This window comes from Corynebacterium ciconiae DSM 44920 (assembly GCF_030440575.1).
In the GTDB taxonomy this organism is placed as follows: domain Bacteria; phylum Actinomycetota; class Actinomycetes; order Mycobacteriales; family Mycobacteriaceae; genus Corynebacterium; species Corynebacterium ciconiae.
In genome coordinates, this window is sequence record NZ_CP047189.1 from 1,148,928 (window position 1) to 1,264,270 (window position 115,343).

At 61.0% G+C, this 115,343-nt stretch carries 95 protein-coding genes, 2 tRNA genes and 3 rRNA genes (2 of these 100 cut by a window edge); 63 read left to right on the forward strand and 37 right to left on the reverse strand.

Annotated elements, in window-relative coordinates; genetic code table 11:
• From CCICO_RS05100 to CCICO_RS05125, 6 genes are all read left to right on the forward strand, one after another.
• On the forward strand, window positions 1–1,494 hold the 3' portion of the coding sequence (locus CCICO_RS05100) for a DAK2 domain-containing protein (protein ID WP_018019914.1). 87 nt of this gene lie to the left of the window's left edge; the window shows 1,494 of its 1,581 coding nt (coding positions 88–1,581); its start codon lies off the left edge, out of view; its stop codon occupies window positions 1,492–1,494.
• A gap of 3 nt (window positions 1,495–1,497) precedes the next feature.
• Entirely contained in the window at window positions 1,498–3,699 is a 2,202-nt protein-coding gene (locus tag CCICO_RS05105) for an ATP-dependent DNA helicase RecG (RefSeq protein ID WP_018019913.1), read from the forward strand.
• 19 nt (window positions 3,700–3,718) lie between these two features.
• Complete coding sequence (locus CCICO_RS05110) at window positions 3,719–3,967, forward strand: biotin/lipoyl-containing protein (RefSeq protein ID WP_018019912.1); 249 nt, start codon at window positions 3,719–3,721, stop codon at window positions 3,965–3,967.
• A gap of 7 nt (window positions 3,968–3,974) precedes the next feature.
• Window positions 3,975–4,586: an RsmD family RNA methyltransferase gene (locus CCICO_RS05115; RefSeq protein ID WP_018019911.1), complete on the forward strand. Its 612-nt coding sequence runs from the start codon at window positions 3,975–3,977 to the stop codon at window positions 4,584–4,586.
• 15 nt (window positions 4,587–4,601) lie between these two features.
• Window positions 4,602–5,084: a pantetheine-phosphate adenylyltransferase gene (coaD, locus tag CCICO_RS05120; protein ID WP_018019910.1), complete on the forward strand. Its 483-nt coding sequence runs from the start codon at window positions 4,602–4,604 to the stop codon at window positions 5,082–5,084.
• A gap of 83 nt (window positions 5,085–5,167) precedes the next feature.
• Window positions 5,168–5,908: a sulfite exporter TauE/SafE family protein gene (locus CCICO_RS05125; protein WP_018019909.1), complete on the forward strand. Its 741-nt coding sequence runs from the start codon at window positions 5,168–5,170 to the stop codon at window positions 5,906–5,908.
• A 123-nt stretch (window positions 5,909–6,031) separates the two neighbouring features.
• On the opposite strand, the gene CCICO_RS05130 is transcribed toward CCICO_RS05125, so the two are convergent.
• From CCICO_RS05130 to CCICO_RS05145, 4 genes are all read right to left on the reverse strand, one after another.
• Window positions 6,032–6,793 carry an amino acid ABC transporter ATP-binding protein gene (locus CCICO_RS05130; protein ID WP_018019908.1) on the reverse strand — a complete coding sequence of 254 codons (762 nt, stop codon included), beginning with the start codon at window positions 6,791–6,793 and terminating at the stop codon, window positions 6,032–6,034.
• Window positions 6,794–6,799: 6 nt separating this feature from the next.
• Entirely contained in the window at window positions 6,800–7,753 is a 954-nt protein-coding gene (locus CCICO_RS05135; protein WP_018019907.1) for an amino acid ABC transporter permease, read from the reverse strand.
• 155 nt (window positions 7,754–7,908) lie between these two features.
• Complete coding sequence (locus tag CCICO_RS05140; RefSeq protein WP_051067266.1) at window positions 7,909–8,817, reverse strand: ABC transporter substrate-binding protein; 909 nt, start codon at window positions 8,815–8,817, stop codon at window positions 7,909–7,911.
• A gap of 110 nt (window positions 8,818–8,927) precedes the next feature.
• Complete coding sequence (locus tag CCICO_RS05145; RefSeq protein WP_018019905.1) at window positions 8,928–9,833, reverse strand: DUF368 domain-containing protein; 906 nt, start codon at window positions 9,831–9,833, stop codon at window positions 8,928–8,930.
• Between the two features lie 262 nt (window positions 9,834–10,095).
• Between CCICO_RS05145 and CCICO_RS05150 the strand changes: the two genes are divergently transcribed.
• Window positions 10,096–10,169, forward strand: a tRNA-Leu gene (locus CCICO_RS05150).
• Between the two features lie 153 nt (window positions 10,170–10,322).
• Window positions 10,323–12,992 carry a DNA polymerase I gene (gene polA / locus CCICO_RS05155; protein ID WP_018019904.1) on the forward strand — a complete coding sequence of 890 codons (2,670 nt, stop codon included), beginning with the start codon at window positions 10,323–10,325 and terminating at the stop codon, window positions 12,990–12,992.
• A gap of 14 nt (window positions 12,993–13,006) precedes the next feature.
• Here polA and CCICO_RS05160 read toward each other — a convergent pair whose 3' ends face one another.
• Together CCICO_RS05160 and CCICO_RS05165 are read right to left on the reverse strand one after the other, a co-directional pair.
• Entirely contained in the window at window positions 13,007–13,915 is a 909-nt protein-coding gene (locus CCICO_RS05160) for an AEC family transporter (RefSeq protein ID WP_018019903.1), read from the reverse strand.
• 71 nt (window positions 13,916–13,986) lie between these two features.
• Complete coding sequence (locus tag CCICO_RS05165) at window positions 13,987–14,763, reverse strand: class I SAM-dependent methyltransferase (protein ID WP_018019902.1); 777 nt, start codon at window positions 14,761–14,763, stop codon at window positions 13,987–13,989.
• A gap of 224 nt (window positions 14,764–14,987) precedes the next feature.
• On the opposite strand from CCICO_RS05165, the gene rpsA reads away from it, so the two are divergent.
• On the forward strand, window positions 14,988–16,451 hold the full coding sequence (gene rpsA / locus CCICO_RS05170; RefSeq protein ID WP_018019901.1) for a 30S ribosomal protein S1: 1,464 nt from the start codon (window positions 14,988–14,990) through the stop codon (window positions 16,449–16,451).
• 562 nt (window positions 16,452–17,013) lie between these two features.
• Window positions 17,014–19,095 (forward strand): glucose PTS transporter subunit IIA, encoded by a 2,082-nt coding sequence (locus CCICO_RS05175; RefSeq protein WP_018019900.1) that lies wholly within the window; start codon window positions 17,014–17,016, stop codon window positions 19,093–19,095.
• Window positions 19,096–19,318: 223 nt separating this feature from the next.
• On the opposite strand, the gene CCICO_RS05180 is transcribed toward CCICO_RS05175, so the two are convergent.
• Window positions 19,319–20,284, reverse strand: coding sequence for a lactate/malate family dehydrogenase (locus tag CCICO_RS05180; RefSeq protein ID WP_018019899.1), 966 nt, complete (start codon window positions 20,282–20,284; stop codon window positions 19,319–19,321).
• Window positions 20,285–20,355: 71 nt separating this feature from the next.
• Here CCICO_RS05180 and coaE point away from each other — a divergent pair, with 71 nt between their 5' ends.
• The 3 genes from coaE (at window position 20,356) to CCICO_RS05195 (ending at window position 23,752) form a co-directional block, all read left to right on the forward strand.
• The gene (gene coaE / locus CCICO_RS05185) at window positions 20,356–20,955 is read left to right on the forward strand and encodes a dephospho-CoA kinase (protein WP_018019898.1); all 600 of its coding nucleotides are present in this window, start codon (window positions 20,356–20,358) and stop codon (window positions 20,953–20,955) included.
• Window positions 20,956–20,964: 9 nt separating this feature from the next.
• The gene (gene uvrB / locus CCICO_RS05190) at window positions 20,965–23,067 is read left to right on the forward strand and encodes an excinuclease ABC subunit UvrB (protein WP_018019897.1); all 2,103 of its coding nucleotides are present in this window, start codon (window positions 20,965–20,967) and stop codon (window positions 23,065–23,067) included.
• 241 nt (window positions 23,068–23,308) lie between these two features.
• Complete coding sequence (locus CCICO_RS05195; protein WP_018019896.1) at window positions 23,309–23,752, forward strand: universal stress protein; 444 nt, start codon at window positions 23,309–23,311, stop codon at window positions 23,750–23,752.
• A gap of 81 nt (window positions 23,753–23,833) precedes the next feature.
• Here the strand turns inward: CCICO_RS05195 and CCICO_RS05200 are convergent, their stop codons facing one another.
• From CCICO_RS05200 to CCICO_RS05210, 3 genes are all read right to left on the reverse strand, one after another.
• Window positions 23,834–26,200: a HelD family protein gene (locus CCICO_RS05200; protein ID WP_018019895.1), complete on the reverse strand. Its 2,367-nt coding sequence runs from the start codon at window positions 26,198–26,200 to the stop codon at window positions 23,834–23,836.
• A gap of 331 nt (window positions 26,201–26,531) precedes the next feature.
• The gene (locus CCICO_RS05205) at window positions 26,532–27,356 is read right to left on the reverse strand and encodes a DoxX family protein (protein ID WP_018019894.1); all 825 of its coding nucleotides are present in this window, start codon (window positions 27,354–27,356) and stop codon (window positions 26,532–26,534) included.
• 173 nt (window positions 27,357–27,529) lie between these two features.
• A complete protein-coding gene (locus CCICO_RS05210; protein WP_018019893.1) occupies window positions 27,530–28,132 on the reverse strand; it encodes an MBL fold metallo-hydrolase in 603 nt (200 codons plus the stop codon).
• A gap of 193 nt (window positions 28,133–28,325) precedes the next feature.
• Here CCICO_RS05210 and uvrA point away from each other — a divergent pair, with 193 nt between their 5' ends.
• Window positions 28,326–31,184 carry an excinuclease ABC subunit UvrA gene (gene uvrA / locus CCICO_RS05215; protein ID WP_018019892.1) on the forward strand — a complete coding sequence of 953 codons (2,859 nt, stop codon included), beginning with the start codon at window positions 28,326–28,328 and terminating at the stop codon, window positions 31,182–31,184.
• 145 nt (window positions 31,185–31,329) lie between these two features.
• On the opposite strand, the gene CCICO_RS05220 is transcribed toward uvrA, so the two are convergent.
• Window positions 31,330–33,333, reverse strand: a complete 2,004-nt coding sequence (locus CCICO_RS05220) for a DUF2339 domain-containing protein (protein ID WP_156809870.1) — start codon at window positions 33,331–33,333, stop codon at window positions 31,330–31,332.
• Between the two features lie 1,173 nt (window positions 33,334–34,506).
• On the opposite strand from CCICO_RS05220, the gene infC reads away from it, so the two are divergent.
• The 40 genes from infC (at window position 34,507) to der (ending at window position 77,774) form a co-directional block, all read left to right on the forward strand.
• The gene (gene infC, locus CCICO_RS05225; RefSeq protein WP_083878304.1) at window positions 34,507–35,028 is read left to right on the forward strand and encodes a translation initiation factor IF-3; all 522 of its coding nucleotides are present in this window, start codon (window positions 34,507–34,509) and stop codon (window positions 35,026–35,028) included.
• Window positions 35,029–35,069: 41 nt separating this feature from the next.
• Window positions 35,070–35,264: a 50S ribosomal protein L35 gene (gene rpmI, locus CCICO_RS05230; RefSeq protein ID WP_018019889.1), complete on the forward strand. Its 195-nt coding sequence runs from the start codon at window positions 35,070–35,072 to the stop codon at window positions 35,262–35,264.
• A gap of 67 nt (window positions 35,265–35,331) precedes the next feature.
• Complete coding sequence (gene rplT / locus CCICO_RS05235) at window positions 35,332–35,718, forward strand: 50S ribosomal protein L20 (RefSeq protein ID WP_018019888.1); 387 nt, start codon at window positions 35,332–35,334, stop codon at window positions 35,716–35,718.
• A 462-nt stretch (window positions 35,719–36,180) separates the two neighbouring features.
• Window positions 36,181–36,612, forward strand: a complete 432-nt coding sequence (locus tag CCICO_RS05240) for a TM2 domain-containing protein (protein WP_018019887.1) — start codon at window positions 36,181–36,183, stop codon at window positions 36,610–36,612.
• Between the two features lie 41 nt (window positions 36,613–36,653).
• Window positions 36,654–37,466 (forward strand): TrmH family RNA methyltransferase, encoded by an 813-nt coding sequence (locus CCICO_RS05245; RefSeq protein WP_018019886.1) that lies wholly within the window; start codon window positions 36,654–36,656, stop codon window positions 37,464–37,466.
• Between the two features lie 169 nt (window positions 37,467–37,635).
• Window positions 37,636–38,712, forward strand: coding sequence for a phenylalanine--tRNA ligase subunit alpha (gene pheS / locus CCICO_RS05250; RefSeq protein ID WP_018019885.1), 1,077 nt, complete (start codon window positions 37,636–37,638; stop codon window positions 38,710–38,712).
• A gap of 87 nt (window positions 38,713–38,799) precedes the next feature.
• A complete protein-coding gene (gene pheT / locus CCICO_RS05255) occupies window positions 38,800–41,313 on the forward strand; it encodes a phenylalanine--tRNA ligase subunit beta (RefSeq protein WP_018019884.1) in 2,514 nt (837 codons plus the stop codon).
• A gap of 342 nt (window positions 41,314–41,655) precedes the next feature.
• Window positions 41,656–42,699 (forward strand): N-acetyl-gamma-glutamyl-phosphate reductase, encoded by a 1,044-nt coding sequence (gene argC / locus CCICO_RS05260; RefSeq protein ID WP_018019883.1) that lies wholly within the window; start codon window positions 41,656–41,658, stop codon window positions 42,697–42,699.
• Window positions 42,700–42,786: 87 nt separating this feature from the next.
• Window positions 42,787–43,947: a bifunctional glutamate N-acetyltransferase/amino-acid acetyltransferase ArgJ gene (gene argJ, locus CCICO_RS05265; protein ID WP_018019882.1), complete on the forward strand. Its 1,161-nt coding sequence runs from the start codon at window positions 42,787–42,789 to the stop codon at window positions 43,945–43,947.
• 92 nt (window positions 43,948–44,039) lie between these two features.
• Window positions 44,040–44,981 carry an acetylglutamate kinase gene (gene argB, locus CCICO_RS05270; protein WP_018019881.1) on the forward strand — a complete coding sequence of 314 codons (942 nt, stop codon included), beginning with the start codon at window positions 44,040–44,042 and terminating at the stop codon, window positions 44,979–44,981.
• Between the two features lie 7 nt (window positions 44,982–44,988).
• Window positions 44,989–46,182 (forward strand): acetylornithine transaminase, encoded by a 1,194-nt coding sequence (locus CCICO_RS05275; RefSeq protein WP_018019880.1) that lies wholly within the window; start codon window positions 44,989–44,991, stop codon window positions 46,180–46,182.
• Window positions 46,179–47,162 (forward strand): ornithine carbamoyltransferase, encoded by a 984-nt coding sequence (argF, locus tag CCICO_RS05280; protein WP_040357767.1) that lies wholly within the window; start codon window positions 46,179–46,181, stop codon window positions 47,160–47,162. Before CCICO_RS05275 ends, argF begins: the two co-directional genes overlap by 4 nt.
• Complete coding sequence (locus CCICO_RS05285) at window positions 47,162–47,635, forward strand: arginine repressor (RefSeq protein WP_018019878.1); 474 nt, start codon at window positions 47,162–47,164, stop codon at window positions 47,633–47,635. Before argF ends, CCICO_RS05285 begins: the two co-directional genes overlap by 1 nt.
• A gap of 46 nt (window positions 47,636–47,681) precedes the next feature.
• Window positions 47,682–47,972 carry an antibiotic biosynthesis monooxygenase family protein gene (locus CCICO_RS05290; RefSeq protein WP_018019877.1) on the forward strand — a complete coding sequence of 97 codons (291 nt, stop codon included), beginning with the start codon at window positions 47,682–47,684 and terminating at the stop codon, window positions 47,970–47,972.
• A gap of 223 nt (window positions 47,973–48,195) precedes the next feature.
• Entirely contained in the window at window positions 48,196–49,392 is a 1,197-nt protein-coding gene (locus tag CCICO_RS05295) for an argininosuccinate synthase (RefSeq protein WP_018019876.1), read from the forward strand.
• A 105-nt stretch (window positions 49,393–49,497) separates the two neighbouring features.
• On the forward strand, window positions 49,498–50,934 hold the full coding sequence (gene argH, locus CCICO_RS05300; protein WP_018019875.1) for an argininosuccinate lyase: 1,437 nt from the start codon (window positions 49,498–49,500) through the stop codon (window positions 50,932–50,934).
• 11 nt (window positions 50,935–50,945) lie between these two features.
• Window positions 50,946–51,122, forward strand: coding sequence for a Trm112 family protein (locus CCICO_RS05305; RefSeq protein ID WP_018019874.1), 177 nt, complete (start codon window positions 50,946–50,948; stop codon window positions 51,120–51,122).
• Between the two features lie 28 nt (window positions 51,123–51,150).
• Complete coding sequence (gene tyrS / locus CCICO_RS05310) at window positions 51,151–52,422, forward strand: tyrosine--tRNA ligase (RefSeq protein WP_018019873.1); 1,272 nt, start codon at window positions 51,151–51,153, stop codon at window positions 52,420–52,422.
• 632 nt (window positions 52,423–53,054) lie between these two features.
• Window positions 53,055–54,582, forward strand: a 16S ribosomal RNA gene (locus CCICO_RS05315).
• A gap of 327 nt (window positions 54,583–54,909) precedes the next feature.
• A 23S ribosomal RNA gene (locus CCICO_RS05320) occupies window positions 54,910–58,005 on the forward strand.
• Window positions 58,006–58,091: 86 nt separating this feature from the next.
• Window positions 58,092–58,208, forward strand: a 5S ribosomal RNA gene (gene rrf / locus CCICO_RS05325).
• The 16S, 23S and 5S rRNA genes sit together here, the layout of an rRNA operon.
• 162 nt (window positions 58,209–58,370) lie before the next feature.
• Window positions 58,371–59,531, forward strand: coding sequence for a tetratricopeptide repeat protein (locus CCICO_RS05330; protein ID WP_018019626.1), 1,161 nt, complete (start codon window positions 58,371–58,373; stop codon window positions 59,529–59,531).
• A gap of 143 nt (window positions 59,532–59,674) precedes the next feature.
• Complete coding sequence (locus CCICO_RS05335; RefSeq protein ID WP_018019627.1) at window positions 59,675–60,694, forward strand: HAD-IIA family hydrolase; 1,020 nt, start codon at window positions 59,675–59,677, stop codon at window positions 60,692–60,694.
• A gap of 3 nt (window positions 60,695–60,697) precedes the next feature.
• Window positions 60,698–60,904, forward strand: a complete 207-nt coding sequence (locus CCICO_RS05340; protein ID WP_156809849.1) for a hypothetical protein — start codon at window positions 60,698–60,700, stop codon at window positions 60,902–60,904.
• Window positions 60,901–61,722 carry a TlyA family RNA methyltransferase gene (locus CCICO_RS05345; RefSeq protein ID WP_018019628.1) on the forward strand — a complete coding sequence of 274 codons (822 nt, stop codon included), beginning with the start codon at window positions 60,901–60,903 and terminating at the stop codon, window positions 61,720–61,722. The genes CCICO_RS05340 and CCICO_RS05345 overlap by 4 nt, the downstream gene beginning before the upstream one ends.
• Window positions 61,719–62,702 carry an NAD kinase gene (locus CCICO_RS05350; RefSeq protein ID WP_018019629.1) on the forward strand — a complete coding sequence of 328 codons (984 nt, stop codon included), beginning with the start codon at window positions 61,719–61,721 and terminating at the stop codon, window positions 62,700–62,702. Before CCICO_RS05345 ends, CCICO_RS05350 begins: the two co-directional genes overlap by 4 nt.
• Before the next feature lie 82 nt (window positions 62,703–62,784).
• The gene (gene recN, locus CCICO_RS05355; RefSeq protein ID WP_018019630.1) at window positions 62,785–64,518 is read left to right on the forward strand and encodes a DNA repair protein RecN; all 1,734 of its coding nucleotides are present in this window, start codon (window positions 62,785–62,787) and stop codon (window positions 64,516–64,518) included.
• Between the two features lie 83 nt (window positions 64,519–64,601).
• Window positions 64,602–65,807: a putative cytokinetic ring protein SteA gene (gene steA, locus CCICO_RS05360; RefSeq protein ID WP_156809850.1), complete on the forward strand. Its 1,206-nt coding sequence runs from the start codon at window positions 64,602–64,604 to the stop codon at window positions 65,805–65,807.
• Window positions 65,808–66,887 (forward strand): copper transporter, encoded by a 1,080-nt coding sequence (locus tag CCICO_RS05365; RefSeq protein ID WP_018019632.1) that lies wholly within the window; start codon window positions 65,808–65,810, stop codon window positions 66,885–66,887.
• 103 nt (window positions 66,888–66,990) lie between these two features.
• Window positions 66,991–67,638 carry an NUDIX domain-containing protein gene (locus CCICO_RS05370; protein WP_018019633.1) on the forward strand — a complete coding sequence of 216 codons (648 nt, stop codon included), beginning with the start codon at window positions 66,991–66,993 and terminating at the stop codon, window positions 67,636–67,638.
• A gap of 7 nt (window positions 67,639–67,645) precedes the next feature.
• Complete coding sequence (gene xerD, locus CCICO_RS05375) at window positions 67,646–68,557, forward strand: site-specific tyrosine recombinase XerD (protein WP_018019634.1); 912 nt, start codon at window positions 67,646–67,648, stop codon at window positions 68,555–68,557.
• Between the two features lie 175 nt (window positions 68,558–68,732).
• The gene (locus tag CCICO_RS05380; RefSeq protein WP_026161431.1) at window positions 68,733–69,605 is read left to right on the forward strand and encodes a ParA family protein; all 873 of its coding nucleotides are present in this window, start codon (window positions 68,733–68,735) and stop codon (window positions 69,603–69,605) included.
• Window positions 69,606–69,627: 22 nt separating this feature from the next.
• On the forward strand, window positions 69,628–70,476 hold the full coding sequence (locus CCICO_RS05385; protein ID WP_051067255.1) for a segregation and condensation protein A: 849 nt from the start codon (window positions 69,628–69,630) through the stop codon (window positions 70,474–70,476).
• A gap of 129 nt (window positions 70,477–70,605) precedes the next feature.
• Window positions 70,606–71,430 carry a sulfurtransferase gene (locus CCICO_RS05390; RefSeq protein ID WP_018019637.1) on the forward strand — a complete coding sequence of 275 codons (825 nt, stop codon included), beginning with the start codon at window positions 70,606–70,608 and terminating at the stop codon, window positions 71,428–71,430.
• Window positions 71,430–72,002 carry an SMC-Scp complex subunit ScpB gene (gene scpB, locus CCICO_RS05395; protein WP_018019638.1) on the forward strand — a complete coding sequence of 191 codons (573 nt, stop codon included), beginning with the start codon at window positions 71,430–71,432 and terminating at the stop codon, window positions 72,000–72,002. Before CCICO_RS05390 ends, scpB begins: the two co-directional genes overlap by 1 nt.
• Before the next feature lie 208 nt (window positions 72,003–72,210).
• Window positions 72,211–73,506: an adenosylmethionine--8-amino-7-oxononanoate transaminase gene (locus tag CCICO_RS05400; RefSeq protein WP_026161433.1), complete on the forward strand. Its 1,296-nt coding sequence runs from the start codon at window positions 72,211–72,213 to the stop codon at window positions 73,504–73,506.
• Between the two features lie 77 nt (window positions 73,507–73,583).
• Window positions 73,584–74,270, forward strand: coding sequence for a dethiobiotin synthase (gene bioD / locus CCICO_RS05405; RefSeq protein WP_018019640.1), 687 nt, complete (start codon window positions 73,584–73,586; stop codon window positions 74,268–74,270).
• 26 nt (window positions 74,271–74,296) lie between these two features.
• Window positions 74,297–75,244 (forward strand): pseudouridine synthase, encoded by a 948-nt coding sequence (locus CCICO_RS05410; RefSeq protein WP_018019641.1) that lies wholly within the window; start codon window positions 74,297–74,299, stop codon window positions 75,242–75,244.
• 20 nt (window positions 75,245–75,264) lie between these two features.
• Window positions 75,265–76,077 (forward strand): (d)CMP kinase, encoded by an 813-nt coding sequence (gene cmk, locus CCICO_RS05415; RefSeq protein ID WP_018019642.1) that lies wholly within the window; start codon window positions 75,265–75,267, stop codon window positions 76,075–76,077.
• Window positions 76,074–77,774 (forward strand): ribosome biogenesis GTPase Der, encoded by a 1,701-nt coding sequence (der, locus tag CCICO_RS05420; RefSeq protein WP_018019643.1) that lies wholly within the window; start codon window positions 76,074–76,076, stop codon window positions 77,772–77,774. The genes cmk and der overlap by 4 nt, the downstream gene beginning before the upstream one ends.
• A gap of 102 nt (window positions 77,775–77,876) precedes the next feature.
• Here the strand turns inward: der and CCICO_RS05425 are convergent, their stop codons facing one another.
• From CCICO_RS05425 to CCICO_RS05440, 4 genes are all read right to left on the reverse strand, one after another.
• Window positions 77,877–78,728, reverse strand: coding sequence for a PASTA domain-containing protein (locus tag CCICO_RS05425; protein ID WP_018019644.1), 852 nt, complete (start codon window positions 78,726–78,728; stop codon window positions 77,877–77,879).
• A 242-nt stretch (window positions 78,729–78,970) separates the two neighbouring features.
• Window positions 78,971–79,044 (reverse strand) — tRNA-Pro (locus tag CCICO_RS05430).
• 83 nt (window positions 79,045–79,127) lie between these two features.
• Complete coding sequence (locus tag CCICO_RS05435; RefSeq protein ID WP_026161434.1) at window positions 79,128–79,571, reverse strand: YchJ family protein; 444 nt, start codon at window positions 79,569–79,571, stop codon at window positions 79,128–79,130.
• Complete coding sequence (locus tag CCICO_RS05440) at window positions 79,564–80,766, reverse strand: bifunctional alpha/beta hydrolase/OsmC family protein (RefSeq protein WP_018019646.1); 1,203 nt, start codon at window positions 80,764–80,766, stop codon at window positions 79,564–79,566. Before CCICO_RS05440 ends, CCICO_RS05435 begins: the two co-directional genes overlap by 8 nt.
• Window positions 80,767–81,031: 265 nt before the next feature.
• On the opposite strand from CCICO_RS05440, the gene secA2 reads away from it, so the two are divergent.
• The 5 genes from secA2 to CCICO_RS05465 all read left to right on the forward strand — a co-directional run bounded on the left by secA2 (window position 81,032) and on the right by CCICO_RS05465 (window position 86,380).
• Window positions 81,032–83,347 carry an accessory Sec system translocase SecA2 gene (gene secA2, locus CCICO_RS05445; RefSeq protein WP_026161435.1) on the forward strand — a complete coding sequence of 772 codons (2,316 nt, stop codon included), beginning with the start codon at window positions 81,032–81,034 and terminating at the stop codon, window positions 83,345–83,347.
• A 287-nt stretch (window positions 83,348–83,634) separates the two neighbouring features.
• Window positions 83,635–84,069 (forward strand): oxoglutarate dehydrogenase inhibitor Odhl, encoded by a 435-nt coding sequence (gene odhI, locus CCICO_RS05450; protein WP_018019648.1) that lies wholly within the window; start codon window positions 83,635–83,637, stop codon window positions 84,067–84,069.
• 190 nt (window positions 84,070–84,259) lie between these two features.
• A complete protein-coding gene (gene ftsR, locus CCICO_RS05455; protein WP_018019649.1) occupies window positions 84,260–84,925 on the forward strand; it encodes a transcriptional regulator FtsR in 666 nt (221 codons plus the stop codon).
• A 93-nt stretch (window positions 84,926–85,018) separates the two neighbouring features.
• Window positions 85,019–85,609, forward strand: a complete 591-nt coding sequence (locus tag CCICO_RS05460) for a bifunctional nuclease family protein (RefSeq protein ID WP_018019650.1) — start codon at window positions 85,019–85,021, stop codon at window positions 85,607–85,609.
• A gap of 228 nt (window positions 85,610–85,837) precedes the next feature.
• Window positions 85,838–86,380: a MerR family transcriptional regulator gene (locus CCICO_RS05465; protein ID WP_018019651.1), complete on the forward strand. Its 543-nt coding sequence runs from the start codon at window positions 85,838–85,840 to the stop codon at window positions 86,378–86,380.
• A 111-nt stretch (window positions 86,381–86,491) separates the two neighbouring features.
• Here CCICO_RS05465 and CCICO_RS05470 read toward each other — a convergent pair whose 3' ends face one another.
• The 6 genes from CCICO_RS05470 to gnd are packed head-to-tail and all read right to left on the reverse strand — an operon-like array spanning window position 86,492 to window position 94,201.
• Window positions 86,492–87,955: a VWA domain-containing protein gene (locus CCICO_RS05470; RefSeq protein WP_018019652.1), complete on the reverse strand. Its 1,464-nt coding sequence runs from the start codon at window positions 87,953–87,955 to the stop codon at window positions 86,492–86,494.
• 56 nt (window positions 87,956–88,011) lie between these two features.
• Window positions 88,012–88,893 carry a hypothetical protein gene (locus tag CCICO_RS05475; protein WP_018019653.1) on the reverse strand — a complete coding sequence of 294 codons (882 nt, stop codon included), beginning with the start codon at window positions 88,891–88,893 and terminating at the stop codon, window positions 88,012–88,014.
• Window positions 88,886–89,953, reverse strand: a complete 1,068-nt coding sequence (locus CCICO_RS05480; protein ID WP_018019654.1) for a hemolysin family protein — start codon at window positions 89,951–89,953, stop codon at window positions 88,886–88,888. The genes CCICO_RS05475 and CCICO_RS05480 overlap by 8 nt, the downstream gene beginning before the upstream one ends.
• The gene (locus CCICO_RS05485; RefSeq protein ID WP_018019655.1) at window positions 89,950–91,335 is read right to left on the reverse strand and encodes a hemolysin family protein; all 1,386 of its coding nucleotides are present in this window, start codon (window positions 91,333–91,335) and stop codon (window positions 89,950–89,952) included. Before CCICO_RS05485 ends, CCICO_RS05480 begins: the two co-directional genes overlap by 4 nt.
• A 38-nt stretch (window positions 91,336–91,373) precedes the next feature.
• Window positions 91,374–92,738, reverse strand: a complete 1,365-nt coding sequence (locus tag CCICO_RS05490; protein WP_018019656.1) for a DEAD/DEAH box helicase — start codon at window positions 92,736–92,738, stop codon at window positions 91,374–91,376.
• 8 nt (window positions 92,739–92,746) lie between these two features.
• The gene (gene gnd, locus CCICO_RS05495) at window positions 92,747–94,201 is read right to left on the reverse strand and encodes an NADP-dependent phosphogluconate dehydrogenase (protein WP_018019657.1); all 1,455 of its coding nucleotides are present in this window, start codon (window positions 94,199–94,201) and stop codon (window positions 92,747–92,749) included.
• Between the two features lie 335 nt (window positions 94,202–94,536).
• Here gnd and CCICO_RS05500 point away from each other — a divergent pair, with 335 nt between their 5' ends.
• Entirely contained in the window at window positions 94,537–94,977 is a 441-nt protein-coding gene (locus CCICO_RS05500; RefSeq protein ID WP_018019658.1) for a PaaI family thioesterase, read from the forward strand.
• A gap of 51 nt (window positions 94,978–95,028) precedes the next feature.
• Window positions 95,029–95,637 (forward strand): class I SAM-dependent methyltransferase, encoded by a 609-nt coding sequence (locus CCICO_RS05505; protein WP_018019659.1) that lies wholly within the window; start codon window positions 95,029–95,031, stop codon window positions 95,635–95,637.
• Here the strand turns inward: CCICO_RS05505 and CCICO_RS05510 are convergent.
• From CCICO_RS05510 to CCICO_RS05535, 6 genes are all read right to left on the reverse strand, one after another.
• On the reverse strand, window positions 95,634–96,401 hold the full coding sequence (locus CCICO_RS05510; protein WP_018019660.1) for a cyclase family protein: 768 nt from the start codon (window positions 96,399–96,401) through the stop codon (window positions 95,634–95,636). The genes CCICO_RS05505 and CCICO_RS05510 overlap by 4 nt on opposite strands.
• A 105-nt stretch (window positions 96,402–96,506) precedes the next feature.
• Window positions 96,507–97,778, reverse strand: coding sequence for an amino acid permease (locus tag CCICO_RS05515; RefSeq protein ID WP_018019661.1), 1,272 nt, complete (start codon window positions 97,776–97,778; stop codon window positions 96,507–96,509).
• A gap of 304 nt (window positions 97,779–98,082) precedes the next feature.
• On the reverse strand, window positions 98,083–98,952 hold the full coding sequence (gene pflA, locus CCICO_RS05520; protein WP_018019662.1) for a pyruvate formate-lyase-activating protein: 870 nt from the start codon (window positions 98,950–98,952) through the stop codon (window positions 98,083–98,085).
• 102 nt (window positions 98,953–99,054) lie between these two features.
• A complete protein-coding gene (gene grcA2, locus CCICO_RS05525; RefSeq protein WP_018019663.1) occupies window positions 99,055–99,306 on the reverse strand; it encodes an autonomous glycyl radical cofactor GrcA2 in 252 nt (83 codons plus the stop codon).
• 113 nt (window positions 99,307–99,419) lie between these two features.
• Window positions 99,420–101,528 (reverse strand): formate C-acetyltransferase, encoded by a 2,109-nt coding sequence (gene pflB, locus CCICO_RS05530; protein WP_018019664.1) that lies wholly within the window; start codon window positions 101,526–101,528, stop codon window positions 99,420–99,422.
• A gap of 377 nt (window positions 101,529–101,905) precedes the next feature.
• Window positions 101,906–103,333 (reverse strand): NAD(P)/FAD-dependent oxidoreductase, encoded by a 1,428-nt coding sequence (locus CCICO_RS05535; RefSeq protein ID WP_018019665.1) that lies wholly within the window; start codon window positions 103,331–103,333, stop codon window positions 101,906–101,908.
• 400 nt (window positions 103,334–103,733) lie between these two features.
• Here CCICO_RS05535 and CCICO_RS05540 point away from each other — a divergent pair, with 400 nt between their 5' ends.
• Complete coding sequence (locus CCICO_RS05540; protein ID WP_026161440.1) at window positions 103,734–105,056, forward strand: class I SAM-dependent methyltransferase; 1,323 nt, start codon at window positions 103,734–103,736, stop codon at window positions 105,054–105,056.
• Between the two features lie 279 nt (window positions 105,057–105,335).
• Here the strand turns inward: CCICO_RS05540 and CCICO_RS05545 are convergent, their stop codons facing one another.
• From CCICO_RS05545 to CCICO_RS05570, 6 genes are all read right to left on the reverse strand, one after another.
• Window positions 105,336–105,905 carry a hypothetical protein gene (locus CCICO_RS05545; RefSeq protein WP_156809852.1) on the reverse strand — a complete coding sequence of 190 codons (570 nt, stop codon included), beginning with the start codon at window positions 105,903–105,905 and terminating at the stop codon, window positions 105,336–105,338.
• Window positions 105,906–106,005: 100 nt separating this feature from the next.
• Entirely contained in the window at window positions 106,006–106,152 is a 147-nt protein-coding gene (locus CCICO_RS05550; RefSeq protein WP_018019669.1) for a hypothetical protein, read from the reverse strand.
• A 64-nt stretch (window positions 106,153–106,216) separates the two neighbouring features.
• Complete coding sequence (locus CCICO_RS05555; protein ID WP_018019670.1) at window positions 106,217–106,480, reverse strand: hypothetical protein; 264 nt, start codon at window positions 106,478–106,480, stop codon at window positions 106,217–106,219.
• Between the two features lie 1,480 nt (window positions 106,481–107,960).
• Window positions 107,961–108,122 carry a hypothetical protein gene (locus CCICO_RS05560; protein ID WP_018019671.1) on the reverse strand — a complete coding sequence of 54 codons (162 nt, stop codon included), beginning with the start codon at window positions 108,120–108,122 and terminating at the stop codon, window positions 107,961–107,963.
• 9 nt (window positions 108,123–108,131) lie between these two features.
• Entirely contained in the window at window positions 108,132–108,845 is a 714-nt protein-coding gene (locus CCICO_RS05565) for a YceI family protein (protein ID WP_026161441.1), read from the reverse strand.
• A gap of 22 nt (window positions 108,846–108,867) precedes the next feature.
• On the reverse strand, window positions 108,868–109,203 hold the full coding sequence (locus tag CCICO_RS05570) for a hypothetical protein (RefSeq protein WP_026161442.1): 336 nt from the start codon (window positions 109,201–109,203) through the stop codon (window positions 108,868–108,870).
• Window positions 109,204–109,368: 165 nt separating this feature from the next.
• Between CCICO_RS05570 and CCICO_RS05575 the strand changes: the two genes are divergently transcribed.
• Entirely contained in the window at window positions 109,369–109,767 is a 399-nt protein-coding gene (locus CCICO_RS05575; RefSeq protein ID WP_018019674.1) for an RNA polymerase-binding protein RbpA, read from the forward strand.
• Between the two features lie 186 nt (window positions 109,768–109,953).
• Here the strand turns inward: CCICO_RS05575 and CCICO_RS05580 are convergent, their stop codons facing one another.
• From CCICO_RS05580 to cobN, 4 genes are all read right to left on the reverse strand, one after another.
• Window positions 109,954–110,763 (reverse strand): polyprenol monophosphomannose synthase, encoded by an 810-nt coding sequence (locus CCICO_RS05580; protein ID WP_018019675.1) that lies wholly within the window; start codon window positions 110,761–110,763, stop codon window positions 109,954–109,956.
• Between the two features lie 8 nt (window positions 110,764–110,771).
• On the reverse strand, window positions 110,772–112,304 hold the full coding sequence (gene lnt, locus CCICO_RS05585; RefSeq protein ID WP_018019676.1) for an apolipoprotein N-acyltransferase: 1,533 nt from the start codon (window positions 112,302–112,304) through the stop codon (window positions 110,772–110,774).
• On the reverse strand, window positions 112,304–112,831 hold the full coding sequence (locus CCICO_RS05590) for an FxsA family protein (protein ID WP_018019677.1): 528 nt from the start codon (window positions 112,829–112,831) through the stop codon (window positions 112,304–112,306). The genes lnt and CCICO_RS05590 overlap by 1 nt, the downstream gene beginning before the upstream one ends.
• A 137-nt stretch (window positions 112,832–112,968) precedes the next feature.
• Window positions 112,969–115,343, reverse strand: partial view of a cobaltochelatase subunit CobN gene (gene cobN, locus CCICO_RS05595; protein WP_018019678.1) — the 3' portion only. It continues 1,243 nt past the right edge of the window; the window shows 2,375 of its 3,618 coding nt (coding positions 1,244–3,618); its start codon lies beyond the right edge, outside the window — the gene reads right to left on this strand; its stop codon occupies window positions 112,969–112,971.

Here is a 115,343-nt window from a genome sequence, read left to right on the forward strand (position 1 = left end):
GCGGAGATCAACGCGTTGAACGTGTTTCCCGTGCCAGACTCCGATACCGGCTCCAACATGGCGCACACCATGGAGGCGGCGCTGGACCACCTCGAGACGCTTATCGACGCCTCCTCCCAGCCACTCGACGTTAGAGACATCGCCACAGCCCTAGCCCAAGGATCCGTGCGAGGTGCCCGCGGTAACTCAGGCATGGTACTCAGCCAAGTGCTTCGGGCCGTAGCCCTGGCCGCAGCCGGAGGTGGCATCGACGGCCGGATGGTGCGCACCTCCCTCAACTCCGCTCTGGCCATGGTCAATGAGGCCATCAACGAACCAGTCGAAGGCACCGTGCTTACAGTGCTGCGCGCAGCCGCCGTGGCCGCCGACGCCACCGATTCATGCGATCTCGGCGAGGTCGTGCTCGCCGCCACCGCCGCCGCCCAGCGCGCACTTGATGCCACCCCCTCCCAATTGGATGTCCTACGCGAGGCCGGGGTGGTCGACGCTGGGGGAGCAGGCCTCGTCGTGCTTTTGGAAACCCTCGCCCAACAAATAGACCCTGACGTGCCCGTGCGGGATCTATCCACCATCACCCCCCACCGCGGGGCCGGAACTCTGATGCGTAGTAGCACCTACCTTGAAGTGATGTTCTGCTACGAGGGCGCAGACATCGACGATCTCTACGCCGCACTTCAGCCCCTCGGCGACAGCCTCGTGCTGGCCCGTGCCGAGCAGGATCAGGGCCGGATCCACATCCACTCCGACGAACCCGGTCGGGTGATCGAAACCGCCTACGCGCATGCGGGAGAGATCTCCCAGCTCCACCTCGAGGCCCTGCCCGAGCCGGAACCGGTGCAGGTGAGCAAGCAGCGGCGCATCATTATCGCCGTGTGCCCTCGCGGCGAGCTGGCCGAATTGTACGAAGCATCTGGGGCCATGGTGGTCGCCCCCGCCGCAGCGGGAGAGGACACCGTGAAAAAGATCGGCGAGGCGATCTCCGCTGTCGGGGCAAAGGAAGTCTCGGTACTGCCCAACGGGATGCTGAGCAAACGAGAACTCGTCTCCACAGAACTGGCGGCGCACGCCAGCGGGGTATTTATCCAACTCGTGCCCACCAGCCAGCTCGTCGTAGGTCTGGCAGCTATAGCCGTGCACGACCCCAGGCAACCACTCGTGGTGGACTGCTACGCGATGTCCGAGGCCGCCTCCGCGATGCGCACCAGCTATATCAGCAGCCAGGATTCCCACTACGTGGCGCATATGGGGGCCAACGCGGCGTCGACAAGCACCACCTGTGAGCGCACACACAGCCTAGAAGAAGCAGTGGAACGTGCCTGCGAGGAGCTGCTGCGCCCAGAATCCGAACTCGTGACGGTGCTTCTCAGCGACGCCAGCAGAGTGGAACAGCTCAGCGCAACGCTACACAATGGGGTACTAGCGCAGCGCAACATTGAGCTCAGCGTCTATCCGGCGCAAGGAATGAACTACGCAGCGGAGATCGGGGTGGAATAAACCATGTTGGGGTGGAAAGACGAACGGCGACTATCCGCGCTGCTTCCAGCGAAGGAAGCCCGAGCCATTCGAGAAAAACTGGGGCTTTATACCGTTACCGATCTGCTCGAGCACTTTCCGCGGGCATGGTCCCGCTACGGCTCCGATGTGCTGGCCGAATCAGTCGAAGAAGGCGACGTGGTCACCTGCGTCGGCACCGTTGTGCAAGCCAATTCCCGCTACCTGCCGGCACAGCCGGGCAAAAAGCCACAACGCATCACCCGCATCAGCGTCTCCGACGGGCGCACCCTCATCGGAATCAGCTTCTTCAACTCCCACTGGCTCGACAGCAAACTCGCGGTGGGAACACGGGCGATCTTCACCGGCAAAGTGAAGTACTACCGCGGCCGCCCACAGCTGACCCACCCCAGTTTCCATACCCTCCCAGACCCCGACTCTGGGGAGGTGCCCGTCAGCAACATGAACGACCTCAAAGCCTATGGCGACGGCGAGGCCATTCAGCAACTCTTCGCCGCAATGGACTACCTGCCGGTCTACCCCATGCGCAAAGGAGTCACCTCTTGGCGGTTTATGGCAGCCGTCGACCGAGTCCTCGACGCACTCGATCCCATTCCCGATCCACTCGGCACACCCGCCCCACACGGACTACCCAGCCTCGATGAAGCGTTACGCGGAATCCACCAGCCCGATGCGCGCGGGCCCATGCCCTTCATTCAAAGACTCAAATACAACGAGGCCCTCACCCTAGCCCTCGTGATGGCACTACGCACCGCCGACAACGAGGCCAAAGTAGCGCCCAGCTGTCCTATTGACAGCGCAGAGGTAACTGATGAGAGTTCACACGGCGCGCCGGGACAGCAGCAGAGCTCCACATCCCGCCGCGCTCAGTTGGTAGACCGCTTGCCCTTTGCACTCACCGCCGGCCAGCGCGCCGTGCAGGCAGAGATCAGTGCGGATCTGGCGCGCACCCAGCCGATGAGTCGCCTGCTTCTCGGCGAGGTGGGCTCCGGTAAAACCGTGCTGGCGCTGCTGGGCATGCTGCAGGTGGTGGATGCGGGGCGCCAAGCGGTGCTGCTCGCCCCCACCGAGGTGCTCGCGGTGCAACACACTCGCTCCCTGCAGGCCCTGCTGGATCAGGCTGGCATGGGCGGGATGGGGGGAGTTCACATCACCTGCCTGACTGGCTCGGCACCCACCGCCAGCAAACGCCAAGCGCTGCTGGATATCGTCTCGGGCGAGGCCGACATTGTGGTGGGCACCCACGCTCTGCTGCAGGAGGGCGTAGACTTCTTCGACCTCGGGCTGGTGGTGGTGGATGAGCAGCACCGTTTCGGCGTGGAACAGCGCGATAAGCTGCGGCTGGCCCGCAGCGACGGCAAGCACGCGCACATGCTGGTGATGACAGCCACCCCGATCCCGCGCACGATCGCCATGACGAGCTTCGGGGACCTAGAGATCTCCATGCTGCGGGAGCTGCCGGGAGGCAGACGGCCCATCAGCTCCTCGGTGGTGCCTGAGTCCAAGCCGGCGTGGGTGCAGCGCGCCTGGGAACGCATCCGCGAGGAGGCTGAGCAGGGCCGCCAGTGCTTCGTGGTGTGCCCGCGCATCGAGGGCGACGGCGGGGTGTATGACATGCACGAGCAGCTGTCCGCGCAGATCTTCCCCGATCTTGAAGTAGGTATGCTGCACGGAAAAATGGATTCCGCCTATAAGGATCGGGTGATGCGAGATTTCGCGGCCGGCGGTATTGATGTGCTGGTTTCTACGACCGTGATCGAGGTGGGCATCGACGTGCCCAACGCCACCGTGATGTATGTGCGCGAGGCCGATAAGTTTGGTGTGTCCCAGCTGCACCAATTGCGCGGGCGCGTGGGACGTGGCAGCCATCCCGCTGTGTGTTTGTTCCATACCTCCCAGCCCGCGGCCAGCCCCTCCTTCGAGCGTCTGCGGCAGGTGGCGGAAACCACCGATGGTTTCGCGTTGGCTGAGCTGGATCTACGCACCCGGCAGGAGGGGGATGTGCTGGGCACCGAGCAGTCCGGCGGCCGCCGCAGAGTCAAGCTTTTGAGCTTGATCGACGACGGGGACATGATCGAGCAGGCCAATGCCGATGCGCTGGAGTATGTGCGCACCAACCCGGAGTGGGCCCGCCAGCTGGTGAGCGAGGTGGAGGAGGACACGCAGGAATTCATCGAGAAGTCCTAGCGTTGTTAAGCTGTGGTGCATGAAGATTTTCGCCCCCTTCGCCGGCATCGTGCGCTTCACAGTGGAGCCGGGCCAGCATGTGGCCACCGGAGATGAGCTCGCCATCATCGAGGCCGTGAAGCTCGAAACCGCGGTGCACGCCCCAGGGCCTGGGGTAGTGGGCGCGATCGCAATCGAGAATTTCGGCGATTGTCTCGGCGGCGATGAGCTGCTCGAGCTTCTCGACGCCACCTCCACCGCATCCACCACCGCCACCAAGGAGGCTTAACTACAGCATGGGTTCCCCTCGTATCGTCGCCGGCTGGGCCCGCGGCCGCAAGCTCGCCGTGCCCGCCAAGGGCACCCGCCCCACCAGTGACCGGGCCAAAGAAGGACTGTTTTCCTCTCTGCAGGTGCGCTTCGGCTTCGACAACACCATGGTGCTCGATCTCTTCGCCGGCTCCGGCGCCCTCGGCCTCGAAGCCGTCTCTCGCGGTGCCCGTGGGGCGGTGTTTGTGGAAAATAACCCGGCCGCAGCCGCGGTGATCCGCCGCAACGCCGAACTGATCCCGCACGCCGATCTGCATATCGAAGAACGCGCCGCCTCCAGCTATCTGGCCTCAGCCCCGCGCGAGTTCTTCGACATGGTCATCGCCGATCCTCCTTATGATCTCGCCGATGAGGCCGTCGCCGAGATGGTGCGCGCCCTCATCCCGACCCTGCGCGATGGTGCGGCCGTGGTGATCGAGCGCCATATCGACTCCCCAGAAACTGACTGGCCGGCGTGTTTCACCCCGACCGGGCAGAAACTCAAGAAGCGCACCTACGGCATCGCCCGCATGGACATGGCTGTCTTCGACGCCAGCGCGGTCGACAGCTCTGACATGCCCGCCGCCCCCAACGCCTAGGAGGAGAAGCGCCTCATGCCCACCCGCGCCGTATGCCCCGGCTCCTTCGACCCGGTGACCCTCGGGCATCTCGACATCATCACCCGCAGTGCCGCAAGCTTCGACGAGGTCGTGGTGCTTATCACTCACAACCCGCACAAGCATGGCATGTTCACCGCCGAGGAACGCGCCCAGTTGGTCACAGAAGCTACTACGCATCTGCCCAATGTCAGCGTGGACACGTGGACTGGGTTGCTGGTGGACTACACCCAACGCGAAGGCATCGATGTGATCGTCAAGGGGCTGCGTAGCTCCCTTGACTACGAATATGAGCTCCCCATGGCCCATATGAATAAGCGGCTGTGCGGGATCGACACCTTCTTTTTGCTCACCGAACAGCACTACGGCCACATCTCCTCCACATTGTGCAAGGAAGTCGCCCGCTACGGTGGGGATGTCTCCAGCATGCTGCCCGAGCCCGTGGCTCAAGCCATGAATGCCAAGCTCTCGGAAGAATAGAAGCCGTAGGCGTCGAGGTGGCGTCGATAAGCGCTCGGCACCTCATGGTCGAGCACACCATGGTGCGTAGTTATTGTGGATGAATGCTCAGTGCGTTCATTATTTTCTTCATTGTGGTGCTTGGCTCACTATTGCAGCGAGTATCCGGCATGGGGTTAGGGCTTATCGCAGCGCCGGTGCTGACTGTGTTGCTCGGGCCCATCGAAGGCATTCTCGTGCTTAATGTGCTCGCGGTGGTAAATGCGGCGATCACCACCGCCACCGTGCGGCAGTGGGTGGATTGGCGCATGTTTAGCATCATCGGATCGGTGCTCGTGCTGGGATCGATTCCCGCCGCCCTGCTCATCCGTGCCGTCTCGGCGGCGTGGCTGATGATTCTGGTGGGCGCATTACTGTTGCTCGCGCTGGGAATTGTCACCTATGGCAAACGCTGGGTGCCGCCGGTGTCTGGGGCGCTGCCTGCTGCGATCTCTGGAATCGTGGGCGGATTCATGAACACCATCGCTGGTGTGGCTGGACCTGCGATTACGGTGTACGCCAAGGCGAGCGGCTGGGAACAACGCAGCTACGCCGCCACCTTGCAGCCCATCTTCATCGTTTCTGGTTTGGTGTCGCTGACCATGAAGCTGGTGCTCGGCGCCGGCAGTCTCGCAAGCACCCCAGTGCAGATATGGCCCGTGGGGCTGGTAGCGATGCTCATTGGAATCTACCTTGGTGTGCGCTGTGCTCCGCGCATTCCTCGCGACAAAGCCCACCGGCTGGCGCTCTTTTTAGCCACCGCCGGTGGGGTCTCCGCGCTCATTCGCGGAGTGCTCAGCTTGTAGTCGGCACGTAGCGCTGAAAACGCCGCGGCCCCAGGGCACAGTTGATCGGCAGGCAACCGTTGCAGATTGCAGGGGGCGCAAATTGCCGCGCAGCGAGGCCTGTAACTCTGATGCGTAGTAGCCCTAGAGAATGGAGGACAGGAACTCTTGGGTGCGCTGCTGCGTCGGGTTGTCGATCACCTGCTCGGGCGGGCCGGACTCCACCACCACGCCATCGGCCATGAACACCACTTGATCGGCGACTTCCCGGGCAAAGTTGATCTCGTGGGTGACCACGACCATCGTCATGCCTTGTTCCGCAAGGCGGCGCATGACACCGAGGACTTCGCCCACCAGCTCGGGGTCGAGGGCAGAGGTAGGCTCGTCGAACAGCATGAGCTTCGGATCCATCGCTACCGCGCGGGCGATGGCGACGCGCTGTTGTTGGCCCCCAGAAAGCTGCAGGGGATAGGCATCGGCCTTCGCTCCCAGCCCGACCTCGTGGAGTAGCCGCTGGGCCCGTGCTCTCGCCTCGGCTGCGGGTACACCTTTGACCACCATGGGCGCTTCCATAATGTTTTCGATCGCGGTGCGGTGAGGAAAGAGATTGAAGTTTTGAAACACCATGCCGATATCCGAGCGCTGCCGGGCGGCTTCTTTTTCCGAAATCTCATACAAAGTGTTGCCGCGTTGGGTGTAGCCGATGAGCTCGCCATCGATGTAGAGCCGGCCGGCGGTGATGCGCTCGAGGTGGTTCAAGCACCGCAGCATGGTGGACTTACCCGAGCCCGATGGGCCGATGAGGCAGGTGACGCTTCCTTTTTCCACCTGCATGTCGATACCTTTGAGAACCTTTAGCTGCCCGAAGTTTTTCACTACCTTCTGGGCGTCAACCATGAGTGTCATGAGTAGTTACTTCCTTTTCGGGGTGTTCGAAGTGGCGACGGTGACATTGTGCGGCGGGACGCCTTCGGCGTCGGCCAGCGCCGCAAGCTGGCGGGAGGTGAGTTCACGGCTCGAGCCTTTATCAAAGTGCTTCTCCACATAGTGCTGCGCCACCATGAGAATCGAGGTGACCAGCAGATACCAGGTGGCGGCTACCAGGAGCAGCGGTACCGGCTCGAAGATCGCATTGGAAATGTCCGTGGCCCGGCCATAGAGCTCACCGGCGTAGGGGATAGCGACCACCAAGGAGGTGGTTTTGAGCATGGAGATCAGCTCGTTGCCCGTCGGGGGAATGATGATGCGCATGGCCTGCGGCAGCACAGTCCGGCGCATCGTTTGCCACCAGCTCATGCCCAGAGCCTTCGACGCCTCAGTTTGGCCCTCGGGCACCGACTGGATTCCGGCGCGCACGATCTCTGCCATGTAGGCGGACTCGTTGAGCCCCAAACCAATGACAGCTAGAAAGAAAGCGTTGCGCAGCGCGTCTTCGAGATTAATCTGGAATCCACCCACCCCGATCGAGGAGTAGATCGAGCCCAAAAGACCCCAGAACACTAGCTGCACATACACGGGGGTGCCGCGGAAGATCCACAAGTAGATCGAGGAGATACTACGCATCACGGGATTGGGCGACATACGCAGCACCGCGAGAATGGCGCCGAGCACGACACCGATGATCATCGCTAGCACGGTAATAGCCAAAGTGTGCAGGGCGGCGATCGCGATGCGGCGATCCAGGATGTAGCGAGCGTAGGTATCCCAACCATAGGCCTCATTGCGCGCCGCAGAGATAATGAACCACACAAAGAGGATGAGCAAGAGTGCGGCGAACGCCCAGCGTCCGGGGTGACGCAAGGGTTTTGCCACAATGGGGGCAGCGTCGGCGGCAGGGGAGTCCGCGCCAGTAGTGGGGTGAGTCATGAGAAAGTCCTAAAAGTATCGCGGGGCAGGAAGTGAACTAGCCAATCAAGCCAGATAAAGCGTTGTTGTGGCGCTGCGGGGAGTGCCTTGAGGGAGAGACAGCCGGCGTGATGCACGGGGCGGAGTCAGGCAGCGGCCGAGCGATGCGTGCTGTATTAGATGGCGGCGCCGTTGATCTTGGCGTTCTCAGCGAGCCCAGAGGATATGCCCCATTGGGTCATGATCGTCTCGTAATCGCCAGAATCGATGAGCGACTGCAAGGCGGCAGCAAGCGCTGGGGCAAGCGGAGAACCCTTGTCCACGGGCCAGCCATAGTGTGCGGCGTCGGTGATGTCTCCGATTAATTCGATCTTGCCTTCGGAGCGTTCCACCGCCCACGCGCTGATCGGTGAGTCGGCAGAAAATGCGTCCGCGCGACCAAGAACCGCCGCCAGTGCTGCAGAGTCCGAATCGTCATAGGCGAGCATCGTGATGGGTTCCTTGCCAGCTGCCTCGCAGGCCTCGGACCGAGCAGGCACGTCATCTGATTCGGAAACAGTACCGCGCTGCACCGCGACAGTGAGGCCACAGGCATTGTCGGGATCGATACCGCTGTCCGGGGGAGCAGCCCACTGGATTCCGGCGGTGAGATAGTCCACGAAATCGTATTTGCGGCGGCGTTCCTCATTGTCGGTCATGCCCGAGGCGCCGAAATCGATGGTGCCAGAGGAAATGGCCGGCAAGATCATATTGAAATCCTGTTGGCGCACCTCGAGTGTGAGGCCCATGGTGGCGGCGGCCGCACGCGCCAGATCAATGTCGAAACCGATGATCTGGCCGTGCGAGTCCTTGAACTCGGCAGGAGCGAAGGGAGGATTGGTGGCCAGAGTGATCACGCCTGTGTCGGCAATCTCGGGAGGGACGAGGGCGACGACGTCCGGGTCTGGTTCCGGTTGAATATCCTGCCAGCCCTCTGGGTGCCCATTTTCCTCATTGACGACGCACGCGCTCACGCCGAAGGCCAGCCCCACCGCGAACACGCAGGCGCTGAGGCGGGTCGCCAGGTGCGCTGAAAACCTATGCATGATATTCACCCTAGCGCATAAACCTAATAGGGCGAAAAAAGACGCCGCGCCTCCCAGCCGCTCCTAGGGGTAGAAGCGTATGAGGGGAGCGCGGCGCGGAAGGGGTGAGCTTAGATAGAGGATTGTGCCTTTCGAGCAGTGAATGTTTCCATCCATACCAAGCCAAGAACAATGAGTGCGCCGAGGATAGCGCAGCCCACCACGGCGAGCACATTGCCGTGTGCGGCCAGCAGATCAGCGGAGTCGTTTTGCCACGGCCACAGCGCGCGAAGCGAGCCCAGCAGCAGCCCGCTCATAGTGATGAGGGTGAGGGTGCGGTGCTGGGTCAGAAGGTAATTGAGCAGCTTGATAAACAGCGCGATGCCGGTGACGGCGCCCAAGAAAAATACGCCCATTACCGTGAGATCGCGCTCGTGCACTGCATTGAGTACGGGCTGGTAGAGCCCCAGTGCCAGCAGTAGGAAGGAGCCGGATACGCCCGGCAGAACCAAGGCGCATACCGCAAACATGGCGGCAAAGAAGTACACCGGCAGGGCAGGATCACTCTGGGTGGCCGAGGATGTACCGGTGGCAATGAATGTCAGTACGGCGGCGATGGCAAAAGCAACGATGGCGGCCCCACGCTTGCGGCGGGCATCAGCGGAGTCGACCATGCGCAGCGGAACGAGAATCGAGGCAGCCACCATGCCAAGGAAGAGACCACGGGAAATCTCTGGCTGATTCTCAACGAAGCTCGACATCACTCCAGCCATGAGCAAGATGGTGACGGCCATTGCGCCCACCAAGGGAACAAGTAAAGCCCAGTCCAAGCTGCGGAAGCGCGTGGCGGCCTCCTTGCGGTCTGTGAACAGCGCTTTGCAGGCGGCAAGGATGTCATCACCGGCGGCGATGGCCCGCTCGTAGACTCCCACGACGAGGGCGATGGTGCCGCCAGAGACGCCGGGAACTAGCTCTGCGAGCGCAATGAGTGCGCCACGGAAGGCATTGTTGAGGATTTCGACAGGATTGACTCTCATAGTTAGTGCTGCGACTCGCTTTTCTCGTCTCGTTCGCGGGGAGTAGCAGAACCGGAGCAGGCGGCGATCAGGGCACGAACTATGTGTGCCTAAACCCATACTTTGCCGCTGCTGGGCGCTGCTGTTGCGACTATACGGCAGGAACGATGGGGTGGCGAAACGACACACCTGGCAGGTCGAAGGGCGTTATCGGTGTCGGAGGGCCATCACGGGTGAGGCGATTTTCTAAAATTCACGGGGTGTCCTATACTCACTGTACCGAGCCCCAGTAGCCCAATTGGCAGAGGCAACGGATTCAAAACCCGTCCAGTGTGAGTTCGAGTCTCACCTGGGGCACAGTGAAGAGATTCTCCCAGCGCATCCACGCGGCGCGCTGGGAGAATTTTCCTTTTCCGTATGAACAGCAGCGGCCGCGCCGATGGGCGATATCCGCGCGGTCAAGGTTGGCCAATCGTGGCGTCGAAAAGCATCTGTCTAGACTGAGACACTATGACTGATCCGACTCCACGCTTGATGCTTATCGACGGCCATTCGATGGCCTTTCGTGCTTTCTATGCCCTCCCCGCTGAGAACTTTTCCACCTCTGGCGGGCAGCACACGAACGCGGTGTACGGGTTTATGTCCATGTTCTCCTCGTTGATGAAAGAGGAAGAACCCACCCACGTCGGTGTCGCCTTCGATGTGGGGCGAACGACCTTCCGCACAGAGCTTTTCCCCGAGTACAAAGCCCAGCGAGAGGCCGCCCCAGAGGAGTTCAAGGGGCAGGTGGATCTGATCAAAGAGGTGCTTGAGGCCTGCAATATCGTCACGATGGAGCTGGAGAACTACGAAGCCGACGACATCGTAGGAACGATCACCAAGGCGGCAGAGCCTGAAGGGTACGAGATCCTGCTGGTCACCGGCGATCGTGACTATCTGCAGCTGGTCAACGAGCAGACAACGGTGCTCTATCCGATGAAGGGGGTGAGTGATCTCAAGCGCTTCACCCCAGCGGCGGTGGAGGAAAAATACGGGCTCACCCCTACGCAGTATCCGGATTTTGCGGCGTTGCGCGGCGATCCTTCCGATAATCTGCCCAATATCCCCCTCGTGGGCGAAAAGACCGCCGCCCAGTGGATTGTGAAATACGGCTCGCTCGATGGCGTGGTCGAGCATGCCCATGAGATCGGCGGTAAACGGGGCGAAAATCTGCGCGAGCGGCTCGATCAAGTTCAGCTGAACCGGGAGCTCACCGGAATGGTCACTGATCTTTCCTTGGATGTCAGTCCCGATGAGCTCAAGCTGCGCTCCGCCGATGCTGCCGCAGTGGCCGAGCGCTTTGACGCCTTGGAATTCGGCGTGAACCTGCGCGAGCGTGTTCTTGCCGCGCTGCCCAGCGATGGCGCCGTGGCAGAAGTGGAGCACCAGCAGCGCCGGGAAGCAACACTCGACACGTCAAGCTCGCTGGCCCAGTGGCTCGCATCCCGCGAGAACCAGCCGATCGCCCTTGCCGTTCGCGGTACCGGGGTAGCCGGTCGCGGAGACATGCACACACTTGCGCTCGCCGATAGCGAGGGCAGCGCCCAGGTGGCTGAGATAGCCGAGCTGGGCCCAGAAGATGAGCAGGCCCTGGCAGCGTGGCTGGAATCAGACAGCCCCAAGCTGTTGCACGAGGCTAAAGCCGTGTATCACATGGTGCGCGGCCGAGGCCTAACGCTGCGGGGCATTGCTCATGATGTGGCGATCGCCGCCTATTTGCTGCGCCCAGGGCAACGTACCTACGCGCTGGGAGACATCTACCAGCGCCACCTGCAGCGCCAGCTCGATCAGGCCGAGAACAGCGGGCAGATGAGCCTGTTGGACGATGGCCAATCGGAGCTGCTGGCGGCCGAGGCGGTAGCGATTATGGAGCTAGCCGAGGAACTAACCGAGCAGTTGCAGCAGATTGATAGTTTTGAGCTCTATCGAGATCTCGAACTGCCTTTGGTGAGCGTGTTGGGCGAGGTCGAGCACACCGGTATCGCCGTGGATATCGACAGCCTTGAGCGCCAGCGTGATTCCTTCATCTCGCGGGTCGATGCCGAAGTTCAGGCGGCACGGGAAATCGCCGGCGATGACACGTTGAATCTGTCGAGCCCGAAGCAACTTCAAGTGGTGCTCTTTGACACCCTCGAGATGCCGAAGACGAAGAAAACTAAGACGGGTTATTCCACCGCGGCGAAGGAGATCGAAAATCTCGCCCGCACCCACCCGCATCCTTTCCTCGACCACCTTTTGGCGCACCGCGAGTACCAGAAGATGAAAACCACACTGGATGGGCTGATCAAGGCGGTGCAGCCGGATGGGCGTATCCACACCACCTTCAACCAAACGGTCACCTCGACTGGGCGGCTGTCCTCGACGGAGCCGAACCTGCAGAACATCCCGGTGCGCACCGAGGTGGGCCGCGAAATTCGCTCGGCGTTTGTGGTCGACGAGGAGCACGAGTGCCTCGTCACCGCCGACTACTCCCAGATTGAGATGCGCGTGATGGCGCATCTCTCCGAGGACCCAGGGCTCATCGAGGCGTATCGACGCGGCGAGGACCTGCACAATTTTGTTGGTTCTCGAGTCTTCGGTGTGCCCGTGGATGAGGTCACTCCTGAGATTCGCCGCCGAGTGAAGGCCATGTCCTATGGATTGGTTTATGGACTGTCTGCCTATGGGCTTTCGCAGCAGCTCGACATCTCGCCCGCCGAGGCCAAGGACATCATGTCCACCTACTTCGAGCGTTTCGGTGGGGTGAAGCGCTACCTCGACGAGGTCGTTGTTGCTGCCCGAGATGCAAGCTATACCGCCACGCTCTTTGGCCGGCGCCGCTATCTGCCCGAGCTGACCTCCACTAACCGCGTCGCCCGGGAGAATGCCGAGCGTGCTGCCCTGAACGCCCCGATTCAAGGCACCGCCGCCGACATCATCAAGATTGCGATGTTGCGCGTGCACCAGGTGCTCAATGACCAGCGATTGCGCTCACGGCTACTGCTGCAGGTACACGATGAGCTCGTAGTGGAGGTCGCGCCAGGAGAGAAGGAGACTGTCATGGCTATTCTGCGCGAGGAGATGGACAAGGCAGTACAGCTGTCCGTTCCTCTGGAGATTTCCGCCGGCGCGGGCGTGAATTGGGATGCTGCTGCGCACTAACTACGCAACAGCGTTTAGCCGAGGAATGCGGCGATGACCATCATCGTCGGCAGGGCTGTAAAAGTAGTGATCAGCCCCGTATCGCGGGGTATCCGAGTGTCGCGGCCATAGTTTGATGCGTAGTTATACACGTTCTGGGCGGTGGGCAGCGCAGCGAGAATCATGGCGGCGAACAGCTGCTGTTGGCTGAGTCCGAGAAGTAGCCCGCAGGCGAGGGCGGCCAGTGGCATTCCGACCTGTTTCAGCCCCACCGCCCAGAAGGTGAGGGTGCGGGCGTGGGGATCTCGCAAAGGGGTGGCGGTTGTTAGTGACGCCCCAAAGCTCATCAGCATCAGTGGAATCGCCGCCCCTCCCAGCACTTCGAGGGGATGAAAAACAGCCTCGGGAACATCTACGTGGCTAAACGCCACGATCAGACCTGCGGCTGAGCCCAGTACGAGCGGGCTGAGTACCGCGTGCCGGACTGACACCACCAGAGAGGACGAACGATCGATAAGCGCCAGAATGATCGGGGCGTAAATCAGGACCTGAAACAACACCACCGGCGCGGCATAGGCCGCATTGCCCAAGACATACATGCTCACCGGCAAACCGATGTTGTTGGAGTTCATATAGCTTGACGACGCCGCCCCGATCGTCAGATCAGCCCTATTGCACGTTCCGTACGCCCGGGCGATCGCGACGAACACGAGCGCCGTGATCACAGCGGCCACTGAGGTAACAATCAAGACGGGGGAGAGCATGTGCTCCGGCTCTGAGCGGGCGACCACCGTGAACAAAAGAGCGGGAAGGGCGGCATAAAAGGCGAGGCGGTCCAGCACCGTGCGTTGTTCATCGGAGGCAATGACCTTCGTGGTGCCCATAATGAACCCCACCGCGATCAGCCCGAGGATAATGCCGTAGCTGGTGACGATGCCGCCCATATAGCCTGCTGTCCTTTCTGCTGTGCGCTCGATGGAAAGCCTTGAGGGTTGCAGGCCACGTTACTCTCCGGCTACATGCACCCCGGTTCTTTGGCGGCGGAAATGATGAGGGTGCCGGGAAAGACGTGGCCCCGCAAGGGCGACCACTGCCCCCACGTCGTTGTGAGGTTGTCCGGCCATTCTGGTTCGATCATGCGCCGAATCGAAAAGCCCGCGGCCACCAAGTGATTGATGTAGTCGGAAAGAGTGTGATGGCTCTCGGCGTAGACCAATTCCCCTCGTTCATTGGCCTCGGTGTAGGCATCATCAAAATAGGAATACGCCACGTGCAGCCCCTCGGCACTGGGATCATCGGCGAAGATCCACCGCATGGGGTGATTAACCGAGAACACGAAGCGCCCTTGCGGGCGCAGCACGCGGGATACCTCGGCGAATACTGCCGAAAGGTCATCAATAAAGGGCAGGGCGCCGAACACCGAAAACACTGTGTCCACGCTGTTGTCCTGAAGCGGTAGGGCGAGGGCGTCGGCGTGAAGGGGGCGGAAGGGGGCGTGATCAAGCGGTGCGCAGCGCAGCATTTCCATGGAGAGATCGAGCCCAATGATGCGTGCGGTGGGGAAGTGTTCCGCGAGCCAGCGGCCGCAGGGGGCGGAGCCGCAGCCGAGCTCGAGCACCGTGGTGCCGGAGACATCGCCGAGAAGTTGTGCCTCGCGCTCATGCAGCATCTCGGGGCACCAATAAAACGAGGAAAGGTACTCGGGGTGTTGGGTGTGATAATTCACGGCGTCGCTGTCCCACCACGCGCGGTTGGCGGCGGAGAATGTGGCGGGTGTGAAACGAGAGTTCATGCAGGTAACTCTATTTGCCGCAGGGGTGGTGGTGCAGTAGAGTGTTGGAGGCGTGTCGCAACGCGTCCACAGTATTCAGGTGCAATAGGACGGCTGAAAATGGGGCGCGTGAGATTGAACAAGCTGGTCATAGCGCCGAGTGTGGTGCTGGATCTACTTGTCAAGAGATACGTTTCCTGTCCAATCGAGATTCCTATTTCAACATTTTTCGGAGCAACTTACATATGCCCACCAACAACACCCCTCAGGTAGCCGTCAACGATATCGGCTCCGCTGAGGACTTCCTCGCAGCCGTCGACGCCACCATCAAGTACTTCAACGATGGCGACATCGTGGAAGGCACCGTGGTTAAGGTCGACCGCGACGAGGTTCTGCTCGACATCGGATACAAGACCGAGGGCGTTATCCCCTCCCGCGAGCTGTCCATCAAGCACGATGTCGATCCGGATGAGGTTGTCGAGGTCGGAGACGAGATCGACGCACTTGTTCTCACCAAGGAGGACAAGGAAGGCCGTCTGATCCTGTCCAAGAAGCGCGCCCAGTACGAGCGTGCATGGAGCGCCATCGAGCAGCTCCAGGCCAACGACGAGCCTGTCACCGGTACCGTTATTGAGGTTGTCAAGGGTGGCCTGATCCTTGACATCGGGCTGCGCGGCTTCCTGCCCGCATCCCTCGTTGAGATGCGTCGCGTCCGCGATCTCGAGCCGTACATCGGCCAGGAGATCGAGGCCAAGATCATCGAGCTGGACAAGAACCGCAACAATGTGGTGCTGTCCCGCCGCGCATGGCTCGAGCAGTCCCAGTCCGAGCTTCGCTCCGAGTTCCTGCACCAGCTCCAGAAGGGCCAGGTGCGCAAGGGTGTCGTGTCCTCCATCGTCAACTTCGGCGCTTTCGTCGATCTCGGCGGTGTCGACGGTCTGGTTCACGTTTCCGAGCTGTCTTGGAAGCACATCGATCACCCGTCTGAGGTTGTCACCGTGGGCGACGAAGTTACCGTCGAGGTTCTCGACGTCGATCTCGACCGCGAGCGCGTGTCCCTGTCCCTCAAGGCCACCCAAGAAGATCCGTGGCGCGTCTTCGCCCGCACCCACGCTGTGGGCCAGATCGTTCCCGGCAAGGTCACCAAGCTGGTTCCCTTCGGTGCGTTCGTGCGCGTCGAAGAGGGCATCGAGGGCCTCGTCCACATCTCCGAGCTGGCTCAGCGCCACGTCGAGGTGCCGGATCAGGTTGTCAACGTTGGCGAAGACCTCATGGTCAAGGTCATCGACATCGACCTCGAGCGTCGCCGCATCTCCCTGTCCCTGAAGCAGGCTGACGACGACTACTCCGAGGAGTTCGACCCCTCCAAGTACGGTATGGCCGACTCCTACGACGAGAACGGCAACTACATCTTCCCGGAGGGCTTCGACCCGGAGACCAACGAGTGGCTCGAGGGCTTCGACGAGCAGCGCCAGGAATGGGAGGCTCGCTACGCAGAGTCCGAGCGTCGCTTCCAGCTGCACACCCAGCAGATCGAGCGTCACCGCGCCGCAGCCGAGGCTGCTGCCGAGGCCGGCGAGCAGCAGGGTGGTGCCTCCAACTACTCCAGCGCTGACGCTGGTGTAGCCGAGGCCGCAGCCACCACCGGCGGCTCCCTTGCCTCCGACGAGCAGCTTGCTGCTCTGAAGGAGAAGCTGGAAGGCAACTAAGCCTTTCTCACTGCGGTGACATCAGTGGTGTCACCGTAGCGCTCAGCGCCCTTTCCCTACCGCAGGGAAGGGGCGCTTTTGTGCTACTACGCAACAGAGTTTTTAAGTATCTCTCACGCCTCGCAGGCTAAGTTGGGGGTATGTATTAGCTGTGAAGCTTGTAAGGGATGCAACGTTGATTCGGGCATACACAAAAGTGGCGTACTCAGGCATATTGCCCATTTTTGGGGAAGGGTTGCGAATGGGGAAGTAGGCGTCGATAAGCATAATGAGTGCGCTCTAGCTGGACATTTGCGCCCGTCGTAGTGGTTAAGCGCTGCTGGGCAAACGTGTCCTAAGACATAGTACTTCCACTATGTGTGAGTGCTTTTGTGACCTATAATGATCGTGATACCACACACGGGAGTGGTAAATCGGGCAAAATCCCACAGTTTCGGTCAGTGGGCTACTGCCTCCACTGACGCTCATGGTGTAACGAGTCTCGGCGCGCGTCGCCTTCGTATCTCTGAGCAGTGTGGGACTAGTCCCGTGTCTCACAATCTCCAAAAGAAAGGTAGACGCAATGGCGACCAAAAATGCGTCAGCCGCCGAGGCCATTCTGGCGAATCTCGGTGGACCTGAAAACATTGACTCGTTTACGCACTGTGCTACTCGCCTGCGTATGCAGCTCAGCGACCGCTCCAAGGCCGATCAGGACGCGCTCGACAATATCCCTGAAGTTATGGGTGTGGTGCCGCAGGGCTCCAACGGCCTGCAGGTGATTATGGGCGGCGGCGTGGCCAACTACTACAACGACATCGTCAAGTTGCCGGGCATGGAGCACATCGCTGGCGGCGAGGGTGGTGCCGCTAAGAAGCCGTCGAAGAAGGAATACGGCGGCGTGCGCGGCAAGTTTGGCTGGGTGGACTACGCATTCGAGTTCCTCTCCGATACCTTCCGCCCGATTCTGTGGGCTCTGCTCGGCGCTTCGCTGATCATCACCATCCTGGTGCTGCTCGACACCGCTGGTGTGCAGGCCTTCGATCAGCCGCTAGAGGAGCAGTCTGGTGTGTATGTGCTCATGCACGCCATGTGGCGCTCCGTGTTCTACTTCCTGCCAATCATGGTGGGCGCCTCTGCCGCGAAGAAGCTCGGTGCTAACGAGTGGGTCGGTGCCGCTATCCCGGCCGCTCTGCTCACGCCTGAGTTCATCGGCTTGAAGGAGAACATCCACACCGTGGTCGAGCAGGGCGCCACTGAGGGCATCGATATCTACAAGATCGATGTCGCTGGCCTGACCCTGGTGCTCAACAACTACGGTGGTCAGGTCTTCCCGCCGCTGCTGGCTGCGATCGGCCTGTTCTGGGTAGAGAAGGGGCTCAAGAAGATCATCCCCGAAGCAGTGCAGATGGTGTTCGTGCCCTTCATCTCCCTGCTCGTGATGATTCCGCTGACCGCTTTCGTGGTGGGTCCCTTCGGTATCTTCATTGGTGACGGCATTGCTCGTTTGTTCATGAACACCTACGAGTTCTCGCCGTTCATCCTCGCCATCATCATTCCGCTGCTGTACCCCTTCCTCGTGCCGCTGGGTCTGCACTGGCCGCTCAACGCCGTCATGCTGCAGAACATCGCCACCTACGGCTTTGACGTCATCCAAGGCCCGATGGGTGCATGGAACTTCGCCTGCTTCGGTCTCGTCGCTGGTGTGCTGGTGGTCTCCGTGCGTGAGCGCAACCGCCAGATGCGTCAGGTTGCCACCGGTGGTCTGGCAGCCGGTCTGCTCGGTGGTATCTCCGAGCCGAGCCTCTACGGTATTGTGCTGCGCTTCAAGAAGACCTACTTGCGTTTGCTGCCCGGCTGTCTTGCCGGCGGTATCGTGATGGGCCTGTTCGGCATCAAGGCGCAGGCATTCGTGTTCACCTCGCTGCTGACCATCCCCGCCATGACCCCCACCTTGGGCTACGCCATCGGCTTGGCTGTCGCGTTCTTCACCTCCTTCTTCCTCGTGGTGTTCTTCGATTACCGCTCTAAGGAAGAAAAGGCTGAGGTGCGTGCCCGAATCGCTGACGAAGAGGCCGCCGAGGCCGCTGAAGCAGACACCACCGCCCAGGCTGAGTCCGCTCCCGCTGAGTCCGCTGCCGCACCGGCCGCCGGTGCCGCTACCGCTGGCGCAGCTGCCACCGCCACTGCAGTAAAGACTGAGAAGAAGGTCGAGGCACCGATGGACGGCACGCTGTTGCCGCTGTCCGAGACCCCGGACGAAGCCTTCGCGGCCGGCGCCGTGGGTAAGGGTGCCTCCATCGATCCGAGTGGAGACACCGTCTACGCTCCGGGCAAGGGCAAAGTCATCATGACTTTCCCCACCGGTCACGCCGTGGGCCTGAAGCTGGACAACGGCCTACAGATGCTCATCCACGTCGGTGTGGACACCGTGAATATGAAGGGCGAAGGCTTTGAGGTTCTGGTGAACAAGGGCGATGAGGTCGAGGCTGGCACTCCGTTGCTGAAGTTCGATCGGGCTGCCATCGAGGCCGCTGGCTACTCGCCGATCACCCCGGTTCTCGTGACTAACCACAAGAAGCAGGGCGCCATCAACGTGGTTGCTGAGTACGGCCAGATTTCTCACGGCACTGCCTTCCTGGACGTAGAAGACAAGCAAGCCTAGTTGTCTCCACCCCGCCTGCGCCGTTGTGCTTAGGTTCACTCGGACCACATAGCGCGGGGGCGCTGGGGGAGTGACACAAGAGAAGGGACGCTGCATCAATGCAGCGTCCCTTGTTCTATGTATAGCCGTATATAGCCCGGTGTAGCTGTGTGCTGCTAGCTGGTACCCAGCGGAGTCGGACACCAGCCTGCGGCAGCCGGAGCTCGGCCAGCGGCGGAAGACACTAGCCGGCCTGAGCGGAGGCAATCGCGGCGCGAATCGCGTCCACGGAGCGCTCCAAAGCGGCTTGCTCCCATTCGTTGAGCGATACAGCGAAGCGACGCTCAGCACCTCCGCGCCCCAACAGGGTGGGCATGGAGAAAGCGACATCGCCATCGAAGCCGTATTCGCCGCGGGCAGTCGTGGAGGCAGGAACAATCACTTTTTCGTCCAGCAATACGTGCCGCGCCATGAGCACTGCGGATTGTGCCACCCCGGCGTTAGTCCAGCCCTTGGAGTTCAACACTTCGTAGGCGGCCTGGACGGTGCCATCCGCCAACTCCTCGGGATTGAGGCTAACGCCGGGCAATGCCTGCTCTAGCTCGCCGACGTTCATTCCACCGACACTCAGGTGCGATAGGACGGGAAAAGCCGAGAGGCCATGCTCGCCCATCATGTAGCCGCTGACGCTCAACGGCGATACCCCACACTTATCGGCGACGATCCTGCGTAGTCGCGCAGAGTCAAGCATGGTGCCGGTACCGAAGATCTTGCCGGCCGGATAGTCGAATTCATTTTCCGCCACGTAGAGCGTGGTGTCCAAGGGGTTAGTGATCATGATGATCACCGCATCGCGGGTGTAGCCCACCACCTGAGACATCACATCGCGAATCACCGCAGCATTGACGGCCGCGAGTGCGGCTCTATCCGGGGTGGTGTTCTCGGCGGAGGGGATGATGGACGGACCAGCGGCGCAGATGATCACGTCCGCATCGGCGCAGTCGCTATAGTCGCCGGCGCGCACCGCGGTGGAGGTCATCGAGCTCAACGCGGTGGCATGATGCTGATCGAGGGCCTCACCGTGGGCGAGTCCCTCGGCGATATCGATAGTGACGATCTCGCCGAACAACCCCATTTTCATCGCATCGGCGAGCACATAGCTTCCTACATGCCCAACTCCAATCACCACGAGTTTATGTGGCGACACCATATATGTGACCTCGACTTTCTCTCGACTATGTATGTAGATGGCTCAAGCTTACGCCCGTAGACTTAAGCACCATGACGATCATTGGCATTACCGGTGGTATCGGCTCCGGCAAATCCACAGTCACCCGTCTATTGAAAGACAAGGGGGCTTTTATTATCGATGCAGACCTCATTGCCCGGGAGATCGTAGAGCCCGGCCAACCGGCGCTTGCGGAACTCGCCGCCGAATTCGGTGAGGATATTATCGATTCCTCGGGCAGGCTACGCCGGGCAGTTCTGGCGCAGCGGGCGTTTGTGGATGCAGAGCACACTGAGCAGCTGAACGCCATTACCCATCCGCGTATCGCCGAGCGCACCCGCGAGCTGCTTGGCACCGCGGCGGCCCAGGGGGCAGAGGTGATCGTGCACGATTCGGCCTTGCTCATAGAGCAAGGCCTGCATAAGTCGGTGGATATCACCGCGGTGGTGACTGCCCCGGAACAGGTGCGGATTGAGCGTCTCGTCAACAAGCGCGGACTCGATGAACAGGATGCACGCCAACGCATTGCGCGGCAGCTCAGCGACGAGCACAGAGCCCGCGTCGCGGATGTGGTGTTGGACAATTCCGGCACAGTCGAGCAGTTGCAGCAGCAGGTTGAACAGCTGTGGGAGCAAGCCCAAGCGGGCGGGTAGTCTCGAGATATGGCCTTTGCAGCAGAGCACCCAGTGTTGTCCGAATCCGAGTTCCGACCCGTGGGCGAGGTGGAACGGTCGAACGGAAAGTTCGAGGTGATTTCGGAATACCAACCGGCCGGTGATCAGCCGCGGGCGATTAAGGAGCTCACCGAGCGGATCAACAATAACGAGCGCGATGTGGTGCTCATGGGCGCCACCGGTACCGGTAAATCCGCCACGGCGGCATGGCTCATTGAACAGGTGCAGCGCCCAACGCTGGTGATGGCGCCAAATAAAACCTTGGCCGCCCAATTAGCCAATGAACTGCGCCAGCTCTTGCCCAATAACGCGGTGGAATACTTTGTCTCGTATTACGACTACTACCAGCCAGAAGCCTATGTGGCTCAAACGGATACCTATATCGAGAAGGATTCCTCGATTAACGATGACGTGGAGCGGCTGCGTCACTCGGCAACCTCAGCTTTGCTCTCCCGCCGCGATGTGGTGGTGGTGAGTTCCGTCTCGTGTATCTATGGCCTTGGCACTCCGCAATCCTATTTGGACCGGTCTGTGGTTCTTCGGGTGGGCGAGGAAGTCGAACGCGATCGTTTCCTCAGGCTGTTGGTGGATATTCAATATGACCGCAATGATGTGGCGTTTGTGCGCGGGGCATTCCGCGTCAAAGGCGATGTGGTGGATATTATTCCCGCCTACGAGGAACTCGCGGTGCGGGTGGAGTTTTTCGGCGATGAGATTGATTCCCTGTATTACATTCATCCCGTCACCGGCGATCCGATCCGCCAAGTTGAGGAACTGCGCATCTTCCCAGCGACCCACTATGTGGCCAGCGAGGAGCGCATGGCCAAGGCGGTGGAAGATATCAAGGCGGAGTTGGCAGAGCGCCTCGATGATCTAGAGAATCGTGGCAAACTCCTCGAAGCGCAGCGACTGCGGATGCGCACGGAATACGATCTCGAGATGCTCGAGCAGGTGGGCTTTTGCTCTGGTATTGAGAACTATTCTCGGCATGTGGACGGCCGTCCTGCCGGTTCGGCGCCGGCCACGTTGATCGACTATTTCCCCGAGGACTTTCTCACCATTATCGACGAGTCGCATGTGACCGTGCCGCAGATTGGCGGCATGTTCGAAGGTGACATGTCCCGCAAACGCAATTTGGTGGAGTTTGGTTTTCGACTGCCCTCCGCTCTGGATAACCGTCCGCTGACATGGGAAGAATTCGATGCCCGCAAGGGCCAATGCGTGTACATGTCCGCCACGCCCGGTCCGTATGAGCTCGCTGCCACGGGAGGTGAGTTTGTCGAGCAGATCATTCGCCCAACGGGGCTGGTGGATCCGAAGGTGGTGGTCAAACCCACCGAAGGCCAAATTGATGATCTCATCCACGAGATCCGCCTGCGCACCGAGAGCAATGAGCGAGTGTTGGTGACCACCCTGACCAAGAAGATGGCCGAGGATCTCACTGACTATCTGCTCGAAAACGGTGTACGGGTGCGTTATCTCCACTCGGATATTGACACCCTGCAACGCGTGGAATTGCTGCGCCAGCTCCGCACCGGTGAATACGACGTGCTCGTGGGCATCAACCTCTTGCGCGAGGGGTTGGACCTCCCCGAGGTGTCTCTGGTGGCCATCCTTGATGCGGATAAGGAAGGCTTCTTGCGCTCGACCACCTCGCTCATTCAGACCATTGGACGCGCCGCCCGTAACGTCTCCGGCGAGGTGCACATGTACGCCGACAAGGTGACAGAATCCATGGCTGCAGCGATCGACGAGACGGAACGCCGCCGCGATAAGCAGCTCGCCTATAACCGCGAGCACGGCATCGATCCGCAGCCGCTGCGTAAGAAGATCGCCGATATTTTGGATCAGGTCTACGACAACGCCGAGGAGGGCGAATCCCGCCCCGATGCGGCCGCCGAGACTGCGCTGGTGGACAAGCGCGATATCTCCTCCATGCCACAGGAGGAGTTGCAATCGCTCATCGATACCCTCACCAAAGAGATGTCCGCCGCGGCCAAGGAGCTTAAGTTCGAGCTGGCAGGACGGCTGCGTGATGAGATCCGCGACCTCAAAAAGGAGCTCCGGGGTATCACCGAGGCCGGTATCTAAACCGCTCAACACACGCAGCCTCCGCCACGACCAGGACACGTTTGTAGCCCTGTGCTCGTGCTGGGGTGGGCTCCCAGCGTGGGTGCAGGCGCTTATCGACGCCACCTCCCCGACCTTCCACCGCCAGTTAGGAAGGTGCGCGCGGCGGGGCTTGCCTAGCAGTATGGGCCTGGGCGGCGGTGGTAACCTAAAGGCCATCAGAAAATACAACCTAGGTATGTGTTAAAGGGGTTCTTTGTCGATGAACGATAACTACCAAACCATCGTCGTGGGTACCGACGGCTCCAAGTCTTCGCTGTTGGCAGTCGAGCGTGCTGCCTCCATTGCCTCGGCATTCGACGCCACCTTGGTCATCGGTTCCGCCTACTACGAGAGCAGCGAAGAGGCCTCCAAGACCCTCCGCCAAGACTCGGTGACGGTGCTCGGTAATGACCCGGCCCAGAAGAACCTCGACAGCGCCGCAGAGGTGGCCAAGAAGGTGGGAGCCTCCAAGATCGAGACCGCCCTCAAGGCTGGCACCCCAGTGCAGGCGCTGATGGCGATCGTCAACGAGCACAATGCCGACCTGCTCATCGTGGGTAACCGCGGCATCAACTCCCTCACCGGTCGTCTGCTCGGCTCCGTGCCCGCCGATGTGGCACGCCAGTCCGACTGCGATGTGATGATCGTGCACACCGTGAGCTAAGCGCTACTACGCAGCAGAGCACCCGCCTCCTCTGAGGAGGCGGGTGCTCGCGTATGTGCCCCTTGCTAGGGAGTGGGGCTTTTAAGCGTAGGAGGCTGCGATCTCTTCGATTGTGGAGCCAACGATCGTGACTGTTTGGGTTGCGCGACTGAGTGCCACGTAGAGATCATTCAATCCCCGAGTGGTGGCAGCAGCGATTGCTTCAGGTTCCACCACCACCACGTGGTCGAACTCAAGGCCTTTGACCTCCTCCACGCTGCGGGCCTGCTCCAGCTCCTGCAGGTCAGCCCGGGCCGCGAGAACCTCAGGGGCGGCCACGACTGCCACTAACCGGTCAGGATGCTGCTGAGTCAGAGCGGCGACGATCTCTCGCACATCCGTTTCGCGCGGATGGTGGGAGACCGCATTGTCCACATCGCGCACCGACTGCGAGGGATGCTGTTCAGGGGCGATCAACGGCAGCAGAGCGTGTGCCTGCTCCATGATGGAGGCGGGCGTGCGGTAATTCACGCTCAGCTCGTGGTGGCGTACCCGCGACCCGACGAATTCTGCGAAGGTCTCCGCCCAGCTATCGGCTCCGGCGGGCGATCCGGTTTGGGCGGTATCGCCCACGATCGTCATCCACCGGCTCGGCACGCGGCGAAACACCATGCGCCAATCCATCTCAGAGAGCTCTTGCGCCTCATCCACCACCACGTGGCCATAGGCCCACGTGTGATCAGCGCGTGCCTTCTCGGCGGTGGAGCGGTTATCGCGTACCTGTTGGCGCTGCGCAAGTGTTTCCGCATCCACCACGTCGTGGGCGGAGAGTACCTCGGCGTCGGACTCATCGTCCAAGTCTGAGTTAGCCGAGCCGATGAGAATATCAAGGGCATCCTGGGCGTCATCGATCTGCTGGCGCCACTTACGCTCGGCCTGCTCGGCAGACTCCTCGGGGCTGTCGATGCCGATGATCACAGAGAGCTCATCGAGCAGTGCCGCATCCGCTGGGGTCCAAGCAATGATCGCCTCTTCGATGTCAGCGACGTCGTAGCCGGGGCGGTAGAGTCCCTCGATGGTGGCCTCGTCATAATCCCCAGCCACCTCGCTTAAGCGCTCATGATCGCACGTGAGCTCGGCGAGTACCTGCTGCGGACTCAACTTGGGCCACAAGGACTCGATGATCTCGTTGACTTCGGCCTCCTCACTGAGATCATCATGAAGTTGAGCGATGTCGGCAGCGGAAAGCAGGTTCTCTTTGCCCAGAGGATCGGCGCCGATCACCTCCGCCATATGTTCGGCGATGAGCTGCAGGAGACTATCGGCAAAAATCGGTTGGGCGCGGTTGTGTGGTTTACGGGAGCGACGCGCCCGCGTGCGGGCCTTCTTGACCATCGCAGGGCTGATACGCAAAGACACCCCATCCACGCTGAGCGGGATATTCTCCGTGGGAACCTGCTGGTAGGCCTTAACGGCCTCCCGCAGAATATAGACCATTTCCTTGGAACCCTTGATCTCCTGGGCCAGCAGGCTGTCCTGTCCGGTGGGAGTAACAAGCGGGTAGAGATCGCCCACGGTAGACAGCACAACCCCGGTTTCGCCCAGCTCGGGAAGCACGCGGGAAATATAGTCTAGAAAGCGCCGGTTGGGTCCCACGATGAGCACACCGGTTTTAGCCAGCTGCTCCCGCCACGTGTAGAGCAGATACGCCACGCGATGCAGGGCCACGGCCGTTTTTCCCGTTCCTGGGCCGCCGTCGACCACCATGACACCGCGGTTGTTATCGCGGATGATGCCGTCTTGTTCCCGCTGGATGGTTTCCACAATCGTGCTCATGTGCCCAGTGCGGGCAGCGTTGAGCGCGTGCACCAAGGCGGACTCGCCGGCGATATCGGCCCGGGCGTCTCCTGCCTCGCTAGCAGTGGGGGAGGCCAAGAGGCGCTCTTCATCGACTGCCGTAACTGTGCGGCCGCGGGTGCGCAGGTGGCGGCGGCGATGCACACCGGCTGGGTTAACTGTTGTGGCTAGATAGAAGGGCCGCGCCATGGGGGCCCGCCAATCCAGCAGCAGCGAACGATAGTGATCGTCCGCGTCCTGCACACCCATGCGCCCGATATAGCGGCGGTCGAGGCGCTCGCCGTCGAGCTCGATGGGGTCATCAGGATCGGCATCGTCAATATCGATACGGCCGAACACCAAGCCCAGTTGGGCGAGGGCGGCACGATCAAGTTTGTCGTTCAAGCTGTGGTATTCGGCCTCGCGCCGAATCAAATCGTCCGTGTCGGGATCCACGCCTTCGGGGCGTAGCGACACAGCGGCTAGACGCTCGCGGGCAGCCCGAATGTCCTCGTCGAGGTGATCAAAAAGTGCATCGACATAGCGCTGCTCGGTGGCGATGACATCCAAAGCTGTCTCATCGCCTTGCGCAACGGTGGTGTCAGGGTCAAAGCCGTGTGGGCTATGCGGCAAGAGGAATCCTTTCTGATCTCGTCACACACGTCGTGTACTGCACACGAAAAAGACGATCATACGCGCCCGCCACTGTGGTCGGGGTGGGGCGAGTCTCAACGCCCTCATGTGCACCAGGGCAGTAGAGCCAACAGCGGTGGATTCATTTTTGTTCCCGGCGTTGCCGCCGGCCAATACCTTCCGCAGATACCGCTCACCTCAGCTTGGCGATGATCGGCGCCTAACAGGGCCAGGAATGAACAGCGCCCCAGCTGCGTCCTCCTATGGGAGTGCAACTGGGGCGAGTGCAGGCTGAGGGGCACGGTATGCTCCCGATCAGCCAAGTAGAGGTTTAGGAGAAGTCCTTAACCTTCTTGTCCAGACGCTTCTGGGCCTTGCGCAGAGCCTTATCGGCGCGCTTCTGCAGCTTCGGGGCATTCTTGGATGCATCCTTGCGGGCCTTCTCAGCCCGCTTCTGGGCCTTATCGGCAGCCTTGACCAGCTTCTTCTTAGCGGTCTTGGTGTTGGACTTAGCTACATCCAACCAGTCATCCTTGTTGTCATCAACGTAGGACTTGGCCTCGTCTGCGTAACCGGAAACCTTCTCGGAGGTGGTGGACAGGAAGTCCTTGGTTGCGGAGTTGACCGCAGAAGCCTGCTCGGCCACGTTCTCCTTGAACTTCTCGGTGTCGGACTTGCCCGGCAGAGCGGACTGGATGGCCTTGTTGGCATCCTTAGCGGCACGGTTGGCGCGCCACTTCAGGCCCGGCTTGCCGGCGGTGTCGGCGGAGACGATGAACAGACCACCCAGCAGGGCGATGTCCGTCATAAAGCCGCTGCGGCGAGCAGCCTTCTCGTCATCATTCTGGGTCTCCCAGAATGCGTGGCGAGCAAGAATGGTGGGCACGGACAGCACGGCGAGGGTGCCGGCAGCCAGACGCGGGGCCTTACCCAAAGCCAACAGGGAGCCAGCGGCGGTCTTGGTCACGCCAATGCCCTTGGCCGCGGTCTCCGGGTCATTCGGCAGCTTGCGGCTGTAGTCATTCGGCAGGACCGAACGCAGACGATCGAGGATGGTCTTGGTGCCCTCGACGTGCTTTTCGGTGTTAGTGATGGTGTCCACACCGTCGGCGATGTAGACGGTAGCCACCATGGGGCGAGCGATCTTACGGATCATTCGTTCTTCCAGCTCCTTGTATGTTTTCTCATAGCCTCGCAGCCTGTGTCAGGCGCGAGTCGACGTTTTACCTCACACCATCCTAGACGAAAAGCAGGTCAGGACGAGATGTAGGCAGTGCTCAGGCAGGTGCGAGTAACGGGTGTACGCTGCGTCGATAAGCATCTGGGGCGTTACCAGCCGCGGGCGCACCACTCCTCGAGATGGGGGGCCTCGGCGCCCACGGTGGTGGAATCGCCGTGGCCGGGATGCACTGCAGCCTCGGGAGGGTAGACGTCGAAAACGCGTTCTTTCACGTCGGTGATCAGGCGACCAAAATCTTCCTTGGAATTGGTCTTTCCCACACCCCCGGGAAAGAGGCTGTCGCCGACGATGAGATGAGTTTCACCGTTGATGGTGAGCTCCAAGCACAGACCGCCCGGGGTGTGGCCGCGCAAGACGAACACGGGAATCTCGTGGCCGGCGAAGTTCAGGGTGTCACCGTGCTCCAGCTCCTCGTCCACGTCGCAGGGCAAGGCCGGGGCGTCCAGGCTCGAAGAAATGTGCTTGGCGCCGGTGCGCTGCAGGATCTCCGCTAGGGCGCCCACGTGATCGGCGTGGCGGTGGGTGGTTACCACCGTGGTGATCGTGGCCTCGTGCTTGGCTGCGAGCTCCATGAGGGCGTCGGGGTTCGAGGCGGCGTCGATTAGCATTGCCTCGTTGCCGGCGACCACAAGGTAGCAGTTGTTATCCATCTCCGAAACAGAGATGGAATCCAGAATTAGTTCAGCACTCATGCGTACTACACTAGATGAGACACGGTGGCGGTGGTCGGATGCGGTGGGGGATACGCCATGGCCAGGCCCAGAATTATTCAGCGCCCAAGCGCGGATGATGCTGGGGAATGAATTGCTCGTCAGTGGCGTTGTAGTGAGTCGATGCCACTCATCAACACCGATGCAGTGCACTAGGAAAGGTAGTGGAAAGCCTGTGGCTGAACGCCTCATTGTCCGCGGAGCCCGCGAGCACAACCTCAAAGGGGTAGATATTGACATCCCTCGTGACAAGCTCGTGGTGTTCACGGGTTTGTCCGGTTCGGGTAAGTCTTCACTGGCCTTCGACACGATCTTCGCCGAGGGGCAGCGCCGCTATGTGGAATCGCTGTCGTCCTATGCGCGCATGTTCCTTGGGCAGATGGACAAGCCGGATGTGGAAATGATCGAGGGGCTCTCGCCGGCGGTCTCGATCGATCAAAAGTCCACTAACCGCAACCCGCGCTCCACGGTGGGCACCATCACCGAGGTCTTCGACTATCTGCGTCTTTTGTATGCGCGCGCAGGCACCCCGCACTGCCCGGAATGCGATGCCGTGATTGATCGCCAAACGCCGCAGCAGATCGTGGATCAGGTGCTCGAGATGGAGCAGGGCACCAAGTTTCAGGTGTTGGCGCCAGTGGTGCGCACCCGGAAGGGCGAGTTTGTGGATCTCTTCGCGGATTTGGCCGCTCAGGGCTATGCTCGCGTGATGGTCGATGGCGAGATGCACCAGCTGTCCTCGCCGCCCAAGCTGGAAAAACAGATCAAGCACGATATTGATGTGGTGGTTGATCGCTTGCAGGTGAAGCAGTCGCAGAAGCAGCGTCTGACCGATTCCATCGAAACGGCGCTGACTTTGGCCGATGGGGTGGTGGTCCTTGATTTTGTTGGGCTTGACGACACCCACCCGCACCGAGTTCGACGCTTTTCCGAGAAGATGGCCTGCCCCAATGGCCACGACTTCCACCTCGATGAGATGGAGCCACGTGCCTTTTCCTTCAACTCTCCTTATGGCGCGTGCGAGAAATGCGACGGCCTAGGTTCGCGCCTCGTGGTGGATCCGGAGCTGCTCGTTCCCGACCCCGATGCCAAGGTCGTGGACGCGATCGCGCCCTGGCACTCCTCGCCGAACAAAAAGTACTTCGTCAAGCTCGTTGAGGCACTGGCCGATGAGATGGGCTTCGATGCTCGCGCGCCCTTTTCCTCTCTGAAGAAGAAGGAACAAAAGGCGCTATTGCATGGCTCCAGCACCGAGGTACGTGTTCGCTACAAGAATCGCTATGGGCGTCGCCGCGATTGGACCGCCCCCTTCGAAGGAGCGATCGCCTTTGTGGAGCGCAAGATCGAGCAGACCGATTCCGAGCACCAGAAGGAACGTTTCCGCGGCTATATGCGTGAAGTTCCGTGCCCTGCCTGCCACGGCTCGCGGCTGAAGCCGGAAATTTTATCCGTTCGGCTTGCCTCGGCTGGGCATGGCGAGCAGTCCATCGCTGGGCTCTCAGCGCTATCGGTAGAGGATGCTCGCGCATTCCTCGACGATCTCTCGCTCAACAAGCGCGAGGAAATGATCGCCGGTGCCGTGTTGCGCGAAGTGCAGGCGCGTCTGCGTTTCCTCGTGGACGTGGGCCTGAACTATCTCACGCTCGACCGAGCAGCTGGGACGCTGTCCGGTGGTGAGGCCCAGCGCATCAGGCTCGCTACCCAGATCGGCTCCGGTCTGGCTGGGGTGCTGTATGTCTTGGACGAGCCGTCCATTGGTTTGCACCAGCGCGATAATCAGCGGCTGATTGCCACCTTGGAGCGACTCCGGGATTTGGGTAACACCCTCATCGTGGTCGAGCACGACGAGGACACTATCAAGGCGGCCGACTGGTTGGTAGACATCGGACCGCGTGCCGGGGAATACGGCGGCGAGATCGTCTACCAAGGCCAGCCAGAGGGCATCCTCTCTGCCAGCGATTCGCTTACGGGCGACTACCTTTCGGGCGCCAAGGTGTTGGGTGTGCCCGAGACCCGCCGCCCGATCGATAACGACCGCTGCCTGAAGGTGGTCGGGGCCCGTGAGAACAACCTCAAAGACGTGGATGTTCGTATCCCTCTCGGGGTGCTCACCTGCGTTACCGGTGTATCGGGCTCCGGAAAATCGACGCTGATCAACCAGATCCTGTCCAAAGTGTTGAGCAATGAGCTCAACCGGGCGCGGCTGGTGCCAGGGCGCGCCACCCGCGTCGAAGGCATCGAGCACCTAGACAAGTTGGTACAGGTGGACCAGTCGCCGATCGGTCGGACCCCGCGCTCGAATCCCGCGACGTACACGGGAGTCTTCGATAAGATCCGTACCTTGTTTGCGGAAACCAGTGAATCAAAGGTACGTGGCTACAAGGCGGGTCGTTTCTCCTTTAACGTCAAGGGCGGACGCTGTGAGGCCTGTAAGGGCGACGGCACCTTGAAGATCGAGATGAACTTCCTGCCGGATGTGTATGTTCCGTGTGAGGTATGCCAGGGAGCTCGCTATAACCGTGAGACCCTCGGAGTGCGCTACAAGGGAAAGAACATCTCTGAGGTGTTGGATATGCCGATCTCTGAGGCCGCAGAGTTCTTCAAACCAATTACCTCAATTCACCGCTATCTCAACACTCTCACGGAGGTGGGCTTGGGATATGTGCGTTTGGGGCAGTCCGCCACCACCCTGTCTGGCGGCGAGGCCCAGCGTGTGAAGCTGGCCGCAGAGCTGCAAAAGCGGTCTAATGGCCGCACCATCTACATCCTTGATGAGCCCACGACGGGCCTGCACTTCGAGGACATCCGCAAGCTGATGCTGGTGATCCAGGGGCTCGTGGACAAGGGCAACTCGGTGGTCATCATCGAACACAACCTCGATGTGATCAAGGCTGCAGACTGGATTGTAGATATGGGGCCTGAGGGTGGCGACGGTGGCGGCCGGGTTGTCGCCGAAGGAACCCCCGAAGATGTGGCGCAGGTGAAAGGCTCCTACACCGGCCAATTCCTGCAGCCACTTTTGGCTAAGGCCTAGCCGAAATTGCCCACCACCGAGCAGGCCAGACTAGCCGGTGGCGGGCATACTCCTTCGGTGGGGCCCCACCTGCGCCGTGCCCGCCGCGTGCCCGCACCCGACCTGCCCCGTGCCCGCGCCGGCTGCAGATGGCCCTTAACTGCCGCTAGCCTTCGGAGGAATCGGCAGGTGAGGCTGGAGGCTGCGGCTCGCTGGTCGGCTCGGTTCCCGCGGTGCGGTCGCCGGCTAAACCGGAGTTGGTAGTGCCCGCGCGTTCACTCAGGGGCGGTGATGCAATCGTGGACCCCACTCGGGGGTGGGGGTCTGAAATCTGTCCTGCGGGCCCGCTCTGCGCATCGGTCCCAGTTCGTGGAGAGGTGACGGTGCGGGAACGAATGATCGCCACCCCCAGCAGTGCGAGTCCGCAACCGAGAAACGTGATCGTGCGCGCCACGGCATTGAGGTTCGCGAGATCGAAAAACACGACCTTGACGCTGGCGGCCAAAGCGAGGAGCAAACCAACGGGGAACTCGTATTCACGGGTGATAGGCGTCTTACCGAGCAGGATCAGTGCCGCAGCAGTCATCCAGCACACTGACGCCACCGCATGGGAGATGTAAAACGCTGCGTCGATATGCGCTGGCGCTAAGGCGGCTGTGGTACGGGTGGCGAATCCGACAATCACGAGCAATGACAGCGACAACGTCAGCACTCCGCCACAGATATAGATAGCGGAGGATAACCCGCGTAGCAGCGCGGGAATGTGGAAGCAGCCGAGTACCATGAGCGCGATCAGTACCAAGATCAGCAACGGGTCTTGGGCGAACCACACTGCACCTTGTCCATTGCTGTTGATCACACTGAACGTGGGCGAGGCCATGAGCAGTTGAATCATGAGCAGCCACCCCGCCCACAACTGGCCACGAGCGGTGGCAGACATCGGCACCACGGCGGCGACACGGAAGGCCGCCCATAGTACAACTGTGATCGCGGAAAAGAAGACGAGGGCTAGTGTCAGCGTTCTGTCTTCATAAAGGCGCCAGAAATGCCACGCCACACCGGTAGATAGCGCCAGCAATAGCTGCGCCAGTGTGTAATAGGCGCGGGCATATTCGGCTGCCCCTTCGGGCACGGACGAGCATTCAGAAGCCCTAGACTTGCCACGGGTCGTGCTCCCAGTGCCTGAAGTGCTGCTGCCTAAGGCAGATCCGCTCGCGGTGCTATGCGCACGAACAAGCCCCCAGCCTCCACGAAGGTCCGCATGTGGCGCACCCGTGCCACGGACACGATGCGCGGTGTATACCGCATAGGCTGTGATGATTACTGCGGGGAGAACAATCAACAGCGAATGCAGAATCGGCGTAGATGCGGCGATAACGATCCCGAGAGCCACCACAACTAAGAGGTGAGACTGCGCGGAGCCTCGAAGTCTCGTCAGTACCGCACCAGCATCACCGCTGTTATCAGCAGCAGCGGTGGAATCTGAGGTAGAACAGCACGCGGCGCGTCCTATCTCGCGCGCTGGCTCAATTCCAGCGTGAGCCATCCAGGCGAGAACAACCACAACGTAGAGCAGTAACAACACGGGACTCACCCCGTGCTCATCCATCAACGTGAGAACTGCTGTGGAGTCTATGTAGATCGCCCCCATCGCGATGGCAGCGCTCGCTGTTCGCGCAGAGGAGCGCTGCCGGACATTCGCAAGGACATATAGAGCAAGAGGCACAAAGAGCACGGGCATTGCTAGTGTTTCGCCGGAGCTGACTCCATGATTCTCCACATGGACAAGGCAGAGGGTAGAGATCACGGCGAGGATGATCGCCGCAGCCTCGGAGCGTATCCAATAACACAGACACATATATCCGGCATTGAACGCCGCGATGCCAACTCCGGCTCCATAGCCAGGAATCCAGCCCAGTGGGGTTGCAAGGGCCAGCGTGGTAATACACGACATGCCCGAGGAGGTCACCACTAACGTAGCGACGATGCCAGTAGCGCTTCTCGTCTTGAGATAGTGGCGACCAGCGCACAATGCAATCACCGCTGCCAAAGCATAAGCGCAGGCCACCCGCGCTGCGGGGCCAAACCACCCATGGCTGATCGCAATATTGACCAAAAATGCCACGCCGCACAGGGTGAGGATTCCACCGCCCACGGCAATCACACGCAAGGTAAGTGCCTCATCGCGCCACCATTGGGACTGGGCGGTGGTTATTCCACCGTGGGTGCGGTGGTGTTGCTGCGGGTTGCGGCCTTGAGTGTCATGTCCGCCCCAGCCGATAGCCGGGTGATGCTGCGCCGGCCGTCTAGGGGCTTGCGTGGCATTCTGGCTCGGATGCGGGGTTGTGCTTGGGTGAGCTATCGGCTGGTGAGGTGGAAAGCGGTGAGGGTGCGGCGGCGAGTCAGCCGGGGTGGGGTAGCCATAACCTGCAGGAGGTGCAGCGTGAACTGGGTGAGGGTGGGGTGCGGCCCTCTGTTGCTGCTGAGGATACGTGGGGTGGTGGTAGCTCGGTTGTGGTGCGGGCCGGCGAAACTCGGCAGGAGTCGGAGTCTGTCCATTAGTGCCGCCATCGATCGAGGTGCGAATAACTGCTACAGCCCGCTGCATAGACTCCGCCGCGTGAACCAGCTCCTCCAAGGCTTCGTCTAGAGCGTTCCCAGCCGTTCCGTCTGCACAGTGCGCGCTGGGTGCTAAAGCCTGCGCACCTGCGTGGTCGGAGGCTGGTGCCGCGGGTTTAGCCTGGGGAGGTGGCTGTTGAGTCGAAGCCGAGGAGTCCTCTGGCCCTGTGTGTTGTTGGTCAAAACTATTGTTCATGGAGCTAAGCCTAAGTCGGGGCTCGGACGCGCTGCAGTGTGAGTTGAATGGTGGGGGCGCCCAGTGGGGGTGCAGGGCGGGTGTGGCTAGAGGCAAGGGGCTGGTGTGTGCTAGGCGTCGATAGGTGCATGTATTGGGCGGGCAGCGGTAATTTGTATTTGCCGCGGCCGGCTGTTACTGTGGTGGGCACTACCGCTTACAGTCGTGTGACACGGCTGTTGTGGATTAATCAAAGTGGAGATCCCTCCCACCCGAGGCCCGCATACGCGAGGATCAGGGTTTACATCACACCACAGCGGATGGGCGTGTGCGCCTACCGGTGAAGTGTGTTGAGTGGATCTCCCGCTCTTCCTGTACAGCAGTGCAGTGAAGGTCGGGAGTTTTCTTATTTCCTATCGTTATCGGTAGGGAAGGTTCGGGGATCATCGCGCGAGACATCGATCAAGCGGTCAGTTACGCGCCGCGTCGGCTACGGCGGGGCGTGAGAGAACAAGAGTCACGTTATTTTCGTCGATCTGAGGAGTCCCCATCAGCGCTGAAGCTCGCATCAATGAGCGAATCCGAGTACCGGAGGTCCGACTTGTTGGCCCCGGTGGTGAACAAGTAGGCATCGTCCGTATCGAGGACGCTCGCAAGCTCGCCTACGACGCAGACCTCGACCTCGTTGAGGTCGCACCGAAGGCGAAGCCGCCGGTGTGCAAGATCATGGATTACGGCAAGTACAAATACGAGTTGGCCCAGAAGGCCCGCGAGTCTCGCCGTAACCAGCAGCAGACGGTAGTCAAGGAACAGAAGTTCCGCCCGAAGATCGACGACCACGACTACGAAACGAAGAAGAATAACGTCGTTCGATTCTTGGAAAAGGGTTCCAAGGTCAAGGTGACGATCATGTTCCGCGGGCGTGAGCAGTCGCGCCCGGAGCTTGGTTTCCGTCTGCTGGAGCGTCTTGCAGAAGACGTTGCTGAGGTCGGTATCGTCGAGGCCCGCCCCAAGCAGGACGGCCGCAACATGACCATGGTTCTCGGCCCTGTACGCAAGGGCAAGAAGTAACTAGACAGAAACTTTTTACAGGGTTCTAAGGAAGAAGACTTATGAAGCAGAAGACCCACAAGGGTATGGCTAAGCGCGTGAAGATCACCGGCAAGGGCAAGCTCCGTCGCGAGCAGGCCGGCCGTCGCCACCTGTTGGAGGGTAAGCCTTCCACTCGTACCCGCCGTCTGAAGGGCACCACCGACGTTGCCAAGTCGGACGTCAAGCGCGTCAAGCGCATGCTGGGCAAGGCTTAGTAGCCTCACCCACCCGCACCCCTTCATTCACCAACACTTTTTATTGATCAGTTAAGGAAGTATCACTGTGGCACGTGTCAAGCGCTCAGTAAACGCTAAGAAGAAGCGTCGCAAGATTCTGAATTCCGCTAAGGGCTACCGCGGCCAGCGTTCCCGCCTCTACCGCAAGGCCAAGGAACAGTGGCTGCACTCCATGACGTACGCGTACCGCGACCGTCGCACCAAGAAGCGTGAGTTCCGTCGTTTGTGGATCACCCGTATCAACGCGGCCGCTCGCCTCAATGACATCACCTACAACCGCCTGATCCAGGGCCTGCGCCTGGCCGGCATCGAGGTGGACCGCAAGATCCTGGCCGAGCTCGCCGTGAACGACTTCGCTGCGTTCTCCGCTATCTGCGACGCCGCCAAGGCCGCCCTTCCGGAGGACGTTAACGCCCCGAAGAACGCCGCCTAAGCTTAAGCTTCTCGCTGCAGCTGATAGCGCCTTGTGGGTAGCTCATCGCTGCAGTTTCACCGCCCGCCCCTGCACCTGGGGGCGGGCGGATTTGTGCGCTCTGAGCCCTTCACGGCCAGCGAGATCGCCCAGGCGGGTCGAACATATAACCACCCTTATGACGGCGAGTGTCTGGGCTCACCTTTAAAGTGGTACGCACGTTGGTTCACCACCCCGTCTCGTCGTGCACTCGCTACGGGGCAAACCTAAGAGGTGCGGTAGTTACTTGCCCTGATCCACGTTGCCTCTAGGCCCGCAGCCGGTAGAGAGCCGACACGGCAACCGCGACGGTGGGAGAGACTAACGAACGCGCAGGAGCATACACGTCTATCCTCTGCGGCAGAGTGTGTAAGAACATCTGCCACGTAGCCACACGCTCGTCAGTGTCACCGCAGAACAACACAGAAAGAAAGGCATCATTCTATGGCCGAATACGAATACGACAAAAACGGATTGCCCGTGTCCAAACAGCAGGAGACTTACGACTTCCCGCACCAAGCGCAGGCCTCGCAGAACTATGGCCCCAATTACGGCCAGAATGTTCCTGCCCAGCAGTACGGGATGGCGGGTAACTACCAGCAGAACATGGCGCCCGTGCAGCAGAAATCCAAGGTGCTTGCTGCGGTTCTGGCTTTCTTCCTCGGTACCTTTGGTGTGCACAACTTCTATCTCGGCCGTAACGGTCGTGGGGCTGCTCAGCTCTGCTGCACCCTGTTCGGCTACGTAGGTCTGATTCTCCTTGTCGGCGCCTTTGTTCTCATCGCCGTAGGGGTGTGGGCGTTCGTTGAGTTCATCATGATTCTCGTTGGCGCCGGCGGATACGACCGCGATGCCAATGGTGTGCCGCTGAACTAACACCATCGAGCGCTTTCGGCGGTGCTGCTAGCCTTGAGCACATGCACCTAGACTTCACCGATGCTTTTACTGAACGCACCCCCCGCGTGGTTGCCGCAGCCAAACTGCTCCGCCCGGCCGGACGTAAGAAGGCCGAACGCTTTCTCGCGGAGGGGGAAAACGCGGTGGAGGCTGCCGTGCGCCGCGGCGTGGCCACCGACATATTCGTGACAGAATCGGCCAATGGTCGCCATGCCGGACTCATCAACACTGCCGCCTCTGCCGGTGTGTTCATCCACCCCGTGACTGACCGGGCCGCCAAAAAACTGGCGGACACCGTCTCGGGCACGGGGATCATTGCTGTCTGCACCCCGATCGTGAGCCGTATCGAAGCCTTTAGTCAGGCGCCGACTCCGGCTCTGGTGAGTATCCCCGTGGACACCGCCGAGCCGGGAAACGCCGGCACTCTGATTCGTGTTGCCGACGCCACAGGTGCGGACCATGTGCTCTTTGCCGGCGATACCGTTGATCCCCTGAACCCGAAGGTGGTGCGCTCCTCGGCGGGCTCGTTGTTTAACGTTCCGGTTACCCGCGAGCCGAATATCCCGAAGGTTATTGAGGCCGTGCGAGACAAGGGCCTGCAGATTGTGGCAACCACCGCAGAAGGGGAGACCAGCCTCGACGATGCCCACGATGTGCTCGCCAAGCCCACTGCGTGGCTCTTCGGTAACGAGGCACATGGACTAAGCGAGAAACTCATCGACCAAGCAGATGTGCGCATCCGAATTCCACTGCGGGGACGAGCAGAATCGCTCAATCTTGCCACCGCGGCGGCGATCTGTATGTACGAATCCTCCAAGGCGCTCAACACCTAGTGTGGCGCATTCCCGGGCCCTAGTCTTGGCGGTCGTGGAAAGGGCTATGGCGAGCAGGTACGGCCGTGCCCACTCGGCGGGTGGGGCACGCAGTGGATGCTGGGCCACCCCGTGATATGCAGGCAGGGCCAAGAGCAGTAGAATGCTACCCACTGACAATCACCACAGAATGTGTACTGCCGTGCAGAAAGGTTCGGACGAAGAGACGGTGTCTGAGATTCAACTGACCGAAGAGAGCTTAAACAAGGCCGCCACCGAGGCCATCGATGCTTTTGATACCGCCTCCTCTCTTCAGGAGCTGCAGGCGGCCCGTAAGGCGCACCTGGGTGATCAAGCCCCCATCCCGCAGGCCCGCCGCAGCCTTGGCCAGGTGCCTAAGGAGCAGCGTAAAGAGCTGGGGCGGTTGGTGAATATGGCGCGAGGTCGCGTCGAAAAGCATTACGCGCAGATTCACCAGGTGTTGGAAGACAAGCACAACCGCGAGGTGCTCGAGTCCGAGCGGGTCGATGTCACAGTGCCCACCACCCGTAGCCAGAAGGGTGCCCTGCATCCGATTACCACCTTGAGTGAAAATATTGCCGATATTTTCATCGGCATGGGCTGGGAAATTGCCGAGGGCCCAGAGGTGGAGGCCGAGTACTTCAACTTCGATGCGCTGAATTTCCTTCCCGATCACCCTGCGCGCACCTTGCAGGACACCTTCCATATTGCCCCGGAAGGATCCCGTCAGGTGCTGCGCACACACACCTCGCCGGTCCAGGTGCGTACCCTGCTGTCGCGGGATCTGCCGCTGTATATCGCCTGCCCGGGGCGCGTGTTCCGTACCGATGAACTCGATGCCACCCACACCCCAGTCTTCCACCAGGTGGAAGGGCTGGCCGTGGATAAGGGGCTGACCATGGCGCATCTGCGCGGCACCCTTGACCATCTTGCTAAAACGCTCTTTGGACCCGACACGCGCACCCGCATGCGCACCAACTATTTCCCTTTCACCGAACCTTCGGCCGAGGTGGATGTGTGGTTCCCGAATAAGAAGGGCGGCGCCGGCTGGATCGAGTGGGGCGGCTGCGGCATGGTGAACCCGAATGTGCTCATCGCCGCCGGTATTGATCCGAAGGAATACACCGGTTTTGCCTTTGGTATGGGCCTGGAGCGCACTTTGCAGTTCCGGAATGGGTTGTCCGATATGCGCGACATGGTCGAAGGCGATGTGCGCTTCACCCTGCCTTTCGGAGTGCAGGCATAGCAGACTCACGATGGCGGGCTAAGACAGTCCCATGCCGTTGTGAGAACACGCAGCAGAGCTATAACAAGGAAAAAGAGCTAAGACATAATGTTCATTTCTCAGAACTGGATCACCCGACTCCTTCGCGCCTATGCCGAGCAGCCCGATTTCAGCATCGAATCCGAACAGCTTGATGCAGCCTTCGTGCGCGTCGGCTTCGAAACCGAAGGCTATGCGCCGTTGCCGGAGATCACTGGTCCGCTGGTGATTGGTCGTGTGGAAAGCATCGAGGAACTTACCGGCTTCAAAAAGCCCATCCGTTTCTGTCATGTCAACGTGGGCGAGGCCAATGGCACCGGTCAGCTGCAGGAGATCGTGTGCGGGGCACGCAACTTCTCCGAGGGCTCCTACGTGGTGGTTTCCCTGCCAGGCACCGTGCTGCCCGGTGGCTTCGAGATCGCTGCCCGTAAAACCTACGACCACGTCTCGGCGGGCATGATCTGTTCAGCCATGGAACTGGGGCTGACGGAAAAGCAAAACCCCGGCATTATCACTCTGCCCGCAGGGGTGGCGGAGCCGGGCGAGGACGCCCGCCCGGTCCTTGGCTTGGACGATACTGTCTTCGAGGTCAATATCACCCCAGATCGCGGCTATGCGCTCTCTGCCCGTGGTCTGTCACGAGAGATTGCTTCTAGCCTGAACATGCCTTTTGTTGACCCGGCTGCTGATCCTGCAGTTGCGGGTATCGATATCGAGGTTCCCGAGGTTAACGGCAGCGTAATCAACGTGGACGTTCAGCCCGAGACCAAGGCGCGTCGCTTCGGTCTGCGCGCAGTGCGCGGAATTGATCCGAGCGTGCCCACCCCCTTCTGGATGCAGCGCGAGTTGATGCTGTGCGGTCAACGCCCGGTGAACTTGGCCACCGACGTGACCAATTATGTGATGCTGCTGCTAGGAACCCCGATGCACGCCTTCGATGCCTCGCTGATTCAAGGTGACCTCGTGGTGCGTCGTGCCACCGAGGGTGAGAGCCTGATCACGCTCGACCACGTGGAGCGCACCCTGCACTCGGAGGACGTGGTGATTTGCGACGATAACGGCGTGCAGTCGCTGGCCGGCGTGATGGGCGGAAGCTCCTCGGAGGTCAATGAAAACTCAACGGATATCTACCTCGAGGCCGCCATCTGGGATCAGATCACCGTGGCGCGCACCTCTCGCCGCCACAAGTTGAGCTCCGAGGCTTCTCGACGTTTCGAGCGTGGCGTGGACCCGAACTTGGTGGAAGCAGCCCTAGACATGGCTGCAAGCTTGTTGGCTCGCCTCGGTGGCGGCGACGTGGCTGCCGAGCGGACCCTCGTGGAGGTTGCCGAGCAGGAGCCGGTGACCGTGATGATGGATGTGGACTTCCCCTCCCGCTACGCAGGGGTGAACTACGAGGAGTCCGTTGTGGTGGCCCGCCTCGAGGAAGTCGGCTGCGTGGTAGCTCGACAAAACACCACCTTGGCCGTGACTCCGCCGAGCTGGCGCCCGGATATCACCATGGATGTGGACCTCGTGGAGGAGATTCTGCGCCTTGAAGGCTTGGAATCGATCCCGTCCATCGTGCCCACCGCCCCGGCGGGCACTGGCCTCACCCCAGCGCAGCGACGCCGCCGTGCCATCGGCCACGCCTTGGCCTACTCCGGTTACGCGGAGATCCTGCCGACGCCGTTCATGGAAACCTCCATTTTGGACCAGTGGGGTTTGGATGCCGAGGACGATCGTCGTGCCGTGGTGACAGTGCAAAACCCCCTCGAGTCCGATCACTCCGTGCTGGGAACCACCTTGCTGCCGGCAATGCTCGACGCAGTCAAGCGCAACGTGGCCCGTGGTCATGCCAGCGTGGCGTTGTTTGGCCAGGAGCAGGTGGCCTTCAAGCGGGCCGATCACTCGCCGATGCCCTCGACCGCCGAGCGCCCCGGTGAGGAAGAGATCGAGGAACTGCGTAGCTCCCTGCCGTATCAGCCCCTGCATGTGGCTACGGTGGCCTGCGGGCACAAGGTGTTCGAGGGGCCGTGGGGTGAGGGGCGCGCCTACACCTACGCCGACGCGATCGAGTCCGCACGGATCGTAGCCGCCGCCGCTGGGGTAGAGCTGGAGCTGGCCAATGCCGAGCAGCTGCCATGGCACCCCGGCCGTTGTGCCGAACTGCGAGTACACAACACGGTGGTCGGTTATGCTGGTGAGATGCATCCGCAGGTATGTAAGGACACCGGCCTGCCGCCGCGCACCTGCGCCATGGAGCTGGACGTGACCTCCCTGCCTCTGGAGGAGAACTTCCCGGCACCGGTACTCTCCGCCTATCCGGCGTTGCTGCAGGACGTGGCACTGGTGGTGGATGAGGACATCCCGGCCGAGACCGTACGCACAGTGGTGGCCCAAGGGGCAGGGGAGCTGCTCGAGCATGTCGAGCTCTTCGATATCTACCGCTCCGATGCCCTCGGTGAGGGCAAGAAGTCGCTCGCTTTCGCCCTGCGCTTCCGGGCCTCGGATCGCACTCTTACGGACGAAGAGTGTAACGCCGCACGCATGGCAGCGGTGGATCTAGCTAAAGAAAAGCTCGACGCCGCTATCCGCGCCTAGCCGGCGCGACGAGGCAGCTACCAGCGTTGCAGCCCTGAGGTAGTGCTGGCTGATGCACGGCGGTGCTGGCTGAGAGAACGCAGTCGGTGCCCGAGTGCCACGCCCCAACGCCTCAGCGTCTCAGTGTGAAGCGTGCGCAGCGGAGGATCCCTTCGACGGAAAGGATCCTCCGCTGTTGGCGTATGAAGGGCTTATGAGCTGGCAGTTGTTGGGGAGTACTACGCAGCAGTCTGGGCGTAGCCGCAACCACGGATCATCGTCCGGGATGTATGGGCTGGGAGGCACCTACACCCAGTTATGCATAGTTTGCAAAAGAGTGCATAAAAGCTATACTTGCCTTCTATGACTATTACTGTTGCCGTCGCTGGAGCAACCGGCTATGCAGGTTCTGAGATCCTGCGCCTGTTGCTCGCTCACCCCGCCTACCTCCGCGGAGAGCTGCGTATTGGCGCGCTTACGGCTAACTCCTCTGCGGGGCAGAGCGTGGCAGAACTGATGCCGCATGTGGTGCCCTTGAACGATAGGGTCATCGAGGAGACCACCGCAGAGAATCTCGCCGGCCACGATGTGGTCTTTTTGGGGCTGCCGCATGGCTTCTCGGCCGAGATCGCCCGCCAGGTGGGGCAGGAGTCCATCGTGATCGACTGCGCCGCAGATTTTCGTCTCCGCGACCCAGAGGCGTGGCGCCGCTACTACGCATCAGAGCATGCAGGCAGTTGGCCCTATGGCATCCCAGAAATGCCCGGACATAGGGAACAGCTACGAGGTGCTCGGCGCATCGCAGTGCCTGGTTGTTTCCCCACAGGCGCCACCCTGGCGCTCATGCCGGCGGTTGCGGCCGGATTGATTGAGAAGGATATCGCGATCACCTCCATCACGGGTGTCTCTGGGGCAGGGAAGAAGGCCTCGGTGCCGTTGCTCGGCTCGGAAACCATGGGCTCGCTCAAGGCCTATAACACCGCCGGCAAGCACCGACACACCCCGGAGATCATCCAGAACCTCTCCGAGCTCAGCGACGGTGAGATCACCCTCAGCTTCACCCCAGTGCTGGCGCCCTTGCCGCGCGGCATTCTCACCACCGCTACTGCACGGGTGAATGCGGGGGTGAGCGCCGAGGATGCTCGGGCGGCCTACGAGGAGTTCTACGCCAGCGAGCCCTTCGTGCAGCTACTCCCCGCCGGTGTGCAGCCGCAGACGCAAAACGTGGTGGGCGCTAATAGCTGCCACGTGCAGGTCGAGCTCGATGAGCTATCGGGGCGTCTGCTTCTTAGCTCCGCGATCGACAACCTCACCAAGGGAACCGCAGGGGCGGCGGTGCAGTGCATGAATCTAGCCCTCGGGTGGGAAGAAACGCTGGGGCTACCCTTGGTAGGTGTTGCGCCCTAAACAGATAGCTTGCGGCGAGGCTTTCGTCTCTCCGGACTTACGTCATTCACCTTTTCCTCATAGTTTTCTACGTCAAGGATTTCGCGCATGAGCACTCACAGCATCACCACCCCCGCTGGCTTCGTTGCAGCGGCTACCACCGCAGGTATCAAGCCTTCAGGCAAGTCGGATATGGCGCTAGTGGTCAATCAGGGGCCCGAGTTTGTGGCCGCTGGTGCCTTTACCCGCAATCGAATTGTGGCATCGCCGGTGAAGCTTTCCCGCACAGCGGTGGCCGATGGCCAACTCAAGGCGGTGCTTTACAACTCCGGTAATGCCAATGCCTGCAATGGCGCACGAGGCGATCAGGACGCCGCCGAGCTCACCGCGCAGGTAGCCGAGGCTCTTCAGTGCAGTCCCACGGATGTGGCTGCCTGCTCCACTGGTTTAATTGGTGAGCCGCTACCTATGGACAAGGCCCGTGCTGGTGTGACCGCATTGGTGGGGGATCTGGGCGATCACGGCGCAGCCGCGGCCCAGGCGATTCTCACCACGGACACCACGGATAAGCAGAGCTTTTTTAGCGGCGAAGGCTGGAGCCTTGCAGGCATGGGCAAGGGAGTGGGCATGATCGCTCCTTCTCTGGCGACCATGCTGGTGTGTCTGACCACTGACGCGAAGATCACCGACAGCATGGCGGACGAGGCGATTCATAAGGCCACCGCAGTTACCTTCGACACCCTCGATATTGATGGCTCGACCTCCACCAATGACACTGTATTGCTGCTGGCCTCTGGGGCGTCGGGAATTCAACCCAGCCAGGAGGAGCTCGATGCAGCGGTGCTCAAGGTGTGTGCCGATTTGGCAGATGCGATGCAGGCCGACGCCGAGGGCGTGACGAAGCGAGTGAAGATCGAAGTCACCGGTACCGACTCGGATGAGGAGGCGCTCAACGCTGCCCGCACCTTGGGCCGTGACAACTTGTTCAAGTGCGCGATGTTCGGTTCAGACCCCAACTGGGGCCGAGTGCTGGCCGCGGTGGGCATGGCTGACGCCGCCATGGATCCGGAGCACATTGCGGTCTACTTCAACGATCATCCGGTGTGTATTGATACTGGCGGAACCCCCGATGCCCGCGAGGTGGACCTATCGGGTGCGGATATCTCGGTGCGGGTGGATCTGGGCACCGGCGGTGATGGTTACGCCATGGTCCGCACGACAGACCTCTCCCACGCCTATGTGGAGATCAATAGCGCCTATTCCAGCTAGCGCCTAGCCCAGCAGCAGCGTGCGCGCGGGTGCGAATTCGAGGCGGCGCGGCGGCGAGATCATTCGCTGGCGCCGATGCGAGAGAAGATGAGATGACAAACAACCTAACCAGGAATCTGGATAACGAGGTCCGGGCGAATGTGCTGGCCGAAGCTTTGCCGTGGCTGCAGCATTTCCGCGACAAGATCGTTGTGGTCAAATACGGCGGCAATGCCATGGTGGACGAGGAGCTGAAGGCAGCTTTCGCCGCGGACATGGTGTTTTTGCGCACCGTGGGTGCGAAGCCGGTGGTGGTGCACGGCGGCGGGCCGCAGATCTCGAAGATGTTGGCTCGAGTCGGCCTCGAGGGGGAGTTTAAAGGCGGATTCCGCGTGACCACCTCCGAGGTGATGGACATTGTGCGCATGGTGCTTTTCGGCCAGGTCGGTCGCGACCTGGTGGGATTGATCAATTCCCACGGCCCGTATGCGGTGGGGACCTCGGGTGAGGACGCCGGGCTTTTTACCGCCACTAAGCGCTACGTGGATGTCGGCGGGGAGCATCTCGACATCGGCTTGGTGGGAGACATCGTGGATGTCAACCCTGAAGCATTGATGGATATCATTGATGCCGGCCGTATCCCGGTAGTGTCCACGATCGCCCCAGGTCTCGATGGCGAGGTTTATAACATCAACGCCGACACCGCAGCAGGGGCTTTGGCCAGCGCCATTGGCGCCGAGCGTTTACTCATCCTCACCAACGTCGAGGGGCTCTATACCGACTGGCCGGATACCTCTTCGTTGGTATCCAAGATCACCGCCACAGAGCTGTCGAGGATCCTGCCCGACCTGCACGAGGGCATGATCCCGAAGATGGAATCATGTCTCAGGGCTGTGGAGCAGGGCATCAATGCCGCCCATGTGGTCGATGGTCGGATTGCTCATTCCGTGCTGCTCGAGCTGCTCACCGAAGGCGGCATCGGCACCATGGTGCTGCCCGATTCTTATGACACTGAGGATTACCCAGAATCCACTATTTTTAGGAAGGACGCCTAAACGAGTCATGACTGCTCTCGAATCATGGCCCAGCGCGCTCATGAACACCTATGGCACGCCCGCGGTGGAGCTATCTTCCGGTGAGGGTGCCCACGTCACCGACGCCGAGGGGCGCAGCTACATCGATATGCTCGCCGGCATCGCCGTCAACGCGCTCGGCCATGCACATCCAGCGCTTATCGACGCCGTCTCCACGCAAACCCAGACCCTCGGGCACGTCTCTAACCTTTTTGCCTCAGCGCCGACAGTGGAGCTGGCGCAAAGGCTGAAGGGCCAGTTGTCGCGCCTCGACGAGCAGGCTGGCGAAAGTGCAAAGGTCTTCTTCTGTAACTCCGGTGGGGAAGCCAATGAGGCCGCATTCAAGCTTGCTCGCTTGACTAAACGGTCCCGAGTGCTCACGGCGGTGCATGGCTTTCACGGCCGCACCATGGGCTCATTGGCGCTGACCGGCCAAGCCGATAAGCGCGCGCCTTTTGAACCGCTGCCCGCCGGGGTGGAGTACTACCCCTACGGTGATGTCGCCGCTCTGACCGAGATGGTAGAGCGCAATCCGAGCGATGTTGCCGCCATCATGCTCGAGCCGATCCAGGGCGAAACCGGTGTGGTTCCTGCCCCCGAAGGCTTCCTGCGAGCGGTGCGTGAGCTGTGTGATCGCCACGGCATCCTGATGATTGTGGACGAGGTACAGACCGGTATTGGCCGCACCGGCGAGTTTTGGGCCTTTGAGCACGAGCCGGGAGTTATCCCCGATGTCATCACCATGGCTAAAGGGCTTGGCGGCGGCTTACCGCTCGGCGCCTGCATGGCCACCGGCTCCGCGGCGGAGTTGTTCGGGCCAGGTTCGCATGGCACCACCTTCGGCGGCAATCCCATTGTGTGCGCGGCTGGGCGGGCAGTGGTGGACATTGTGGCTGATCCCGCCTTCTTGGCCGAGGTGCGGGACAAGGGACAGCGCCTGGCTGATGGCGTCGACAAGCTTGCGTTGGTCGATCATGTGCGCGGCCGTGGGCTCATGCTTGGGCTCGTGCTCACTCAACCGGTGGCCAAAAAGGTGGTACAGGCGGGTTATCGCCACGGCCTGATCCTCAATGCCTGCGGTGATGATGTGGTGCGTTTGACCCCGCCGCTGGTGATTACCGAGTCCGATATTGATAGTGCGATCGCGCGCTTCGCCGATACGTGTAAAGAGGTAGAACAGTGATAACGACAGTGCGACATTTCCTCGCCGATGATGATCTCAGCCCCGCCGAGCAGGCGGAAGTGCTGCGGCTGGCGCTGGCGCTGAAGAAGGATCGCTTCGCGGAACGCACATTCGCTGGGCCTAAAACCGTGGCGCTGCTGTTAGATAAGACATCCACCCGCACCCGCTTTTCCTTCCACGCCGGTATTGCAGAGCTGCAGGGCAGCCCCATCGTGGTGGATACCAGCAGCAGCCAGATGGGAAAGGGCGAGACCTTCCAAGACACCGGCGCGGTGCTGTCTCGTTTCGTGTCTTTGATCGCGTGGCGCACCTATGCGCATTCGAATCTCGAGCAGATGGCCGAGACCGCCACGGTGCCGATCATCAACGCCCTGAGCGATGATCTTCACCCGTGCCAGATCCTGGCAGATCTTCTCACCTGTGTGGAGCATCTCTGCCCCGAGCAGGGGCCGGAGGGGCTGCGCGGCACCAAGGCGGTGTACCTGGGTGATGGGGCCAATAACATGGCGAATTCCTACATTCTGGGCTGCGCCACCGCGGGGATGGATATCACCATCATCGCCCCCGAGGGCTTCCATGCGGAGCAGCGATTTGTTGAGCGCGGCCAGGCAATTGGCGCCCAGACGGGGGCCACGGTGAAGGTGAGCGCCGATGTCGCAGACGTGGCTGGTGCCGATGTTGTCATCACCGATACGTGGGTATCGATGGGCATGGAAAATGATGGAGTTGATCGCACCACGCCCTTCCAGCCCTACCAAGTTAACGCCGAGGTCATGAGCCTAGCCAAGGATTCAGCTATCTTCTTGCACTGCCTACCGGCTTACCGTGGCAGCGAGGTCACCGCGGAGGTGATCGATGGACCGCAGTCGGTGGTCTTCGACGAGGCGGAAAACCGCCTGCACGCGCAGAAGGCGCTGATGGTGTGGCTCATGGCTGCCCAGACGGGAGACAAGGTGGCGAGCCTGGAGGGCGAAAGCTAATGGCGACCCCCCGCAGCAGAGTGGCGCGGCACCAGCGGATCCTGGACTTGGTGCGCTCGCAGAAGATCTCCAGCCAGCAGCAATTGTCCGAGTTGCTGGCTCAAGACGGTTTCGCCGTCACCCAAGCGACCCTGTCTCGGGACCTCGACGAGGTCGGTGCCGCCAAAACCCGAGACCAGAGTGGGCAGAGCTATTACTATCTGCCGGCAGATGGCGAGGCCTCGACGACCGACGGCCTGAGGGAGAAATTCCGGCGAGTGCTCGACGAGTTGCTCGTGGGCATTGATTCCTCCGGCAATATCGCGATGCTGCGCACTCCTGCAGGCGCGGCCCAGTATTTGGCTAGCTATATCGACCGCGTGGAGCTGCCGGAGATCGCCGGTTGCATCGCGGGCGATGACACCATTTTTGTCCTGGCTCGCGAGCCCTTGACGGGCAAAGAGCTGGCGGATTACTTGCGCTCCCGCGACTAGAGACTGTCGCCCCGTGTGTGGGGTTTGCTGTGGCTAGAATGTCGGTATGACCATTCGCGAAGTTGCACAGTTTTTCATTGAAGAAGGTAAAGAAGAAGACTTCATCGCTGCCTACACCGGCGCCGTGGTTCAGATCACCTCCTCCGAGGGCTGCCACGGGGCCGTGTTGCGTCGAGGCATCGAAACCCCGACCTGGTTTGTGCTGATGGTCGAGTGGGACTCGGTAGAGGCCCACCAGGCCTTTCGTGATTCGGAGCGGCTAGCGAAGTGGCGTGCCCCGATCACTCCGTTCTTTGCCAAGCCGCCGACAGTGGAGCACGTCGAGGACGTGGCCTAGCGTCAGCGCTCCTGCCGCTAGCGGCGGGGCTGTGCGTGCGAGGCTGCATAATTTGCATGCAATCGCATATTTGCTAGTATGGGGGTCGTTGCGCACAGCGGCCCCCGTGGCCATGGTCCGCGCCGGTAGGAATGCCGGCATGGACGATCGGCGCAGTAGAAGCACGGGCAGCCCGATCCCTGCGGCTCCCCACAACAATCTTTAATCGAGGAGAATCGTTTCCATGACTGATCGCGTTGTTCTTGCCTACTCCGGCGGACTGGATACTTCTGTAGCCATTCCTTACCTGGCCAAGATGACCGGTGGGGAAGTTATCGCCGTGTCTATTGATCTCGGCCAGGGCGGCGAGGACATGGAGTCCGTGCGGCAGCGCGCTCTTGACTGTGGCGCCGTGGAATCCATCGTGATCGACGCCAAAGATGAGTTCGCCGAGAACTACTGCTTGCCTACCATCAAGGCCAACGGCATGTACATGAAGCAGTACCCGCTGGTATCTGCAATTTCTCGGCCGCTGATCGTGCAGCACTTGGTGCAGGCCGCAGAGGCACATGGCGGCACCCATGTGGCCCACGGTTGCACCGGTAAGGGCAATGACCAGGTGCGTTTCGAGGTGGGTTTCGCTGATCTCAACCCTGATCTGAAGGTGATCGCCCCAGCCCGTGACTATGCCTGGACCCGCGATAAGGCTATTGCCTTCGCTGAGGAGATCAACCTGCCGATCGAGCAGTCGAAGAAGTCTCCGTTCTCGATCGACCAGAACGCTTGGGGCCGCGCAGTCGAAACCGGCTTCCTCGAGGATCTGTGGAACCCGCCGACGAAGGACCTCTACGCCTATACCGAGGAGCCGACTCTCGGTAACGCCCCGGACGAGGTGACCATCACCTTCGCCAACGGTGTGCCGGTGGCTATCGATGGTCGTAAGGTGAGCGTGCTGGAGGCCATCGAGGAGCTCAACCGCCGCGGCGGCGCGCAGGGTGTGGGCCGTCTAGACATGGTGGAAGACCGTTTGGTCGGCATCAAGTCCCGCGAGGTCTACGAGGCTCCGGCTGCAATGATCCTCATCAAGGCGCACGAAGCGCTGGAGGATGTGTGCATGGAGCGCGAGCTCGCCCGCTACAAGCGTGGCGTGGATGCCCGCTGGTCCGAGGAGGTCTACGACGGCCTCTGGTTTGCCCCGCTGAAGCGTTCCCTCGACGCCTTCATCGACTCCACTCAGCAGAACGTCAGCGGCGATATCCGCCTGGTGCTCCACGCCGGCAGCATTGTAGTCAACGGCCGCCGCTCCGAGAGCTCCCTCTACGATTTCAACCTGGCCACCTACGACACCGGCGATACCTTCGACCAGTCCATGGCCAAGGGCTTCGTCCACCTGCACGGCTTGTCCTCCCAGATCGCCTGCAAGCGCGACCGCGAGGCCTAAGCCCGTCGACGACCATGCGCCGATTCGAAGCCCTCGTGGCCTCGGGTCGGCGTCTCGGCTGTCAATCACCATCGATCTGCACATCACACTTTTTAAGGAACTCACATGGATAAGCACGGAACGAACGAAGGTGCGCTGTGGGGCGGGCGCTTTTCCGGCGGACCCTCCGAGTCAATGTTTGCGCTGAGTGTATCCACCCACTTCGACTGGGTGCTCGCCCCTTATGACGTGCTCGCCTCCAAAGCCCACGCTCGGGTGCTACACAAGGCAGGCCTGCTCAGTGACGAGGACTTCGACACCATGCTCGCCGGCCTCGACCAGCTCGGAGCGGACGTGGCCGATGGCAGCTTCACGCCTGACCCCAGTGATGAGGACGTCCACGGCGCGATGGAACGCGGGCTTATCGAGCGTGTCGGCCCCCAGGTGGGCGGGCGTCTGCGCGCTGGGCGATCCCGCAATGACCAAGTGGCCACACTCTTTCGTATGTGGGTGCGCGATGCGATCCGTGAGATCAGCCAAGGCATCCTCGAGCTTGTCGACGCCATCTCGCGCCAAGCAGCCGCACACCCCCGGGCAATCATGCCCGGCAAGACTCACTTCCAGGCAGCCCAGCCGGTGCTGCTCGCGCACCAGCTGCTGGCGCACGCCCATCCGCTCCTGCGTGACGTCGAGCGCCTACAGGATCTGGACAAGCGCCTCGCCGTGTCGCCCTATGGTTCCGGTGCACTCGCCGGATCCTCCCTAGCGCTTGATCCCGAGGCCATCGCGGAGGAGCTGGGCTTCGACTCTGCCGCCGATAACTCCCTCGATGCCACCGCCTCGCGGGACTTCGCCTCCGAGACCGCGTTCGTGCTGGCCCAAATCGCCGTGGATATGTCGCGCTTCGCGGAGGAGATCATCGCCTGGTCTACCCCTGAGTTCAACTACATCACCCTGGCCGATGCCTGGTCCACCGGCAGTTCGATCATGCCGCAGAAGAAGAACCCCGACGTGGCCGAGCTTGTGCGGGGTAAGTCCGGCCGACTCATCGGTAACCTCACCGGCCTGCTTGCAACTCTCAAGGCCATGCCCTTGGCCTACAACCGCGACCTGCAAGAAGACAAAGAGCCTATCGTGGATTCGGTGCAGCAGCTGCAGCTGCTCCTGCCGGCCATGACCGGACTTGTTGGCACGCTGACCTTCAATGAAGAGCGGATGCGCGAGCTTGCTCCCGCTGGGTTTACCCTCGCCACCGATTTGGCCGAGTGGATGGTGCGCGAGGGGGTGCCCTTCCGCGAAGCCCACGAGGCATCTGGAGCCTGCGTTCGCCTCGCTGAGTCGCGCGGCGTGGATCTGGTTGACCTCAGCGATGAGGAGCTGGCCAGCGTGGATGAGCGGCTTAAGCCCGAAGTGCGCGAGGTGCTCACCATCGATGGCGCTGTTGCCTCTCGTGCCACCCGCGGTGGTACCGCTGGGGTGCGCGTGGATGAGCAGCGAGAGCGCGTCGATAAGCTCGCGGCTAAGTACCGGGATTGGGCCACCACGGCCGTTATTGAGAGATAGGATGATGTGCCATGAGTATTGATCCCGAATTGCTCGAGGTACTCGCATGCCCCCAAGACAAGGGGCCGTTGAGTTATGACGCCGAAAAGGATGTGCTGGTCAACCCCCGGCTGAACATCGCCTATCGTATCGACGACGGTATCCCCGTTCTGCTCGCCGACGAAGCGCGCGACTACCCCGAGAACTAATCCACCTTTTCTAATCCTTGAGGACTTCATGTCTGACAACATCATTGATGAGCTGCACTGGCGCGGCCTGATTAACCAGTCCACCGATCTCGACGCTCTGCGCGAGGCCTGCGAGAACCCAATCACCCTGTATTGCGGCTTCGACCCCACAGGATCCTCGCTGCATGCAGGCCACCTTGTTCCGCTCATCATGCTCAAGCGCTTCCAGCAGTACGGTCACCGTCCTATCGCCATCGCCGGCGGGGCAACCGGCATGATCGGTGATCCGCGCGAGGTGGGGGAGCGGTCTATGCTCTCCGAGGACACCATCGCCGAGAACGTCGACTCCATCAAGTCCCAGTTGGAACGCTTCGTGGACTTCGGCGACGGCACCCATGGCACGGCACTCATGCTCAACAACGCCGATTGGACCGGCCAGATGAGTGTCATCGCCTTCCTGCGTGATTTGGGCAAAAACTTCTCGCTCAACACCATGTTGGATCGTGATACCGTCAAACGCCGCCTCGACGGCGACGGTATTTCCTACACCGAGTTTTCCTACATGCTGCTGCAGGCCAATGACTTCGTGCACCTACAGCGCAACTACGATTGCACGCTGCAGATCGGCGGCTCCGATCAATGGGGCAACATCGTCTCTGGTGTGGACCTCAACCGCCGCCTCGACCAGAAGAAGGTGCACGGTCTGACCGTGCCACTCGTCACCGATGCCGACGGTCAGAAGTTCGGCAAGTCCACCGGTGGCGGCAAACTCTGGCTCGATGCGACGCTCACCAGCCCCTATGCGTGGTACCAATACTTCATCAACGCCGGCGACTCTGTGGTGATCGACTACATGCGTTGGTTTACCTTCCTCAGCAAGGAAGAGATCGCAGACTACGAAGAGGAAGTGGCCGAGCGTCCCTATAAGCGCGAAGCCCAGCGTCGCCTCGCGCGAGAAATGACCACCCTGGTGCACGGCGCGGAAGCTACCGAAGCAGTTGAGCTTGCCTCGCAGGCGCTGTTCGGCCGTGCCGAACTCAGCGATCTTGATGAGTCCACCCTGGCTTCGGCACTGGCAGAGACCTCCATTGCTGAGGTACCGGCCAGCGAGCCGGGCACCATCGTCGAGCTCTTTGTGGCCTCTGGCTTGGTGGATTCCAAGGGTGCAGCACGTCGTGCTGTCAAGGAAGGTGGCGTGTATGTGAACAACGAGCGCATTAACGACGCCGAGTGGATCCCCAGCGAAAGCGACCTGCTGCACGGAAGCTGGCTGGTGCTGCGGCGGGGCAAAAAGAACTTCGCCGGAGCTCGCTTGGTCTAACGAAGCGACTCAGCACCCCTAAGACCTCACAGTTACCGCGTTCGGGCGCCTAACCGTGAGGTCTTTGTGTTGAGGAAAGCCCGCCGCGAAGGGCCGATAAGCGCGACGGCAACATAAGTCTTCATTGAGCGTGGTGTTTTTTGGGGTGTGTGCTGGGGGTTTGTGTGGTTGGGGTGGGTGTGTGTAGGTTTATGTCTCGTCGCTGAGGCGGCCGCGAGATGGATTAGGGTCTTGACTTTGGTTGGGGCTGTGGTTTAGGATCGTGTTTCGCTGCTGTTTACTGATGGCTTGTTGGTTGTTGGTGGATGGTGTGCGTGTGTTGTTTGAGAACTCGATAGTGTGCCAGCTTTGTTTTGTTGATGTGTGCTGCATGTTTGTGTGGTGTGCGTGTTGGTTGTGTGTGGATCAGGTGCCCTTGTGATTGGGGTTTGTTTGGTCGCATGTGATTTGATGCGTGTGCTGTATTTTTTGTGCAGTGTGTGTTGATGATTTTTTGGGGGTGGGTTTTCCTCGTCGGATTCTGCCCCTTTTTTTGTTTTTTGTTTTTTTGCTAGTGTATTGGGCTTTTCATGTAAGCTTGTATGCTTTTTACTGATTCGGCTGCCGCGTTTTGTGGTGGTTGTTTTTGGTTTTTTGTGGAGAGTTTGATCCTGGCTCAGGACGAACGCTGGCGGCGTGCTTAACACATGCAAGTCGAACGGAAAGGCCCCAGCTTGCTGGGGTACTCGAGTGGCGAACGGGTGAGTAACACGTGGGTGATCTGCCTTGGACTCTGGGATAAGCTTGGGAAACTGGGTCTAATACCGGATAGGACCATCGTTTAGTGTCGGTGGTGGAAAGATTTTTTTGGTTCAAGATGAGCTCGCGGCCTATCAGCTTGTTGGTGGGGTAATGGCCTACCAAGGCGTCGACGGGTAGCCGGCCTGAGAGGGTGATCGGCCACATTGGGACTGAGACACGGCCCAGACTCCTACGGGAGGCAGCAGTGGGGAATATTGCACAATGGGCGCAAGCCTGATGCAGCGACGCCGCGTGGGGGATGAAGGCCTTCGGGTTGTAAACTCCTTTCGGTACCGACGAAGCCTTTTGGTGACGGTAGGTATAGAAGAAGCACCGGCTAACTACGTGCCAGCAGCCGCGGTAATACGTAGGGTGCGAGCGTTGTCCGGAATTACTGGGCGTAAAGAGCTCGTAGGTGGTTTGTCGCGTCGTCTGTGAAATCCCGGGGCTTAACTTCGGGCGTGCAGGCGATACGGGCATTACTTGAGTGCTGTAGGGGTAACTGGAATTCCTGGTGTAGCGGTGAAATGCGCAGATATCAGGAGGAACACCGATGGCGAAGGCAGGTTACTGGGCAGTTACTGACGCTGAGGAGCGAAAGCATGGGTAGCGAACAGGATTAGATACCCTGGTAGTCCATGCTGTAAACGGTGGGCGCTAGGTGTGGGGACTTTTCATGGTTTCTGTGCCGTAGCTAACGCATTAAGCGCCCCGCCTGGGGAGTACGGCCGCAAGGCTAAAACTCAAAGGAATTGACGGGGGCCCGCACAAGCGGCGGAGCATGTGGATTAATTCGATGCAACGCGAAGAACCTTACCTGGGCTTGACATGGACAGGATCGGCGCAGAGATGTGTTTTCCTTTTTGGCTTGTTCACAGGTGGTGCATGGTTGTCGTCAGCTCGTGTCGTGAGATGTTGGGTTAAGTCCCGCAACGAGCGCAACCCTTGTCTTATGTTGCCAGCACGTGATGGTGGGGACTCATGAGAGACTGCCGGGGTTAACTCGGAGGAAGGTGGGGATGACGTCAAATCATCATGCCCCTTATGTCCAGGGCTTCACACATGCTACAATGGTTGATACAACGCGATGCGAGCCTGTGAGGGTGAGCGGATCGCTTGAAAGTCAGTCTTAGTTCGGATTGGGGTCTGCAACTCGACCCCATGAAGTCGGAGTCGCTAGTAATCGCAGATCAGCAATGCTGCGGTGAATACGTTCCCGGGCCTTGTACACACCGCCCGTCACGTCATGAAAGTTGATAACACCCGAAGCCCATGGCCCAAGCCCTTTGTGGTGGGGAGTGGTCGAAGGTGGGATTGGCGATTGGGACGAAGTCGTAACAAGGTAGCCGTACCGGAAGGTGCGGCTGGATCACCTCCTTTCTAAGGAGCTTATTTAAGTGTCATGGTTGTTGTGACACGGCTTGTATTTTTTTAAAAAAATTTCCTGTATGGAACACGCATGATTGTTTATGGCGCGTGTGCTGCGTGGATGTGTGGTTGACGAGCATGTTGATGAAACGTTTGTGAAGCTGGTGCATTGTTGGGTGTCTGAGGCAACATGGTTGTCTTGTTTGTTTGGGCACACTGGCTGACTTCTGCTGCTTTGTGGTGGTGGGGTTGGTGGTGTGTGTGTTGTTTGAGAACTGTATAGTGGACGCGAGCAATTTTATTGTGTTTGTTCTTAGTGTTTTTTGATTGTTTGTGTGTCTGTTTTTTATTTAGGGCGCACGGTGGATGCCTGGGCATCGTCAAGCCGATGAAGGACGTGGAAGGCCGCGATAGTCCTCGGGGAGTTGTCAATCGAGCGTTGATCCGAGGGTGTCCGAATGGGGAAACCTAGCGCATGCTGCTGTGGTGGTGTGTGTTTCCTTGTGGTGAATGTATAGCCGCATAGGGGGTGTACGCGGGGAAGTGAAACATCTCAGTACCCGTAGGAGAAGAAAACAAGAGTGATTCTGTGAGTAGTGGCGAACGAAAGCGGATGATGGCTAAAAGTCATGCGTGTGATACTCGGCAGGGGTTGCGTGTGGCTGGTTGTGGGGCATGTGTGTTGGTGATACTGCCGTGTCATCTCGATTGTTGGTGTGTGTGAGGCGAAGTGGTGTGGGATCACCTACCGTAGACGGTGAGAGTCCGGTAGCCGAACGCATGTGCTGATGGTTGTGTGCGTGTTCCCGAGTAGCAGCGGGCTCGTGGAATCTGCTGTGAATCTGCCGGGACCACCCGGTAAGCCTGAATACTTGGCGTGACCGATAGTGTATTTAGTACCGTGAGGGAATGGTGAAAAGTACCCCGGGAGGGGAGTGAAATAGTACCTGAAACCGTGTGTCTACAATCCGTCAGAGCACCCGTGGTGGTGTGATGGCGTGCCTTTTGAAGAATGAGCCTGCGAGTCAGCGGCATGTCGCGAGGTTAACCCGTGTTGTGGGGTAGTCGTAGCGAAAGCGAATACTAACTAGTGTGTTTAGTGGCGTGTCCTGGACCCGAAGCGGAGTGATCTACCCATGGCCAGTGTGAAGCAGCTGTAAGAGGTTGTGGAGGCGCGAACCCACTTAGGTTGAAAACTGAGGGGATGAGTTGTGGGTAGGGGTGAAAGGCTAATCAAACTCCGTGATAGCTGGTTCTCCCCGAAATGCATTTAGGTGCAGCGTTGCGTGTTTCTTTGCGGGGGTAGAGCTACTGGTTGGTTGAGCGGGACTATCATCTTAGCAACATCAGCCAAACTCCGAATACCGTGAATGTTATAGCGTGGCAGTGAGACTGCGGGGGATAAGCTTCGTAGTCGAGAGGGAAACAGCCCAGATCGTCGGTTAAGGCCCCTAAGAGTGTACTAAGTGGAAAAGGATGTGGGATCGCGAAGACAGCCAGGAGGTTGGCTTAGAAGCAGCCATCCTTGAAAGAGTGCGTAATAGCTCACTGGTCGAGTGGTTCTGCGCCGACAATGTAGTGGGGCTGAAGTACACCGCCGAAACCACGACAGCAACACCGTGTGTGTTGTTGGGTAGGGGAGCGTCGTGCACGACGGTGAAGCCATAGCGGAAGCAGTGGTGGAGTGTGTGCGAGTGAGAATGCAGGCATGAGTAGCGAATGCAAGGTGAGAATCCTTGCCGCCGGATGATCAAGGGTTCCTGGGTCAAGCTCGTCTTCCCAGGGTGAGTCGGGTCCTAAGGCGAGGCCGACAGGCGTAGTCGATGGCAAACGGGTTGATATTCCCGTACCCGGTTGTATGCGACCAATGATGATGCAGTGATACTAACCACCCTGAATCATATGTCACATGCCTTGTGGTGTGTGGTGTGTGAGGATGCGTGGGGCCTGATCTGTCGTAGTCAAGTGATGGAGTGACACAGAGTGGTAGCCACGCCAACCGTTGGTTGTGTTGGTGTAAACGCGCAGCCCGTGGCCTAGGTAAATCCGGGCCGCTTTTAAGGGTGAGGCGTGATACGTACCCACTTGGTGGGGATGGTGGTGATCCTGCGCTGTCGAGAAAAGCTTCTAGCGATGTATATAACCGGCCCGTACCCCAAACCGACACAGGTGATCGAGTAGAGAATACTAAGGCGAGCGGGTGAACTGTAGTTAAGGAACTCGGCAAAATACCCCCGTAACTTCGGGAGAAGGGGGACCCTACCCTGTCACTGTGTGGCGGGGTGGTGGTCGCAGAGTCTAGAGGGAAGCGACTGTTTACTAAAAACATAGGTCTGTGCGAAAACGTGGAAGTTGATGTATACGGACTGACGCCTGCCCGGTGCTGGAAGGTTAAGAGGACCTGTTAGACCCTTACGGGGTCGAAGCGGAGAATTTAAGCCCCAGTAAACGGCGGTGGTAACTATAACCATCCTAAGGTAGCGAAATTCCTTGTCGGGTAAGTTCCGACCTGCACGAATGGCGTAACGACTTCCCTGCTGTCTCAACTACAGGCCCGGTGAAATTGCATTACGAGTAAAGATGCTCGTTACGCGCGGCAGGACGAAAAGACCCCGGGACCTTCACTACAACTTGGTATTGGTGTTCGGGTCGGTTTGTGTAGCATAGGTGGGAGACGTGGAAGCATTAACGCTAGTTGGTGTGGAGTCGCACGGTGAAATACCACTCTGACCGATTCGGATATCTCAACCTTGGCCCATGATCTGGGTTAGGGACAGTGCCTGGTGGGTAGTTTAACTGGGGCGGTTGCCTCCCAAAAAGTAACGGAGGCGCCCAAAGGTTCCCTCAGCCTGGTTGGCAATCAGGTGTTGAGTGTAAGTGCACAAGGGAGCTTAACTGTGAGACAGACATGTCGATCAGATACGAAAGTAGGGACTAGTGATCCGGCATCTCATCGTGGATTGGGTGTCGCTCAACGGATAAAAGGTACCCCGGGGATAACAGGCTGATCTTCCCCAAGAGTCCATATCGACGGGATGGTTTGGCACCTCGATGTCGGCTCGTCGCATCCTGGGGCTGGAGTAGGTCCCAAGGGTTGGGCTGTTCGCCCATTAAAGCGGCACGCGAGCTGGGTTTAGAACGTCGTGAGACAGTTCGGTCTCTATCCGCCGCGCGCGTTGAAACTTGAGAAAAGCTGTCCTTAGTACGAGAGGACCGGGACGGACGTACCTCTAGTGTGCCAGTTGTTCCACCAGGAGCACGGCTGGTTAGCTACGTACGGACAGGATAACCGCTGAAAGCATCTAAGCGGGAAGCCCCTTTCAAGACCAGGTTTCTTTTGAGGTACCCCACAGACTATGGGGTTGATAGGCCAGAACTGGACGCACAGTAATGTGTTCGAGGTGACTGGTACTAACCTACCAACAAAAAACACACCACAAACCAAAAAACCAAACGCTATAAGCCGCATGCGTCCACTACACAGTATCTGAAACAACACACCCAAACACACCTATAGATGTGTCGGTGGTTATAGCATCGGGGACACGCCCGGTCCCATTCCGAACCCGGAAGCTAAGCCCGACAGCGCTGATGGTACTGCACCCGGGAGGGTGTGGGAGAGTAAGTCACCGCCGACCTAAAACTTAACAGTGCAACATTAAAGGATGTGATAGGTAAGAGAAGGAATGTATCCTGCTTACCTATCGCATCCTTTTTTGCATGCCACAATCATTACTGCTCTACTCTAGAGCTTGACTAGCACCACACTGTAAGCCCAAGAAAGGGTGTCAGAATCTCCCATGGCAGATAACGACGGACGCCGCCGCGAACACTCATCCAACTCCAACCACCGCGACCACGGGCACAATAACCGCGGTTCGGATCGGGGCCGCAGCCACCGAGGCCAGCGCAATGATCGCGATCGCCGCAGCGGCGCAGGCCGCGAAGGACATCGTGCCGGGGGCCGCTGGGAAGACCGAGGCGATCGGCGGAGCCACGGTAATCGCTATGACCGCCGCGACATCGATGATCGCCGCAACAATCGCGGTAACCGGGATGGCGATAATCGCGGCTATCGCGGCGGAGACCGGCCGGACCGTCGCGATAGCGGCGAACGCCGTCATAACGGTGGCGGTCGCGGGGGCGATCGTTATGAGAGCCGCTCCAACGGTGAGCGCCGCGGCGGCCGCAACGATTCCCGTGGGCATGCCCAGCGGGGCGGGCGCAACCGGACCCCGGGTTATCGATCCGGTGGCACACGCGCAAACTTCCGCGCGGAGAAGGATCGGGCGCGCAAGAACGAGCCCGCCATTCCTGAGGATATGAACTGGAAGGACCTGGATCCTTCTGTGCGCCAGGATCTCCGCAGCCTATCGAAAGACAATGCCGAACGCGTGGGCGCTCACATGGTAGCCGCCGCCGCGCTCATGGCCGAGGACCCTGACAAGGCACTTGCCCATGCCCGTGCCGCGAAGGACCGCGGTGGACGAGTAGCCGTGGTGCGTGAAACCGTCGGCATCGCCGCGTACCACGCAGGCGAGTGGAAAGAAGCGCTCTCCGAACTGCGCGCAGCCCGCCGCATGAGTGGAGGCCCCGGGCTGCTGGCCGTGATGGCGGACTGCGAACGCGGTCTCGGTCGCCCCGAGAAGGCCATCGATATCGCCCGCGAGGAATCCACCTCCGGTATGAGCAATGCGGACAAGGCTGAGCTGGCCATTGTTATTGCTGGTGCCCGCCGTGACATGGAGCAGTATGACGCCGCCGTACTGGAGCTCGAACGCTTCGGACTGGAGGGCATCGAGCCGGCGTTCACCGCAGCACGAGTGCACTACGCCTACGCGGATGCGCTCATCGACGCCGGTCGTACCGGTGAGGCAAAGAAGTGGTTTGAGAAGGCAGTCTCCGAAGACCACGATGAGCTTCTTGACGCCCGCGATCGATTGGCCGCGCTCAACGACTAGCCCCCGCAACGGCATCTCGTTGTTTCCATAGCCGCCGCCACGGCGACACCTAGGTGGCTTCAATCCAGTTAAGAACCTAGGCGGCGGCATTGGTGTCGAGGCGCCCGCGGTCACCACCGTGTGGGTGGGTAGAATAATGTTCCATGTGCCTGAGCAAGAATTTTGATCTGCTGATCTTCGATCTAGATGGAACGGTCTACGCCGGCGGCGACCCCATCGAGCACGCGGTCGATTCCATCCTCGCCGCAGATATGAACTGCCAGTATGTGACTAATAATGCCTCCCGAGCCCCCGAGGTGGTGGCCGAACAGCTGAGCTCGCTGGGGCTGCGCGTGAGTCCGAGCGATGTGCTCACCTCTGCCCAAGCAGCGGTAGCCATGGTGGCACAAGAAATCGAGCCGGGCGCCCGGGTCTACGTTGTGGGCGCTGATTCTTTCAAAGAGCTGACCAGAGACGCCGGCTTCGAGGTAGTGGAATCCGCCGACGCCCAGCCCGCCGCGGTACTCCACGGACACAACCCCGCTACTGGCTGGGCTGAGCTCTCAGAGGCAGCCCTAGCTATCGGCCGCGGTGCCCGCTATTTTGCGTCTAATCTCGATACCACGTTGCCTATGGAACGCGGGCTTCACGTGGGCAATGGTTCAATGGTTGCCGCAGTGGCCACGGCAACGGGGGTGACTCCGCAGTCTGCGGGCAAGCCCGGGCCCACGATGTTTCTGGCGGCTGCCCATCGCACTGCGGCGCGCCGCCCGTTGTCGATTGGCGATCGCCTCAACACCGATATCGCAGGCAGCGTGGCCGCCGGCATTCCTAGTTTGCACGTTCTTACCGGTGTAAGTGGATGTTGGGATGTACTGAACGCGCCAGTGGCGGAACGGGCACGCTATGTCGCCGCGGATCTGCGGGCACTGGACATGGCCGCGGATGCCGTTGATCCCTTCCACACCGACAGCCACGGAAACTTCAGCGCCACCTATGACGCAGACCGTGGAACGCTCAGCATCGGCGGCGAACCCATTGACGAAGAGGACGCCCCGCTCGAAGCGCTGCGCGCCGCGCTCGCTGTGGTGTGGACGGACAGCGAGGCCTCTCATGAGCTCAACTCTGAGGCCGTGCACACGAGCTCGGATGAGGCTGCCCGCGCTGTCGCGCAGTGGTGGTAGATCGTGGCTGCACAGTCTGTTCCGACCCCCGGTGATCTTTATGCCGCCCAGGCTGCTGGCGGAGAGGTGGACGTCGATAAGCTCGAAGAACAGGTAAACGCACTGCTCGGGCAACCTACTGCCGATGCGGCGGAGGAGGCTCGAGTGTTGGCGCAGGCACATGAACTCGTGCATCAGGCCTTAGAACGCAGAGTAGAAGGATCCTCGTGAGTGGACGCAGACGGCTCGATCAAGAGCTAGTGAAGCGCAAGATTGCCCGGTCGCGGGAGCATGCCCAGCAGATGATCCGTGACAAGCGGGTCGTGGTCGCGGGCATGCTTGCCACCAAACCCGCCACCCAAGTAACGGGAGATGTCTCCATCAAGGTGCAAGAGGCGGAGTCGGACCGGTGGGCCTCCCGGGGCGCGCACAAGCTTCTCAGCGCCTTAGAGGCGTTTCGCCCCGAAGAGCTGAGCCTGAAGGACGCTACGATCATCGATGCCGGCGCCTCCACCGGCGGGTTTACGGATGTGTGCCTCCGACAGGGCGCAGCGAAGGTACACGCAGTCGATGTCGGATACGGGCAGCTGGTGTGGCGCTTGCAAAACGAGGACCGAGTGCACGTGCTTGATCGCACCAATATTAGGCATCTCACCCCAGAGATGCTCGGCGGCCAAGCCGATATGATGGTCGGCGACCTTTCCTTCATCTCTTTGAGGCTAGTGCTTCCCGCAATCGTGGAGTGTCTGCGCGACGGGGCACAGCTTTTGCCCATGGTGAAGCCGCAATTCGAAGTAGGCAAGGAGCGCATCGGTGCAGGTGGTGTGGTGCGTTCGCCGCAGCTACGGCACGAGGTGGTGCGGGAAGTCATCGACTCCGCCGCCGAGCTGGGGCTGAGCGTGCGCGGCGTGGTGGCCAGTGGCCTGCCAGGGCCATCGGGCAACGTAGAGTATTTCCTGTGGTTGGTCAAAGACGGCGGCGTGAGCCAGCCAGAGCCCACACGTATCGACGCGATGGTGGCCCGCGCCATCGAGGAGGGACCCCAATGAGCAGCACCCACTGTGCTCCCGCTACGCCGGGCAGCAGCGAACACGCCACGGACAAGCGCATTGTGTTATTGGTGCCGCACACCGGGCGCAGCTCGAACGTGGAGGCCGCCGCACGTGCTGCGGAATTGCTTCTCGACGCCGGCATCGAGGTGCGTGTCTCTGTAGATCCACAGGCATCCTCCTTGGACAGCCACCCAATTTTTTCTCGCCTCGAGCAATTTGGCCATGATGTCTCTGCCACCGAAGGAGTGGAGATGGTGCTTGTTCTTGGTGGCGATGGAACCTTCCTCCGCGGCGCCGATCTGGCCTACTCGGCGGATCTGCCGGTGCTCGGCATCAACCTCGGCCACGTGGGGTTTCTGGCCGAGTGGGATTCCGATTCGCTCGATCTAGCCATTGAACGCGTGGTTGCCCGCGACTATGAAGTGGAAGACCGCATGACCATCGAGGCAATGGTGCGCGGGCCTAATAACGAGGTGGCGGGCCGCGGCTGGGCGCTTAACGAGGTCAGCGTGGAAAGCCTGAATAGTCGGGGAGTGCTGGATGCAATCCTCGAGGTCGATGGCAGGCCAGTGAGCTCCTTCGGCTGTGATGGCGTGCTGGTGTCTACTCCCACCGGTTCTACGGCCTATGCTTTCTCGGCGGGAGGGCCGGTGCTATGGCCGGAGCTTGACGCGATTCTCGTGGTACCCAATAACGCCCACGCCCTCTTTGCCAAGCCACTGGTGGTCAGCCCAGATTCGCAGGTGGCGGTGGAATCAGTGTCCACTACCTTTCCTGCCCAAGCCGTGATGGATGGATTCCGGCAGGTGTCCATGCCGCCGGGCTCGCGCATCGAGATCAACAAGGCCGCCACCCCAGTGCAGTGGGTGCGTTTGGACCATAAGCCTTTCGCTGACCGGCTCGTAACTAAGTTCCGGCTTCCCGTAGAAGGCTGGCGGGGGCCCTCCGCTGCTAACAATCCGCACGCTCAGCAGTGACGACGCCACCTTCACCGCCGCGCGCGCTGTGGGGTGTGCACTGAGCGCACGGGTGATTTCAGCTTCCGCTACGCTTTAAGGCATGCTTGCTGAACTGGCGATCAACAACGTAGGCGTGATCCCCTCGGAGAGTGTCGAATTCTCGGGGGGATTAAGCGTGCTCACCGGCGAAACCGGTGCGGGTAAGACCATGGTGGTCTTTGGGCTACGCATGCTCGCTGGGGATCGGGCCGATGCCTCCCGCGTGCGTAGTGGCGCGGCGGAGGCCGCCGTCGAGGGGCGTTTTTCCACCACCGGTATGGCAGACGCCCAGCGGGTCGCGGTAGAGGAGATCGTGAGCGAAGCCGGAGGCCAGCGTGATGAGAATGATGAATACATCGCCACCCGCGTGATCAAATCCACCGGCCGCTCACGAGCCCACCTGGGTGGGCGTTCCGTGCCCGCTGCCACACTCAAGAGTTTCGCGGGGGAGATGCTGGCCATTCACGGCCAAAACGACCAACTGCGGCTAGTCAGCCCCGAGCACCAGCGCGCCGCGCTCGACCGCAGCGATGACACCATCGCCGACTGCCTCAGCGCCTATAGCGAGTGCTACGCCACGTGGCGGGGGCTTGCCCGCGATCTGGCCCAGCGCACAGCCTCGCGGCGGGAGATGGCCCAAGAAGTTGATCGGCTGCAGTTTGCGATCAACGAAATCGCCACCGTGGACCCCCAGCCGGGCGAAGATACCGAGCTGCAGGCGATGATTCGACGTTTGCAGGATGTGGACACCCTGCGGGAGCAGGCGCAGACCGCGCTGGTGGCGCTCGACGGGATGGAAGCCCTCGGCGACGGAGGCTTCGATGAGCAGTCCTCGGCCTCTGATTTTCTCGGGGAAGCGAGCAGCGCCCTGAGCGGAACCGAGGATCCCGAGCTTTCTCAGTTAGCCGATCGTCTTGAAGAGCTCACCACTCAGCTCGGGGAAATTAGCGGTGAGTTGGGGATGTTTCTGTCCACCTTGCCCTCCGATCCGCAGGCCTTGGAGGAGTCGCTGCACAGGCAACAGGAGCTGAAATCGCTCACCCGCAAATACGCCCCCGATATCGCTGGGGTGGTGGCATGGAAAGCCAAGGCTGAAGCGAAACTTGCCAGCATCGATACCTCGCCCGAGGCGCTGGAGGAATTGAAGAAAAAGGTGGCCCGTGCTGAGAAGAAGCTCAAGGCCGCTGCGAAGAAGCTCTCTGCGGCCCGCGCTCGGGCCGCCAAGACGCTCGGCGAGGCAGTGACCGAGGAGATTCGCGGGCTAGCGATGCCCAAGGCGGAATTTCAGGTGGTCCTCGAACCCTGCGAACCCAGCCCCGCTGGCGCAGAGAATGTCGAATTTCGCCTCGCCGCGCATCCTGGGGCCACCGCCCAACCCATCGCCCAGGCCGCATCGGGTGGTGAGCTATCGCGCGTGATGCTCGCCCTCGAGGTGGTGGTGGCGCAATCCCAAAGTTCTACCACCTTGGTATTCGACGAGGTAGATGCCGGAGTGGGCGGGCGTGCTGCCGTGGAGATCGGCCGGCGCTTGGCTCGCCTCGCCCAGCGCAACCAGGTGATCGTAGTCACCCACCTGCCCCAGGTGGCCGCCTATGCGGATCAGCACTTGCACGTATCCAAAGATGTCTCCGACTCCTCGGTTACCTCCGCGGTGGAGGATTTATCTGGCGAGCGTCGCGTCGAAGAGCTAGCGCGCATGCTTGCCGGATTGGACGACACCGAGACCGGCAAGGCACATGCCACCGAGCTTCTAGCCACCGCAGCGCGGGACAAGGACAGCTTTGCCGAACCCTAGATGGTGGGCCAGGGGCCGCGGGGTAGGGGATTTATCCAGCGCCTCCGCGCGCCTCACCCACTTCACGGGCCCGAAGCTGCACAATAGCGGGCATGAGTCTGTTCTCGAAGAGCGATGATCTCCCAGGCGTGCACGCCATTGCCCGCGATTGCACGGCGCGGGGTCGTGGGTGGAAGAAACTATCAGAAGGCGATATTGCTGTCGTCGACGCGCCGGACATCACCCGTGCGCAGGCGCAGCGGCTCATCGATGCCCGCCCTGCGGCCGTAGTAAATATTGCCCAGTTCTCCACCGGTGCCATGCCCAACTTCGGGCCCCAATTGATGGCTGATGAGGGCATCATGCTCGTCGAGGGGCTGGGAGCTGAGGCGTGGTCCACGCTGAAGAATGGCAAGAAGGCCCGCCTCACCGAGGAGGGCGAATTCTTCCACGGTGAAAGCCTCATCGGCTCGGGTGATGTGCTCACCGCAGAAGAGGCACTCAGCCGCTTCAGTGAATCGCAGCAGACCCTGGTGGACAACATGGAGGCCTATTTCGGCAACACCACCGAGTTCATTCGCTCCGAGTCGCCACTGCTTATCGACGGTATCGGCATCCCAGACATTGATTCTGACCTGAAGGACCGCAAGGTTGTGGTCTTAAGTCCCGGCCGAGGCCACCGCGAAGAACTCAAGCGGCTGCGTAACTTCATTCGGGAATATAACCCTGTGCTTATCGGTGTCAACGCTGCGGCAGACACTCTAGTCGAGGATGGCTACACTCCTGATCTCATCGTGGGTAACCCCACCACCATTGGCGCCGATGCGCTGCGCTCCGGGGCACTGGTGATCCTTCCTGCCGATCCCGATGGCTATGCCGCCGGACTCGAACGCATTCAGGATCTTGGGGTGGGGGCAATGACGTTCCCCGCCGCCACCGAATCCGCCACCGACCTAGCGCTTCTGCTGGCCGACTATCACGGCGCCTCCTTGATCGTGAACGTGGGTGCGGTCTTCGACCTGCAGCACATGTTCGCCAGCGCGGACACCGCCACTCCCTCCGGCCTGCTCACCCGCGCCAAGGTGGGTAATAAGCTCGTTGATGGCCATGCCGTGGCCGATCTCTACACGGTGCGCTCCAGCACCTCTTTGGGGTGGATGTGGGCACTGCTTGGCATCCTCGTGGCCATGGCTGTGATCGTGATCGTGGCCGGTACCAGCGGCGATGGAAGCTTCACCGAGAATGTGGTGGACACTTGGAACAGCTTCGCCTTGGCCGTGCAGGATCTGGTGAAGGGATGGTTTAACTAGATGGCTACATCATCCGGATCAGCCTCTGTCGCTGTCGCTGGCGTCGCATTCGGTGTGGCGGCTGGTGTGCTCCTGGGAACCTACGCCTTGGCGCCGAATCTGCCGGGAGATAGCGTCGGCACGCTGAAGAGTGAAAGCTCGAAGAAAGTCGATCAGCTGGAATCCCAGTCTAAGATCGCCGCAGCGCAGGCTGATGCCGCCGACTCGGTAGCGCAGAACGTGGCCGAAGCTGTGGTTCAGGGCACCCTTACGGACACCCCTGTGCTGGTGCTACGCACCCATGATGCGGTGGGGGAAGACTTCGATGTGATCAATGACCTCCTCGAGAAGGCTGGTGCGAGCAGCGCTGGATCCATCAAACTGGACGAGAAATTCTTCAGCCCAGAGGGCGCCGACAAGCTGAAGTCCATCATTACTAACACCCTGCCTGCTGGCGCGCAGCTCTCAGAAGAACGCATGGATCCTGGCTACCACGCGGGCGAGGCCCTGGCCCAAGCGCTGCTTCGCAAGCCAGACAGCGAAGAAGGACGCGCTTCTGACGCCGATCGGGACGCCCTGCTCGAGGCGCTCAAAGAGGCCGGGTATGTGGATTTTGACGACGGTGGCTTTACGCCGGCAGCTGCGGTGGTGATTCTTAGCGGCGATAGCCAGGACTCCGAGGAAGGGGCCGTGGCCGCTAAGAACATTGCCGAATTTGCCGAGGCCATGGACGGCGGTGAGGGGGCGACCGTGCTGGCCGGACGCTACTCCGCAGCCGCAGAAAACGGCCCGGTGGGCATTGCCCGAGATACCGCGGAGATCGCCGAGACAGTCACCACCGTCGATTCCATCAATCGCTCTTATGCCCGCATGAGCGTGGTGCTGGCGGTGAAGCAGCAGCTTGAAGGCGGCAGCGGCGCCTATGGTGCGGCACCCAATGCGGAGGCCGCGCATCCGCCGAGCGACGGTGCACCTGCCAGCGGCGAGGTCATCGACGCCACCGACACCGCCGAGGACCCTGCAGACTCCGGTGAGCAGGAGGCCGGCGCCGAATCCGAAGGTGAGAACAGCGACGCCGGCGAGGGCGAGAACGCCGAGTAAACGTTGGTGCCTAGAGCACGTTTGACACTCCCGGCGGGCTGATGCGTAGTAGCATCACGCCCGCCGCGGCTAATGGGCCCACAAGAAGGAGACATACCCCACCATGAGCCACGAGTTCACCGTTGAAGATTCCGAGATCCTGCACGAGGCCCCCATTTTGGCGCTGCGCCGCGATACGGTGTCGATGCCGGGCGGGAGATCTGCCAAGCGGGAGATCATCGAGCACTTCGGGGCGGTGGCTGTGGTGGCGATGCGCAAGTCTGGTGAGATCGCGATGGTGCGGCAGTATCGCCACTCCGTGCAGCAGCGGTTGTGGGAGTTGCCGGCGGGGTTGCTCGATGTGGCGGATGAGTCTGCGTTGTGTTGTGCCCAGCGGGAGCTGCAGGAAGAAGCCGGTCTGAGCGCTGGCCGGTGGGAGCTTCTCACCGATGTGGTGTCCTCGCCCGGCTTTTGCGAGGAGGCAATCCGGATTTTTATCGCCCGCGATCTGCAGGAGGTGCCCCAGCCCGAAGCGGTGGATGAGGAGGCCGATATGACGCTGCGGTGGATAGCCGTGGACCAGGCCGCCCGGGCGGTGATGCGGGGTGAGATCGTTAACTCGATCGCGGTTTCCGGAATTATGGCGGCCTACTACGCAACAGAGAACGATACTGCGTTGCGTAGTGTCGATACCCCCTTTAGCTTGCGCCCGACTCGCCTAGCTGCGCGACGGGCTGCGCAGTGGGGTGAAGGGGACCTCAAGAGGGTGTAGGTGGCTTATGTCTCCAGGCTCGATCGCCGAGCGATGGTTGGTGCATCTGCGCGTGGAACGCGGGTTGAGCGCTAACACGCTGTCGAACTATCGCCGCGATGTGCAGCGCTATCTTTCCTGGCTTGAGGTGCACAACGTCGAGGACTTAGCGGCCGTAGATGCTCCCATGGTGGAAGACTTCGTGGCTGATATTCGCCGGGGTGGATTATCCGTGCGTTCCGCGGCACGAGCCTTGTCGGTAGTGCGCGGTATGCATGCTTTCGCGGTGGAGGACGATGCAGTGGCCGCGAATGTGGCTAAGGATGTGACGCCGCCCAGCCCGCCGCAGCACCTGCCCGATACGCTCAGCGTGGCGCAAGTGACGGCCATGTTGGAGGCAGTGCCGCAGGATGAGCACGCCACAGTGGTGGACCTGCGCGACCTAGCGGTGCTCGAGTTGCTGTATGGCACCGGCGCCCGCATCTCGGAGGTGGTGTCCTTGCGTATTGACGACATCTCTGGGCTCGAACGCGGCGCGCTCATGCTCAAAGGCAAGGGTGATAAACACCGCGTGGTGCCGGTAGGCGGTGCCGCCCGCCGGGCAGTGGAGGCCTATCGGGTGCGGGCGCGGCCAGCGCTGAACACCAAGGGGGATCATCACCTCTTTCTCAACCAGCGCGGCGGAGCCTTGTCGCGGCAGTCCGCGTGGGCGTTAGTCAAGCGTGCCGCCGAGCGAGCAGGTATTGAGGCGTCGATCTCGCCTCACACCTTGCGCCACAGCTACGCCACCCACCTGATCGAAGGCGGGGCGGACGTGCGTGTGGTGCAGGAGCTTTTGGGGCACTCATCGGTGACGACCACCCAGATCTACACCCACATTTCGGCGGATGCGTTGCGGGAGTCGTGGGCGGCTGCGCATCCGCGAGCCCACGAAAAGTAAAGGCAGAATTCTTGACTTAAGGGTGCTGTGCAACGCGCCGTCGATAAGCGTAGGGTGAAGCGCTGCCGCCCGTGTAATCTATGGGTAAAGAACACTGATGTGATTCGAGTTGTCTCGCGCGTGAGGGGCGCGCCCTAGGCCCTCGGGCGAGATAGTCAAGGAAGAAGGGTTGATCGTGGGAGAGCAGGGATTGTTCGACAAGCCAGAGGACGAGTACGGCTTGACGGGGCGGCCCCTGCGTACGCTGCCCGATCCGGAGCCGGTGAAGCGGCACGGCCCAGCCCACATCATCTCGATGGTCAACCAGAAGGGCGGGGTGGGTAAAACCACCTCCACGATCAATCTGGGTGCCTGCCTCGCGGAGTTGGGGCGCAAGGTGCTGCTGGTGGACTTGGATCCGCAGGGGGCCCTGACCGCTGGACTGGGCATCGCTCACGATGAACTCGATTTGACGATCTACGATGTCATGCTGGACTCCCGCTCGTCGATCCTCAACGCCATCCACAGCACCGCCATGCCGGGCCTCGACTTGGTGCCTGCCAATATCGATCTCTCTGCGGCAGAAATTCAGTTGGTCAATGAGGTGGGGCGTGAGCACACCCTAGGCCGAGCCTTGCGCCCTGTGCGTAAGGATTATGACTTCATCATTCTGGACTGCCAGCCCTCGTTGGGCCTGCTCACCGTCAATGCCCTCGCGGCCTCCCATGGGGTTATCATCCCGATGGAATGCGAGTATTTCTCCCTGCGCGGGCTCGCGCTGTTGACAGACACTGTGGAGAAGGTGCGCGATCGCCTGAACTTTGACCTTGAGATCACGGGCATTTTGGTCACCATGTTCGACCGGCGCACCTCCCACGCCCGCGAGGTGATGTCGCGAGTGATCGAGGTGTTTGACGATCAGGTCTTTGACACCGTCATTACTCGCACAGTGCGCTTCCCCGAGACATCGGTGGCAGGCGAGCCGATTATCATGTGGGCGCCCAGCTCCCAAGGCTCGCAGCAATACCGCCAGTTGGCGAAGGAAGTCATTGAGCGCAGCGAAGTCTAGCGCCGCCACGCCTCAATCGCGCATGGCCGACACCACGCCACTGCGGGCCTCTCAGGAGGCGATCGACGCCTCCTCCCAGCCGGAGATCACGGGCTTTCAGCTTAGTTTGCACAACTTCACCGGCCCCTTCGATCTGCTGTTGCACCTGATCAACCGGCGCACCCTCGATATCACTGAGATCGCCCTAGCTGAGGTGACCGACGAGTTCATCTCCTACACCAAGCAGCTCGGGGAGGTACACGATCGACTGGATGAGACCACCGAGTTCGTGCTCATAGCCTCCACACTGCTCAGCCTGAAAGCAGCTCGGCTGCTGCCGCACTCCTCGGAGGAGGAGATCGATGATGCCGAGATCCTCGAGATGCGGGATCTGCTCTTTGCCCGCCTGCTGCAATACCGCGCCTACAAGAAGGTGGCGGATCTCTTTGCCGAGTGGCAGCGTAGCGCGCAACGCCGCTATCCCCGCGCCGTGGCGCTCGAGCAGCACTATGCCGAGCTGTTGCCTCCCGTGCATCTGGGTCTCGATGCCGAGGGATTCGCTCAGGTGGCTGCGGGGGTGTTTCGTCCTCGTCCGCCCGAGGAGGTCTCCACTTCGCATCTGCACTTCCAGCCGGTGTCGGTGCCTGAGCAGGCCGGCAAGCTGTTGGGGCTTTTGAAGTTCATGGGCGTATCCCAGTGGGCCAGCTTCACCACCCTCACCGCGGACTGCGGGGTGAGCATGGAGATCGTTGGGCGCTTCCTCGCTTTGCTCGAGCTGTATAAAGCGCAGGCACTCCAGGTGGAACAGAAAGAAGCGCTAGGGGAGTTGCGGGTGGCTTGGACAGGCAAGGATGTAGATCCGGCCGTGGTGGCGGCCGCCAACTGGTCGTAGCCAGCGATGCAGTGTGCAGCCCGTGGGCCTTGCGCTGCGAGGGGATACTGGAGCACTGCGCTGGGGTGCTGGGCTGTGGGGGCACTCGTAGAAGTCAGTATCCTTATTGGATGCCTATAGTTGGGTGACATGAACGCAGTAGTATCTCCCAGCTGGCTGGCTGAGCGTATGAGCTCGAATGCAGACAATATTGTGCTCCTTCTCGCGGCGATGGGGCGCCCGCGTGAGAGCTACACCGTCATCCCAGGCTCGAAACTTGCTGATATCGAGACCGAGTTTTCGGACACTAGTGATCGGCGCCCGCACACCGCGCCGGAGGATGTGGCGGCGATCTTCGCCCAGGCGGGTGTGAGTGAGGAAACGACCGTAGTGGTCTACGACCGGCACGGGATCATGGTTGCTCCGCGCATATGGTGGCTGGCCCGCCAAGCCGGTATTGACAACGTGAAGGTGCTCGACGGCGGTCTGCCGGCGTGGACGGCCGCGGGCTTTGCCACGGAAGAGATCTCCCGAGAGCAGGGCCTAGAGTGGACTACCGCCGAGGCTGCACAGCTGAATACTCAACCCCGCGATTTGTTCGTGGGGATGGACGAGGTGGAATCAGCCCTCGAGGCCGGTCGTCCGGTCTGTGATGCCCGCAGTGCCGGCCGCTTTGCTGGCACCGAGCCGGAGCCGCGGGAGGGTGTGGCCTCCGGCCATATGCCTGGTGCGGTCAACATTCCCTTCACCTCGCTTCTCGACGACACCCAGCAGCTTCGCAGCGCGGAGGCACTCGCGGAGCGCTTCGGTGAGCACAACCAGGATGAGGAGTTGATCATGAGCTGCGGATCGGGTGTGACCGCCTGCGTGTTGGCGCTCGCCGCCACCGAGGCTGGTTTCACCAACCTCAAGGTCTACGATGGCTCCTGGTCTGAGTGGGCACATCCGAACAACAACAAGCCGATCGAGCCCTAGTGACTGCTCACGATAATCCACACCCAGAGCCGGTGAATGCCTTGCGCGCACGCTTGGAAGCGATCATGCTGGTGATCGATGCGCCGGTTGGAGTCGCCCAGCTCGCCCGAGTGCTCGATACCGAAGCCGCGGAGGTGGAGGCCGAATTGCGCGCGGTGGCCGCCGAATTCGATGCTCGCGGCAGCGGTTTTGACCTTCGCTGCAGTGAGGAAGGCTGGCGGCTCTATACGCGCGCGGACTACGCAGAGAGCGTGGAGCGCTTCGTCCTAGACGGGGAGAAAACGAGGCTGACCCGCGCAGCCCTAGAAACCCTCGCGGTGGTGGCCTACCGCCAGCCGGTGACCCGCGCCCAAGTGGCTGCAGTGCGCGGGGTCAATGTGGATGGCGTGATGCGTACCTTGGCGCAGCGTGGGCTAATCCGCGAGGTTGACCCGCCAGAGCCGAGCACCGGTGCTCACCGTTACGAAACTACCCAGCTGTTCCTCGAAACCTTAGGGATCGACGATCTCAGCGCCCTGCCCTCCTTGGCACCTCTCCTACCGGATGTGGAATCCATCGAAGAACAGTTTTAGCCCCTTCAACCCATTAAACGGTGTTTAGCTGCGAGGATTGCGCAGCAATTAAACACCGTATAGTTTTCGGCAATTCGAAGCGGCTAGTAATGGCCAAACTGCTGGTTGGCGGGTGTAGCGTAAAGGTGTGATGAATCAGGCGAATACCACCCCTGCCTCTACTGCACACCCAGCTACTACGCAGCAGCTCGGCACACAACACAGTCTGCTGCGTAGTAGCCAGGAACTTCTCGAGTTCGATCGGCGCCACATCTGGCACCCCTATGGCCCCATGCCTGCATCAGTGCAGAGCAGGCTGGTGACCCAGGCAGAGGGGGTGTATCTGCAACTCGCCGATGGCGCCGAAGTGATCGATGGCATGAGCTCGTGGTGGGCTGCCTGCCATGGCCACCGTCATCCCGCACTGGTGGCTGCTGCTCAGCGACAGATCGAGACTATGCCGCACGTAATGTTCGGCGGCCTTACTCACGCCCCCGCCATCAACGTGGCTAACAGTCTCGTAGAGCTCGCCCCAGACGGCTTGGACAAGGTGTTCTTCGCTGATTCTGGATCGGTCTCGGTGGAGGTCGCCATCAAAATGGCGTTGCAATACCAGCGCGGACAGGGCCATCCCGAGCGCACCGGCCTGCTCACATGGCGATCGGGCTATCACGGGGATACCTTCGGCGCAATGAGTGTGTGCGACCCCGAGGGTGGCATGCACGCGCTGTGGCACGGCGTTCTCGCCACCCAGCGTTTCGCGCCTGCACCACCGGTGCGGGATTGCGAGCCAGAAGAAACGCAGCGCTACCTCGAGGAGATGGAGCGGAATATCGACGCCACCACGGCGGCAATCATCATCGAACCGGTGGTGCAAGGCGCTGGCGGTATGCGTTTTCATGATCCCGCTCTGGTGGCGGGGATCCGCGAGCTGTGCGATCGCCACGACCTGGTGTTCATCGCCGATGAGATTGCCACCGGCTTCGGCCGCACCGGCGAGCTTTTTGCCACCAGTGGAGCCGGTGTGACTCCCGACATCATGTGCGTAGGCAAGGCTTTAACCGGCGGTTTCATGACCCTGGCTGCGGCGATGACCACCGAGAAGGTGGCGGCGGCAATCTCCAGCCCCGCCGGCGGTGGGGCGCTCATGCACGGGCCGACATTCATGGCCAACCCTCTGGCGTGTGCGGTGGCCCATGCGAGCGTGGAGTTAATTGCTTCCCGCTACTGGTGCGATACGGTGCCTCGCATCGAGGCTGAACTCACCACGGGGCTTGCTGGACTGGACAGGCAGCCTGGGGTGGCGGACGTGCGGGTGTTGGGTGCCATCGCTGTAGTAGAGATGGACACAGCCGTGGATATGGAGGCCACTACCGCGGCCGCTTTGGCTGAGGGAGTGTGGCTGCGGCCCTTCGGCCGGCTCATTTACGCCATGCCGCCATTTGTCTCCACCACAGAGCAGATAGACACCATCACTCGGGCGCTTCGTAGCGCCGCGAGCGCCGCCCAGTCTCAACCACGCTAGCGACCCACAGCCGCCCCGATGGATCGTGCGCACTATATGTCTAGGCTTTGCAGAAAATCTAAGGAGTTGCCACCACCATGGCCATCATTGTGATCACCGGAACTAACACCGATGTGGGGAAAACCTATGCCACCGCCGCGCTGGCCGCGGTGGCCAGCGACATGGGAGTAGCCGTTACCGTGGTGAAACCAGCCCAAACTGGGGAACCAGAAGGGCGAGGTGATCTAGCCACTGTGCAGCAGCTGTGTCCTGCAGTGGAGCAGGTGGTGGAATTCGCCCGCTATCCCGAGCCGCTCGCGCCCAATATCTCGGCCCGGCGCGCCGGTATGGCGCATCTCGAGCTGGCGTCCACCGTGGAGAACATCGCGGCGCTTGATGAGCCAGGCAGGCTGGTGTTGGTGGAGGGCGCCGGCGGGCTTTTGGTGCGGATCGCCGATGAGTGGACGATTGCGGATGTGGCCGCAGGTTTGTCGGCGCCGCTGCTCATCGTCACCTCGGTGGGGTTGGGCTCGTTAAATCTGGCCGAGTTGAGCGTGGAGGCTGCGCGGGCCCGCGGCATTGAGGTGTTGGGGCTTATTGGCGGTAGTGTGCCGAAGGATCCAGATCTGGCGACGCGGTTGAATGTGGATGAGTTTAGCGTCGTCACGCATTGCCCCTATGTGGCGAGTGTGCCCCGTGGTTCGGCGCGTTACGAGGATGAGACGGCGGTGCGCGCTCTGATAGCTGATCTGACCGGCAGCGGTGATACACTGGGCGGTCGATAATTGCACCGCAAGTTTTAGGAGCATACATGACACCTTCCGCTCGCCGAGATGGCACACCGGACAACAAGGGCTTCCGCTCGCGTTCGTCCCGTCGTGCCGAGTCGGCTCAACCGAATTCCGCAGAGCAGCCCGAACAGCGCGCCCAGCGCGGCAGCTCCATCTACGTATCTCAGGCAAAGCCGGCGCGCCACCAGCATGTCAGCACCGAGGATCTTGGCGCGAACCCCTCCCAGGACAAGGGCGAGGGGGTGCGTTTGCAGAAGGTGCTCGCCCAGGCGGGTGTTGCTTCGCGGCGCATGTCCGAGCGTCTCATCGATGAGGGGCGAGTTGAGGTCAATGGCCGTATCGTGACCACTCAGGGGGTGCGCATCGATCCGAATAACTCGGTGGTGCGCGTCGATGGGGTGCGCGTGCGTATTGACGAGAATCTGCAGTACTTTGTGCTCAATAAACCTCGGGGTATGCAGTCGACGATGAGCGACGATATGGGCCGGCCCTGCGTGGGCGATATCGTGGGGGAGAAGCTCTCCGCCGGGCAGCGCCTGTTCCATGTGGGCCGTTTGGACGCCGACACAGAAGGTTTGTTGCTGCTGACCAATGATGGCGAGCTGGCTAATCGGCTCATGCACCCGCGCTACGAGGTGTCTAAGACCTATGTGGCTAATGTTCTCGGCGAGGCTGATCGCAAGCTCATCCGGCAGCTGCGCGAGGGCATCGAGCTGGAGGATGGCATCGCGAAGGCAGACAAGGTCAGCATTATCGACGCCAACCAGGGCCGTTCGCTGGTGCGTCTGGATCTGCACGAGGGGCGCAAGCACATTGTGCGCCGCATGCTCAAAGAGGCCGGCTACCCGGTGCAGCGTCTCGTGCGCACGAAGCTGCACACCGTGCAGCTAGGGGAGCAGACCCCGGGTTCTTTGCGGGCCTTGAACGACTCCGAGCTGCGTAGCCTTTATAAGGCTGTCGAGCTCTAGGCGAGGGGCGTGAGTGATTCATGAAATCGACAATTGCTAATAAGCCCGCCGGCGGGTTGATTGTGGCCATTGACGGACCGTCTGGCACCGGCAAGTCCAGCGCGTCTCGAGCCCTTGCCACGCGGCTGTGCGCCAAGTATCTCGACACCGGCGCAATGTATCGCGTGGCCACGTTGCACGTGCTGCGGCGCGATATTCACCCGGATGACACCGATGCGGTGATCGAGGCAACCGTGCATCTGCCGCTGGCGGTCAATGATGATCCCGAGTCCACCGAGGTGTTGCTCGACGGCAAGGATGTCTCCCAGGAGATCCGCGGCCCAGAGGTGACCCAAGCTGTGTCCACCATCTCCGCCATTCCGGAGGTGCGGGAGAACCTTGTGCGTCTCCAACGCACTCTGGCCGCCTCTGCGGGCCGCTGCATCGTGGAGGGCCGCGACATCGGCACGGTGGTGCTCACCGACGCTCCGGTGAAGGCCTTTCTTACCGCCAGCCCCGAGGTGCGCGCGCAACGACGCTACAAGCAAGACCGCAAGGCCGGACGCAAGGTTTACCTCGAGGATGTCTTGGCGGATGTGAAGCGCCGCGATGAGGCCGATTCCTCTCGCGCCGCCTCGCCGCTCAAGCCCGCCGAGGATGCGCACATCATCGATACCTCCGAGATGAGCTTCGAGGAGGTGCTCGACTCCCTAGTGGCACTCGTGGAATCCTCCGCCATCGCCACCGAGGCCGCACCCGCTCAGACAGAGCAGGCGGCAGCGGCTGACGCCGCAGGCGATTCCCCCGAGCCCATCCCATCCACCGACACCACCGCCGAGAGGAGGCGATCATGAGTAGCACCGAAGACAAGAACAACTCGACGAACAGCGCTCGCGACAGCAAAACCTACGAGGATCTTGATCGCGATACCGAGTTCGTCTACGCCGTCGCCGATGGCGGTGAGCTGCCGGCCGATGAGGCTTTTAGCGAAGAAGAGGTGCTCGCTCCCGGCGAAGGATACGGCGCCGCGGATTTCGACGAGGAGGACTTCGACGAAGCCGACTTTGGTGAGGTCTACTACGCATCAGGTTACGGCGAGGATGACCTGGAGGATCTCGAGGTACCTGGGCCGGTGGATGAGAACGATCCCCGTTTTGGCCCCGATGGCCCGCGCACCGAGGAGGAGTGGGCTGAACTCGAGGCCGCACTGGGCATTACCTCCCCAGATATCGTGGAAGAGCAGCTGTGCACTGTGGCTATCGTGGGACGGCCAAATGTGGGTAAGTCCACGCTGACGAACCGTTTCTTGGGACGTCGCGCCGCTGTGGTGGAGGACTTTCCCGGCGTCACCCGCGATCGCGTGAGCTATTTGGCGGAGTGGAATGGCCAGCGCTATTGGGTGCAAGACACCGGCGGCTGGGACCCCGACGCCAAGGGTATGCACGCCGCGATCGCTCGCCAGGCGGAAAACGCCATGGCTGAGGCTGACATCATCCTCTTCGTGGTGGATACCACGGTGGGCATTACCGATGCCGATGCGGTGATGGCCCGCAAACTGCACCGCGCCGATGTGCCGGTGCTGGTGGTGGCCAACAAGTTTGAGTCGGACGGGCAGTATGCCGAAATGGCCGAGTTCTACGCCCTCGGCTTGGGCGATCCCTATCCGGTTTCTGCGCTGCACGGCCGCGGTGGGGCCGATGTGCTCGACGAGGTCGTGCGCTTGTTCCCCGAGCAGCCCAAGGCGGCCTCGATTACCTCGGGGCCGCGTCGAGTAGCGCTGGTTGGTAAGCCGAACGTGGGCAAGTCCTCGCTGTTGAACAAACTCACCGGCGAGGATCGCGCCGTGGTGGACAATGTCGCGGGCACCACCGTCGACCCAGTGGACTCGATGGTGCAGCTGGACAACCAGCTATGGAAGTTCGTGGACACCGCCGGGTTGCGCAAGAAGGTTAAGCACGCCCGCGGACACGAGTTCTATGCCTCCCTGCGCACTAAAAACGCCATTGATGCCGCCGAGGTGTGCGTGCTGCTGGTGGATTCCTCCCAGCCGATCACAGAGCAGGACCAGCGCGTGCTCGGCATGGTGATCGAATCCGGTAAGGCGCTGGTGATCGCCTATAACAAGTGGGATCTGATGGACGAGGACCAGCGCTATCTGCTGGAACGCGACATCGAGGAGAAGCTGGCGCATGTGCCGTGGGCACGGCGGGTAAACATTTCCGCCAAGACTGGGCGCGCTCTGCAGAAGATTGAACCCATGCTCATCGAGGCCCTAGACAGCTGGGATAGCCGCATCTCCACCGGCAAGCTCAACAACTGGGTACGTGAGACCATCGCTCAAAACCCGCCGCCGATGAAGGCAGGCCGCCTGCCCCGTGTGCTCTTTGCCACCCAGGCTTCCACCCGCCCGCCGGTGATCGTGCTGTTTACCACCGGCTTCCTCGACGCCGGCTACCGCCGCTATCTGGAGCGCAAGTTCCGCGAGTCCTTCGGCTTCGAAGGCTCCCCAGTGCGTATCGCAGTGCGCGTGCGCGAGAAGCGCAAGCGTTAGCTGCTCGCTTATCGACGCTTCAAGCCCCTCAACCAGTCACATCGGTTGAGGGGCTTAAGTGGTGATGACCTAAGGCTCGAGCGCCCGCGTAAGCGGAGCGAGCTACTCGATGACCAAAGTAACGGGAGTGGACTTATCCGTCTCGGTTCCGGCCGGCGGATCAACGCGCGTCACCGAGCCCCCGAGCAGGTCTGCGCCACTGATCTCTGCACCGGAGGCATCGACCGTGCGGACATCGCTAAAGCCGCGGGCCTTCAATTGTGCCACCGCGACTACGCCGTTATCGCCCATCACATCCGGTACAGCGGTAGCTGGTGCCTGAACCTCGGAAGTCAGCGACTCTACGGACTCGCGCAGCCTGTCTGTTTCTTCCTGGAGGCGCTGCTGCACGGCTGGATCCTCGGTGGGGGCTGGGGCCTCCGGCTCAACTGTCTCCGTTACGGTTTCCACCGGCGGTGGAGTAGTCGTGGACTCGGCGGTGTTCTCGCCATCGCGGCCGAAGGCAAACATGCCCACCACCACGGCGAGCACGACGAGAGCGACCACCGCGATAATCCACGGCATCGCCGAGGACTTCTTTGGCTCCTGCGGCGGGGCATAGTTCGGCGGAGGATAAGCCGCCGGTTGAGGTTGCCCGTAGGGCTGGCCCTGGGGCTGATCATAGGGTTGCTGGGGCTCGTAGCCCTGCTCGTCCTCTAAGGGGGCGTAATACTGGCGCGGATAGTTCTCCTCTGGGGTCTGCTGGCTGCCCTGAGGGCCTAAGTACTGAGTCTGTTCAGTACGGGGTTCGGGCTGTGCGTCGTGGGCCCCAAGATACTCGGTGGCAAAATCGTCGGCGTCATCGTAGCTGTTATAGGAATCCTCCCGCCCGTACTGTGAGGTATCGCGCGGGATGAAACGGGTGGGCTCATCGCCGTTATCGTCCCACGAATTCCGCTGCCTATCGTCCGTCATTATCTATCCTTTCAGCACGTGCCGAGACTTCACCGACCGCGCCAACGCTGCTCTCAAGGGGTGCGCGCAGCCGTGCCTTTAGGGTAGTGGCTCCCACAGCATCTACCAAGCACTTACCGCCAGCTATGTGCACCCCAAACACATTGTGCTCAACGCCTAGCCCTGGGTAGGGAGTACATGGGCGCCAAAGACTCAAGCCGCAGTCCGGAAAAATCCAAACTGCGGCTTGAGATAAAAAAGAGTCGGACTGACAGGATTTGAACCTGCGACCCCTACACCCCCAGTGTAGTGCGCTACCAAGCTGCGCCACAGTCCGATGTTGATCACCGCAGATCCCTTGGGCGGGGCTGCGTTATCCAACAGCGAGTAGATTACAGCAGTGTTGGTAGGGGAGTCCAATCAGCAGGTCACAGGCGTTCCGGTGGTGTAGAACCACCGGCCGTTACGGCGCTCAAATAGCGAGTGTTCCCGTTGTACTTCGCGGCCTGAAGGGCCGCGAACATAGGCGGCGAAGCTCACCGAGCCCTCCGTATCCATCGGCCCGCCGCGAGTGCTACTGAGGATATCGAGCCGATAAAAACGCGTCTCCTCGCTGTCGAGAGTGATCTCATCTGGGCGGTGCTCTGGTGCCCACGTGGCCATGAGGTAGCCGGCAAAACCAACAGCGAAGGCACTGAAGCGAGACCGCATCAACGCCTCAGCTGTGGGGGCAGGCCTAGCCTCTTCCAGCTTCCATCCGCAGTCCACGCCGTGATAGATCCCGCAGCAGTCGCCGTAGCTCAACCCCGAGCAGCAGGGGCAGCGTTTCTCGGGGGCGAGCGGTTGGGCAGGGTGGTTACTCATCGCGGTCTTCGATACGCACATGAGAGAGCATCGCCGAGACTGGGGAATTATCGCGGGCGGCGAGCAACTCGGCGCGCTGCTCATCACTTAGATCACCGATCAGGGCGATCTTGCGGCGGAGCACCGGCTGCTCGCTGTCGGCGCCGACGACCTTGGTCACAGAGACCCGGACGTCGTCAAGCTCGCGAATGCGTCCCTCGCGAGCGGCTGCTCGGATCTCCTCCGAGGTAGCGGCTGCCAGGGCGGCGATAAGCAGGGACGTGGGAGCAATGCCTAGATCCTTGCCGCCACGCTCCTTCTCGCGGTCCGTAGTGAAGCTCCGCGATCCTGTGTGCACTAGGTCCGTGAACTTACCGGCGGGAATCGACTGGGCTTCGGCCACGCCCTCGGGGAGGATGTCCTCTGCTTCCGAATCTGCCGTGGACTGCAGATAGGGCCGCACCCATGTGGAGATCAGATGCGCCGCGCGCTGGGCGGCGCCGGGACGGGTGGCGAGGTGATCGACCTTATCCAAGGCCACCAAGGACTTTGGGTAGCGGGCGCACAGGAAGATCTTCTGGGCATTATCGATGCCGACCGTTTGATCCACTGGGGAGTGCAGCAACAACAGGGGCACCTTCAGCCGGTGCAGGTAGCTCTCTGGGTTGACCTCGGCGAGATCCTCGAGGAATTCACGAGAGATAGTGATATCGCGCCCGCCGAGCTTCAGCGTGACCGCCCCGTGCTCATCCACCTCACCGATGCGATCCGCGAAGTGCAACACCGCGTGGGCAGGATCGAAGGGCGCCCCGAGTGTGGCCACCGCCTTGATGGACTTCATGCGTTCGATGCCATTCGCAGCCACGGCCCGCAGCGCGGCCGCACCGCCGAGGGAGTGGCCCACCATCAACTGCGGGGCCTCGTAGTGCTCCTCAAGCCAATCGTAGGCGGCGCGGATATCGGCCACGTTTGAGCTAAAAGAGGTGCGGGCAAACTCGCCTTCCGACTGGCCTAGGCCGGGAAAGTCGAAACGCAGGCAGGCAATGCCCTCATCGGCCAAAGTCTTCGACACTCGCGATGCTGCAGGGGTGAAACGCGAACCGGTGAAGCAGTGCGCAAACATGGCGAAGGCACGAGGGGTGCCGTCAGGGAAATCGATGGTTCCCGCCATGAGCGAGCCGGTGGAAGAAGGCAGTTTAACTGAGACTGAATGCATGGTGCCCAAGTCTAACCAGTGGGCCTCGGCTCTTCAGCGCTGCCCAAGCCATAGCGGATGGATGTGCTCTGAACTGCACGGATAGTGCTGTGTCTCGGAGGTAGGGAAGGCAGAGTGTCGAGCGGAGGTGGGATGGGTGAGTCTAGGAGGCTGCCGGCGGTGTCTGAGGCGGGCGCTAAGCTAAACACCGATAGCACGCGATTGCTTCGCAGGCCGGCACGCCGCCAGGCCTTGAGGAGCTGCCCGAGGAGGATGGCCAAAAACAGTGGCTGGCATGAAGTGGTTTTGGAAAGCGCTCGGAGCCAAGGAAACGAAGCACGAGAAGAAAAGCTTGGCCGTAGCCGAACAGGCGCAGGAAATTCTGCGCAGGGAAGGCTCAGCGCTCGCCGGGGAACATGCCCGCGCAGTGGCCGCTCAGTGTCTCACTGGCGGCGCTGGTGAGCTCGGCACGTCGATTAAGGATATGCCGCGGCTATTGGCCTCCATTGGGGCTTGCAGTGCTGCGGCGCACGAGGAAGCGCCCTTTGTTTCCCAATACCAGGCCGCGCAACGATTGCTGGCTGGGGATGTGATTCAAATGGCCACCGGTGAGGGCAAGACCCTCGCTGGGGCGATGGCAGCGGTCGGCTTTGCGCTGCAGGGCCAGCGGGTGCACGTGATCACGGTCAATGACTATCTGGCGCAACGTGACGCCACTAGGATGCGCGACATCTTCAGCCCTTTCGGGGTGAGTGTCTCCTTCATCTCGGAGAAAATGACGCCGGCGCAGCGTCGTCACGCCTATAGCGCCGATGTGGTCTACAGCTCGGTCAATGAAATCGGCTTCGACGTGCTCCGGGATCAGTTGGTCACACACGCCGAGGATGCGGTGCAATCGGGAGCCGATGTGGCGATCGTGGACGAGGCGGACTCCGTTCTCGTGGACCAAGCGCTCGTTCCGCTGGTGCTTGCTGGGACCGACCAATCCACGGCGCCGACTGGCCGGATCACCGAGATTGTGCGGCGGCTCAAAGAGGGAGAGCATTTCGATGTCGACGATGAGCGGCGCAATGTCTTCCTCAACGACGCCGGCGCTCACTACGTGGAAGAAGCCCTGGGCATCGATACCCTCTACGACGAGCAGCATATCGGCACTACATTGGTGCACGTAAACCTCGCACTGCATGCTCAAGCATTGCTGATCCGCGATGTGCACTACATTGTGCGCGACGGCAAAGTGTCGCTTATCGACGCTTCCCGCGGGCGCGTCGCCGATCTCCAGCGATGGCCCGACGGGCTGCAAGCCGCGGTGGAAGCCAAGGAAGGGCTTGTTGTCTCTGACGGTGGGCGCATTCTGGACACCATTACCTTGCAGGCGCTGATGAAGCGCTATCCGTTGGTGTGCGGAATGACCGGAACTGCCGTGGAGGCCACCGACCAATTGCGTCAATTCTATGATCTGCGTGTGTCGGTGATCGAGCGCGAAGCGCCCTTGCAGCGTTTCGATGAGCAAGACCGCGTCTTTGCCACTATCGCCGAAAAGAACGCGGCCATCGTGGACGAAATCGAGCGCCTTCACCGCAAGGACCAGCCGGTGCTCGTGGGCACCCACGACGTGGCCGAGTCCGAGGAACTTGCCGCTGCACTTGCAGAGCGCGACATTCCGGTGAGCGTGCTCAACGCCAAAAATGATGCTGAGGAAGCCACTATTGTTGCTGAGGCCGGTGATCTTGGTCGTGTCACCGTCTCCACCCAAATGGCTGGGCGCGGCACCGATATTCGGCTCGGTGGTGCCGATGAGCGTGACCATGATGCAGTGGTCGAACGCGGCGGGTTGGCCGTGATTGGAACCGCTCGGCACCGCACCGCTCGGCTCGACAACCAGCTGCGCGGGCGTGCAGGCCGCCAGGGAGATCCTGGCAGCTCTGTGTTTTTCGTGGCGCTAGACGATGACGTGGTGCACGCCGGCGGTGGGGGTGCCCAGATTCAGGCCCGGCCCGACGCTGCGGGAAGGGTCGAGTCGAAGAAAGTGCGCGACTTTATCGAGCACTGCCAGCGTGTGACCGAGGGCCAGTTGCTCGAGATCCACGCTCAAACATGGAAGTACAACAAGCTGCTCGCCGATCAGCGGGTGATCATTGATGAACGCCGCCAACGGCTGCTGCACACCGAGCAGGCGCTTGAGGAGTGTCGTCAACGCAGTCCTCGGCGCGCCGCCGAGTTGGAAGAAAGCGTTGATCACGAAGTACTCGTGCAGGCGTGCCGCGAGATTATGCTCTACCACCTGGATTATGGCTGGAGTGAGCATCTGGCGCTGTTGGACGACGTGCGTGAGTCCATTCACCTACGCGCCATTGCGAAAGAAACGCCCATTGATGAGTTTCACCGCATCGCGGTGTCAGAATTCAAACAGCTGGTGCAGCAGGCGGTGGACGATGCGGTGGACAGCTTCGAACAGGTGCGCATTGACCACGAGGGCGCGCACCTCGGCGATGAGGGACTTGTGCGCCCCTCGGCTACCTGGACCTACATGGTCAACGACAATCCGCTTTCCGGCAGCGGCAATTCGGTGCTGGGTGGAATCGCTGGAATGTTCCGATAGCCACCACCATCTGTGTGTGACTAAGCTCATAGCGGATCCTTGCTGAGGGTGAGGTTGTCCAGCGCGCTTAGGTTTTGTTACGTAATCGTAACTGGTCGCGTGGCTGGGCTGACGCACCCAAAAGCGGGCATGCCACGTATGATGTAGACATTACGACCCTGCAGCGGTCAGCTGCGCTTGATAGATTCCGTAGGGCAGAACTTTGTTCACCCAGCGCTACGGCAGCCGCCGCGCCCGCGGTGAGGGCCGAAGACATTATGTGCTCGAGCAACCGGAGGTTTTTCTCAATGAGTGACAACACTGACGTTTCCCAGACTCAGGTGGAGACCACATCTGTTTTCCGCGCTGATCTGCTTAAGGAAATGGAGTCTGGTGCTCAGGCTGCACCGGCGAATGTCGGCGCTGGCAACCTGCCTGAGGGGGCGGCGCTGCTGGTCGTGAAGCGCGGCCCGAACGCAGGTTCCCGCTTCTTGCTCGATCAGGAGACCACCACTGCAGGTCGCCACCCAGAAAGCGACATTTTCCTTGATGATGTCACCGTGTCTCGTCGTCACGCGGAGTTCCGCCGCGATGGCGAGGGGCAGTTCGAGGTGGTGGATGTGGGAAGCCTGAACGGCACCTACGTCAACCGCGAGCCGAAGAACGCTGAGGCGCTCAACACCGGCGATGAGGTGCAGATCGGCAAGTTCCGTCTTGTCTTCCTCGCTGGTCCGAAGAAGTAGTGGCGATCTAGCGATAGGCTAGGCTACAAAGGATGCATACAGCCCGCGCGGGCAGCGGATCACCGCCTGTGGGCGCGGGGCGTATCAATAGATTTACAGCAGAAAACCTAAGGGTAATAAGAACGTGAGCGCACTACGGGATTCTAAAGACGGCAGCGTGAAGCCACTGCGTCATGCGCGCCAGCAGACCATGTCTATCGGCGTGGTGCTGGAGCGATTGCGGGGAGAGTTCCCCGATGTGACGGTGTCTAAGATTCGCTTCCTCGAATCCGAAGGCCTCATCACCCCTTCACGTACCCCCTCCGGCTATCGCCGCTTCACCGATAAGGATGTTGAGCGTCTGCGCTACATTCTGGTGACCCAGCGCGATAACTACACCCCACTGAAGGTGATCCGCCAGCAGCTCGAGGCAATGGATTCTGGCGAGGTGACCGCGCTGCTCAGCGCCACCAAGGTGGAGCCGATCATCAGCCCGGAGGAATTCAAGGCCCCGGCCATCACCCGGCTGACCGATGATGATGTGGCGGCGCAGGCCGATGTAGATAAAGAGTTTGTGCGCGAACTCGCCGGCGCTGGTTTGATCAGCGCCGATCCGGCAGGATTTTTCACCGCCGATGATGTGCGGGTGGCGTCCACGGCGCACGCGCTCACGGAGTTTGGATTCGATGTCCGCCACCTGAAGTCGGTGCGTAACTCGGCTCGCCGCCAGGCGGACTTGATCTCGCAGGTGACCACGCCTGTGGCGCAGTCCCGCTCCGAAGTGGCCAAGCACAAGGCGCAAGAGATCTCCGAGCAGCTCACCGCTCTGGTGGTGTCACTGCACGCGAGCTTGGTCAAAAACGATCTTCGCTCCTAGCCGCACCGAGGAAAACTAACACGAGAGTCACGGGGTAGCGCCGCTACATCGTGGCTCTTTTTCTACTTGAATGTGTAAAGGACGTCACTGTTCATGGATGATCGCAATTTCATTGATCTCGTCTACCACGGTGTGTTCGTGATTCCGCCTGAGGAATACAACGTGATCTTTTTAAGGGTGGTGGGCACTACCCGCATTCTCCCCATCTGGATTGGAGACGACTCAGCCGCCGCTATCGCAGCGCGGGAACAGGGGGGAGCGCCGGTGCGTCCGCGGGCTCATGACGCTCTTGTACAGCTGGCCGACTCCCATGCCGGCTCCATTGTGGAGGCGCGTATCGACGGTTATATGCGCGGGGCATTTACCGCAAGCCTGGTGTGTGGTGACGGCACGAGCATAGACATGCGCCCCTCGGATGCAATCCTGATCGCACGAGAAGAGGAGATTCCGATTTCTGTGGCCGAGGATGTGCTTCGACGCACGGGGGTATTTGTCTCGGCCGATGATCTACATCAAGGTTTCGGTATCACGTGCGAGGATCTAGTCGATAGTGCGGAGGAATTTTCTTCTGCCTCAGGAGATGCGCAGGCAGACGCAGATTTCGAGTCCTTGCTGCGATCGATGGGAGTCGAGGAGTCTGACCTTCGCGGTGACTCTGAGCAAGGCGATACATCTGATTACTAGTGGGATAAAAGGTGACAAAGTGATTCAGGGCCCCTAAGCTTAAACTAAAGGTTGAGAGTTTCGGCGTGTCGCCACTCGTGCGTCCATTGGTCTCAGTAATCTGAGGAAGTACTCCACGCGTACTGGCGTGATACCGAAGCGAGTCTCTCGGGGTCTCATCTGCGGGCACTAGCCCCAAGGCTGAGGGAGACGTATCCTGAGAGAAAAATGACAAGGGAGAAATTACACATGTCTGAATCCACCACCCACGGCGTGCAAGAATCCCTCTTCACCATGGGGCCGGACGAGGAAGTCGGCTACCGCGTTCCTATTGCCTGCCAGGTCGCGAACATTACCTACCGGCAGCTCGATTACTGGGCGCGCACCAAGTTGGTCACCCCGTCTATCCGCAATGCCCGCGGCTCCGGCTCTCAGCGCCTGTACTCCTTCAAAGACATTCTTGTGCTCAAGATCGTCAAGGGACTGCTCGACACCGGTATCTCGCTGCAGAACATCCGCTTGGCTGTGGATAAGCTCCGCGATCTAGGCGTGGATGATCTCGCCACCATCACCCTCGTGTCGGACGGCACCACCGTGTACGAATGCCGTTCCTCCGAGGAAGTTATTGACCTTCTCGCCGACGGCCAGGGCGTGTTCGGTATCGCCGTGCCGGGCATCATGAAGGAACTCACCGGCACGATTTCGGCCTTCCCCTCCGAGCGCATCGACGACGCCGCCGAGCCGGAAATGGAAGACGAACTCGCTATGCGTCGCCGCCGTCGCAGCTCCTAACACAACCAGCACGAAACAAGCCCAGGGATAGTAGGTGGATTCCTATCCCTGGGCTTGTCCTATGCCCGCAAGGCTGCGAGCCTCCCTTTGCTGAGGCTCGTAGCAACACGGCTAGGGCCGGTCGATACCGAAGGACTGCTGCAGCCGGTTGGCGATGTCAGGAGCGTCGGTAGCCGTGCCCACATGTCCGCCGGTGCTACGAGCGAAGTCGGTGATCACGGAATCTTCGGCTCCGCCACCCACGGTGAGTACATCCAGCTGCACTTTGGCGTCACGGTAGCGATCGAGGATCTCCCGTAGCTGCTCATCGCTCATCGAGTCATTCGTGCCAGAGGTTACCAGCACGATCTGGGTAGGTTCGCCAGTCGATCGTGCCTGCTCGGCGGCCACTGGTAGGGCAGCGGCGAGCGCTTCGCGGGTTTGGGGTACACCCCCTGTGCCGAAACGCTTCATGGTATCGACGATTGCGGTGCTATCAGTGCTGAAGGAGATATTATCGCGCCAGCCCTTAGTCACTCCCTCGCTCAGCGGGGAGGAGTAATTCCACAGGGCTACCGAGCCCCCGGCGCGGATCGCGGAGACCACCAGCGGATCGGCGATGCGCGCGGTTTCCGCATAGAGTGAGTGCCCCGAAGGGGAGGCGTTCATCGCATCAGAGGTGTCGAGAAGCAGCAGCGTGTTATTGATCGCCTGGTTGGTGGAGCCGGTGGATTCCTCCGGTACCTGGGCGTAGCGCTCGCTGAGAATATCGGCGGTGCTGGCCCACAGCACGGATTTGTCCTCTGCATCCTCATTCTGTGCGGTGACAAACTTGGCGAAATCAGCCCCGGCGCGGGACTGTTCTTCGGAAATACCCTCGTGCGTCGTCAACGGCACCACAAAGGTGGGAACCTGGGTGTCATCGGGGGCGAAGAAATCCATGCCTTCTGGGGTCTCATCTTCGGTGACTGCCAGCAGCTGGCTCTCGGCAGCAAGATCGTAGGAGGGCAGGGTGTTGTCCTTCAGCAGTTTCTCACCGGTGTCTGGGTTATCCCCAGAAATCGCTGCTGCGACCAAGCTGGCGGCAGGGTTTGTGGCCGGCTCTGGGTAGAAAACACGCTCTGCGGTTTGTGCCTCCCAGCCTGTGTCGGGGGCGGGGGAGTCGGAGCGATAGGCCAAGCCGACTGGGGTGCTCTCGCCGATGGCCCACTTCTCGCTTGCTGCGGAAGCGTGTGCGGCATCAAGCTGGCGCTGCACCTCGCCCCGGGTGCCCGTGGAGATCACCACAGCTGCGGCTGCGGGATCCGAGACGGTCTCAAGGCTCACGCAATGATCTTTTACGATGGGGGAGGTGTCCGAATAAGCGTCGATCAGCGATGTGGCGACGGGATCGGGGGTAGAAGCGCTCACCGCTACCGGTACGTGTAGCTCGCCTTCGATGCAATCTTGGGCGAAGCTATCGTCCGCGCTATCGGCGGATGATCGAACCGTCAACCACACGATAAAGGCTACCACCAGCACAATCACCAGTACTGCGCTAGTGATGAGCTCCTTCGATAGCCGATAATTGGATTCTCCGGACGCGTGTCGTGCCACGGGTGCACCTCTTCCTCACATGGTGATTGTGTGAACCTCTAGCTGTGGTTCAGGACTCACTCACCCAGTGTAGTGGCAAGAGCCTGTTCGACGTGGTAGCTCAGACGGTGTCGGATAGGTTCGGCGGCGCGAGATAGGGCGCGCTGGCGGGAGACGTATTCGGCTTTGCCTTCAGGGGTTTCCACGGCCACCACCCCGAAGCCCAGGGCACGGCAATCATAAGGAGAGGCCTCCATGTCGAGCTGGCGGACCTTGCACGCTAGCTCGAAGGCGTCGATAACGAGTTCGCTCGGCACCATCGGCAACAACTTAAACGCCCACTTGTATAAATCCATGGTGGCGTGCAAACAGCCCCGCTGCTCGCAGCTGAGCTGATCCTCGCGGCTCAGGGGACGGATGTTGAGCGTTCGGGCAGGCGGGGTGTAGAAGCGAAACGCATCATAGTGGGTGCATTTCAACGCACCGTGCGCCTCCACCACAGCATCGGTGCCTTCCGCGCCGAGCCGCAAAGGCAGATCGTGGCGGGGATTCTCCGAGCGGTAAACCATCGCCCACTCGTGCATGCCGAAGCAATCGAAACGCGCAGGATTGGTTTCCTCGCGGCGAAGTAGCTCTGCCACAAAGCGCCACAACCGTTCGCGCTTGCTCGCCAGGGCCGATAGATCCACCCCAGTGGTGGCCGTATCCCCAGTACCGCGAGTGCGATAGAAAGACCATTCCGTGTGAGGGGCGTCGCCTACGAGTTCCACGTCCATCCCCGGATGCCAGCGGCGCATTTTTCCAGGAGAGAAGGGGTAGTAGTCGAACATGAAATCCCACACGGGGTGGGTGCGATGCTGGGAGCGGCGCTGCAAATGCGCCGCGGTGAGCGCGTCCACGCGGCGCTCATGCTCACGCTGCCGCCGCTGCCACTGGGCTGGAGTGAGCAGCTCAGGCATCGGCAGTGTCCTCGTGCGTCCAATCGCGCACATTGCCCACATACTCCTCGATGAGATCCTCGAGGGTGATCACGCCAATCAATTGGCCACGATCGCGCACCTGCGCCATGTGGGCGGAGCTACCACGCATTCGCCGTAGGGTTTGGTCCAAGCCCCCAGAGGCGTCGATATTAATCAGCTGGCGAATCTGGGAGCGCGGGATCACATCGCGCGGCGAAGAGGTGGAGGAGGCGAGCCGGTCGAGCACATCCTTGATGTGCACATAGCCGAGATAGTTGCCATTGGCACCGGTGATGGGGAAACGGGAGAAGCCGGTTTCATTCACCGCATCTTCCAGCTGCTGCACCGTGGGCCCACGGCTGCCAAAGGGAATGGCGTGCACCTGGTCTTTGCGGATCAGCACCTCCCGCACCGAACGCTTGTCAGTGCGCAGGGCCTTGGCCAGGCGGGCATGCTCCTCGGCGTCGAGAAGCCCCTCCGAACGCGACTCGGAAACCATGATGGCGAGTTGCTCGGTGTCGACGGAGGAATCCAACTCGTCTTTTTGCTCGATCCCGAACAGGCGCAAGGTGTGCCGTGCCACGAAGTTCATGAAGTTCAGAATCGGCATCATGAGCTTGACGAAGAGGATGTGGGCGGGCACCAAGATCATAGCGAGGGTCTCAGGGCCGGCCAATGCGATATTCTTCGGCACCATCTCGCCGACAAGAATGTGCAAGAAGGTGATCACCGCGAGCGCAATGGCAAAGGACAAGGCATGCAGGAGCGACTCCGGTACACCCAAGGCACCAAAGGGGCGTTCGAGCAGGTGCGCGATAGCCGGCTCGCCCACCTTGCCCAACAACAGGGAGGCGATGGTGATCCCCAGCTGCGCGCCGGCAAGCATGATGGAGAGATGCTCGGTGGCGTATTCCACCTTCTTTGCCCGCGACTTGCCCTGAGCGATGAGCGCATCGATGCGGTCCTTGCGGGAGGAAATGAGTGAGAACTCGGCGGCGACAAAGAAGGCGTTGAGGGCCAACAAAAAGATGGCGAAGATGATTGCTTGGATTCCACTCATGAGGCGTACTCCGCTGCTTCTTCGTTGCTGATGGGGGTAAAGAATGCGCGCTCAACGCGACGCTCGTCCATGGCTGTGACCGAGGCGATCCAGCGGCCGGTGATACCGGTCTCGAACTCATCGCGCATATCTCGCTCTGTCTGGGGGAGCAGCACCACATCGCCTGGCTGTGGGATCCGACCCAACGCCGTCATGATAAGCCCGCCCACCGTCTCATAGCGGTGGTCATCAGGCGCGGCGTAGCCGATGGACTCACTGAGTTCATCCACGCGCACCAAACCGGCAACCTCCCACGACTCGCCGACTCGCCGGAAGTCCTTTTCCGCCTCGGCGTCATCGTGTTCGTCGTAGACCTCACCGAGGAGTTCTTCCACCACATCCTCGATGGTGACGATGCCGGCAGTGCCGCCATATTCGTCCGCCACCAGCACCATCTGGGAACCAGCGGAGCGCACGGCGTTGAGCACGGCATCGCCATCAAGGGAATCGGGCACGGTGTTGACCTCGCGGGCCAATTCCGCCACCGGCACCTGCGGGCGACGCTGTTTCGGAATGGAGAAAGCGTTTTTAATGTGCACCACGCCGATGGTGTCGTCTAAGTCGTTATCTACCACCGGGAAGCGAGAATGGCCGGACTCGAGCGCGAGCTGAACTAGGTCCTCCACCGAATCGGTGCTGTGCAGGAAGAGGATGGTCGAGCGGGGAGTCATAAACTCCTCGGCCGTGGCCTCGCCGAACTTAAGGGCACGGTCAATCATGCGGGCCTTGGACACATCGAAGGTGCCCACCTGAGCCGAGTTACGCACCAGCGCGCCAAGCTCTTGGGCAGAGCGGGCACTGGCGAGTTCATCAGCTGGTTCGATACCGAGCTTGCGCACAATGAAATTAGCGGAGGAGTTGAGCGCGGTAATGAACCACTTGAGGCCCTTGTTGAACCACTGCACGGGGGTGACTACCACGCGGGCGGTGGTCCACGGATCGGTGATTGCCATGTTCTTCGGCACCAGCTCGCCGTAGATCATAGACAAGAAGGTGGCCACGACAAGCGCCAAGATGAGAGCGACGGGCGAGGCAGCCCGTTCGGACAAGCCGACCAGCTCCAGCAACGGGGTGAAGAAACGAGCCAAGACCGGCTCCGCCAGATAACCCGTGGCCAGGGTGGTGATGGTGATGCCCAGTTGGGCGCCTGAGAGCTCGAAGGAGAGATTCTCGTGGGCATGACGAATGCGCTGAGAAACTGAGTCTTTATTGCGGGCAACGTGGTTGTCGATGGTGGATCGCTCCAGCCCCGTCAGGGCGAACTCGATAGCCACAAACAACCCCGTGCCGGCGGTCAGTGCCACAAAGCCGAGGAGAGCGAGAATGCTGAGAAGTATGTCCATAATTGTTGATCGGCTAAAACACTACCCAAACCAAGGCCCTACTGGTCAATACGTCGCCGTGTGGTGACAGAACCCTTGCCCCAGGCGCCGCCCTTTTTCTTTTTCTTCGGTCGAAAACCCCTCCGCGCATTGCCAGCGCCCGACGAGTCGGAGCGCCCGCGCGAGCGAGCTGTACCAGAGGGGGAGCCGGAGTGCCGGCCCGCGTCTGCGGAGCCGCCACGGCGAGAGGTAGAAGACTGTGCCTCCGATGAACGCGGCTGGCGCAGCGGCCCGATGAGGGAGGAAAGCTCTGGGGAGTCCCACGCGAGTTCGCGGGGATCCACTCCTGCGGTGCGGAAGTGTTTCTTCGCCCGGCGGCGGTAGGTGGTATCGACGATGCTCAGGCTGTTGCCGCTGGCTCCAGAACGGGCGGTGCGGCCGGAGCGGTGCACAAAGGACTGGGCATCAAAGGCGATACCCACATGCACCACGAGATCAATGTTGGCGATGTCGATGCCACGTGCCGCAACATCGGTTGCGATGAGTACCGGCTCGGCGCCGGAGGCGAAACGTTCGACGGCCGCGGCGCGCTGGGCCTGGGTGCGATCGGAATGCACGAAGCAGGCGCCCGTCTCACGGGCGTAGCGGCTGACCTGATGTTTGGTGGCGCAGAAAATGAGGGTGCTGGCACGGCGGCGCGCGAGCTGGTGCACCAGCTGATCGCGTTGTTCCTCCGAATCAGTCCACACCACCCACTGGGTCAAGCCTTCGACTGCGGCTGTGGCCCCGGGGGCGGAGAGCTCGTGGATGCGCGCCGCAGGGGCGAGACGGCGGGTGGAGTGATCGATCGTGGCCGAGAACACTAGCCTTTGGGCGCTGGACGGGATGCGCGCCGCGATCGCATCGAGCTGTGGGGCAAAGCCCACCTCGGCGAGGTGATCGGCCTCATCCACCACGAAAATCTCCACCGCATCCAACTGCAGCAGGCTGCGGCGGCGCAGATCGAGCAGTCGGGCGGGGGTGGCCACCGCGATATCCACGGGGGCGGCCAGTTGAGTGCGCTGGGTGGCCACCGGCACGCCGCCGGTGAGCGCGAGAGTGCGCAGCCCCATTGCCGCGGCGAGATCCTCGATGCGTTCGGCGATCTGCACCGCCAATTCTCTCGTCGGTGCGAGAATCAGACCCCGCGGATGGCCGGGGGTGGAGGAGCGAGTGAGATGCTCATCCGTGGCCAGCCGAGTGATCAGCGGCAGCGCAAAGGCGAAAGTTTTGCCCGAACCGGTGTGGCTGCGGCCAATCACCGAGGCCCCCGATAACGCATCAGGGATCGTCGCCTGCTGGATCGCTGTCGGGTGGGTGAGTTCACGGCGAGTGAGCTCGTGTACAAGCTGATCGGGCAGAGCGAGATCCCTAAATGAGTGCACGTATCGTCCTAGGCTTCGACCTCGGAGCGGTCACCGCTCCAGAGGGTGTGGAAGCTGCCCGGACGGTCGATGCGCTCGTAGGTGTGCGCACCGAAGTAGTCGCGCTGTGCCTGAATAAGCGCAGCGGGCAGGCGGGAAGAGCGCAGCGAATCGTAGTAGGACAGCGAGGAACCGAAGACCGGAATGGGCAGGCCCAACTGGGTGGCGGTCACCACTACGCGGCGCCATGCATCCATGCTGTGCTCCATCTCTGCGCGGAAATAGGGATCCAGCAGCAAAGAGGTCAGCTCAGGGGAGGAGTCATAGGCCTCGCGGATGCGGTCGAGGAACTTCGCGCGGATGATGCAGCCATCGCGCCAGATGGTGGCGAGATCGCGGGGGTCGACATTCCAGCCGTGCTCGGCGGAGCCGGCCTTGATCTCGTCGAAGCCCTGGGAGTAGGCCACTAGCTTGGAGGCGTAGAGGGCCGCACGGACGTCGTCGATAAAGTCCTCACGCTTGATGCCGAGGTCCTCGAGGCTACGCAGTGAGCCGGAGGCGAGTTCTCCAGAGGTGGCGGCACGCATCTCGCGATCGCCGGACAGGGCGCGGGCGAAGACGGCCTCGCCGATTCCGGTGACAGGAATACCCAAATCGAGGGCAGCCTTCACGGTCCAGCGACCGGTGCCCTTTTGGCCGGCGGCATCAACCACGATGTCCACCAAAGGCTTGCCGGTGTCAGCGTCAACCTGCTTGAGTACCTCGGCGGTGATTTCCACCAAGTAGGAATCCAGATCGCCGGCGTTCCATTCGGAAAACACCTCGGAGATCTCCTGCGGGGTCATGCCTGCGGCATAGCGCAGCAGGTGATAGGCCTCGCCGATGACCTGCATGTCCGCATACTCGATGCCGTTGTGCACCATCTTCACAAAGTGCCCGGCACCGTCGGGGCCAATGTGGGTGCAGCAGGGCACTCCGTCGACGTGCGCGGAGATGGACTCCAGCAGCGGGCCAAGCGAGGCGTAGGACTCGGCGGAGCCACCGGGCATAATGGCTGGGCCGTTGAGTGCGCCCTCCTCGCCGCCGGAGATACCGGCGCCGACGAAGTGCAGGTTGCGGGAGCTCAGCTCGGCTTCACGACGGATGGTGTCGGTGTAGAGCGCATTGCCACCATCGATGATGATGTCGCCTTCTTCCATGGCGTCGGCGAGCTGCTCGATGACGGCATCGGTGGCCTTGCCGGCCTGCACCATGATGATGGCGCGGCGGGGGCGCTCCAAGGAAGCGACGAACTCCTCAATGGTTTCGGCGGGCAGAAAGTCTCCCTCATCGCCGTGGTTGGAGATGAGGGCCTCGGTCTTACCGTAGCTGCGGTTATACACCGCTACGGTGTGACCCTTATGAGCGAAGTTGCGGGCGAGATTGGACCCCATCACTGCAAGTCCAACAACACCAATGGGAGCGAGTTTTTCTGCATTCGACATGTGCTCAATCGTAGACGTCACGCCGCACAAGAGTCATATCAGCCTACGAACCCCCATGCTTTCCTACTCCCCAAGCCTTGAGATCCGTAGACAAGGCTGGGAGCAGGCTCGCGGACTGCAGGCGGGAAAAGCTTAGGCCGGCACCTGCTTAAGTGCACGCTAGCGGCTTCGTTATCGTCGCGGTCCATGCGCCCAACGTGCGCCTCCCACGCGTCCACCGCGCGCTGCCCAGCCGCGCTAGCCATGATGCCCAGGCGCGTTAGCCATGCTGTTCATCCAAGCCGCCAACACGCCAGACTTCGTGGGGTAGGACGTGTGGCGTATAGACTGGATGCATGTCTGTAGCTGCGCTGTTAAACACCGCCACCACTCGTCCGCTCACTGATGCTGAGCTCACTGAATTTAATGAGACCAGCACTGGCCTCGATGCCACGCTTGGAGTCAAATACACCGTGATTTCGCGCAAGCAGGTGCGCGCCCAGATCTCGGTGGCCGAGGGGCACCTGCAGCCCTTCGGCTTCGTCAACGGCGGTGTGTTCTGCTCGTTGGCGGAATCTACCGGTTCGCTGCTGGGCATGATCCTCGCCAACGGCCAGCATGTGGCTGGGGTGAATAACTCCACCGACTTCATCTCTTCCGTCAAGGCTGGCGTGGTGACGGTGATTGCGGCCCCACTGCATAATGGAAAGACCACCCAGCTTATTAGCGTGGAATGCTTCCAGCGCGACCAGCTGGTGGCGCGCACTACCTTGCGCACCATTCGTTTGCAGGGCTAGAGCCCGAATCCTTCAACCATCTTCTTGACCACGCTCTGCGGAAGGACACCCATGCCTACCTGGCACGAGATTCTCGCCTCTCATCCAGACCATTCCGAGAACTACGCCGCCAGGTGGCGCACCCTCGCCGCCGAGGGGCGTGACATCGTGGGCGAGGCCCGAACGATTGATGCGATGGCCGAGCGAGGCTCCCGCATCCTCGACGCCGGCTGCGGGACCGGCCGAGTTGGCGGCTACCTCGCCAAGCAGGGCCACACCGTGGTGGGCGTGGATCTCGATCCTGTTCTCATTGACTACGCTCGGCGGGACTACCCGGACGCCGAGTGGCAGGTGGGTGATCTCACCGCAGGTGAGGTACCTGATGGGCCTTTCGATCTGATCGTGTGTGCCGGCAATGTGATGGGCTTTTTGCCGCCCGAGGGGCGGCGCCCGGCGCTGGAGGCTCTTCGCCAGGCTCTGGCGCCTGAGGGTCGCGCCGTCATAGGATTTGGCGCAGGGCGCGGCTACGAGTTTTCCGATTTCTTCGATGATGCCCATGCAGCGGGCTTCGTAGACTCGCTCACCCTCGAAAGCTGGGATCTTAAGCCCTGGCGGCCGATTTCCTCGTTCCTCGTTGCTGTGCTGAGCCCGCGGATGTTGCTGCCGGGTTTCGGCGGCTAGTCCGCGGCAGCGGCATTACGGGGGATGATCGCGAAGGCGCGGGCGGGAAAGCCTGTGCCGCCGTGGGGCTTGGGCCAAGTGGCCACGATGAGCGCGCCGACCTCGGGAACCTGATCGAGGTTGCGCAGCATTTCAATTTGCCAGCGATCATGCTGCAGAAGCAGTAGTTCGCTGGGGAGTTCGCCGCGGCTGACTCGCGCCCCAAGATCGGTATCGGTGGTTTCGTGTCCGAGGGCGGTGATGTTGCGCTCGGTAATGAGCCATTCCACCACCTCGGGGTTCCATGCCGGATAGTGGTTGATGCCTTCGCTATCGGCGTTGTTCATCGCTGCTGCATCGGGCCACCGAGTGGACCAGTCGGTGCGTAATGCCACGAAGCTGTGCTCGGGGATGGTGCAGTGTGTGCGCTCCCAAGCGAGGATGTCATCAATGCTCGGGGTGTAGTCGGCATCGGCTGCGGCGCGTTCGTGGACGTCGATGACCACCAAACTCAGGATCATCTGCTCTACGGGTATCTCATCGAGCGGCCGGGCGCCGGTGACAAAGTGCACCGGCGGATCCACGTGGGTGCCCCATTGGCCGACGATGCTGTAGCGATCGATCTCGAAGCCGTGTTCTTCTACGGTGTAGAGACGGTCGCGGCGTTCATCGGGCAGCGCTCCGAAGTGAGGCTGGCCGGGATGGAAACTGTGGGTGAGATCCACCCAGTCGTAGTCCTGGCGGAGAGTACTGGCAAGGCTCCAGAGTTCGGGAAAATCAGACATGTAGACAGCATAGTCTATTTTGGGTGGTCTGGGCAGATGTGCGCTACGCCCACCCGCGCGCGTGGTGGCGGCGAGTGGGCGTCGATAAGCGCTGATGCGTAGTAGCTAGAACACGCCGATGATCTTGTACAGCACAGCGGAGATCGCGATGATGCCGGTGACAATCACGAACCAATTGGACACGTACTTCCTAAATGGTGCTAGTGCCTCCACTTTGTAGATCGCCACCATCGGCATCAGATAGAGAATGGAGGCGATGACCGGCCCCGAGAGTGTTTCGATCACTTCCAAGATGGAGGGGTTGAGCACTCCGGCAATCCACGCGGTCACGGCGATAAAGATATTGACCGCGATCATCAGGGTGCGCTCGCCGATACGCTCGACCATCTCGGGGCGGGCGTGGCGCACGATGCCAGCCGCGCCCTCCGCAGCGCCGAGCGTGTGGCCGAAGAAAGAGGAGACGATCGCGACGATCGCGATTGCCGGGGCCAAGTAGGCGATCACGGGGGCGTCGTGCACATTGCCCAGGTAGGACAGCACGGGCAGGTTTTCCTCGCGGGCCGCAGCCAGCCCTTCCTTGCCGAGCGAGAGCACACAGGACCAGACGAACAACATGGTAAAGACCGTGAGCAGCATCGCGGTGCGACGCAGAACGATGGAGGCATTCTCGGCACTATTCGGGCCGTGCGTGCGCTGCATGGCTAGCGAGAACTGGGAAATCGCGGGGGAGTGGTTGAAGGCGAATACCAGCACCGGAATGATCAGCCACACCGAGACGAGGAACTCGCCGGTGCTGGGCATGGAGGTCAGTCCATCGAGCTTCCACGTGGGGATCAGATAGAGCGAAATGCCCAGTAGGGCGATGATCAACGGGTAGACCAAGAACTGGGTGACGGCAAGCATTACCTTCTGGCCCACAACCATCGGCACCATCATCGCTGCCACGAGGATGCCCGCGAGAATCCAGCGGTCAATAGCGGGGCCGCCGAGCTGGTTCTGGATCAGGCTATCGACGGAGTTGGTGATGGAGACCCCGTAGATGAGCACGATCGGATAGATGGCGAAGAAGTAGAGAATGGTAATCGCCCAACCCCAGGCATTACCGAAGTAGTCGGTGGCGACCACGGTGATGTCCTCGCCCTGGCGCGGCGATTTGCACACGAAGCGGGCAAGCGCGCGGTGGGAGAGATAGGTCATCGGGCCGATCAGTAGGGTGACGATGAGCAGTGGCCATACACCAGCGGCGCCGGCATTGATCGGGAGAAACAATATGCCGGCGCCGACAGCGGTGCCAAAAAGACTTACAGCCCAACTGTTGTTGATGCGGCGCGCCTCTGCCGGGCTCGTCACCGGCTCGGAGGTGGTGGGAGCGGTCATACTCACATATCCCTTCTGGAAAAGGCCTGCTGAGGCCTTGGCGACAGGATTGAGGGCCGAACACTCACACGGCTGGGTTCAGCCCGGTTGTTATAACCTTCACGCTAGCAACCCTACTGTTGCGTAGGCCATGTTTACGCCTGCCTATTGTCTTAGAACTAAGACTTGATTATCAGTGGGCGAGACCATAGTGCGCACGCTTGTCGACGCCACCCGCACACCACCCATCCCCAGCAGCACAACAGCCACCGACCCGGTAAAACAACCGGACAATCGGTGGCTGATGAAAATGTCAACGCAGCGCCTAGTAGACCGTCAAACCGCGCGAGCGAAACACCTCGCGAACGTCCTCCACAGACTCGGCCGAGGGTGGTTTCACCCCAGACAGCTCATAGGGCAGCCCAAGTTTCTCCCACTTGTCTTGGCCCATGTTGTGAAAGGGCAGCACCTCCACGCGCTCCACGCTGTCAGACCAACGGGCGACGATATCGGCTACCTTCTCCACATTGGCGGGATCGTCACTCCAGCCGGGCACGAGAACGAAACGCACCCAGATGGCAACCCCGTGGGCGCTGAGACGATCGCCGAAATCGATGGTTGGTTGCAGCTCGCGACCACCGGTGACGGCGCGGTAGGTCTCGGGGTCGCCGGACTTCACATCGAGCAACACGAGATCGATATTCTCGAGGTCCTCATCGCTGAGCCGCGCACCCAAATAGCCCGAGGTGTCGATGGCGGTGTGAATCCCGAGCGCGTGCACGGCCCGTAGGACCTTGCGGGTGAACTCGATCTGGAACAGCGGTTCTCCGCCGGAGATCGTCAGCCCACCGCCGGAGGCGCGGAACACAGCCTTGTAGCGGCGAGCCTTGGCCACGATCTGCTCAACCGTCTGCATCGTGCCCTCTTTCATCCCCATGGTGTCGGGGTTGTGGCAATAGACGCAGCGCAGTGGGCAGCCGGACAAGAACATCGTCATTCGGGTGCCTGGACCGTCCACGGCTGTGACAAGCTCCCACGAGTGCACCAGACCGGCGTTACCGGTGCGGCGCGCCTCCAGCAGCTCGGTGCGTTCCGCGATATCGAACTCGGGCATGCCCAAGCCCTGGGCGCTCCCGCGCTGGCGGGGGCCCTGCTGCGGGGCGATGGTCACTGCCGCGTTGAGTCCGTCGGCCATGGGGTGTTGACGCTCCTTGGATGCGCGATGGTGGCTAGCGAGTAGAGGGCTAGCGAGAGTGGCAAGCGGTGGGGCTAGCGTCGAAGGGCTAGCCCCAAAGGGCTAGGCGTTGTGGTGGAAGGTACGAGCCATCACGTCGAGCTGCTGCTCGCGGGTGAGCTTGACAAAGTTCACTGCGTAGCCAGAGACGCGCACCGTGAGGTTGGGGTAGTTCTCCGGGTTATCCATGGCATCCTGCAGGGTCTTGTGATCGAGCACGTTGATGTTGGCGTGGTAGAGGCCAGAGCCTGCGTTGTGCTGGGATCGGGCGGCCTTCATTGCAGCCATGCGCTCGTCAAAAGTCTTGGTGGACATGAGAATTTCTCCTTGGGTGGTGAATTGATACTGAAGGGGTATGTGCGTGGCGGGCCCGTAGGCCCGCCGTGAGTAGGCGGGATTCGGCCCGCTCACGGGGGATGCCCGTGGTGTTAGGCGGGGCAGGTGGTGTCGTCGATAATGAACCCGGCATCCAGAATGCCCACCAAGTTGCCCACCTGCTCATCCTTGTCGCGGCCCAAGCCGGACGGGGTGATGGTGTTGGTCAGCGAGATGCCGTCGAGCGCATCCTGGTAGTCCAGCTTGCCCACCGAGAGCATGGAGGCCACCATGCCGTGGGTGTCGGCGCCGTTTTCGGGGTTGGCGCCGGGGCTGAAGGGAGTGCCGGCTTGGTGCCCGGAAGGGAAGGAGCCGGTGGCCTTGCCGTAGACCACGTTCGAGGTGATGGTGAGCACGGACTGGGTGGGGATGGCGTCGCGATACATCGGGATGGACTTGATCTTGTCCATGACGGTGTGCACGATCGTCGCGGCGATGTCATCGGCGCGGTCGTCATCGTTGCCGTAGCGCGGGAAGTCGCCTTCGGTGACATAGTCCACGATCAGGCCGGTCTCATCGCGCACTGGGGTGACGCTGGCGTACTTGATGGCCGAGAGAGAGTCCGCCACGATCGACAACCCAGCGATACCGCAGCCCATGGTGCGAATGATGTCGGAATCGTGCAGCGCCATCTCGATGGCCTCGTAGGCGTAGCGGTCGTGGCAGTAGTGGATGATATTCAGGGCCTCCACATAGGTTCCCACCACCCAGTCGAGCATCTCCTCGTATTTTTGCCAGACCTCATCAAAATCAAGCGGGCCATCGCCTTCGATGGGGCTAAACAGTCCTTCCTCGGTGACCTGCTTGCCGCTGACCTCGTCGCGTCCGCCGTTCATGGCGTACAGCAGGGACTTGGCGGCATTGACGCGGGCGCCAAAGAACTGCATTTGCTTGCCCACAGCCATGGGGGAGACGCAGCAGGCGATCGCGGCATCATCGCCCCATTGCTCGCGGATCTGCTCATCGGACTCGTATTGAATCGAGGAGGTCTCGATGGAGATAGCGGCACAGAAATCCTTATAGCCCTTAGGCAGAGCCGGATCCCAGAAGATGGTGATGTTCGGCTCCGGGGCTGGGCCCAAATTGCGCAGGGTCTGCAGCAAGCGGAAGGATGTCTTCGTCACCAGCGAGCGGCCATCGGTAGCAAACCCAGCATCAGACCAGGTGGCCCAGTAGGGATCGCCGGAGAAGATCTGGTCATAGTCGATGGTGCGTAGGAAGCGCACGATGCGCAGCTTGATCACCAAGGCATCCATAATTTCTTGGGCGTCGTCCTCGGTGATTCGGCCAGCCTTGAGATCGCGCTCGAAGTAGATGTCGAGGAACGCGGAGAGACGGCCGATCGACATCGCAGCACCATCCTGGGACTTCACCGAGCCCAAGTAGGCGAAGTAGGTCCACTGCACTGCTTCTTGGGCGGTGGTGGCGGGCCGAGAAATGTCGAAACCATAGGCGGCTGCCATGTTCTTCAGCTTCTTCAGCGCCTTGATCTGCTCGGAGTGCTCCTCGCGGTAGCGGGCCCAGTGCTCCGAGAAGGCCTCGGTGGCGTGGGCATCTTTAGCGGCCTGCTTCTCCGCGATGAGGGCATCGACACCATAGAGGGCCACGCGGCGGTAGTCGCCGATGATGCGGCCACGGCCATAGGCATCGGGCAGGCCAGTGATGATGTGGGAGCTGCGAGCGGCGCGAATGCGCGGGGTGTAGATATCGAAAACCGCGTCGTTGTGTGTCTTGCGGTAGGAGGTGAAGATCTTCTTCACATCCTCATTGACGTCCTTGCCGGCCTCCTTGATGGCGGTTTCCACCATGCGCCAACCGCCATTAGGCATCATGGCGCGCTTGAGCGGAGTGTCAGTTTGCAGACCGACGATCACATCATCGTCTTCGCTGATGTATCCGGCGGGGAAGGCATCCACATCCGCCGGGGTGGTGGTATCTACATCGTAGACGCGGCGCTTACGCTCCTCGGAGAGGTAGTTCTTCTCCAAGTGGTTCCACACGCGCATGGTTTTTTCGGTGGGACCTGCTAGGAAGCTGGCATCACCGTCGTAGGGGGTGTAGTTGCGCTGGATAAAATCGCGCAGGTTGATCTCGCTCTGCCAATCGCCGGCCGCGAAACCGTCCCATCCAATGTTGTCGGGGTTCAGGGTGTCCTGAGACACGCGTTCACCTAGCCCTTCACTCTGTTGCGTTCAACGAGCCGGGAGGCCACTGCACACCTTAGTGGGATCCCGACCTTGATGTACGGGTGTATGTCCACATCGCATACTACGCCGCTGACTGAAGGGCTTCGCAGGCTTATCGACGCCCACCTCTACCGCCCCCGCCCAGTGGTGGGATGTCAAGTAGGCGCGAGTGAGGTTAGCGAAACAAACGCGCTGGCTGAGAGTTTTTTCTTGTATGTCAGACGATTTACTTGTGTGGGAAATGGGGGTGGAAGGTGTCCGAGAGCTATAGATTGTGATAAATGCAACGCGGCCACAACCCCCAGTTAGGGGTGTGGCCGCGGGTGGCGGAGGATGCTGCGCCGGCGCTGGGCTTAGTTGCCCTTCTCCAGCTGTTCCAGCTTCTTTTCGTCGAGGGAGTAGCGGCGGGTTTCCGCAGCCTCCACAGACAGGCCGTCTTCGGCGCTAAGCTCAGCCAGCTTGTTCAAACCATTGCGGCCGTGCAGCTGCTGGCGGGTGGTGGTGATCTGCCAGCGAGCGCGGGAGAGCACGTTCAGGCCCCAGGACATCGCAGCCACGAATCGGTTGCGGAAGCCCACCAAGAACATCACGTGCACGGCAAGCCACAGCACCCAACCGATGAAGCCGGTGACCTCAATGCGGCCCATCTTCACCACAGCGGAGAAGCGAGAGACAGTGGCCATCGAGCCCTTGTCGTAGTATTCGAAGGGCTCGCGGGCGGCGATGGTGCCCTGTTCTGCGGCGATCACATCGGCGGCATATTCACCGGCCTGGATGGCCACCTGGGCCACGCCGGGCAGGTTGTTGCAGTTCATCATGTCGCCGACGACGAAGATGTTCTTGCTCTCACCCGGGGTGAGGTCCTCATTGACCAGCACACGGCCGGCACGGTCGACCTCGGCTCCGGTTTGGGCGGCAATCAGCTTGCCCAGCGGGGAGGCCTGGACGCCGGCGGACCAGATCTTGCAGTAAGACGGGATGGTGGTCTCGGTGTCATCCTGCATGTTCTTGTAGGTGACGGATTCGGCATCCACATTGGTGACCATGGAGTTCAGGCGCACGGACACACCAAGCTTCTCCAGCTGTCGCTGCGCCTTGCGGCCCAACCGCTTGCCGAAGGGCGGCAGCACCTGCGGGGCGCCGTCGAGAAGCAAAATGCGGGCGTTGGCCGGGTTGATGTTGGTGTAGCGGCCCGCGAGGGTGCGGTGAGCCATCTCGGCGAGCTGGCCTGCGAGCTCCACGCCGGTGGGGCCGGCGCCGACGACGACGAAGGTGAGATAACGCTCGCGCTCGGCCGGGTCGGTGGCCAGCTCGGCGCGCTCGAAGGCGCCGATGATGCGGGCGCGGATTTCGAGGGCGTCGTCGATGGACTTCATGCCCGGTGCGAACTCTGCGAAGTGCTCGTTACCGAAGTAGGACTGGCCGGCACCGGCGGCGACAATGAGGGAGTCGTAGCTATAGACCCGCTTGATGTCGCCGAGCTCGGCGGTCACCGTCTGCTCCTCGGCGTTGACATCAGTGACCTCGCCCTTGACGATGTTGATATTGTCCTGATTCTTCAGCACCTGGCGGTTGGCAGGGGCGATCTCGCCAGAAGAAAGCAGGCCGGTGGCCACCTGATACAGCAGCGGCTGGAAGAGGTGGTGGTTGGTGCGGTCGATGATAGTGACATCAACATCGGCGTCTTTGAGGCGCTGAGCAGCGAAAATGCCGCCGAAGCCGGAGCCGATAATCACCACGTGGTGGCGGCCGCTCTCTGGGCGGAAGGGCTGGTCAGACATAACGATAAACTCCTTGAAACACAAAACAGATTCCCGCGCGCCCCGCTGACATATATATAAGGGCCCCGTGCTGGCGGGCGTTAAGGCCACACCAGGCGCAAGGCAGGGGCGCGCACAGATGCACAGTCTATACCCCAGCCGTGGTGATAGAAAACACAGCCATGCTGAGGCGGAGCGCCCATGCATGTGGTAATTGTGTTGCTCTGCGTAGGCTGCGGCCCTGCCTCCCCGAGCTTCACTGCGCGGAGTTCTACCATGGTGTTTCGAATGATGATGGAGCAACGAGGCGAGCCTGCGCGTCCTCTCAGCGTCCGCCGCGGTCGTGTTGGCGTTGTCGATGCGGGTGGTCGCGATCGCGCGTGTGCTTCAGCTCGAAGTCGGAAAGGTAGCCGCAGAATCTATGCCCCGTTATAAGGCCAGCCACTTAGCGCATGTTGATGCGCAACGGTGGCCGGGAGTGGCCACCGTGCCGGTCGCGTGGAGCGACCGCTTCGCCTCGTGGCGGCTGCGGCGCGTAGAGGCCCACTTTGCGCGGGCCCTCGCTGACGTCGGTCTGACAGTGGGCACCTCTCTCGAGGATGCCGACGTGGTGGTGGACCACGAGGAGCTGTTCTACCGGCTATCCGATGGTGGCTGGCTGGGTCTGGCGGAAAGCTTTATGGCAGGGGAGTGGCGCGCCCGTGATCTAGGTGCGGTGCTCAGTGCCCTGCTGGCCACCACCTTCGGTCCGCCGCGCCGGCTACCACCTCGGGGAGCTTACGAGGGTGGGGAACTGCCCGCAGCACTTAGTGAGTTCACCTCCACCGATAGCATTCACGATGGCGGCGGCATGTTCGCCTCGGGCGTGGCCACCACCGAGCGGGTGACGCGTAAAAGCTACACCCACACCTCGCGGCCGAAGGCCGAGGCCCCGCATCACTTTGTGGACGATACGCGTATCTCCGCCCCTGCGGCAGTAGATCGCGCCGATCTGGTGGACGCACAAAACCGGGCCATTGATTGTTTGCTGGACGCCGCTCACGTGGGCGGGGGCCGCGATGTGCTGGAATATCCCCTCTCGCGCGGCGCCATGGCCATTCGGGCCGCCCAGCGCGGGGCAAGTGTAGACGCACTGAGTCCCGACCCTGATTTTGTGGCCGCGGTAGATGGAAGCGTGCAGCTTGCCGGGGTATCTGATTCCGTCTACATCCACACCATCGATCACCCCATTGCCACCCGCGAGGATTGGCGGTCTCGCTATGAATCGATCGTGAGCTTGGACAAGCTCGTGCCTATGGGCGGGGACGGACAGCGGGACTTCTTCCGCGCTATTGACCGCATGCTCTCAGTGGGAGGTTTCGCCGCAATCCAGACCCTCGCCGAGGGGCCTAATTTCTCCGCTGTCACCAAGCAGGCACTCGCCGTGGAACGCGCCTATATTTGGCCCGCCATGGATTATCCGAGCGTCGAGGAGCTGCACAAGACAGTGGATCGCGATACCTCCTTGCGCATTATTGGCGAGATGCACTTCGCCTCCCACTATGCGCAGGTTGCGGCTTTACAGGGGGAGCTTTTCGACGCCAACTCGCGCGATGCTGCCGCCGCCGGCTTCGATGTGACCTTTAGGAGGCTGTGGCGCTTCCATCTTGCGCTGCAGCAGGCCCTGCTAGAGCAGATGCATCTTGATGCCCTGCAGCTGCGTCTGACCTCCCGCAGTCGAGCTGGCCGCGCCGGTGAGAGATAAAGAAACCACTAGTGTGCACGGCAGCTGAAAGCGTGCGCGGCAGCGGAGGCTTATAGCGCAAATAGACCTCACGCCCCAGACCATGACAGGCCTAGGGCGTGAGGTGACTCTTGGGCGAGCTAGTTTAGATAGCGCCGAAGATCTGGCCGGCGCCGCCGAGAATCTTCTCGACGATCTCGACGGCGAAGTCGAGTGCGTCCTGGTCGAAGTAGCCGGGGTGCGGTGCTTGTCCGGTAGGCATAGAGATGTCCTTTCCTATTAAAGGGAAAACGGGCTGTATTAGCGGATAGTGATGGTGGCGCCGGGATCGGTCAGCTTGGTGTAGGCGGCCAGCGGGGCGACGCGCTCACACTGGAGCACGCAGCTCGGGTCCGCCTTCTCCGGGCGACCGTCGCGGCGGACGTCCTCAGCGTTGTACACGGTAGGAACGGCAACAACCTTCTCGCCGGGCACCGCGCGGCTCGGAATGAACACACGCAGGTTGGAGTGCAGCTTGCCCTCCTCGGTGGCGCGGTAGGTCAGCCAAGTGTAGACACCCCAGTCGCGGCCGGTGCCCGGCTCGCGGAGGGTGACTCGCACCGTGTAGTACAGGCCCGGGGTAAAGCCGGTGCCGGTGAACTGAACGCGAGCCCAAGTACCCGGGCTCACTTCCTTGGCGTCGGAATCGGCGGCAGTGAAGGATACGCCCTCTACGGCGCCTTCAGCACGGTTCGGATTCACGGGGGACTCGATCACCTGGGTGGGATCCCACCACGGGCGGTCCTGCACGGCGCTGGCAGTACCAACGCCGGCACAGAGAGTGCTCACGGCGATGACACAAGCGGTGATTCCTTTTGTCAATGAACGCATAATATTCTCTCGAGTTAGGTCTAGGTTTGGTGAGAAAAGAAAAGCGGCGGGCCGCTCAAAGGTCGGCCCGCCGCTAAGCACTGAGCACGGTGTGCGTGCGTTAGACGACACCAGCGGCGAAGCCGAGCATCGCCTTAGCGGCATCAACTAGTGCAGGTCCAACCTCTTGGAACCAGTGAACCGCCGGAATGGGGTCGCTGGGCGGGTCGAGCGGAATACCTGCGTTAGGGTCGTGATCTGCACCCATGATGTAATCCTTTCGCCTGGAAGTGCTTCGGACGTGCTAGCTACTAGCCAGCACTACTGGAGTCTTAGGCCAGCTTGCCGACGAGGCCCAGGATGGCGACGGTGAGGTCGACAGCGTTGGAGAAGAAGCTGTCAACGTTGTCGGCGCTGATCTCGGAGGAGAAAGCGTCGAGGCTGGAGGTGTCAGCGGAGCCGGTGGTCCCCTCGGCGCCCGGCAGCTCGGTGCCCGGCAGGTCGGTGCCCGGCAGCTCGGTGTCGGGGGTGTCCACGACGGGGGTCTCGGCGATGGGGGTCTCGTTGATGGTGTCGTTCTCAACTGCGTTGTCCATGAAAACTCCTTATGAGTTGGGATCTCGACTTAACGAGATACTTCGGAATTCAGCGCATAATGCGCCTCTTACTAGTAACTCGCGTGGTGTGAAGTAACTCTCAGTAACGCCTCACCAGCTCGTTACGATGAAGACTATCCGACCCGTTACAAAACCGCCAGATGCTCGCAGAATGGCTCAACTTACGGAAGCGTCGGAAGGCTGAGAAAAACCTTAATATCTCGAATGTGAAACTGTTTAGAGCGGTCTAACGAAGTAAAATTCTGAGACTGGAAAGACTTGTTGAATAGCGCAACAAAAACAGTGTTCGGGCGTAGAGCTTTGACGCGCAAACCTATTGCCTGTATGTGGTGGGTGGTCTGATGACTGACATGAGCCATGGCGGGGCTGCATGGCTGGCTTTGGTGGCTGAGCAGGGGATAATTGTTACGTAAGCGTAGGTTAGGGGAGAAAGGGTTACCTTCCCTATAGGGCTATTGATTGCTAGGGCCTATTGGGATAAGGGGGAGGAAGAAAATGAGATGTGGGTGTGTCCGCAGTGGGATAGCTCAGACTTGTGGCCATCTCAGCAAAGTGGCCGTAAGTTAGCGAGGCTCGGTGCGTCGGAACCACGAGGCGGCAACGCTCGGAAAGGGGTTAACAGGGTGGGATCTGGAGCGTTTCAGGCTAGGCTAATCTGGGGGTAATGTCCGATGTCGGGTGGGCGCCAGGAGGGGCAACTATGAGTATCTTCTGCAACGGGGGCGTGTGAATGGTGAGGCTCAGGTGGTCTGTGAGGTGACGCGATGGGTACATGGATTGTGTGGAGGCGCTAGGCGTAGATGGTCGCGTGTCACGGTTGGGCATCCGCGGGCAGCACGCTAGGCGGATATGGCGGCTCGAGTCTGGGCTGGGACGTGGCTTGAAGTGGGTGGGGTGAGCTGAATGTGTGGGAGGGTGCCTGGGTTGGGGCCTTTTTGTTCGGCATGTAGCAGTAGTGGCCGCAGTAGGGTCCAGGCTAGGCGCTCAAGTGACATAATATATATTATCGGACAATTTAGGAATCGGGCTGCTGAGCTCGCAGTATGCCTATCCTTGGGCTTGGCCTCGGCCGCTGTGTCGAATCGGTGGCATATTAGGCGTGCTCCGTTCGGGCATGCTGCGGACATGGTGTCTCGGTGATGCGCGCCGTGCGCACTGACCGTGCCGTGGGCACGCACCCTCTCCGCGGCACGGGAGCTTCCGGTGTAGATCTGCCGCGCGGCTGTCGCCGTATGCCTTGGCGCTCTCCGAGTTGTCTCTACTGTGTGCATCGGCATTGTTGCTGTGTGGTGTTAGCCCTTTAGGGTTCACATGTGGCGTGTGCGTGTCGTATATCTACACGGTGTGGGCTGATGCGTAGTGCCCCTAAGGGGGCTCCCTGGACCGTGGGCTGCACATACAAATATAGCCACCTATTTCATCACTGTGATGAAATAGGTGGCATATTCGGCTACAGTAGCTAGCGCTGTTTATAGGCGGTAATCAACTGCCAGATCGTCAGTGCGATGAGGACAACTGTAAAACCGGCGAGCCACGGCAGTCCCTCCTTGTACATGAAGATGCCGAAGATGATGAGGATGACTAAGCGCACCCACATGGCGGGAATCAGTTTGTTCACCATGGTGTGCTCCTAGTCGTCCTTCTGCATACTGATGCGAATATTCAGCTCGCCATCCTCGGCGATCTTGGCTGCGACAAAGTCTGGGGTCTTCACCCCAAAATCTTCGCGATTGAATGGGATGGTTCCAGCCAGGATGATGGCATCTCCGCTACGCAGAACATCAAAGGTGGCGCTGATGGGATTGCTCACGCCCTTGATGGTGAATTCTCCCGTGAGCTCCACCGTGGCCGCGGTTCCATCATCAGGCACTTCCGAGAGATCCGCAGGCTCGGTAAGCCTAAACCGTGCCTCGGGGTAAAGCTCGGTTTCCAGCAGCTTGCGGCGTACATTGACATCGCGGCGTTGCTGATCCGTCTCCACCTGAGTGAGGTCCGCCACCATTTCGGCACCTGGCTGCACAGTGTCCTCGCTCACGGTGGCGCTTCCGGTGACAGCTCGGGTAGATCCAGAGGTGCTGCGACGCTCACCAGGAAGGATCTCGTCGAAAGTATAGCCCACCGAGGTGGTGTTGCCCTCGGCGCTGGGAACTACCGACCATTCGCCGTTGACATCGGTGGTGGCCGCACTGGCCTGCTCGGTGGCGATGCCCCCTGTCTGCACGCCGGAGTTCATCACGGCCTTGTACACCACGGGAGCGACCGCAAGCAGCGTGAGGACAACGATGACTACGACGGCGCCGACGACGATGGCCTTATTAGCCCCTTTGGGAGCCGGAGTATTCATGTTTTGCATCCTAACGAAAATTCTAGAAACGGAAATGTTCAATGGCCCGAGCCATGCGCCTGAGTTCGGTGCAGAGCTCGTCGATTTCCTCGGGCTCGGCGTTGTCCGCCACCGCGGTGGCTACATCCTCAGCGGCGCAGCGCAGCTCATAAAGCGAATCTTTAAACTGCGCCCGCTGCTCGGGGCTGATGACCACAGCGTCGCTGGGAAGCTGACGGCTCTCCGCCAGTTGACGGTGCTCATAGGCGCGCTGCCGGCACGAGGCGCTGCAGTATTTCTTGGGCCGTCCCCTGCCGCTAGCGGCGAATTCCTTGCCGCACCACTGGCAGGTGTGGGTCTCAGAATCGCGTCTAGTCACGGCTGTATATATTAGCGCACCCACCCTGTGTGAGGGTGGGCAAGCCCACGTGACTAAAATATGACGGGTTAGCTACAGCCACACTCGGCCGCGGTGGAACTAAAACCGCGATGTGTGCGTTGTACCTAGTGCAATACAGCCGCAAAGTAAAGGACGGATTGAAACATGGCAGATCGCGTACTGCGCGGCAGCCGTATGGGTGCTGTGAGTTACGAAACCGATCGAGATCATGATCTCGCACCTCGGCGCATGGTCAAGTATAAGACGGACTCCGGAGAGGTCTTCGAGGTTCCCTTCGCCGATGATGCCGAACTCCCCGAGGAGTGGCTGTGCAAGAACGGCCAGATGGGCACCCTCATGGAAGGTGAGGGTGTCGAGGGCAAGCCGGTGAAGCCGCCGCGCACCCACTGGGACATGCTCTGCGAACGCCGCAGCATGGAGGAACTCGATGAGCTGCTGGACGAGCGCATCGAGTATCTGCGTAAGCGTCGCCGTAATGCCGCGAAGCTGTTGAAGCAGCAAAAGGAAGAGGAAGAGCGCGCCAAGCAGGAGGCAGGCAACTAGCCAAGCCACCGCGCTTAGCTCCAGCACGAGGCCCTAGGATCCCCCCCCCATCGCCGGGATCCTAGGGCCTCGATGTTCTTGCCGAACTTTTCCTTCTGCAGTTGGGTGCCTAAAAAACAACGCTGCACCCTCTTCCCCACCCCGCACCGTGCGCCATCTGGCACGGAGCGTGGCGGGGGATGGCAGCTAGTTGTGGAACTTCGGTCGAGTCTTGTGGCGCTTGATCTCGTACTTCAGCTGCCGGGAGGTTTGGTTATACAGCTCCCGTGCCTGATCGGCGCGGTGCTTGAGCCCCCACAGGGTGACCTGCGAAAGCGAGCTGGTGACGAAGCTGCCGTCGAGCTTGGACTCGCCGATCTCCCGCTCGGTGAAGGTGATTGGAACTTCCTGGACATCGAAACCGGCCTGGACGGCCCGGAAGGCGAGATCGACCTGGAAGATGTAGCCGGCGTTTGATAGTTCCTTGAAGTCGATAGCTTCGAGGACTTCGCGTCGATAAGCGCGATAGCCTGCTGTCATATCGCTCAAGCCTGCACCGAGAGCGAGCGAAATGTAGATATTTCCACCCTTAGACAGCACATAACGCTTCTTGGGCCAATTGACCACTCGTGCGCCCGGGATGTAGCGGGAGCCGATGACCAGATCGGCGCCCTCATCGACAGCGTCGAGCAGCTGGTGGAGCTGCTCGGGGGCGTGGGAGCCATCGGCATCCATCTCGCACAGCACGGTGTAGTCGCGCTCCAAGCCCCAATTGAAGCCCTCAATATAGGCTCCCAGCAGGCCTTCTTTGGCCTTGCGGTGGCAGACGTGGATGTGATTGTCCTTCGCGGCGAGCTCATCGGCAACCTCGCCGGTGCCATCGGGGCTGTTGTCATCCACAATGAGGATGTCTACATCCGGGGTGGCCTGGCGGATGCGAGCGGTGATCAGCGGGGTGTTCTCGCGCTCGTTGTAGGTCGGGATAATGACCAGGGTCTTCTCACTCGGCTTAGTCACAGATGTCGCTACTTTCCATTGTTAGTGGACGCATCCGCACCATGGGGGTGGGAAGGCGCCTCTTCACGGGGCTGACGTCGCGCACGGCGGCCCCGCACTATACAGGCCGCAGCGGCTAACACTCCCATGATAGTGAGTCCCGCTTCGATCTGACCACCATGGTCCGCCGCAATGGTGCGGCTGTTGCGTAGTGGCAGCGTATCCACCAGATGATCGTGGGTGAAGATCTCGGTCTGTTCTAGCACCTCGCCACGTGGATTGACCAGCGCAGACACTCCTGAGGTGGCGGCAACCACCACTGCCCTATCTAGTTCCTTGGCGCGCAGCCGGCTCATGGCTAATTGCTGATAGGTCATGTCGGTAAAGCCGAAGGTGGCGTTGTTCGTTGGGGTGGTGAGTATCTCCGCGCCGGCGGCTATCGCATCGCGGCCCGCCTGATCGAAGGCCACCTCGTAGCAGGTGGACACGCCAACGGCGATGCCGTCCATGTGCACCACTCCCGAGCCGGCGCCGGGCACGAAGTTGCCGGCCATATCGACATAGTCGGAGAAGTGTCGGAAGAAATCCCGGTAGGGCATGTATTCGCCGAAGGGCTGCAGGTATTTCTTGTGGTGGTGCTCGCCCACGGTGCCGTCCTCGTTGAACACCACCATGGTGTTGCGAGGACCTGCCGCGTCGCGGGTGATGGTGCCCACCAAGATAGGCGCGTTCACCTGCTCTGCGGCGCGGTCGATGCGGTCTCTCGCGTGGGCGTTGGCGAAGGGATTGACATCGGAGGCGTTTTCGGGCCACACCACAATGTCCACGTCTTGATCGATGCGTTCGGTCTCAGCGACGTGATTATTCAGCACCGCTTCACGCTGAGCGTTGAAATCTAAACCCATGCGCGGCACATTGCCCTGCACGGCGGCCACCGTCACCTCCCCTATGGGCTTGGTGTTGTGTAGCGAGGAGCTATACAGCGTGCCCGCTAGCACCACAGCGGCGATCGTGGCGAGCGTGAGCACACCTGATCGCCGCGCGTGCATCACAACAGCGGCGAGGCTCGCCCCAATGCCGACGGTGGCGGCGGAGATCAGTGCGGGCCCGCCCACGGGGGCGAGCGCGCTCAGTGGGCCGTTGATTTGTCCCCAAGCCACGCGCACCCAAGCGAAGCCGCCGAAAGGCCAGGTGGAGTGCAGCCACTCCACGGCTACGTACCACAGGCTAAACGCCACCGGTCCTAGACGCGGGGCGATGCTGGCGAAGAGCAGTATGTAGAGCGTATTGACCACGGCGAGCGCGATATAGGGCTCGGCGCCAACAAATTCGCCCACCCACGGCAGCAGCAAAGCATAGGCACACAGGGCATGGGTGGCGCCCACCAGCAGTCCCCCGCCCACGCCGAGGCGGTGGTTGACGGGCCGGGTCCACGGGCGAAGCGCAGCATAGAGCAGCGTGAAGCTGGCGATACCAGCAAGCCATATGCCGTGGGGTTCAAAGGAGAGATATAGCAGCAGCCCAGAGATGGCTGCGCAGGCTAGGCGAGCAAGTATCGGCATTACTTGGAATCGGGTGTGTCGCTGCCCTCGTCGGAGTCAGTGCGTGGGGTGTCAAAGTCCTCAGGATTGACGTTGTCTGACCATTTTTTGATCTCTTCCTCATCAATGACTGGCGCGAAGGAGCCATAGGTTCCGCGCTGCTGAGTCATGGTGAAGGTTTTCACGCTGAGCTTATCCAGCCGCGCCATAGTGGTGCGTGAGATGACACGCCGAATGATGGCGCGGGTGGGCGGCAGAATGCAGAGGATGCCCGTGACGGAGGTGATGTAGCCGGGCAGGGCCACTCCCACTAGGCCGGCGAAGAGGAGACCATAATCCCCCACCACCTGTCCTGGGCGGGCCGACTGTGGATGTGTGGCGGCGCGGCGCGCAATCGCGCGCATCTCATAGTTGGCAAAGACGATGCCGAGCACAAAAAGGATGCCGAGGACCAGGATCGCCCAGCCGAAGCCGATCCATCGGCCAACGAGGTAGAAAGCGAGGATCTCACCGATGATGTACAGAGGGAAAAGTAGTCCTAAACGCACGGTGAGCCATTCTATCGCAGCTTTTCGACGCTTAGCTACAGCCCAGTGGTACACAACAACCGCCCCGCCGAGGGCACCATCAGTACGTGTGTCTCGGCGGGGCGGATGACTCCAGTATCTAGTGGGCCTTAAAAGGCCTAGTTCTCGGAGTCGCTGCGGGCCTCAATATCGCCTTCCATCTCAAGGAAGGTATCGCGCAACAGGTCGAGGCGTTCCTGGTCTGGCTTCTCCCAGAGGTTGCGGTCGGCGGCCTCGAGTAGCCGCTCGGCGATGTCCTTGAGTGCCCAGGGGTTGGATTGCTGGAAGAACTCCCGATTGGTCTCATCCTTAACGTAGGTATCGGTGAGGGTTTCATACATCCAGTCGTCCATCAGCCCTGTGGTGGCGTCATAGCCGAAGAGATAATCCACCGTGGCGGTCATCTCGAAGGCGCCCTTGTAGCCGTGGCGGCGCATGGCCTCGATCCAGCGCGGGTTGACCACGCGGGCGCGGAAGACGCGCCGGGATTCCTCGTGCAGGCTGCGGGTTTTCACTGTTTCTTGGCGGGTGGAATCGCCGATCACTGCATCCGGGTTTTCTCCGGTAAGAGCACGGATGGTGGCCACCATGCCGCCGTGATACTGGAAGTAGTCATCCGAGTCGGCGATATCGTGTTCGGCGGAGTCGATATTTTTCGCCGCCACCTTGATACGACGGTAGGCGGCTTTCATCTCCTCGTCGGCCTTCACCCCAGGCAGGTCGCGGCCGTAGGCGTAGCCGCCCCAAGAGGTGTAGACGGCGGCGAGGTCTTGGTCATCGCGCCAGTTACCGGATTCGATGAGCTCGAGCATTCCGGCGCCGTAGGTACCGGGCTTGGAACCGAAGATGCGACGCGGGGTCAGGCCGGAATCCACGTCGGCCTGGGCGTGGGCGGCCACGTAGTTGTGCTCGTGTGGCTCATCAAGGCCGGCGACCAGCTGCACGGCATCGTCGATCAGCGTAATCACGTGGGGGAAAGCGTCGCGGAAGAAACCGGAGATACGCACGGTGACATCGATACGCGGGCGGCCGAGTTCTTCGAGCGGGATCACGTGCAGATCCACTACTCGCCTGGAAGCCTCGTCCCACACGGGGCGCACGCCAAGCAGGGCGAAGACCTCTGCGATGTCGTCACCTGAGGTGCGCATGGCGGAGGTGCCCCACACCGACAGGCCTACGGACTCTGGGTAAGCGCCATCGTGGTCGGATTGGTAGCGCTCGATGAGGGAATCGGCCAGCAGCTGGCCGGTCTCCCACGCCAGGCGGGACGGGATGGCCTTGGGATCCACGGCATAGAAGTTACGGCCGGTGGGCAGCACGTTGATCAGCCCGCGCATGGGCGAGCCGGAGGGGCCAGCCTCGATGAAGCGGCCCTCGAGGGCGCGCAGAATCTGGGTGATCTCGCGCGGGGTGGCTGCTAGGCGCGGCACCACTTCTTCAGCGGCGAAGCGCAGCAGATGGGCCAGCTGATCGAGCTTGGCGGTATCGGGAAGTTCGACGCTGCTGAGTACAGCATCCACTGCCGCCGGGTCCCAGTTGTGCTCGGCCAGGTTGCGGATGAGGGCCACGGCGATTTCTTCGATGCGATCAACGCGGCCGCGGGTTTCATCGCCCGCCTCGGAGAGACCGAGGCTTTCACGCAGGCCCTCGACGGCACTGGCGCCACCCCACAGCTGACGGGAGCGCAGCATGGCGGCTACGAGCTCCACCAGCTCCTCGTCTTCGCTGCGCCGGCCAAGCACGTGCAGGCCGCCGCGGATGGCTACGTCTTTGATCTCGCAGAGCCAGCCATCGACGTGCATGAGCATGTCATCGAAGACATCCTCATCGGGGCGGGATTCCCACCCGAGGTCTTGATCCATCTTGGCGGCCTGCAGCAGCGTCCAGATCTCTTGGCGAATAGCCGGAAGTTTCGCCGGGTCCATGGCGGAGATGTTCTGGTGCTCGTCGAGAAGCTGTTCCAGACGGGTGATATCGCCGTAGGATTCCGCCCGCGCCATGGGGGGAATCATGTGGTCCACCAACAGCGCGTGGGCACGGCGCTTGGCTTGGGCGCCCTCGCCGGGGTCATTGACGAGGAAAGGATAGATCAGGGGCACATCGGCGATGGCTTGATCGGGGTAACACTCATTGGACAGGCCCACGGTCTTGCCGGGAAGCCACTCCATGTTGCCGTGCTTGCCCATGTGCACGATCGCGTGGGCGCCGAAGATCTCGCGCAGCCAGTAGTACACGCCGAGGTAATGATGGTTCGCGGGCAGGTCGGGGTCATGGTAGATACCCACTGGGTTTTCACCGAAGCCCCGCGGCGGCTGCACCATGAGCATCACGTTGCCAAATTGCAAACCGGCGATATACAGCTCCCCAGTCTCGGGATTGACGTAGTGCTCGCCTGGGGCCTGGCCCCAGTGCTCAATCATTTCCTCTTGCATGGAGCTAGGAAGCGTGGAGAAGAAGGCACAGTAATCGTCCTTCGACAGCTTCAGCGGGTTGG

Coding starts and splice junctions, on each gene's coding strand:
- CCICO_RS05550 (WP_018019669.1), bottom strand. CDS start 106,152: ATGGGTGCAGATCACGACCCTAACGCAGGTATTCCGCTCGACCCGCCC.
- CCICO_RS05475 (WP_018019653.1), bottom strand. CDS start 88,893: ATGCCTGAGCTGCTCACTCCAGCCCAGTGGCAGCGGCGGCAGCGTGAG.
- CCICO_RS05110 (WP_018019912.1), top strand. CDS start 3,719: ATGAAGATTTTCGCCCCCTTCGCCGGCATCGTGCGCTTCACAGTGGAG.
- CCICO_RS05480 (WP_018019654.1), bottom strand. CDS start 89,953: ATGAGTGGAATCCAAGCAATCATCTTCGCCATCTTTTTGTTGGCCCTC.
- CCICO_RS05195 (WP_018019896.1), top strand. CDS start 23,309: ATGAACGATAACTACCAAACCATCGTCGTGGGTACCGACGGCTCCAAG.
- CCICO_RS05290 (WP_018019877.1), top strand. CDS start 47,682: ATGACCATTCGCGAAGTTGCACAGTTTTTCATTGAAGAAGGTAAAGAA.
- CCICO_RS05165 (WP_018019902.1), bottom strand. CDS start 14,763: ATGAACTCTCGTTTCACACCCGCCACATTCTCCGCCGCCAACCGCGCG.
- coaE (WP_018019898.1), top strand. CDS start 20,356: ATGACGATCATTGGCATTACCGGTGGTATCGGCTCCGGCAAATCCACA.
- CCICO_RS05175 (WP_018019900.1), top strand. CDS start 17,014: ATGGCGACCAAAAATGCGTCAGCCGCCGAGGCCATTCTGGCGAATCTC.
- recN (WP_018019630.1), top strand. CDS start 62,785: ATGCTTGCTGAACTGGCGATCAACAACGTAGGCGTGATCCCCTCGGAG.
- CCICO_RS05545 (WP_156809852.1), bottom strand. CDS start 105,905: ATGCGTTCATTGACAAAAGGAATCACCGCTTGTGTCATCGCCGTGAGC.
- CCICO_RS05365 (WP_018019632.1), top strand. CDS start 65,808: ATGGCTACATCATCCGGATCAGCCTCTGTCGCTGTCGCTGGCGTCGCA.
- CCICO_RS05125 (WP_018019909.1), top strand. CDS start 5,168: ATGCTCAGTGCGTTCATTATTTTCTTCATTGTGGTGCTTGGCTCACTA.
- CCICO_RS05460 (WP_018019650.1), top strand. CDS start 85,019: ATGGATGATCGCAATTTCATTGATCTCGTCTACCACGGTGTGTTCGTG.
- CCICO_RS05210 (WP_018019893.1), bottom strand. CDS start 28,132: ATGAGTGCTGAACTAATTCTGGATTCCATCTCTGTTTCGGAGATGGAT.
- bioD (WP_018019640.1), top strand. CDS start 73,584: ATGGCCATCATTGTGATCACCGGAACTAACACCGATGTGGGGAAAACC.
- pheT (WP_018019884.1), top strand. CDS start 38,800: ATGTTCATTTCTCAGAACTGGATCACCCGACTCCTTCGCGCCTATGCC.
- CCICO_RS05370 (WP_018019633.1), top strand. CDS start 66,991: ATGAGCCACGAGTTCACCGTTGAAGATTCCGAGATCCTGCACGAGGCC.
- CCICO_RS05205 (WP_018019894.1), bottom strand. CDS start 27,356: ATGATCCGTAAGATCGCTCGCCCCATGGTGGCTACCGTCTACATCGCC.
- lnt (WP_018019676.1), bottom strand. CDS start 112,304: ATGCCGATACTTGCTCGCCTAGCCTGCGCAGCCATCTCTGGGCTGCTG.
- der (WP_018019643.1), top strand. CDS start 76,074: ATGAGTAGCACCGAAGACAAGAACAACTCGACGAACAGCGCTCGCGAC.
- argJ (WP_018019882.1), top strand. CDS start 42,787: ATGAGCACTCACAGCATCACCACCCCCGCTGGCTTCGTTGCAGCGGCT.
- CCICO_RS05350 (WP_018019629.1), top strand. CDS start 61,719: ATGAGCAGCACCCACTGTGCTCCCGCTACGCCGGGCAGCAGCGAACAC.
- ftsR (WP_018019649.1), top strand. CDS start 84,260: ATGTCTATCGGCGTGGTGCTGGAGCGATTGCGGGGAGAGTTCCCCGAT.
- CCICO_RS05410 (WP_018019641.1), top strand. CDS start 74,297: ATGACACCTTCCGCTCGCCGAGATGGCACACCGGACAACAAGGGCTTC.
- CCICO_RS05535 (WP_018019665.1), bottom strand. CDS start 103,333: ATGTCTGACCAGCCCTTCCGCCCAGAGAGCGGCCGCCACCACGTGGTG.
- CCICO_RS05130 (WP_018019908.1), bottom strand. CDS start 6,793: ATGACACTCATGGTTGACGCCCAGAAGGTAGTGAAAAACTTCGGGCAG.
- argC (WP_018019883.1), top strand. CDS start 41,656: ATGACTATTACTGTTGCCGTCGCTGGAGCAACCGGCTATGCAGGTTCT.
- grcA2 (WP_018019663.1), bottom strand. CDS start 99,306: ATGTCCACCAAGACTTTTGACGAGCGCATGGCTGCAATGAAGGCCGCC.
- uvrB (WP_018019897.1), top strand. CDS start 20,965: ATGGCCTTTGCAGCAGAGCACCCAGTGTTGTCCGAATCCGAGTTCCGA.
- CCICO_RS05575 (WP_018019674.1), top strand. CDS start 109,369: ATGGCAGATCGCGTACTGCGCGGCAGCCGTATGGGTGCTGTGAGTTAC.
- xerD (WP_018019634.1), top strand. CDS start 67,646: ATGTCTCCAGGCTCGATCGCCGAGCGATGGTTGGTGCATCTGCGCGTG.
- odhI (WP_018019648.1), top strand. CDS start 83,635: ATGAGTGACAACACTGACGTTTCCCAGACTCAGGTGGAGACCACATCT.
- cmk (WP_018019642.1), top strand. CDS start 75,265: ATGAAATCGACAATTGCTAATAAGCCCGCCGGCGGGTTGATTGTGGCC.
- CCICO_RS05135 (WP_018019907.1), bottom strand. CDS start 7,753: ATGACTCACCCCACTACTGGCGCGGACTCCCCTGCCGCCGACGCTGCC.
- CCICO_RS05145 (WP_018019905.1), bottom strand. CDS start 9,833: ATGAGAGTCAATCCTGTCGAAATCCTCAACAATGCCTTCCGTGGCGCA.
- pflA (WP_018019662.1), bottom strand. CDS start 98,952: ATGGCCGACGGACTCAACGCGGCAGTGACCATCGCCCCGCAGCAGGGC.
- CCICO_RS05295 (WP_018019876.1), top strand. CDS start 48,196: ATGACTGATCGCGTTGTTCTTGCCTACTCCGGCGGACTGGATACTTCT.
- CCICO_RS05555 (WP_018019670.1), bottom strand. CDS start 106,480: ATGGACAACGCAGTTGAGAACGACACCATCAACGAGACCCCCATCGCC.
- polA (WP_018019904.1), top strand. CDS start 10,323: ATGACTGATCCGACTCCACGCTTGATGCTTATCGACGGCCATTCGATG.
- tyrS (WP_018019873.1), top strand. CDS start 51,151: ATGTCTGACAACATCATTGATGAGCTGCACTGGCGCGGCCTGATTAAC.
- CCICO_RS05390 (WP_018019637.1), top strand. CDS start 70,606: ATGAACGCAGTAGTATCTCCCAGCTGGCTGGCTGAGCGTATGAGCTCG.
- CCICO_RS05425 (WP_018019644.1), bottom strand. CDS start 78,728: ATGACGGACGATAGGCAGCGGAATTCGTGGGACGATAACGGCGATGAG.
- CCICO_RS05540 (WP_026161440.1), top strand. CDS start 103,734: ATGCCCCGTTATAAGGCCAGCCACTTAGCGCATGTTGATGCGCAACGG.
- coaD (WP_018019910.1), top strand. CDS start 4,602: ATGCCCACCCGCGCCGTATGCCCCGGCTCCTTCGACCCGGTGACCCTC.
- CCICO_RS05335 (WP_018019627.1), top strand. CDS start 59,675: ATGTGCCTGAGCAAGAATTTTGATCTGCTGATCTTCGATCTAGATGGA.
- CCICO_RS05105 (WP_018019913.1), top strand. CDS start 1,498: ATGTTGGGGTGGAAAGACGAACGGCGACTATCCGCGCTGCTTCCAGCG.
- CCICO_RS05505 (WP_018019659.1), top strand. CDS start 95,029: ATGCCTACCTGGCACGAGATTCTCGCCTCTCATCCAGACCATTCCGAG.
- CCICO_RS05140 (WP_051067266.1), bottom strand. CDS start 8,817: ATGCATAGGTTTTCAGCGCACCTGGCGACCCGCCTCAGCGCCTGCGTG.
- argH (WP_018019875.1), top strand. CDS start 49,498: ATGGATAAGCACGGAACGAACGAAGGTGCGCTGTGGGGCGGGCGCTTT.
- rpsA (WP_018019901.1), top strand. CDS start 14,988: ATGCCCACCAACAACACCCCTCAGGTAGCCGTCAACGATATCGGCTCC.
- CCICO_RS05515 (WP_018019661.1), bottom strand. CDS start 97,778: ATGACCGCTCCCACCACCTCCGAGCCGGTGACGAGCCCGGCAGAGGCG.
- CCICO_RS05305 (WP_018019874.1), top strand. CDS start 50,946: ATGAGTATTGATCCCGAATTGCTCGAGGTACTCGCATGCCCCCAAGAC.
- CCICO_RS05275 (WP_018019880.1), top strand. CDS start 44,989: ATGACTGCTCTCGAATCATGGCCCAGCGCGCTCATGAACACCTATGGC.
- CCICO_RS05285 (WP_018019878.1), top strand. CDS start 47,162: ATGGCGACCCCCCGCAGCAGAGTGGCGCGGCACCAGCGGATCCTGGAC.
- CCICO_RS05180 (WP_018019899.1), bottom strand. CDS start 20,284: ATGGTGTCGCCACATAAACTCGTGGTGATTGGAGTTGGGCATGTAGGA.
- CCICO_RS05330 (WP_018019626.1), top strand. CDS start 58,371: ATGGCAGATAACGACGGACGCCGCCGCGAACACTCATCCAACTCCAAC.
- CCICO_RS05385 (WP_051067255.1), top strand. CDS start 69,628: ATGGCCGACACCACGCCACTGCGGGCCTCTCAGGAGGCGATCGACGCC.
- CCICO_RS05560 (WP_018019671.1), bottom strand. CDS start 108,122: ATGGTGAACAAACTGATTCCCGCCATGTGGGTGCGCTTAGTCATCCTC.
- CCICO_RS05500 (WP_018019658.1), top strand. CDS start 94,537: ATGTCTGTAGCTGCGCTGTTAAACACCGCCACCACTCGTCCGCTCACT.
- CCICO_RS05160 (WP_018019903.1), bottom strand. CDS start 13,915: ATGGGCGGCATCGTCACCAGCTACGGCATTATCCTCGGGCTGATCGCG.
- CCICO_RS05435 (WP_026161434.1), bottom strand. CDS start 79,571: ATGAGTAACCACCCTGCCCAACCGCTCGCCCCCGAGAAACGCTGCCCC.
- CCICO_RS05510 (WP_018019660.1), bottom strand. CDS start 96,401: ATGTCTGATTTTCCCGAACTCTGGAGCCTTGCCAGTACTCTCCGCCAG.
- CCICO_RS05115 (WP_018019911.1), top strand. CDS start 3,975: ATGGGTTCCCCTCGTATCGTCGCCGGCTGGGCCCGCGGCCGCAAGCTC.
- CCICO_RS05240 (WP_018019887.1), top strand. CDS start 36,181: ATGGCCGAATACGAATACGACAAAAACGGATTGCCCGTGTCCAAACAG.
- gnd (WP_018019657.1), bottom strand. CDS start 94,201: ATGTCGAATGCAGAAAAACTCGCTCCCATTGGTGTTGTTGGACTTGCA.
- CCICO_RS05245 (WP_018019886.1), top strand. CDS start 36,654: ATGCACCTAGACTTCACCGATGCTTTTACTGAACGCACCCCCCGCGTG.
- CCICO_RS05440 (WP_018019646.1), bottom strand. CDS start 80,766: ATGCATTCAGTCTCAGTTAAACTGCCTTCTTCCACCGGCTCGCTCATG.
- rpmI (WP_018019889.1), top strand. CDS start 35,070: ATGAAGCAGAAGACCCACAAGGGTATGGCTAAGCGCGTGAAGATCACC.
- CCICO_RS05565 (WP_026161441.1), bottom strand. CDS start 108,845: ATGAATACTCCGGCTCCCAAAGGGGCTAATAAGGCCATCGTCGTCGGC.
- argB (WP_018019881.1), top strand. CDS start 44,040: ATGACAAACAACCTAACCAGGAATCTGGATAACGAGGTCCGGGCGAAT.
- pheS (WP_018019885.1), top strand. CDS start 37,636: ATGTGTACTGCCGTGCAGAAAGGTTCGGACGAAGAGACGGTGTCTGAG.
- CCICO_RS05485 (WP_018019655.1), bottom strand. CDS start 91,335: ATGGACATACTTCTCAGCATTCTCGCTCTCCTCGGCTTTGTGGCACTG.
- CCICO_RS05465 (WP_018019651.1), top strand. CDS start 85,838: ATGTCTGAATCCACCACCCACGGCGTGCAAGAATCCCTCTTCACCATG.